This window comes from Streptomyces sp. TAA204 (assembly GCF_000424965.1).
Genome location: NZ_AUKW01000020.1, coordinates 1 through 115,343 on the forward strand (window position 1 = coordinate 1; position 115,343 = coordinate 115,343).

The following is a 115,343-nucleotide window of genomic DNA, read 5'->3' on the forward strand; positions in this document are numbered from 1 at the left end:
TCCAGTCCGCCGTGGCCACGTCGCACACCTCCGAGATCAGGGTGTTGCGACGACCAGTTGAATCCGCCGGTGGGGTGTTCGGTGATGTCGGTGAGCCACAGCTCTGGTTCGGGCCGGTCGCGGTGAAGTCGCGCTGGACGAGATCGTCGTGCACGGGCGGCCCGGGCCTCTTGGCGTTCTTCGGCCGATTCTTCCCGAACACCGACCACCAGCCATGGTCGCGGCAGATCCGCCATGCGGTCCGCTCGCACATGCGCTGTCCGGCGGCCTCGGCTTCACCGGTGAGGAACCGGTAGCCGAACTCCGGGTCATCACGGTGAGCGTCGAACAGGGCGTTCGCGCGGTAGGCCACGGTGATCTCGGTGTCCGTGACCGGCTGCCGCAGCCAGCGGTAGTAGTGCTGGCGGGAGAGCGTGAGCACCCGACACGCAACCGCGACAGGGATGTTGTCGGCGGCGAGGTCTCTCACGAGCGGGTAGAGCCTTTTGCCGGCAGGTGAGCCTGCGAGAGGTAGGCTCCGCGCGGCGCAGGACCTCGTTCTCCTGCTCCAGCAGCCGCACCCGCTTCTTCAACTCGCGGTTCTCGGCCGACTCCGACCTGGTGACGCCCGGCTCCTCGCCGTCCTCGACCTTCGCCTGGCGCATCCACTTCGACAGCGTCATCTCATGGACGCCGAAGTCCTTCGCGATCTGCGCGAGAGTGACGCCCTTCTCGCGGTTACGGGCCACGCGGACGACATCGTCACGGAACTCTTGAGGGTAGGGAACAGGCACGGCTACATCCTTCCAGGCCGCCCCGCGGGCAAGCCAGATCAGATGACCCCAGACCCTGCATCAGTCCCGTACGCGTGGCTTCGGTGACGGCTGGCGACTGGGTGCTCCTCCACCCTGTGGCCCCGCCGCACGGCTTCGGCTGCCAACCCCTGAACGAGCAGGAGAGCGCGACGACGCATTGCCGCCGGCATCACCGGTCGGTCCTGGTCGTCTCGAAGGGCAGCCACCACCGGATGCGGCGAGCGCAGTTGAGACGGCACCGGTACCGCCGGGGCCTCGTCCGGCGACTGCTTGTTCGTGTTGAGATGAGGTCCATCCAGCAGCGAAATCTGCAAGTCACGGGTGCGGTTGAACAGGCGCTGCTTCTCGATGCGCTTGCCTTCGGGGACGAGACCGTGTCGCTTTGCGAAGTCGACGATCCGCCGCCACTCCGTGATCTCTTCCTCGGTCGGGGCGGAGATGGTGACCTGCCGCTTGGCGGTGAGTTGCTCGACCAGCTGGATCGCCTTCGCCCGTCGAGCGAGGGGGATGGGCCTCTCGCTGTATGGAGTTGGCTTCTTCGGCGCGCTTTTCGCAGCCCGTGGCCGGCGTTTCGTTGCCGTCGGACGTGTATCGCTGCTTCCCGTGTTCGGAGTGCTGGATGCACCGGCGGTCGAGGCGGCTGGCTTGTCCTCCGCGTGCGCAGGGTCGTCAGGATGGCGACCGTGCTTGAGGTAGAACTTCCCGGCGTCGGTGACCTCGGTCAGAAGCTCGCCCCGTCGACGAGTGATCGCCAAGAGGCCCCGGTCGCGCAAGGCGTAGGCCGAACGCCTTTGACTTGCAGCCTGCTCGCCGAGTTCCTCGCCCGCGTCGAGGCGGTCAAGGAGCGTACGTTGCCGATCGTTCAGCGGTGACCAGCGATACATGCCGTCAGCTCACCCCGAAACTCCATGCCGGGCAATCACTCGTGAGGGGAAACGAAGCGGCTCCTTGCAGGAGATCCGCGGTGCACGTGCGTGAGCGATGCGTGAGCGGACGGGACAGCACACCTTGGATCAGGGATCACCGGTCACCAGAGCACCCGTCGCTGACCAGCAAAAACGACATCCCGCCCCAGAGTTCAGCACACCCCGTCACGATCTTGCAGGCCTCGTAATGCGTAGGTCGGGGGTTCGACTCCCCCAGGCGGCTCAGCTGAAGCCTCAGGGCAGAGAACTTCTGACCTGGGGTTTTCTGCTGCTCGGGACATGACGCGTCACACGGCCGGGGGCCGAGGGATGGCATGCGTGAGCGAATGTGACGCTCCAAGGTCGCCATAGGACAAGAGGTGGCGCCATGGCGACCGATCCACGCCCTCTGTGGGAGCAGCGCAGGCTGGTTGTCGGCTACTGGCCGGAGCTGAGAGCGGCGGTGGACTCCACGAGACCGTCTCGCTCCAGCCGTCCGAGTACATCTGCCGTGGTGCCGGGTGGGTTTCGCCAGGAGTCGGCTATCTGCTGCACGGCTGCGAAGACCCGTTGCCGGTCGAGATCGATTTGGGCGAGGATGAAGTCGTCTGCGGAGACGGCTTCGAGGTTCCACGGCGCCAGCGTCTCCTCGGGAAAATCCTTGAGGTTGTTGGTCACGATCAGCTGAGCCCGCGATTTGATCGCGGCAGCGAGTACGTGATGGTCATCTGTGTCGGGAAGTTGGAGTGCGGACTCCAGGGGTTCGTAGTCCTTGACGAGACAGTCCCGCACGGCACGCATCATCAGTTCGCGTGTTCGGGCCAGTTTCGCGGGAGCGAGTTCTGGACGGTTCGCCTGAAGGTTCGTGAAGACCTCGTCCAGGATCCGATCCGTCCACTTCGCTTGTACGAGCCCCGCCTGCGCAACGCGGATGAGCAGATCGCGGAGTGTGCTCGGGTACAGAACGCAGGCGTCGTAGACAACAGTGAACGCCACGAGGTCAGATCAGCCCCATCTCCTGGTTCAGTGCGGTGAGCTCGTCCGCTGCCTTCCGACGCTTCCGGTCGTCTTGGCGCTGATACTCGAGTAGCGACTGTGCCCTGATCCTTCGGTGGGTGCCGACCTTCCGGTAGTCGATCTCGCCGGCCTCCAGAAGTCCGATCAGGAACGGCCGGGAGACGTTCAGCATGTCGGCTGCCTGCTGTGTGGTCAGCTCCGCGTGCTCGGGAACGATGGAGACGGCGCGGCCGGCCGCCATGTGGCTCAGTACCGTCGCCAGCAGCTCCACGGCCTCGCGCGGCAGCTCGAGGTCGGCGTCTCCCTCCTCGATCCGGAAGTGGATCCGTTCGGCGTCGGGGAAGCGGGCGAGGGAGTTCTTCACGGGTGACAGGGCCCGTGCCGCGAAATCGGCATTCACCTCGGACGAAGGGGTGGGGCGGGCAGTCGAGGGGCTCATTGGTGTGACCGTCCCTTCAAGCGGCGGTACGGATCATGTCAAAGTGTCGTAGCTGCATTGTCCGCAACAATCGAAATAAGTGCAACCGTTGCCGCTCGTGGCGGTCAGTCGTCCGGCATGCCGCTCGGGCCACGAGCCTGCGTGAGCGATGTGTGAGCGGACGGTCCGGCACAGCGTGGGCTCTCCGGCATGGCTGGGCGGGGGGTGCGCGCTTGTGAACAGGGGAAACGGGGTGTGGCGGCAGCGTCCGGCACGGACCGGCATGATCTTGCAGGCCTCGTAATGCGTAGGTCGGGGGTTCGACTCGCCCAGGCGGCTCCCGGGGAAACCGCAGGTCATGTCTTTGACCTGGGGTTTCTTTTTGCCCCTGCGGGGCGAGCTTCCGCGCCGTACGGGCCGAGTCGAGGTGTGAGGACGCGGAGGACTGCGAGGTGCTCTTCCGGACTTCGGGATGCCCGGGCGTTTCCGCTTGCCGTCGGACAGGCGCCACCTGGGGCCGATCCCCGCCGGGAGTCCTCTACCATCCATGACGCACAGAATTCGCGCACACAGGGGGCCATGTGAGTACACAGACCGAGACCCACGAGTTCCAGGCGGAGGCACGGCAGTTGCTGCGCCTGATGGTCCACTCGATCTACTCGAACAAGGACATCTTCCTCCGGGAGCTCATCTCCAACGCCTCCGACGCCCTGGACAAGGTCCGGCGGGCGAAGCTCGTAGAGTCCGACCTCGATGTGGAGACCGGCGACCTGCACATTCGCATCGACGCGGACCGGGAGCAGCGCACCCTGACCGTGGCCGACAACGGCATCGGCATGTCCCGTGACGACGTGGTCGACCTCATCGGCACCGTGGCGAAGTCGGGGACGGCCGAGCTGCTGGAGCGGTTGAAGGAGGCGGAGGACGGCGAGGCCTCCCGGGAGCTCATCGGCCAGTTCGGCGTCGGTTTCTACGCCACATTCATGGTGGCGGACCGGGTGACGCTGGTGACCCGCCGTGCGGGCGAGGACGTGGGCACCCGCTGGGAGTCCGACGGTGACGGCACCTACACCGTCGAGCCGGTTCCGGACGCCCCGCAGGGGACCGCGGTCACCGTGCACCTCAAACCGAAGGACGAGGAGGACCGTCTCTTCGACTACACCGAAGAATGGAAGATCCGGGAGATCGTCAAGCGGTACTCCGACTTCATCGGCTGGCCCATCCGGATGGAGGTGGAGCGGCCCGGCGACGGCGAGGCCGAGTCGGACGGGTCGGAGCGGGAGCTGACCACACTCAATTCGATGAAGGCCCTCTGGTCTCGCCCCCGCTCGGAGGTGGAGGACGAGGAGTACAAGGAGTTCTACCGGCACGTCAGCCACGACTGGAACGATCCGCTGGAGACCATCTCGCTCCGCGCGGAGGGGGCGTTCGAGTACGAGGCGCTGCTGTTCATCCCGTCGCAGGCGCCGTTCGACCTGTACACGCGCGACAGCCGGCCGGGGGTCCAGCTGTACGTGAAGCGCGTGTTCATCATGGACGACTGCCAGGAGCTGATGCCGGAGTACCTGCGGTTCGTCAGGGGTGTGGTGGACGCGCAGGATCTCTCCCTGAACATCTCCCGGGAGCTTCTCCAGCAGGACCGGCAGATCCACCTGATGCGCCGGCGCTTGGTGAAGAAGGTGCTGTCCACGGTGAAGGGACTGATGAAGTCCGACGAGGACCGCTACCGCACCTTCTGGCGGGAGTTCGGCAGCGCCGTCAAGGAGGGTCTGCTCAGCGACACCGACAACCAGGGCGCGATCCTTGACATCGCCTCGTTCTCCTCCACGCACGACCCGGAGCAGCAGACGACGCTGGCGGAGTACGTGGAGCGGATGCAGGAGGGGCAGGAGGAGATCTACTTCATGACCGGTTCGTCCCGGTCGCAGATCGAGAATTCGCCCCACATGGAGGCGTTCCACGCCAAGGGGTACGAGGTGCTGCTGCTGACCGACCCCGTGGACGAGATGTGGGTGGACGCGGTCCGCGAGTTCGAGGGGAAACGGCTGCTGTCCATCGCCAAGGGGCAGGTCGACCTCGACGAGGCGGAGGGCGAGGACGACGCCAAGCCGGAGGACGAGGAGCGCAAGCGGGAGTTCACGCCGCTGCTGTCCTGGATGCAGGAGCAGTTGGGCGAGCAGGTCAAGCAGGTCCGTCTGTCCACCCGGCTCACCACGTCGCCGGCCTGTCTGGTCAACGACGCGCACGACATGACGCCGACGATGGAGAAGATGTACCGCGCGATGGGGCACAGTGCCCCGCCCATCAAGCGGATCCTCGAGCTCAACCCCGAGCATCACCTGGTGACGGGGCTGCTCGCTGCCCACGGGAAGGAGCCGGACGACCCGGCCCTGGCGCAGACCGCCGAGCTGGTGTACGGCACCGCTCTGCTGGCGGAGGGCGGAGAGTTGGGCGACCCGGCTCGGTTCGCCCGCCTCGTCACCGACCGTGTGGCCCGCTCCCTCTAGCACGGGGAGGCATGAGGAAGGGCCGGGGCGTGGTGACCCGGCCCTTGCTCGTGGGACCTGCCCGCTTGGTGGGCGGTCAGGGGGTTCGTAATGATCCTTGACGAGGCAGTCCCGCGCGGCCCGCATCATCAATTCGTGTGTGCGGGCCAGTTGGCAGTCGAAGGGCTCATGGCGTGACCGTCCTTTCAGGCGGCGGTAAGGATCATGTCCAAGTGTCAGGCGGTGGGCGCCTCGTCCCGGGATGCGGCGAGGGCCGCGTCGGTGTCCGCGGTGGCCAGCAGGGCGTTGATGTGGGCGCCGGCCAAGGCGCCGGCCGCCGCGGAGGCCCCGACCTGTGCGGTGAGGTCGGTGGCGTTGCCGGCCACCCACACGCCCGGCACCTCGGTGGTGCCGGCCATGCCGGAGGCGAAGCGGCGGCCCATGTTGTCGGGCAGGTCCTCCGTCGGCAGCTTCAGGCCGTCCAGGCCCTCGGTGCGGGCCTGCATCCGCGTGGCGACGGCGAGGACGGGGCGGGCGGCGAACTGGCCGCCGGTCAGGCGCACTCCCGCGAGGGTGCCGTCCTCGTTGTCGACGGCTTCCCGCACCGGCGTGTCGACGACGCGGATGCCGCGGGCGGCGAAGCGCGCGCGGGTGTCCTCATCCGGGGGAGTGCCGTGGGCGAAGTAGATCAGGTCCTCGGTCAGTTGACGGAAGAGGAGCGCGTGGTGGACGGAGGCCGGGCCGGTGTTGAGGATGCCGATGGGCTCGTCGCGCACCTCCCAGCCGTGGCAGTACGGGCAGTGCACCACGCCGTGTCCCCAGTGCTCGGTGAGACCGGGAACGTCGGGCAGCACGTCCCGCAGGCCGGTGGCCACCAGGACACGGCGCGCGGTCACGCTCCGGCCGTCGGCCAGGGTGACGGTGAAGCGCAGATCCCCGTCAGCCGGCGGGGTGGCGGGCTCGGCCGAGACCACCTTGCCGAGGGTGATGCGGCCGCCGTACTGGCGCACCTGCTCCCGGCCCCGCCGGAGGATCTCGGAGGGCGGGGTGCCGTCCAGGACGATGAAACCGTGCATGGCCCCGGCCGGCGCGTTGCGCGGAGTGCCGCTGTCGATCACCACGACCGAGCGGCGGGAGCGGGCGAGCATCAGCGCGCCGTTCAGCCCCGCGGCACCGCCGCCGATCACCACCACGTCGACGGTCCCACCGGGCAGTGCGTCGCTCGGGTACGGAGAAGTCGTCACAGCCATGGCCTCCTGCCCTTTCCTCGATCGTGGCCGCGGACGCTCCGGGCCATCCGCACACGACGCTAACGCCGTGTTGCATGCAGGGCATACTGTGTTGCTCATGACGCAAGAAGATGGAGAGCTGGACGGCCTCGTACGCAAACGCATCCGCGCTCTGCGGGTGGCGCAGGGCTGGTCGCTGGAAGAGCTGGCCACCCGTGCCCGCCTCAGCCAGTCCTCGCTGAGCCGCATCGAGAACGGCCGGCGCCGCCTCGCACTGGATCAGCTGGTCACCCTCGCCCGTGCTCTGGACACGACGCTGGACCAGCTCGTGGAGACCGCCGCCGAGGACGTGGTCACCAGCCCGGTGATCGACAGCGCCCACGGCCTGATGCGCTGGCCGGTGAAGGGTGATCCCGGGGTGACCGTGGTACGCCAGCGCATGACCGAACCACCGCCCAAGAACCCGGCACACATGCGTGCCCACCCGGGGCGCGAATGGCTCGTCGTCCTGTCCGGCACCGCGATCCTCATGCTCGGCCACCGCCGCTTCCGCCTCGAGGCCAACCAGGCAGCCGAGTTTCCCACGATGATGCCGCACGCGATCGGCGCCGAGGGCGGACCATGCGAGATCCTGGGCATCTTCGACCGCGACGCCCGCCGCGGCCACCAGGCCGAGGCCGGCGACGCAGACGCTCGCGGCACTCGCGAATGACGGCGCGGGCCGAGACGGCCTCCGCGGCGGTGAGTTGGCGTGCGCCTGTGTGCTCGCCCTCGCACCGGTAGTGTCGCGTCTCGGTTCTGAGTCGGCTTATGAGATGGCTTTTTGCGGGGGAGCATGCTTGAACACCGTACGCGCGGGGCTGTCATGGCCCTTCTCGCCCTCGCGCTGCTGACGGCGTGCGGCGGCGACGGCAGTCCGGGCACCGCCAAACGCGGTGACGATTTCGATCAGGACGACATCAAGGTGGCGATCCTCAAGTGCGCGGGTGACGGACGTCCCGCCGCAACGGCGAGGGTCACGGCCAACACGTCGCCACGTGACCGCAAGTACTTCGTGGGGTTGGAGTTCCTCGACTCGAAGGGGAACGTCATCGACAGCTCTTCCCAGAAGCTGACCCCGGAGTCGGACTCCGGGGACGAGGAGATCTCAGCCGAGGTCACGTTCCCCATGAGTGAACCCGAGAAGGCGGACAGGGTCGACTCCTGCAGGATGGAGCACGCCTTCTGATCCCCGGCCGCCCGCCCGCCACCGGACTCGCCAGGCCGCCCCTCTTCCGCCGTCCCGGCAGCACGGTGCCACCGTGACGGCGGAAGAGGGGCGGCGGCGAAAGCTCTACGAAAGCTTTCGGGGCGCTCCGCTAGGGTGACGTGCGAGCGAAGAATCAGGGTGACAGGAGGTCCGCCGTGGCCGTACCGCACGTGGCAGGCGACCGCGCGGGACGTGAGGGCGCGGGACGTGACGGCATGGGAGGCGACGGCGCGGGGCCGGGGCAGGGTCGCGGCGAACGCGTCACCATCAGCGACATCGCCCGTGAGGCCGGTGTCTCCGTTCCCACGGTCTCCAAGGTGCTCAACGGGCACGCGCACGTCGCCGCCGGAACGCGCCGCCGGGTCGAGCGGCTGCTGGTCGAGCATCAGTACACGCGCCGCGCCAAGCGCCGCGAGGGACAGGCGCGGCTCGTCGACCTCGTCTTCAACAACCTCGACAGCGAGTGGTCGGTGGAGATCATCCGCGGTGTCGAGATGGTCGCCCACGAGTCGGGTCTCGGCACTGTCGTGTCCGCCATCCACGGGGAGACGACCGAGGAGCGCAGGTGGCTGGACAATCTCACCGCGCGCTGGTCGGACGGCATCATCCTGGCCGTCACCGAACTCAGGCCCGCGCACGCGGAGCAGATCCGGGCGCTGGGCATCCCCATGGTCATCATCGACCCGGTCGGCCAGCCCGACCCCCATGTCGCCTCCGTCGGTGCGACCAACTGGAACGGCGCTCTGACGGCCACCGAGCATCTGATCTCTCTGGGACACGAGCGCATCGGCCTCATCGGCGGCCGGCCCGATGTGCAGTGCAGCCGTGCGCGGCTGGACGGCTACCGCTCGGCCATGCAGTCGGCCGGACTGCCCCTCGACGAGGACCTCGTCGCGGAGGGCGACTTCTACGCACCGCGCGGCGAGCAGGCGGCACATGAACTGCTCTCCCTGCCGCACCCGCCCACCGCGATCTTCGCGGGCAACGACCAGCAGGCACTCGGCGTGTACCGCACAGCCGGGCACCTCGGTCTGCGCGTCCCGGACGACCTGAGCGTGGTCGGCTTCGACGACCTGCCGGCCGCCCGGCTGTCGTCACCGCCGCTGACCACCGTCCGGCAGCCCGTGGCGCAGATGGCGGCGCAGGCGATGCGGATGCTGCTGCTCTATCTGGAGACCGGCTCTTTCGAGACCCGGAGACTGGAGCTGTCCACGGAACTCGTCGTCCGGGACAGCACCGCTCCTCCGCCGCGGAACTGACCGGCCGGGGGCCGGTCCCTCATCCGCGTCCGCTCACCTGTACGGAAGTCCGCAGCACCCGGTCGTGCCCGGCGGCCCGCGGTGCGGTGCCGGCGATACGGAACGCGCCCTCCAGGGGCGTGTCCGTACTCGACCGCCCGATCCGTACCTCGGTCACGCCGGGTTCCACCACTCGACGACCGTCCCGCCCGGTGAAGGCGGTGCGGTCCGTGTGCAGGCCGAACGTCACCCGGCGGCGCTCGCCCGGAGCGAGTTCCACACGTGTGAACCCGGCCAGCTCCCGCCAGGGCCGGGTCACCTGGGCGACGGGGTCGGTGAGGTAGAGCTGCACGGTCTCCGTGCCCGTACGCCCGCCCGTGTTGGTGACCGTGCAGGAGATCTCCAGCGCGCCGTCGACCGGCACCTCCTGGCTGCTCAGCTCCAACTCCCCGTAGGAGAAGCGGGTGTAGGACAGGCCGTGCCCGAAGGGGAACAGCGGAGTCGGGTCCTGTGCGCTCACTTCGCTGGCACGTCCCAGCGCCGCCGTCAGATAGGTGCCCGGCTGACCCCCGGGCAGGCGGGGCACGCTCACCGGCAGCCGGCCGGAGGGGTCCGCGCGGCCGGTCAGTACGTCCGCCAGTGCCGCCGCGCCCTCCTCGCCGGGGAAGAAGGTCTGCACGATCGCCGCGGCGCGTCCGGCTGCCGCTCCCAGCGCGTACGGACGTCCGCTGACCACGACCAGCACCACGGGAGTGCCGCTCTCCAGCAGTTCCTCCAGCAGTTCGGCCTGCACCCCGGGCAGCGACAGATCGGGTACGTCGCACCCTTCGCCCGACGTGCCGCGTCCGAAGAGGCCCGCACGGTCGCCGAGTACGGCCAGGCAGACGTCCGCCTCCCGCGCGGCGGCCACGGCCCGGGCGAAGCCCGACCTGTCCGTCTCCCGCACGGGGCAGCCCTGTTCGTGGGTGACGAGACGGGCACCGAGCCCTTCCCTCAGCCCTTCCAGCACGCTCGGCACGGCCACGCCCATGTCCCACTCCGGGTGGCGCACGCCCACGTGCGCGGGGAAGGAGTAGCAGCCCTGGAGCCCGAGAGCGTCGTCGGCGAGCGGACCGACAACAGCGACGTGACCGGGCGCACCGAGCGGCAGCAGCCCGGCGTCGTCGGCGAGCAGCACGACCGACTCACGAGCCAACTGCCTTGCCAGAGCGCGGTGTTCGGGCGGGTCGAGATCCGGCTCGCGCACGGGTGGTTCGGGATTCCAGTCCCGGTCGAGCAGCCCCAGTTCGCACTTCTGCCGCAGTACGCGCGTCAGGGCACGGTCCACCAGGGCCTCGTCCACCGCGCGCTCGCGCACCTGCTCGGCCAGCGGTTCCCCGTAGCACCGTGCGGTCGGGAGTTCGACGTCGACGCCGGCGTTGAGTGCCTGGACGGCCGCCTCGCCCGGGCTGCCCGCGGTGTGGTGCAGCAGTTCGAGGAACGAGATCCCGAAGTAGTCGGCGACGACGGTCCCTTCGAAGCCCCACTCCTCGCGCAGGACGCCGGTCAGCAGTCGTTCGTCGGCGGCGGTGGGCACGCCGTCGATCTCCGTGTAGGCGTGCATCACCGAGCGGGCGCCCGCTTCGCGCAGCGCGGTCTCGAAGGGCGGCAGGACCACGTCGGCCAGTTCACGCGGTCCCATGCTCACCGGCGCCAGGTTGCGTCCCGCCCGGCCGGCCGCGTATCCGGCGAAGTGCTTCAGTGTGGCGATGACGCCGGCCGACTCCAGTCCGGAGACGTAGGCGGAGCCGATCTCGGAGACGAGATACGGGTCCTCCCCGATGGTCTCCTCGACCCGGCCCCAGCGTGCGTCCCGTACGACGTCCAGTACGGGAGCCAGCCCCTGGTGCACGCCGACCGCGCGCATGCTCTCGCCGACGGCCCCGGCCATCCGCCGTACAAGGTCGGTGTCGAAGGTGGCTCCCCAGGCCAGCGGGACGGGGAAGACGGTCGCGCCCCAGGTGGTGAAGCCGGCGAGACACTCCTCATGTGCCACGGCGGGTATGCCGAACCGGCCGGCCGCCATGATCTCCCGCTGACTGGCGGCCAGCGCCTTCGCACCGGCGGCCGGAGTGACGGGGCGGGTGCCGAAGACGCGCGTGAGCTGCCCGAGTCCGTCTCTGATCAACTCCTCCCAGGACGGCGACTCGCCGGCGAGGTCGTCCTGGTGCGGGGCGACGCCCCGGCCGTCGTGGGTGGCGCCCACCCACACTCCGACCAGCTGGGCGAGCTTCTCCTCGAGGGTCATGCGGGCCATCAGGTCGGCCACGCGGGCGTCGGGCGTCAGCCGTGCGTCGCGCCACGGCGCTGCCTCGTCGTGGTCCTCCGGGGTGGGCGCGTGATGCGCGTCCTGTTGCATCGTCACCTCGTCGAGTGGAGTGGTTGAGCGAAGGCTAGCCGATGCTTTCGGAAACTTTCTACGGTGAGGCGCCACTGCTGTGTGAGGGGTGAGTGGCTCTGGAGAAGCTCGTAGAAGTGAACCCGTGCAGGGTTATTGACGCCCCTGGCGCCTTCGCCCTAAGTTCCACGCCAACCTCTCGGTTTCGGATTCGACCGAAAGTTTCTAAGGCGGAGATGCCATGGCAGCCACGGCGATTCGGGCGACGCACAGCCGACGTCGCTTCCTGACCGGTCTCACCGGCATCGGAGCCGCAGGCATGGGAGCGGCTCTCACCGGCTGCTCGGCCGCCGGGCTCGGCGCCGGCCGAGACAGCCGCGGACTGGACGTATGGACCCTCACCGACCCGGTGCAGAACAAGATCCAGCGCGCCGCCCTGGCTCGCCTCCCGCGCAGCCAGGCCTCGCGTGCCAAGCTCACGGGGTTCCCCAACACCGGCTACGCGCAGAAACTCCGGATCGCCATGGGTACTTCGGACGGGCCGGACGTGTTCTGGAGCTGGGGTGGTGAGTCGCTGCGCCCCTACCAGGAAGCCGGCCTCGTGGTCGACCTGGCGGAGCGCTTCGGCAGCGACACCCGGTGGCGCGACGCTTTCCTGCCCGCGGCTCTCCAGGCCGCCCGCGTCGACGGCGGCGAACCGTTCGGGCTGCCCGTGCGCGGGATGCAGCCGGTCATCCTCTTCTGCAACCAGTCCCTCTTCGACGAGCACGACCTGCGCCCGCCCCGTACCTGGGACGAACTGCTCGACGTCGTCGACGCCTTCGTCGACGCGGACGTCGTCCCCGTCTCGCTGGCAGGGGCGGAAAGCTGGTGCGAGCTGATGTGGCTCGAATGCATCACCGGGCGGCTCACCGGCACCGAACCGCTGCGGAGGATATTCGCGGGAGAGCGCGGCAGCTGGCGGCACCCCGCCATCGAGGAAGCCCTCGACCGGATACAGAAGCTGGTCCGCCGCGGCGCCTTCGGCCAGGCGTTCGGATCGGTCAGCTACGGATCGGGCGGTGCCACCGCACTCTTCGCCAAGGGCCGTGCCGCCATGCACCTGATGGGCTCATGGGAGTACTCCAACCTGCGCAACGACCACAGGCGTTTCACCGAGGACGGTCTGAGCTGGGTGTCCTTCCCGACCGTCCCCGGCGGCACGGGCGACCGCCGCGCCCTGGTCGGAAACAACACCAACTACCTCTCCATCAACACCAGAAGCACCGACATCGACGCGGGTCTCGAGCTGCTCGGCACCCAACTCGCCGCGCGTCCCTTCATCGACGCCCTCATCGAGGCGGGTGACGTTCCCGCCGCCGTCGGCATCGAGGACCGGCTGCGCGACATGGCCCCCGACCCGGAGTTCGCGCTGTACGTCTACCGCATCGTCTCCGAGGCCCCCGACTTCACCCTCTCCTGGGACCAGGCGATGCTCCCCGCCGTGAAGGAGGCGATGCTCTCCAGCCTCCAGCAGATCTTCCTGGAGAAGCTCTCCCCGCGGCAGTTCGTCGACGCGATGGAGTTGATCCAGTGACCGCCCCCGCACCGGCACCCGCCCGTCCGGAGGTCCGCGGCAGCGGCCCGCGCGGCACGCACACCGGCAGCGCCGTCCGGCCCGGCGCCCTCTACGCCGTCCCGGCCATGCTCGTCTTCGGCGTCTTCGCGCTCCTGCCGCTCGTCCTGGTCTGCTGGCTCTCCTTCACGACCTGGAACGGCCTGGGCGACCCGCGTTGGAGCGGGCTGTCCAACTGGCGGGAACTGATCACCGATCCCGGCCTGCTGCACTCGCTGCGGATCACCGCCGTGCTCACCCTCGCCGGCTGGGCGGTCCAGACGCCGCTCGCGCTGCTGCTCGGGGTCTGGGCGGCGGGCCGGCAGCGCGGACGGGCAGTCGCCTCCGCGCTCGTCTTCCTGCCGCTGCTGCTCTCGGGTGCGGCGACCGCTCTGGTCTGGAAGGCGCTGCTCGATCCCAACTTCGGTCTCGCCGGCGCCGTCGGCCCGTGGACCGGCGTGCCCAGCGGGAACATCATCGGTACCTCCGGCGGCGCGCTGGTGGTCATCATCGCCGTCGGCGCCTGGCAGTTCGTGCCGTTCCACATGCTGATGTACCAGGCCGCCGCGCGTAACGTACCCGCGCAGCTCTACGAGGCCGCCACCATCGACGGCGCCGGCCGCGTGCGCCAGTTCTGGTCGATCACGCTGCCGCAGCTGCGCAACACCGTCGTCACTTCTTCCACGCTCATGATCGTCGGCACGATGACCACCTTCGAGACCATCCTGATCCTCACCGACGGCGGTCCCGGGGCGGCCACCCAGTCCATGCCGTTCCGGATGTACCAACAGGCGTTCAAGAGCTTCGAGATGGGGCCCGCTTCGGCGCTGGCCACCGTTCTCGTGCTGTTCGGCACCGCGCTTTCCCTGCTGATCGTCCGGTTCAGCGGCTTCAGCAGGATGCGCTCCACCCTGGAGGGGATCTGATGGCCACGGCCCCGGCTGCCACGCCCGCAGAGGAACGCGCCGTTTCCGGTACGGGGGACGGACCCGGGGGCGGGCGCGGAAGGACCCGGAGGACGTCCGTGCGCGGTCCGCTGTTCGCCCGCGCCAACATCCCCGCGGGCGCCGCGGCCCTGCTCTGGCTCGCGGTCGTCCTGGTCCCCCTGTGGTGCATGCTGAGCTGGAGCGTGCAGAGCCGCGACGGATTCCTCGACAACGGGCCGCTCGGCCTGCCCGGGGAACTGACGCTGGAGAATCTGCAGACGGTCCTGGCGGGCGGCTTCACCAGGGCGTTCTTCAACACGGTGATCGTCACGGCCCTCAGTGTCGCCCTGACCCTCGTGTGCGCCGTACCCGCCGCCTACGCGGTCGTACGCTCCACCAGCCGTTTCGTGTCCGGTGCCTTCTCCGTCTTCCTGCTGGGGCTCGCCATCCCGGCCCAGGCGGTCATCATCCCCGTCTACCTGATGATCGTCCGGATGGGTCTCTACGACACCAAGCTCGCCATCATCCTGCCCACCGTGGCCTTCGGACTGCCGTTCGCCGTCCTCATCCTGGCCGGCTCGCTGCGCGACGTGCCCGGCGAGAACTACGAGGCCATGACCCTCGACGGGGCAGGCCCCATGCGCGTACTGCTCTCCCTGGTCATCCCGATGTCCCGCGGCAGCATCGTCGCCGTCGGCATCTACGCCGCGCTCCAGGCGTGGAACGGGTTCCTCTTCCCGCTGATCCTCACCCAGTCCGCGGACCAGCAGATCCTCACCCTCAACCTGTGGAACTTCCAGACCGAGTACGGCGTGAACATCCCCGGCCTGATGACGGCCGTACTGCTCTCCGCCGCACCCGTCTTCATCGCGTACGTCCTCGCCCGCCGCTGGATCGTCGCGGGGCTCGCCGGGCTGGGCGGCAAGTAGCCACCCCCGCCCGGCGCCGGTGCGTAAGGGAGACCGCGGACGGGAGAGCTGTCCGGTCCCCGCCGGAGTGCCCGGACGCGCGTCAGCGAGCTCCCTGAACGGTCAGGCCGCTGCCGGCGGCCAGCGGCATCCGGCCCGGCAGCGACCGCCACTGCTGCGGGGTGAAGAAGTGGCCCCCGGGCAGCACCTCCATGGAGAACGGCCCGTCGGTCACCTCCGACCAGCCCTCGTGGAGCTGCGTCACCTCCCGCTCGCCGACCATCAGGTGGATGCCCGCCCGCAGCCGTGGCCGGGCGTCGTGGTGGTAGCCGGAGTACGCCTGGAGATCCATGCGGAGCAACTCCACCGCCATGTCCAGCAGATCGGGATCGCGGAGCACCGACTCCGGGGCGCCGCCGGACGCCTCCAGCCAGTGGGACAGCTCCGCGTCGGATGCGGCGGCCAGAGCCTTGGTGCGGCTGCCCGTCCAGTTCTGCGGGGCGATGTGACCGGACAGCACGAGACTCTGCGGTCCTGTGCCGGCGGCTTCGAGGAGCCTGGCGGTCTCGTACGCGACGAGTGCGCCCATGCTGTGCCCGTAGAGGACGTACGGCGCGCGCGTGTCGCTCGCTATCGCTTCCGCGCAGTCGGCGACCAGGCCCTGCCAGCCACCGGTGATCTCCTCCCCGTACCTGAACTCACGGCCCGGGTAGCAGAGCGAGCGCAGTTCGACGTCCCGAGGCACCTGGCGTGCCCAGGGCCGGAAGCCGACGGTGCCGCCGCCCGCGAAGCTCAGGCATATGAGTCTGCGGGAGGCCCAGGGACGCGGCGTGGGGCGCGCGAGGCGGCTCACAGGGAGTCACCGCCGCTGTCCTCGGCGGCCATCTCCTTGAGCACGACCCGCAACGCGTCGACGGCGATGGCCAGTTCGGACTCGGACACCGACAGCGGCGGCCGCCAGCGCAGTTCGCGTACGCCCGAGGGCAGGAAGATCACTCCGTGGCTGCCGAGCGCCCGTGAGATGACCCGGTCGCGCTGGGCGGTGTCGCGGAGGGTGATGGCGCACATCAGGCCGCGTCCGCGCGGGTTTGTGACCATGCCCGGGTGCTCGGCCGCGATCTCGCGGAGCTGTCCGACCAGATACTCGCCGGTGGTCCGGGCGTTCTCGAAGAGCCCGTCCCGTTCGACGATCTCGAGGATGCGGGTGGCCCGGACCATGTCGACGAGGTTGCCGCCCCAGGTGGAACTGAGCCTGCTCGCCTCGCGGAAGGCGTTGGTCCCGATCTCCCTCACGCGGCGGCCGCCGAGGACGCCGCACACCTGGGTCTTCTTGCCGAAGGCGATGAGGTCCGGTTCGAGTCCCAGCGTCTCGCTGGCCCAGCGGTCGCCGGTGAGTCCGAAGCCGCTCTGCACCTCGTCCGCGACGAACAACGCGTCGTTGCTGCGGCACAGTTCGGCCATCGCGGTCAGGAACTGCGGCCGCAGGTGACGGTCGCCGCCCTCGCCCTGGACCGGCTCGAAGACGAAGCAGGCGATCTCGTGCGGATGGCGGCGGAACTCCGCCTCGGCGGCGGCCAGGGCGCGCCGCTCCTCCTCCAGCAGCCCCGGCTCGTCCCAGCGGCTCATGTCGTTCACGGCGGGGCTCGGGATCCGAGGCCAGTCGAAGACGGGGAAGTCGCGGGTCTTGGCCGGGTCGGTGTTGGTCAGCGACATGGTGTAGCCGGTGCGGCCGTGGAAGGCGTGTTCCAGGTGCAGCACCCTGGAGCCGCGTACGGCCAGGCCACGGGCGGCGTTGTGCTGGGTCTTCCAGTCGAACGCGACCTTCAGCGCGTTCTCGACGGCGAGGCCGCCGCCGTCGATGAAGAAGACGTACGGCATGTCCGCGGAGCCGAAGACCCGCAGGAACGTCTCGGCGAAGCGGATCTGCTCGGCGGTGGCGAAGTCGGGGTTGGCGGGCTTCATCCGGGACGCCGTCAGCAGCGTCTCGTCGAAGTCCGCGGAGCCGTGCAGGCCGGGGTGGTTGTGACCGATCGGAGCCGACGCGAAGAACATCGACATGTCCAGGTAGCGTGCCCCGTCCTGCGCGTCCACCAGCCAGCAGCCGCTGCTGGCACGGACGTCCACCAGGATGTCGCTGAAATCGCCGGTGACATGGTCGCGCAGGAATTCGAGTCTGTTGCCGCTCATCGGGTCCTCCTCGTCGAGTGCGCGGGGTTGTGAGCGCAAGGTGCTCACGCCTGTGCCGCCTGCTGGCGCTCGCGCACGCTGCGCGGCCGGATGTCGGTCCAGATCCTGTCGATGTGGGCGACGCACTCCTCATGGGTGCCGCGGGTGCCTTCGCGGTGCCAGCCCGCGGGGAGGTCGCGCTCGGCTTCCCATATCGAGTACTGCTCCTCGTCGTTGTGGACGACGTCGAAGAGGGGTTCGTTGGCCATGGTGGCTCTCTCCTTGAAGTGCGGTGATCCGTAGGGGCGTTGAAAAGGTCAGGGGTCTTCAGAGGGTGGGGACCGGTGAGTCCCTCGGGGCCGCGGGCAGTTCGACGGCCCGGCCCCGCTCCAGCTTGAGAATGCTGTCGGCGATCCCGAAGTAGCGGTCGTCGTGCGTGATGGCGATGACGGTCTTGCCGCGCTCGCGCAGGGCCGGCAGGACCTCGGTGTAGAAGAAGTCCCGGAACCCGGGGTCCTGGTCGGCGGCCCACTCGTCGAAGAGCAGGATCGGCCGGTCGGCCAGCAGCGCGGCCACCAGCGCGAGGCGCTTGCGCTGCCCGGTGGAGAGCGCGACCGTGGAGAACTCCCCGCTCCGCACGGTCACCTTCTCCGACATGCCGAGCTGCTGAAGCAGCCGGTTCGCCTGCTCGTCGGACTCCGGGCCGCCCGGCAGGGCACGGAAGAGGTGCACGTCGGAGAAGACACCGGCGACGCTCTCGCGCAGCTCCCGCACCCGCGCCCGCGTGACCGGCGCACCGTTGAGGAGGATTTCGCCACCGTCCGGCCGGTAGAGGCCGCACAGGAGCTTGGCCAGCGTGGTCTTGCCGCTGCCGTTGCCTCCGATCAGGCAGGTGATCGTGCCGGGGCGGAAGTCGACGTCCAGTGGGCCGACCTGGAACGCGGACTCGGCGTCGTCGTCGGAGGCGTAGCGGAAGGCTGCGCCGCGCAGCCGGAGCGTCGCCCCGGGGGCGGCCGTGGCGGGACCGTCAGGAGCAGGCCGCGGCTCGGGCAGCGTGCTCTCGTCGCCGAGTTCCAGCGCGTCGAGGGAGCGCAGGGCCGTACCGGCCCGGCCGAGTACCGGGATCATGTTGAGGACGGTGACCAGTGGGGTGTTGATGTAGAGGACGGCCAGTGTGAAGCCCGTCAGCTCCTGCTCGGTGATGCCGTACCGGGGTCCGGAGAAGAGCATGATGCCGATGCTGGCGAGGAACAGCATCTGTCCCCACGAACCCGCCACGGTGTAGAGGGCGACGCCCCTGGTCGTGTCCCGGACAAGCAGCGCCCCGGTGCCGTCCACGCCGCCCTGGAGCACCTGTGAGCGGCGGGCGCTGTCCAGCTTCAGCTCCTTCGCGCCCCGTGTGACGCTCTCCAGGTGGCCGTGCATGGTGTCCTGGTGCGCACGTGCCTTGCGCAGGTACCTTCCGGCGCGGCGTACCGGCAGCTGGTAGAGGACCAGGCCGACGGCGAGTACGGCCGCCATGCCGAGCAGCGCCTTGACGGAGAGGATGCCGATGTAGACGAAGGCGCCGGCCACGATCGCGATGTTGATCGACAGCAGCGGGACGCTGGCCACCGCGTTCGTGATCACCTGTACGTCATCGGTGAGGGCGGACTGCAGGCGGGCCGGGCCGATGCTCTCGATGCGGCGCATGCCGCTGTCCAGAATCCGCCTGCACAGTTCCATCCGAAGGCTCTGGATGGACCGTTGCGCGAGCCTGATCAGCAGTACGGAGGAGACGGCGCCGGCCAGCAGCACCGTCGCCGCGGCTGCGGTGAAGCCGACGATCAGCCCCGTGCCCGGATTGCCGAGCCTGCCGAGCACGCTCTGGAGCACGGCGATCAGCCCGACGGTGGCCCCTCCGGAGACCAGGCCCGCGAGGAGGGCGGCGGTGACGGTCGCCCGTGAGCGCGTGGCGAGCAGTGAGATCAGGTTCATCTGTCATCCATCTTTTCCAGCGCCGCGGGCCGGGCGGCCCCGGACTGCGGTGGGCCGGTCTCTGCCGCTCCGTGCGGTGCGGCGGCTTGCGCGGCCTCCTGTGCGGCGGCCTGCGCGGCGGTCTGTGAGGCATCCTGTGCGGCGGTCTGCGCGGCCTCCTGCGCCGCGCCGCGGATCACGTCGGCGAGACCGGCGACGGTGAAGTCCGCCATCGCCTGCTGTATCCGCACCCGCACGCCGAACTCCCGCCGGATGCGCAGCAGCAGCCGGGTGGCCAGCAGGGAATGGCCGCCGGCCTCGTAGAAGTGGTCCCGGATTCCCAGACCTTCCAGGCCCAGCAGTTCCTGCCACACGCCGAGGAGCCTGCGTTCGGTCTCGTCCCGTGCCGGTTCGGTGCTGCCCGCCGTACCGAGGAAGTCCTCGGCGGTGGGTACGGGAAGGCTGCGGCGGTCCAGCTTGCCGCTGGGGGTGTGCGGGATCTCGCGGATCTCGCGGATCGCCGCGGGGAGCGCGTGGCGGGGCAGCCGGCTCGCGGCGCGGCTGCGCGTCTCGCGCCGGTCGAGGCCGGTTCCGCCGTGCCCGGAGGCCACGACGTAGGCCACCAGTTGGGGTGTGGGACCGCCCCGGCCGTGCACGACGACCGTGCAGTCCGCCACCGCGGGGTCTTCCAGCAGCACGGATTCGATCTCGCCCAGCTCGATGCGGTGGCCGCGCAGTTTGATCTGGTTGTCGAACCTGCCCAGGAACTCCAGCTGTCCGTCGCTGCGGTGGACGGCGCGGTCGCCGGTCCGGTAGAGGCGGGAGCCGGGAACCGAGGAGAACGGGTCGGGCACCCAGTGGGAGGCCGTGAGGCCAGGACGCCGCCAGTAGCCGTCCGCCACCTGGAGCCCGCCGATGCACAGTTCGCCGGCGGTGCCGGGCGGCACGGGCCGCAGGTCTTCGTCGAGCACCCAGACCGACGAACCGGGCACCGGCCCGCCGATGGGGGCCCGCTGCCTGCGTGTGACCTCCGGGGTCAGCTCGGCGACCGTCATCAGGACGGTCGCCTCCGTCGGGCCGTACCAGTTGAGGACCGTGCAGCCGCTCGCGGACGGTCCGTCGAACCAGTCGGCGATCCGGCCCGGGACCACTTCCTCCCCGGCGAGCAGCAGCGCCCGCAGCCCCATGGCGGGCCCGGAACCGCTGTCCACCGCGGCCAGTTCCTGCGCGATGGTGGGAGTGGTCGCCAGCATGCTGACGCGCCGGGTCCGCAGGTGGCGGTGGAGTTCCTGGGCGTCGGAGGCCACTTCGCCCGGTACGAAGTCGATCCGGGCACCGGCGACGAGACCGGCGAAGAGCTCCCAGACCGACAGGTCGAAGGTGAAGGTGGAGCGTACCGCGACGATGTCGCCCGTCCCCGGCTCCACCACCGTCGCCGAGGCACGCAGATAGCTCAGGACGTTCCGGTGGGTGACGGCGACGCCCTTGGGCACGCCCGTGGAACCGGAGGTGTAGATCACGTAGGCGAGGTCGTCGCCGTCGGCCCGGTCCGGCTCGCGTGCTCCGTGCGCTCCGGCGACCGCGTCGGTGACGGTCAGTACGGTCACGCCCTCCGCGGCGAGGAGCCCGAGGAGCGGGGCGTCGTCGTCGGTGAGGTGTGCGGTCAGTGCGGTCGCGCAGCCCGAGTCCCTGATCAGGTGGGCGATCCTCTCCAGCGGCAGCTCCGGGTCGACCGGTACGTAGGCGGCTCCGGCGGCCATCGCCGCGAGCACTCCCACCGCGAGGCCGGTGCCGCGCCGGGCGACGACCGCGACGAGGTCACCGCGGCGCACGCCGTTCGCGGCCAGCGCGCCGGCCGACCGCCGGGCACGGTCGGCCAGTTCGCCGTACGAGAGTTCGCCGTCGGGCCCGGTGACCGCGACGGCGCCCGACCGGGCCCGTGCCGTGGCGGCGACCGTGCCGTGCAGGGTGCCGCCGGGCACGGCGAGGGTGCCGCCGAACGCGCGTTCCCTGACGGTCTGTTCGTCGTAGGGCAGCAGCCCGCGCCCCTCGTGCGGGCTGTCCGGCTCCTCGGCGAGGCGGCGCAGCGCCTCCGCGTACATCGCGGCCAGGTCCTCCACGCGTTCCCCGGAGACCCGGTCGGCGTCGTAGGCGAGCATCAGCCCGAGTTCCTTCGCCGGCGGGTGCACCGAGAACGTGGCCATCAGCGCGTAGTTGGTGTCCTCGGCGGACGCCGGGTGGTGGCCGACCAGTTCGACCACCCCGGTGTCCAGCACCGCTCCCAGCGCGTGGAAGCGCACGAAGTTGACGCCCACGTCGAAGAGCGGGTCGTTGCCCATCGCCTCCTGCACATGGATCAGCGGCGTGTGCCGGTGCTCCAGCAGAGCGCGTTCCTCCTCGAAGGTGCGCAGGGCCAGCTCGCGCCAGGTGCCGCCGGGCACCGCGACGGAGGCGGGCAGCATGTTGACGAACAGGCCCCGGATGTCCTCGGCACCCGGCCGGTCGGGACGGCCGTGCAGCACCATGCCGGTGACCGGGTTGTCCACGGCCAGCGCCTCGGCGAGCACCTTCATGTGCGCGGCCACGGCGAAGCTCTTGAGGGGCAGCCCGGCTTCCGCGGCCATCGCCGCCAGCCGCTGCGAGGTGGCCGCGTCGATGTCGACCGGGTGCCTGCGCACGTCCGGCATCCCAGAGGTGCGCAGGTCGGCCGCGGAGCGCGGCTCGGCGTCCGCGAGCCGCTCCCGCCAGCTCTCGGCGGAATTCGGGTTCTGGGCGACGGACCGCTCAAGCTTCACGAAGTCGGCGTAGCGGGCGGCGACTTCGGGCCACCGCCCGTCGTAACCGGGGTCGCCGTCGAGCAGTGCGGCCTGGCGGCTGAAGATCTCCGCGACCGTCGAGGTCCAGCTCCAGCCGTCGAGGATGACGTGGTTCTCGCTGATGGTCAGCTGGAACTCGCCGCCGCCGAGCAGGTGCACGGCGAGGCGGTACAGCGGCGCCGTGCCCAGGTCGAGGTGCTCGTGGCGTTCGTCCTCGACGAACTCGTCGATCAAGCCGAGCTGTTCGGCCTCGGTGCGGCCGGAGATGTCGGTCACGGTCAGCCGGGGGACGGCGCTGCGGTGCACGATCTGCAGCGGCTCGGAGTAGCCGTCCATGGAGATGCTGGTCCGCAGGATCGGGTGGCGGGCCACGGTGTCCGTGAGCGCGCGCCGCAGCGCTTCCCCGTCCAGACGGCCGCGCATGCGGACGCTGACCGTGTTGTGGTAGATGCCCGCTTCCGGTTGGAGGTGCAGGTGGTAGAGCATGCCTGCCTGGGTCGCCGTGAGGGGGTAGGCGTCCTCGGCGTCCTCCGGCAGCGCGTCGCGGTCCTCCTCGCGGATCATCTCGAAGGGTTCGGCGGTGGTGGACGTCAGGGGAGCCGCGTCCGCGTCGCCGAGTTCGGCGGTGAACTCGGCGACGGTCTGGTGCCGGAAGAGCGAGTGCACCCGCGTCTCGTAGCCGAGGGCGCGCAGCCTGCCGGTGACCTCGACGGCCCGGATGGAGTCCCCTCCGAGCGAGAAGAAGTTGTCGTGCACGCCGATTCCGGTCACGCCCAGCACTTCGCACCAGATCCCGGCGACGGTCCGCTCCAGCGCGGTGCGCGGCCCTGCGAACGCGGCACCCGCGGCCAGGCGGGACTCCGCGGGGTCGGGCAGTGCCCGCCGGTCCACCTTGCCGTTGACTGTCAGCGGCACCCGCTCCAGCGGGACGAACACGGCGGGCACCATGTAGGGAGGCAGCAGACCGGCCGCGTGCTCCCGCAGTTCGTGGACGCCCGGCAGCTCGCCGGCGGCGGGGACCAGATGAGCCACGAGCTGTGCGTCGCGTACGTCGGCGACCACCGCGGCGATGCCCGGGTGCGCGAGCAGTGCCGACTCGACCTCGCCCAGCTCGATCCGGAAGCCCCGGACCTGCACCTGCGCGTCCGACCGGCCCAGATACTCGATCTCGCCGTCCTCGCACACCCGCGCGAGGTCCCCGGTGCGGTACAGCCGGGCCCCGGGTACGCCGGAGAACGGGTCCGGTATGAAGCGTTCCGCGGTCAGTCCGCCCCGCCCGGTGTACCCCGCGCCGAGTCCCGCGCCGCCCACGTACAGTTCGCCGGCCAGTCCTGCCGGCAGCGGGTTGAGGCCGTCGTCGAGCACGTGCAGCGAGAGGCCCGACAGCGGCCGGCCGATGGGGCTGCCCGGCCTGTCGCCGAGGTCCGCCGCGGAGAGGACCCGGTGCGTGACATGCACCGTGGTCTCGGTGATGCCGTACATGTTGACCAGCTGCGGAGCGCACTCGCCGCGCGCCTCCAGCCACGGGCGCAGCGTGTTGACCTCCAGCGCCTCGCCGCCGAAGACGACGTACCGCAGGGCGAGTTCGTGCGCCGCGCCGGTTGCCGCATCGGCGGCGGCGAGGCCCTTGAACGCCGACGGGGTCTGGCTGAGCACCGTCACCCGGTGCCCTTCCAGCAGCTCCAGCAGGTCGGCGGGGGAGGTGGTGGTCTCCTCCGGCACCAGCACGAGTGAACCGCCGTACATCAGGGCGCCCCACAGCTCCCACACGGCGAAGTCGAAGGAGTAGGAGAAGAAGCCCGACCAGACGTCCTCGTGGGTGAAGCCGAAGTGCTCGTCCGTCGCGGAGAACAGTCTGACGAGCTGGGCGTCGGAGATCGCCACGCCCTTGGGGCGGCCGGTGGACCCGGAAGTGTAGATCGAGTACGCCATGTCCCCGGGGTGCCGCTCGGGCAGTGTCACGCCGGCGTCACCGGAGGTGTCGCCGAGCGGCGCTCCCTCCGCGTCGACGACGATCCGCGGGACGCTCTCGTGACGGGCGGCTGCGCCACCTCCGTCGGCCACGAGCAGCCTGCCGCCGCTGTCGTCGAGGATGTGGCGGACGCGTTCGGCGGGGTGCCCCGGGTCCACCGGCACGTAGGCGGCCCCGGCCCGCAGCACGGCCAGGACGGAGACCACGCGCGCCGGACCGCGCTCCAGGAGCAGCGGCACCCGGTCGCCCGGACACACCCCGCGGGTGACGAGGTGCCGGGCGAGCGCGTCGACCCGCGCGGACAGTTCGCGGTAGGTGACGCGTTCGCCGCGCCAGTGCACGGCGGTTCGTTCGGGGAACCGCTCGACCGAGCGCAGGAACGCCGCGTCGAGAGCCGTCCCGGCCTCCGCCGTACGCGGCGCTGCGTGCAGGGCCGCGGAAGCTCCCGGCTCTGCGGGCAGTTCTCCGGCCCGGCGGCCGGCGGGCAGCAGCCGCACCGGGCGGTCGGGGTCCTCCAGGCCGGCGTCGAGAAGCCCCAGATACGCCTCCAGGAGGCCGGCGGCGGTGGACTGCCGCAGGATCTCGGTGTCGTACTCCAGCGCCAGTTCGAAGCTCTCCCCGCGACTGGCGACGCTGAGCGTGACCTCGGACTTCGCGGCGCCGGTCTCGGCGTGCACGGGAGTCACGCGCGCCTCGCCGAGCCACAGGTCCGAGCGGTCCTCGCCGAGGTGGGTGAACGTCGCGCCGTAGAGCGGCGTACCGGAGGCGTCCTCGGGGAGTGCCGCGCCGATGGCGCTGGTGGGGACGTGCTGGTGCTCCAGCGAGTCGGCCAGGGTCCTCGCCGACTCGAGTGTGAGGTCGCGGAGCGAAGCGCTCTCGCGCAGCCGGCTGCGCAGCGGCAGGGTGTTGAGGAACGGCCCCACCATGCCGCGCAGTTCGGTGCGCATACGGTTCGCGACCGGCACCCCGATCACCAGGTCGTCGGTGAGTGCCGCCCGGTGCAGCACGGCCCGCCACGCCCCGTACAGCACGGAGACGACGGAAACGCCGCTGTCCGCGGCGAACTTCTCCGCGCGGCTGCGCAGCGCCGTGCCGGTGCCGCGGATGAGATGGGCGCCGCGGTGCGCGCGTGTGTCGGGACGGGCACGGTCCAGCGGCAGGCCGAGGCCGCGCGGCGCGCCCTCCAGCAGCCGCGTCCAGTAGGCGAGCGAGGGGTCTTCCTGCCCCGTGCGTTCCGCCTTGCGCCGCTGCTCCCACCAGGCGAAGTCGGTGTAGGACGGCCCCTGCGGCGCGGGGGGCAGCGGCTCGCCGGAGCGGGCCGCCCCGTACGCGTCCAGCAGTTCGCGCAGAACGGTGCTCACGGAGAGCCCGTCGATGACGAGGTGCTGGAAGGTCACCACCAGCCGGTGCCGTTCGGGGCCGAGCGCGAGCAGCAGACCCCGTACGAGCGGGGCGCCGCCCGACAGGTCGAAGGGGGCCCGCAGTTCCTCGTCGCTCAGCTCGGCGCAGCGCCGCCCGGCCTCGTCCGCCGGCAGCCCGGTCAGGTCCACCCGGCGCATCGGCGGCAGGCTCCGGGCGATCCGCGGACGCGGCTTGCCGTGGATCTCCTCGACCTGGAGCCGCAGTCCCTCGTGCCGGGCGAGCAGCCAGTCGTACGCCTCGGCGAGGGCGGCGGCGTCGAGCGGTCCGGTGATGTCGAGCGCCGCGGGCACCGTGTACGCGGCGCCGGTCGGGTCCAGGGCGTGCGCCGTCCACAGCTGGAGCTGGCTGTCGGACAGGAGGACCTCTGCGGCGTCCGGCCTGGTGGTGAGCGGTGCGGCGGCACCGGGTCTCTGTGCGCGTTTCGCGGCGAGGGCCCTGCGGGCCCTTTCGAGGCGGGCGGAATCTGTCACGGCTTCGGCTCCTCGGGGTGTTCTTCGGGAGTGTCGAGGGCGGCGAACTCGGCGGCGAAGGCCGTCACGGATCCGTCGTGGTCGTGTTCCAGGAGGAGCTTCGCCTGCTGCTCGACCGTGGAGGCGGCGAGCAGTCCCCGCAGGGAGAACTCGACTCCCATCAGTTCGCGGAAGCGCGCGACGGTCTGCATGGCGCGGATCGAGTCCCCGCCCAGGGCGAAGAAGCCGTCGTGCACCCCGATCCGGTCGACGCCGAGGACACTGCTCCAGACCTCGGCAACGATCTCCTCGACGGGTGTGCGCGGAGCCGTGTGCTCTCCGCCCGAGCGCAGCAGCCGGGTGTCCGGGTCGGGCAGCGCCCGCCGGTCCACCTTGCCGTTGACGGTGAGCGGCACCCGCTCCAGCGGGACGAACACCCCGGGGACCATGTAGGCGGGGAGGCTCTCGCGGCTGAAGTCGCGCAGTTCCTCCACGGAGGGCGGTCCGGCGGCGCCGGGGACGACCCAGGCGACCACCCGGTCCCCGGACACCCCGGCGACCACCGCCTCGACGGACGGGTGCGCCTGCAGCGCCGCCTCGATCTCGCCGGGTTCGATCCGGAAGCCGCGGACCTTCAGCTGTGTGTCGGCGCGGCCCGCGAACTCGTGCCGCCCGTCCAGCCCGGCGCGCACCAGGTCACCGGTGGCGTACAGCCGTGCTCCGGGCACTCCGGAGAACGGGTCCGGTACGAAGCGCTCGGCGGTGCGGCCGCCACGCCCCGCGTAGCCGCGCGCGACACCGGCGCCGCCCACGTACAACTGGCCGACCACTCCGGCGGGTACGGGCGCGAGTGCTTCGTCGAGCACGTACAGGACGGTGCCGCCGACCGGGCGTCCGAGCGTGACGGCCTCGCCCTCGGCCACCGGTCCGGCCGAGGCGTTGGCGGTGGTCTCGGACGGCCCGTAGAGGTTCCACACGCGTGCGCCGGGCAGCAATCGGGCCGTACGTGCGACCAGTTCGGCAGGCAGTGCCTCCCCGCCGAGGAGCACGTCCAGCTTCTGCGGGCTGCCCGGTGCGTCGCTGCCGCGCGAACCGGACTCCAGGGCGTTCAGCGTCTCGTGCCACAGCCGGGGGACTGTGTTCACCGTGGTGACCGCGGAGGTGCGGCAGGCGTCGGCCAGTGCTTCCGCGGAGTGCTGTCCGGGCGGTACGAGCGTGACGGTGCCGCCGAGGACGAGCGGGCCCCACAGCTGCTTCAGCGAGGCGTCGAAGACGGGCGCGGCGGTGGCGGGCAGCACGGTGTCGCGGGTGATCAGGCGGGTGTCCACCAGCCAGCCGAGGTAGTTGAGGACGTTGCGGTGGGTCACGGCGACCGGCTTCGGGCGGCCTGTCGAGCCCGAGGTGAACAGAAGGTACGCCAGGCTGTCCGGGTCGCCGGGCTGCGGCGCGGCCGAGGTGCCGGGTCCGTCCTGAGCGGACAGCCTGGCGGCCCGGACCACTTCGGTGCCGCTGCCGGCCGGGGGTTCCAGCCCGTCGGAGACCACGCATACGGCTGCGGCGGCGTCGGCCAGGATCTCGCGCACGCGGGCCGGCGGGTCCTGCGGGTCGAGCACCAGATAGGCGGCCGAGGAGAGGAGTACCCCCAGTTGCGCGGTGAGGCGCTGCACTGGGTCGTCGCACAGGACCGCGACGACGGACTCGCTGCCGGCCCCGAGCGATGTGAGCCGCCCGGCGATCCCGTGTGCCCGGCCGAGCAGTTCGGCGTATGTCACCTCCCGTTCGCCGCAGCGCACCGCGAGGCCCCGCGGTGCGCTCGCGGCGGCGTCGGCGACGAGACCGGCCAGCGTCCGGTCCTGCCAGGCGAGGGCTGTCGGCGTCGGGTCCGTGCCGAGGAACGGTGCGGGACGGCCCATGGGCACTCTGCCCACCGTGGTCCCGGCGTTCCGCCGGACCGGTCCGAGGACGGCGACGACCGCGTCGAGCAGCCGGCCCGTGAGTTCCCCGCCCAGTTCCGCGGCATGCTCGCCGTCGATGCCGAGTTCGAGGCTGTCGCCGTGGTGGACGGCGTTCAGGCAGAGCCCGAAGGAGCTGCCCGTGACCGAGAGGGACTCCACCGTGCCCGCGACGGACGGGACGTGCAGGTAGCAGAAGCCCAACGGGCCCGTCACGGCGGACGACTCCGTGATGAGCTCCGCGGTCTCGCGCTGCTCGTCGCGCACCTCGCGTACCGCTGCGGCCACGTCGGCCATCGTCTGTTCGGCAGCGAAGGTGTGGTCCACCGGTGTCCAGGTGGCCAACGGGCCCAGCACCGAACGGAGTTCGGGCAGTTCACGCAGGGTGTTGCGGACCCGTACGCGTACCGCGCCGGTGCCGCCGAAGCGGTGCAGCACCACCAGCCAGGCGGCGAGCAGCACGGCCTCCGCCTCGGCGGCCGGGTATGCGTCCGCCGCCAGTTCCACCGTGCGGACGGTGCGCGCGGGGGCTGCGGCGGCCGCAGCGGCGCCACGGTCCGCGGGTGCGCCGCCCGCGGGGGCGAGGGAACGCAGCCGGGCCAGCGTCTCGGCCGACTCCTCGGCGTTGGTGTCCCGTTCGGCAGCCGACTCGGCGCGAGTGACGGCCGCCTCGGGGTCGTCCAGGATCTCGTGCAGCCACTCGGCGACATCGGCGTACTGGAGCTGGTCCGCCTCTTCCCCGTCCGCCGTCGGGGAGTGGTCGCGGAAGAGGACGTCGGAGAGGAGCAGCAGCCCCTCGGCGTCCAGGACGTGGGCGCTCGCGGTGAGCCGGACCCGGTCCGAGCCGAGCAGCTGTGCGTCCCAGGCCGTGCCGGGCTCCCCGTGGGGGCGCTCCGGCAGGACCCGCTGCGTCGGCGGTCCCGCCGCCGCCGAGGGTACGAGGAGTGTGCGCAGCACCTCGAAGCGTTTGACGGCGAGGTCGAGCGCCGCGTCCAGGCGGTCCTGTGTGAGGGTGCCGGGCGGGCGTACGACAGCGGTGCTCACGGCGCGGTCGAGGGCGGCGTCGTGCTGGTGCGGCCCGGTGCGGAAGGTCTGTCCGCCGGTCTGGGCTCCGGTCTGTCCGCCGGTCTGGGCTCCGGTCTGTGTGTCTGCGCTGCTCACTGCGCTCCCTCCTCCGGGGCTGCGCCGCCGGGGGCCGCGGCGGTGGCGGCGGTGGGCCGGGTCTCCAGGCTCTGCCAGTCCCCGGCGCCCGCCATCGCGACGCGGATCTCACGCTTCCCCGTGAACGGGAGGCGGCCGTGCGACGCGAGGAGGTTGTCGACGATCAGAACGTCGCCGGACTCCCAGTCGAAAGTGGTGGTCTCGGCCGCGAACGCGGCGCGGACGGCCGCCAGTTCAGCGGCCGTGAACTCCGTGCCGTCGCCCGCGGCCGAGGTCTTGGGGACGCGGTCCCCTCCGAGCTGGCCCAGGAGTTCGGCGGCCATGTCGTCACCGATGGTGCTGAGATGGAAGCTCGTGGCCTGGTTGAACCAGACCCGCTCGCCGGTCACCGGATGCCGGACGGTCGCCGGCCGCCGGGCCACCGTGCGCAGGTGGTCGTGCGCCAGCCGCTCCACCCGGACCCGGGTCCGTGCCGCGTAGTCGCCCAGCCCGGACTCGTCGCAGCCCAGTGCCTCCTGCCAGGGAATCCCCACCCCCGGCGTGTAGTTGCGGATGTACTGCACCCCGTGCTGCTCCAGCCGGGCGAGAAGTTCCGCGGGTATCCGCTCCAGCACGCGCCGCGAATCGGCCAGCGGGGTCTGGCCGCCGGTCTCGGAGGGCAGGGCGCAGGAGAAGCCGAGCACCCGCGGCCAGTTCCAGCTGTAACAGGCCTCGTTGTGCATCTCGATGGTCTGGTCCGCCGGGTACTCGGTGGAGGAGTAGACACCGTCGTCCAGTTCGCTGCGCGGGGTGGCGCCGTCCTGATAGGTGAGCGCACCGCCGGCGGCGACCGTCTCGACGACCGGACGCACCGCGCCCGCCCCCTCCTCGAAGCCGCGGAAGAGCACGGCACCGCTGCGGTGCAGATGTTCGCGCACGAGTGCGGTGTTCGCCTCCACCCACAGGGTGAGGGGAGTGCCGGGCCGGTCCGGGACGGCCATGACGGGCAGCGCGGCGGGCGACGGGGCGCCGAAGGTCACGGCGTCCGGGTCGGTCAGCGACCGGCGGCCGCCGGGACCGTCCGGTCTGAGTCGCGTACGAAGTGGCATGAGCCTCCTCCAGGGATGCCCGTACGGTTCACGGGCGGGTGGCGGGATGTCCGGTTTCAGCGTGTGCGGGCGCGACCCGCCCCCAGACGGGACGCGCGGCGGGCGCGGTTGTGCGCACGGTCTCCGCGGGCCTGCGCGCGGAGCGCCGCACCGGCCTCCCCGACGGTGACCGCGTCGTCGGCGAGCGCCTTGAGCGCCTGGCAGAGCCGGTCCGCCATCGCGGCGGCCCGTTCGGCGGGGACACGGGCCGTGTCGTGGTTGACCGAGAGGGTCAGACGGTCGCCCTCCGGCGCGGCGGTGAGTGTGACCGGGAGTTCGGTCTGCTCGTAGGCGTCCGCACTGATCACATCGATCCCGGGGAGCACGCCGCCCAGGTCGGTGAAGGGGAAGTTCGCGACGATCACGGCGGTGTCGAAGAGGTCCGCGGCGGAGGTACGGCCGCTCCAGACCGCGATCCGCGCGAGCGGGGTGTGGATGTGCTCCTGCGCGGTGTCGAGTGTCTGCTGGAGGTCGCGTGCCCAGTGCCCCAGCGGAAGGCCGGCGGTGATACGGGCGCGGAAGGGCACGGTGTTGATGAACATGCCCACCATGCGGTCCGCGTCCTCCAGGTCGGCGGGCCGGCCCGAGCCGACGCTGCCGAACACGACCTCGTCGGAGCCGGTTTCGGCCGCGAGCGTGAGCGCCCACGCCGCGTGCACCGCGCCGCCCAGGGTGATCCCGTGCGAGCTCGCCGTGTCACGCAGCCGCGCGGTGTCCTCGGCGGCGAGCCGTACGACGTGGTCGACGTGCGTGCCGGGCCCGGTGGGTCCGGCGCCCGCCGGCACCAGGGGCGCGGGGTCGGTCCCGGCGAGCTGCCGGGTCCAGAACTCCTGGGCCAGGTCGGGCTTCTGACGGGCCAGGCGCGTCGCGAACTGGCCGAAGTCCGGGGCGGGGGCACGCTGGAGCGTCCGCCCCTCCAGACCGGCGGCGTATCCGGCCAGGACGTCCTCCAGCAGGATCGGCAGCGACCAGCCGTCCAGCAGCACATGGTGGTGCGTCCAGACGAACGCCCACCGGGTGTCGCCGAGCCGTGCGACGGCGAGCCGGACCAGCGGCCCGCCGGACAGGTCGAAGCCCGTCCGCCGGTCCTGTTCCACGTATGCGGCGAGCCGTGCTTCCGCGTCCTTGGAGCCCTCCGGGTCCGGGACCGCTTCCGCTTCCGCGTCTGCGTTGGCCGAGCCCTCCGCGTCCGTGAAGTCCAGGAAGGTGACGGGGAGTTCACATTCCGCGGGGACGACGAGCACCGGGGCGGGCAGATCCGCCCAGGCACACACTCCGCGCAGCACGGGGTGGCGGTCGAGCGCCGCCTGCCAGGACCGCGCGAACGCGGCCGGATCGAGGTCCCCTTCGAGCACGGCGCTGAGCTGCTCGACGTAGACGCCGCTGCTGTCGCCGCCCTCGCGCCGGGCACCGTCGGAGGCCAGCGTCCGGAAGAGCATTCCCTGCTGCATCGGCGTGAGCGGCCACACGGCGGACAGGGCGCCCCACTTGGCGGCCCAGTCGCGTACGGCTCCCACCGGCGCTGTGTCCTGGCGCATTCCCGCGGCGAGCAGCGGCGGGTCCTCCTCGCCGGTGAGGGCGTGCAGTTCGCCGATGAGAGCGTCGGCGAGTCCGGCCGCCTCCTGCTGAGTGGTGTGCTCCACCTGCACCGTCAGCCGGCCGTCGGTGACGAGGCTCTCCACCAGCACGGCGGCGGGCCGGGTGCCGTGCGGGTCGCGTACCTGCCCGAAGGAGGGCACCAGCAGTTCGAGCGAGGCGGCAGGGTCGCTGTTGGCGCTGATACGGCCCAGATGGTTGACGTTGACGTCGGGTGCCGGGAGCGCCCTGATGCGCTCCGACAGCTCCCCGCCCGCGAGATGGCCGACGACACCGTGGTCGATGCCGCGGTGCACGAGTTCGCGCAGCCGGCTGCGCACGTGCCACAGAGTGCTCAGCGGGCTCGTGCCCGAGGCGTCCACCGGGAGCGGCGCGAGCGTGGTGAACCAGCCCACGGTCCGGGACAGGTCGAGTTCGGGATGCAGTTGCTCGCGGCCGTGGCTCTCCAGCTCCACGACGACGCCGTCCCTTCCGGCGAGGCGGGCCTGGGCTCGGGCGGTCGCGGCGATGAGCCCTTCCTCCAGGGTGCCGCCGAGGTCGTGGACGAGCGTCCGTTGCAGCGTCTCTGTCTGCTCCACGGTGAGCGTCCGGCTCGCCCGTCCGGCTGCGCCCTCGGTACCGGGCGCCGGCAGCGTGGCGGGGTCCTTGAGGTAGGCGGGTTCGGCCAGTTCGGCCAGTTCGGTCTCGACCCGGTCGGTGATCTGCGGGTCGACCGCCCGGCGGCGCAGCTCCGCGGTCCACTGCCGGTGCGTCGTGCCCTCCGGCTGCAGGTCGGGTTCCGTTCCGGAGCGGACGGCCGCGAGTGCGATGTCCAGGTCCTCCAGCAGGATGCGCCAGGAGACCGCGTCCATCACGAGGTGGTGGGCGGCCAGCAGCAGCCGCTGGGGCAGGCCGGAGCCCTGATCGACGAGGAGGACCCGGAGCAGCGGACCGCCGGCCAGGTCGAGCCCGCCGTGCAGTTCGTCCGCCAGCTCCTTCAGGGCCTGCTCCAGACGTTCCGGCGGGGTGCCGGTCAGGTCGGCGTGCCCGACTGCCGTACCGGCGGCGTCCGGTGCCGCGACCACGGCACGTACCTCGCCCGGCCGGCCGTCCGCGTCCTCCTGCCGCACGAAACGGGTGCGCAGGGCCTCGTGGCCGGCGACCACAGCGGCGACCGCCTCGCTCACCGCGCCCTGCGTGACGGGCGTGCGCAGGCCCAGCAGCACCCCCATGTTCCAGTGTGCGGGCGTGGTCAGGTCCAGCTCGTGGAACCACTGCTGGATGGGGCTCAGTACGTCCGTGGTGTCACCCGGTACGGGAGCCGACGCCGCCTCGACGGTGCTGACCTGGGGGGCGAGTTGGGCGATGGTGGGGTGTTCGAAGAGTTGGCGGGGGTTGATGCGGATGCCGACGCGGCGGGCGCGGGCGACGACTTGGATGGAGAGGATGGAGTCGCCGCCGAGGGCGAGGTAGTTGTCGTGGATGCCGAGGTGTTGGAGGTGGAGGACGGTTTTCCAGACTTCGGCGAGGCGGGTTTCGATTTCGTTGCGGGGGGGGGCGTGGTCGGGGGTGTCGCTTTCGCGGGGGGGGGGGGGGAGGGCGCGGCGGTCGACTTTGCCGTTGGGTGAGAGGGGGAGTGTGTCGAGTTCGATGATGGTGGCGGGGACCATGTGGGCGGGGAGGCGTTCGCCGGTGTGGCGGAGGAGTTCCTGGGTGTCGGTGGTGGTGCCGGGGCGGGGGACGATGTAGGCGATGAGGCGGAGTTCGCTGCCGTTGGTGGGTTGGTCGGTGGTGGTGACGGCGTCGGCGACGGTGGGGGCGGTGCGCAGGGCGGCTTCGATTTCGCCGAGTTCGACGCGGTAGCCGCGGATTTTGACTTGTTCGTCGATGCGGCCGCAGAACTCGAGGGTTCCCTGGGGTGTGAAGCGGGCGAGGTCGCCGGTGCGGTAGAGGCGTGCTCCTGCGTCGCCGGAGTGGGCGTCGGGTATGAAGCGTTGGGCGGTGAGTGCGCCGCGTCCGGTGTAGCCGCGGGCGACGCCCGCGCCGCCGAGGAAGAGTTCACCGACCACGCCCACCGCCACCGGACGCAACCCCTCGTCCAGCACATGAACCGTGGCGCCCGGGACGGGTCTGCCGATCGGCACCGTGCCCCGGCCGTCGTCCTCGACCATGTGAGCGGTGGCCCAGACCGTGGCCTCGCTGGGTCCGTACTCGTTCACCAGAGCGCAGCCGGGCAGTACGGCCCGGTGCTCGCGCACCAGGTCGGGTGGGCATGCCTCCCCCGCCACCACGACGGTGCGCAGCGTGCTCCCGGGGCCACCGGGGCGCGTCAGCAGGGCGCGGTACAGCGAGGGCACCGTGAGCGTGTGGGTGAGCGCGTGCCGCTCCACCAGCTCCGCCAGTTGGTCGGCGTCCTTGGTCTGTTCGGCGTCCGGGACGGCCAGGGTGCCGCCGAGCGTGAGCGTCCAGAAGATCCCGGCGTAGGAGCTGTCGAAGGAGAACGAGGACAGCAGCAGGAACCGTGGCGGTTCGGTGCCGTAGAACTCGGCTCGGGCAGCCGTGGAGGCCGAGAGCTGGGAGTGCGGTACGGCCACCGCCTTGGGGCGTCCGGTCGAACCGGAGGTGTGCACGAGATACGCGAGGTCGCCGCCGGAGGCCTCGTCCAGGCCGTCGCCGTGGAAATCGGCGTCGAGGTCCAGGGCCGCGAGGTCGATGACGGTACGTCCCGAGGACAGCGCCGCACGGGGAGGCATTCCGCCGTCCGTCAGCAGGACGCGGCAGTCCGCGTCCCCGGCCATCAGCCGCAGCCGCTCGTCCGGGTAGGCGGGGTCGAGCGCCAGCCAGGCGCCGCCGGCGCGGAAGACGGCGAGCATGCCGATCACGGTGCGCGCGTCCCTCGGGAGGAACAGTCCGACGGCCGTCTCCGGGCCGACGCCCTCCCGGCGCAGCCGTGCGGCCACGACACCCGAGGCGTGGGCCAGTTCGCCGTACGTCCAGCTCCGTCCGGCGTCCGTCAGCGCCACGTCGCCGGGAGCGCTCGCCGCGTGCACCAGGATGCGCTCGTGCACGGGACGTTGGTCACCCGGCGTCTGCCCGCCCGCCCCGGTCCACTCGGCGGGTGCGGTGGGGGCGCCCGCGCCGAGGACGCCCACCGCCGACGTCTCGTCGGCGGTGGCCTCGGCGACCAGTGCCTCGAACAGCTTGGCGTAGCCCTTCACCGTCTGCTCGTCGAGCCGTGCCGGGTCGAAGTGGAGCGCGCCCTGGATCTCGTCCCCGATCTCGCCGGCCTGCAGCCGCAGCGGGAACTGGGCCACCTGCTGGCGCAGCGGCACGGGATCGGTCTCGTAGCCCGAGAGGTGGATGGTGCCCAGGCCGCCGAAGATCGCCTTGGTCCCGTAGGCCAGTCTCTCCGGCTCGAACTGGAAGCTGACCTGGTAGAGGGAGCTGCCGGAGAGCGCGGAGCCCGGAGCGATCCGGCCCAGCACCGTCGGTGCGGGGAGCGCCTGGTGGCGGACCGCGCCGACGAGTGCGGTGTGCGTGGCGGCGAGCACCGAGGTGAAGGTGGCGTCCCGGGTGACCGGGGTGCGCAGCAGCAACGGGTTGGTGAAGTAGCCGACGGTCCGCTTGTAGGCCTTCTTGCGTCCCTCGGTGGGGAAGCCCACCACGATGTCGTCGCAGCCGGTGAGCTTGTGCAGCAGCACGTTGAACACCGCGAGCAGGACCGTGGCCGAGGATGTGCCGCTGCTGTCCGCGAGTTCCCGCACGCGGGTGGCGAGCGAAGCGGGCAGCCGGAAGCGGGCGAACGCGGGAGCGTCCGGGTCCTCGACCGGGCGCGGTGCGGTCATGCCCGGCAGGTCCAGCGCGAAGGTGCAGCCGTCGAGCTGTTCCTCCCAGTAGCGGCGCATGGTCTCGGAGCGCGGACTGTCCAGGAAGGCCCGCTCGGCCTCGACGTAACGCGCGTAGGAGGTGTCCGGTTCGGGGGGCAGGGCCGGACCGTCGGGAGTGCCGCCCCGGTAGGCGGCGAGGAAGTCCTCCAGGACGATGAAGGTCGAACTGAGGTCACCGGCGATGTGGTGCAGCACGAGGTGGAGAGTGGTGGCGTCCTCCTGCTGGTAGACGAAGAAGCGCGCGGGCGCCTCGCTCGCCAGCGCGAACGGCTGCTCGTAGTCCCGTGCGGCCTGCAGCAGCAGCTTCTCGGCCTCGGCTCCGGACATGTCCCGCGTGATGAGTTCGGGAGCGCCGAGGGTGTTCCAGCGCTGCACGTAACCCTTCTCGCCGCCGGCGATGACTCCGGTCAGCGCGGGATGACGCGCGCAGACCGTCTCCCAGGCGGACCGCAGCCGTCCGGGGTCGAGCCGTTCGCGCACGGTGACGCAGGCGCCGAGGTGGTAGGAGGGCGACGCCGGTGCGAGCTCATGGAGGAACATGAGCGAGGACTGCCCGACGGACAGCGGGACTTCGGTGATCCCACCGCCGTCCGTCGTCGGCGCAGCACTGCTCCCGTACGCACAACACATGTGAATTCTCCCCCGTAGTGCACGCAATCGCGGCGCGCGGAGGACACGCTAAGCACAGTGCACGCGGGAGAGCCCACTTTTCGACGACGGCATGTCAATTGTCATGTGGCCCTGCTCGCGGCACCGGGCGCCGCCGGCGGCCCGCTCCGGGGCCGCCGCATGCCCGCTCAGCAGCGGTGGAGATGTTTGGCGCAGGCGTGAGGCTCCTGTGAAGAATCCCGTTCACGGTCAACTATTGATGACATCTGTCATGATCCCCCCGACGGGGTCGAACCCCCTCCGGGGCCCGAGCGTCACCCGCGCAGGAGGGCGGAACGGCAGTCCGTCCCGCCCTCCCCGGAGGCCGTCCCCGTCAGTCGTGGGAGACCGCCGGAACCTTGCGGAGGATCTTCGGCTCCTTCCACGCGCTCTCGCCGAGCATGGCCAGCGTCGCCGGAAGCAGCACACCGCGGATCAGGGTGGCGTCCAGCAGGATGGCCACCGCGAGGCCCACACCGAGCTGCTTCATCTCCAGTGTGGAGAGCGTCGCGAAGATGGCGAAGACCGAGACCATGATCACCGCGGCCGTGGTGACGACGCCCGCCGAGGTGAGGATGCCGTGGCGGATCGCCTCACGGGGCGACCCGCCCTTCTTGACTCCTTCGCGGACCCTGCTGAGCACGAAGACGTGGTAGTCCATCGACAGCCCGAACAGCACCACGAAGAGGATGAGCGGCAGCCAGGAGACGACGGCGCCGTTCGACTCGAAGCCGAGGACGCCCTCGGCCCACGTGTTCTGGAAGACCAGGACCAGGACACCGTAGGCGGCGATCACCGACAGGATGTTCAGCACGCTGGTCACGATCGCGAGCACCGGTGAACGGAACGCCAGCAGCATGATCCCGAGGCAGAGCAGCAGGACGAAGCCGACCACCAGCGGAAGCCGCTCCTCCAGCGTCTTGGAGAAGTCCGTCGTGAAGGCCGTGGCGCCGCCGACCGCCCACTCCTCCACGGAATCCTGGCCGTCCAGCGCCTTGGGCGCGAGGTCGGTGCGCAGCAGTTCGAGGGTCTCCTTCGCCCCGGCGTCGCCCGCCTCGCCCTCGATGTGCAGTTCGAGCCGAGTCACCTGACCGTCGCCGGAGAGGGCGATGTCGGGCTTCTCCGCGGTGGCGAACTTCCCGGTCTCGGCGGCGCTGCGGTGCAACTCCGTCAGGGCGGCCTCCACTTCGGCCGCGTCGTCCTTGCCGGCCTTCACCGCGATCTCGTGGGCCGTTCCCTCGCTCGGGAACGCCTCGACGACACGGTCGTACGTCTGCATGATCGCGAACGAGCGCGGCAGGTCCTCGTCCCCCGGCACCTTCAGCTTCATGTCGAGGGTGGGGAGGGCGAGAGCCAGCATCGCGGCCAGCCCGAGGATCGCGCACACGGCAGGGGCCTTCAGCACCGGGCCCAGCACGGCCGACCAGAACCTGCTCTCCTTGCCGGCGTTGGCGGTACGGCGCCACAGCAGCGGGATGCGCGGCCGGTCGATCTTCCCGCCGAGACCCGCGAGGGCGGCGGGCAGCGCGGTGAGCGAGCCGAGGACGGCCACCGCGACGACCAGGATGGTGCCGAGCGCCAGCGACGAGAAGAGCATGCTGCCGGAGAGGAACATGCCTGCCATGGCCACGATCACGGTCAGCCCGGAGACCAGCACCGCACGGCCGGAGGTCGCCGCTGCGGTCTGCAGCGCGGTCGAGCGGTCGTTGCCCAGCGCCAGTTCCTCCCGCTGCCGGCGGATGTAGAACAGCGAGTAGTCGACCCCGACGGCCAGCCCCATCAGCAGGATCAGGCTGGCCTGGTTCTCGTCCACGGGGAGCAGCAGCGAGGTGATCCCCGAGAGCCCCATGGCGAAGACCACCGAGGTGATGCCCAGCAGCACCGGCAGTCCGGCGGCGAGCAGCGCGCCGAAGGCCACGAGCAGGACCACGAGCGTGACCGGGACGCTGAGGATCTCCGCCCGTACGAAGTCGGCACCCAGTTTGGTGCTCAGCTCCTTGGTCAGCGTCCCCTTGCCGAGCTGCTCCACGCGCAGGTCGGGCTGTGCCTTCTGCTCGGACTGAGTGGCCTCGAGCATGTCGACGACCGCGACCTTGGGCTTCTGCTTGTCCTCGCCGGTGCCCAGGTCGAGGGTGACCGGCAGCAGCACGCTGCGCCCGTCCTCCGAGGGCACCGGGTCGCCGACGGCCGCGATGTTGCCGACGTCGGCGTAGCGGTCGCGCAGCGATTCGACGACCTCGCCGGCCCGGTCCTGCGACAGGTCGCCGCCGCGCGACTGGATGAGGACGTTCTCCACGCCCTCGTCGGCGAAGTCCGCGTTGTCCAGGAGCCGTTCGGCGGACGCGGCCTGTCCGGTCAGGCCGTCGGCGTCCTCCTGCGACTCCACCCCGGTGAACATGCTCGCCGCGTAGGCGAGAATGACGACCGCCAGCCAGAAGACCATCGTCTTCTTGCGGTGAACCATGCTCCAGGAGGCGGTCTTCTCCACCAGCCCCCGTGGCGCGCGGGCCGAGGGCCCGGACGTGGGCTGCGGTCCCGTCGCCGCGCCCTTCTCATCGGTGAGAGACATCTCCACACTCCGTTTCAGGGTTGTGGACGAGACGCTATGCACCGGCCCCACCCCGTGTCGGGCGTGCCGACACCCGTGCACCGGTAGTGCCACCACCACCGTCCAACGGCACGTCTGCACGCTCGATCCGCCCGCAGTGCGCGAACTACCGTCCACGGTGACAAGCAAAGAAGGGAGGCACGATGATCGTGAAGGCACCACGGCTCGGTACGGTCCCACGCCGCGTGGGAGGTCGCCTCTTCAGCCGCGACAGCCGCGACGACATGCTGCACGTACTGAGCACGCTGGCTCTGACGCCGCTGTACGCCGTCCCCTCCCTGCTCTTCGTCATCGGTGTCGCACTGACGCCCGTGTTCCTGGTAGGGCTGCCGCTGCTGCCGCTCGCGATGGTGCTGGCCCGCCTGGCCGCCCGTGCCGAGCGCGGACGGCTGCATCTGGTACGGCAGGTGGACATCGAGATGCCGGGCGCGAACCCGGGCACCGCCTGGCGCGACCGCATGGAGCGGCTCTTCGGACGCCGCGCGTGGCGCCAACTCGGCTTCAGCGCGGTGCTGGTGCTGTGGGGTCTGGGCGCGGGTGCGCCCGTCGCCGCCCTGCTGGCCCTCGGCGCACTGCTGTTGCTGCTGCCCCTGATCGGCCCGCTGCTGCCTGACGGCTCCTCGCTGCTGGGGCTGGACCCCACCGCGTTCGGCGGGGCGCTGCTGGGCTGCGCGCTCGGAGCTGTCCTGTTCGGCGCCGGCTGGTGGCTGCCCCGGCCGCTCGCCCGCCTGGAGGAGACGCTGACCGTACGGATGCTGGGCGGCGGCCAGGTCGACTACCTGGTGCGCCGGGTGATCGACCTGGAGGACAGCCGCTCACGGATGGTCGACGCCGCCGAGCAGGAGCGCCGTCGCATCGAGCGTGACCTGCACGACGGCGCGCAGCAGCGGCTGCTGTCGGTCGCCATGTCGCTGGGACGGGCGAAGTCCCGCTTCGACCGCGACCCGGAGAAGGCCAAGACGCTGCTGATGACCGCGCACGAGGAGACGAAGGCCGCCATGGAGGAGTTGCGGGACGTGGCCCGCGGACTGCACCCGGCGATCCTCACCGAGCAGGGTCTCGGTGCGGCCCTGGCGGCGGTCGCCGCCCGCAGTCCCGTTCCCGTCGACCTCCGTATCGACCTGCCGGAACGTCCCACTCCGCGTGCCGAGGCCGTCGCTTACTACGTAGTCTCCGAGTCACTGACCAATGTCGCCAAGCACGCCGCGGCGACGCTGGCGACGGTGACGGTGTTCCGCGAGGACGACCTGCTGCGGATAGCGGTCGCGGACAACGGGATAGGCAGCGCCGATCCCGCCCGGGGGACCGGAATGCACGGACTGCGGGACCGCGCCCGTGCGGTCGACGGCCACCTCACCTTCTCCAGCCCCTTCGGCGGGCCGACGGTCGTCGATGTGACGATCCCCTGGAGGGCGTAGGAACCATGCTGCGAATCCTGATCGCGGAGGATTCGGTGCTGTTGCGCACCGGTCTCGCCAAGCTGCTGGCCGACGAGGACTTCGACGTCGTGGGGCAGGCGGGGGACGCCGACGAACTGATCGCGCTCGCCGTCGAACTCGACCCCGACCTGTGCCTGGTGGACGTACGGATGCCGCCGACGCACACCGACGAGGGGCTGCGCGCGGCCATGACGATCCGTGACTCCGTCCCGTCGCAGCCCATCCTGGTCCTGTCGCAGTACGTCGAGGCCCGCTACGCCGCGAAGCTCCTCGCCCACGGGACGGGCGGCCTCGGCTATCTCCTCAAGGACCGGGTGGCGGACGTGGACGAGTTCGTCGCCACGCTGCACAGGGTGGCAGCCGGGGGAACGGCGCTCGACCCCGACGTGATCAGCCAGATCTTCGCCGGCAATCAGCAGCAGGACACCCTCAGGGCCCTCACGGTGCGCGAGACGGAGGTCCTGGGGCTGATGGCGGAGGGACTGAGCAACACGGGCCTCGCGGAACGCCTGTTCATCACCGAGCGTGCTGTCGAGAAGCACATCCGCTCCATCTTCACGAAGCTCGATCTGCTTCCGCACGACCAGGAGCACCGACGGGTGCGGGCCGTCCTGCAGTACCTCAACTCGACCACTGCCCAGCAGTGACGATCCGGGAGTCTGACATGTCCAAGACCTACGCCTCCAGCGGCTCCGCGCCGGCCCCCACAGACCCGGGACGCCGCGGTCCGCTCCGGAAACTCGTCCGGATCACGGTGGTCCTGGTGTCGGTGGCTCTCGTCGGCACTGTGGCCTACTACGCGCTGCTGCACCTGCTCACCCGTACCGATTCCAGCTCGTCCGGCATCGGCGGGGACGTGCGGAGCGTCGAGATCGTGGTCGACAGCGGCGACATCGACGTCACCGCCGCCGAGGACGGCGGCGACGCCGGACTGGAGCGGAAGCTGACCAAGTCACTGCGGTCCCCGGACGAGGAGATCAAGAAGGACGGAGACACCCTCCGCATCACCACGACCTGCGGTGACGGCCCCGGCAAGTGCGCCTCGGACTACGACCTGACCGTGGCACCCGGCACCAGCGTCGACATCACCACCAGACTGGGTGACGTGAACGTCAAGGGCCTGCGAGCCGAGGCCGCGGCCCGCTCGGACCTCGGGGACGTGAAGCTGGAGGACGTGCGGAGCGACAAGGTGGACGCCGTCACCAAGGTCGGAGACGTCACCCTGGACGGGACGCGCTTCAGCGACGCCGTGCTCCGGTCCAAGGCGGGGAACATCGACGTCCGGGGTGCCGGCGGGGAGTTCGACAGCCTGGACGCGACGAGCAAGACCGGCTCGGTCGTCCTCGAACTCCCCGAGAGCGCGGGACCGTTCGACGTGACCGCGGACGCCGAGATCGGCGACCGCGAGGTCGGGGTCGAGGAGGACTCGTCCGGCGGTGCGAAGGTCACCGCGAAGACGAAGCTCGGTGATGTGACCGTGCGCGAGGACTGACAAGCCATTTTCCTCCCCCCGCAGGGCGGGGCAGCCGGGAAACCCCCGACCCGGCTGCCCCGCCCGTCCCCTGTGCCGTCACCTGGGCCGTCCCCTGTGCCGTCACCTGGGCCGTCACCTGGGCCCTCCGCTGGGCCCTCCGCTCGGGCACGGCCGCTGGAGGAGCGGCCCGCCGCTCAGGCGGTGTCCGTCCGGCCCAGCCGGAAGTCCGGGTCGGTGTCGATGTCCGGCACGTCCATCTGTGCGCGCTGGAGCGTGCCGGCGTAGTCCCAGTTCATGGACTGCCACGAGGTGAACTGGTCGAGGACCCAGATGCCGGACTGGCGGGAGCCGTTCCCCGACAGCCCGTTGCCGCCGAACGGCAGGTGGGCCTCGGCGCCGACCGTCGAGTTGTTGACGCTGAGCATGCCGGCCGTGCAGCGCCGCCGGAAGGTGAACGCCTCCTCGGGGGACCGGGTGTAGACGGCGGCGGACAGCCCGTACCCGTGGCCGTTCGCCAGCTCCACGGCCTCGTCGAAACTCCCGTAGGACGCCACGCCCACGATGGGGCCGAACGTCTCGTTCGCGTACAGCGCGTCGTCCGGGCGTATGCCGTCCACGACCGTCGGGTGGGCGAACACGCCCGCGTCCGGGTCCCCGACGAAGCCCTTGCGCGGGCTGTCCGCCGTGATCCGCCCGGTCGCCGAGGACCCGGAGACCGAGTGGTGCGGCTGCACCAGGTCCAGGGAGTCCAGCAGCCCCCGCAGATACTGCTCGCCGATCAGCGGGCCGTAGAAGACGTCCTGTGTGGGGTCGCCGATGACCAGCTCCTCCACCGCCGCACTGAACCGGCGCAGGAACTCCCCGTGCACGCTTTGATGCACGATGACGGTTCCCAGGGACGTGCACCGCTGGCCCGCGGTGGCGAATCCGCTGAACAGCGCGCCCTGCACGGCCAGTTCCAGGTCGGCCTCGGGCGTGATGACCAGCGGGTTCTTTCCGCCGAGTTCGAGGCAGGGGGACTGCAGGTGGCGTCCTGCCAGCTCTGCGACCCTGCGGCCGACGGCGGTCGATCCGGTGAAGCCGATCTTCTGCACCAGCCCCTCATCGAGGGCGCCGGCGAGCCCGTCATAGGTCGCCTCCCCTCCGGCGTGCACGACCCGGAGCACGTCGGCGGGGACACCGCCCGCGTGGAAGAGCGCGAGCAGACCGTCCGCGATGGCCGCCGCCGACTCCGAGGGCTTCCACACCACGGTGTTGCCGCACAGCAGCGCGGGCACCAGGTACCAGGACGGCACGGCGGCCGGGAAGTTCGCCGCGGTGATCACCATCGCCGTACCGAGCGGCTTGCGGTAGGTGAAGAGTTCCTTGTCGGGCATCTCGCTGGGCACGGTCTGCCCGTAGAGCCGTCTCCCCTCGCCGAGGAAGAAGTCGCAGGTGTCGATCACCTCCTGGACCTCGCCGAGGGACTCGGCGTACGGCTTGCCCACCTCGCGGGTGATCAGCGCGGCCAGCGCCTCCTTGTTCGACTCCACCAGCCGGCCGACGTGCTGTACGACGCGGCCGCGCACCGGCGCGGGCAGGCCGCCCCAGGCGGCCCGGGCTCCGTGCGCCGCCCGCGCCGCGGCGACGACCTCATCCGCACGGGCCAGGTTCTTCCTGGTGACGACATCCGAGGTGTTCGCCGGATTGAGCGACACGTAGTCCAACTCAGCAGCCATGACCATCCCTTCATCCATCCGAGACGCCCTCGCCGCACATGTGCGGGGCAGGTACATCATGGGCCCCCGCGTTCATGCGCCGTCGGGAATCCCGCAGCGGAGCCGCCCCGCTTCCGGGGCCGGGGCCGCTCACGCCGTGTGCGGCCCGTGTCCGGCCCGCCGCGGACCGGTCACCTCATGTGATCGCGCGATACCGGATCGATATGTGTGCAATGCAAGAACGTGAGGAATTGAATGCGCGTTCACGGGCAGGCGCCTCGCCCGGGCCTCGCCGTACCGGCTCGCCCGAACCTGTCTCCGATAGCAGAGGGAATGAGTGTGTCTGCAAACACCAGAGAAACCTCGCCGGATCGAACCCCCAGAGGGGAGGGGTCCTCGCCGCCGCGTGTGCCGGGGGCGGGATCCATCGCCCCCGCGGTCTTCTACCCGGCGGCTGCCATCATCTTCGTCTTCGTGCTCTGGGCCACGTTCTTCCAGGAGTCCTCGGCCAGTGTGATCGCCGCGGCCCAGGAGAAGGTCGTGGGCGGCGTCGGCTGGTACTACATGGCCGTCGTCTCCATCTTCGTGATCTTCGCGCTCTGGGTCGGTGTGGGGCGCTACGGCGACATCAAGCTGGGCAAGGACGAGGAGAAGGCGGAGTTCGGCCTTCCGTCCTGGCTCGCCATGCTCTTCGCGGCCGGTATGGGCATCGGTCTCGTCTTCTACGGCGTGGCGGAGCCGCTCGGCTTCTTCGACGGCCCCCAGCCGGGCACGGGCGGCAGTGACGCGGCCAAGATCGACTCGGCCATGGCGCACACGTTCCTGAACTGGGGCATCCACCCCTGGGCGATCTACGTCGTGGTCGGTCTCGCCGTCGCCTACTCGGTGCACCGCAAGGGCCGTCCGGTCTCGGTCCGCTGGGCCCTGGAGCCGATCTTCGGTGACAAGGTGAAGGGCCGCTGGGGCGACGCCGTCGACGTCGTGGCCATCGTGGGCACCCTCTTCGGTGTCGCCACCTCGCTCGGCTTCGGCGTCATGCAGATCTCCGCCGGCATGGACTTCGTCGGCTGGGCCGAGGACCCCGGCAAGACGATGCAGGTCGCGCTGATCTGCGGCATCACCGCCATGGCGACGCTCTCCGTGGTCAGCGGTGTCGGCAAGGGCATCAAGTGGCTCTCGAACTTCAACATGTCGCTCGCGGCGCTGCTGCTGCTGTTCGTCGTGGTCTTCGGCCCGACGCTGTTCATACTCAACGGCTTCGTCTCGGACATCGGCATCTACCTGCAGAACCTGCTGCGGATGAGCTTCGAGACCGGTGCCAGCCAGGGCCCCGACGGCACCTCCTGGGTGCAGGGTTCGACCATCTTCTACTGGGGCTGGTGGATCTCCTGGGCGCCGTTCGTCGGCATCTTCATCGCGCGGATCTCGCGTGGCCGTACCGTGCGTGAGTTCGTGTGCGGCGTGATGCTCGTGCCCACTCTGCTGACCTTCTTCTGGTTCGCCGCGCTCGGCGGCGGCGGTCTGCACGAGCAGGTCTTCGGCGACGGCGGCCTCATCGGCGACGACGGGGTGGTGCCCGAGTCGGCGCTCTTCGCGTTCCTCGACACGCTGCCCGCCGGGCCGCTGGTCGCCGGTCTCACGATCCTGCTGATCGTGGCGTTCTTCGTGACCTCCTCGGACTCGGGTTCGTACGTCGTCGACATGCTGGCGTCGGGCGGCGACCCGAACCCGCCGGTGTGGAGCCGCGTCTTCTGGGCGGTGGCCGAGGGTGCCGTCGCCATCGCGCTGCTGGTTGCGGGGGGCCAGGGGACGGACGCGCTCACGACGCTGCAGACCGTCGCGATCCTGATCGCGCTGCCATTCAGTTTCGTGATGCTCGCGATGTGCTTCGCCACGATCAAGGCGTTCGCCGCGGAACGGCGGGCGTTCCTGGAGGCCCAGCGCGAGGAGCGCGTGGACCGGATGATCGACAGGACGATCAGAAGGCTCGAGGAGGACCTGGAGTCGGGCGGTCCCGCTGCGTCACGCGGTGGCGTGCCCAGGCAGGACCAGAAGCGCGAGGACTAGGTCCGCGGGGCCAGGGCCCCGCCAGCAGGACCACCGCAGAACGGGCCGCCGCCTCCCCTGGGGGCGGCGGCCCTGCTGTGCGGCACGGGAAGCGCCGCCCCGGATCGCCGGCGCTCGTCCCACGTCGTGGGGACGGCCGGCGGCCGTTCACCCGAACGGATACGGTCACCTGTGCGACCGGACGGCCCCGGGCGCACCGTGTCTCGTATGCCGCCCTCCAGACTCGTATTCGTGGCGCTTCTGCCGCTGGCCGTCCTCATGACGTGGGACGAGCCCGCGCGGGACGTTGCCTCGGCGCGCCGCCCGGGAACGGCGACCCGCGCCGACACGCTCCCGGGAGCACCCCGTCCGGAGATCGTCCCGCGCAGCGGATGGCACGCGGACGAGGAGGCCGCCCGCGAGCACGACTCGTCCACGGGCAGGGTTCGGACGGTCTTCATCCACCACACCAACCAGCCGAACGACTACGACTGCTCCCAGGTGCCCCGCATGCTGCGCATGCTGGAGGCGGACCACGTCCGGCGCGGCTGGGACGACCTCGGATACAACTTCATCGTCGACCGCTGCGGCACCATCTACGAAGGCCGCGCCGGCGGTCTGGACGGGTCCGTGGAGGGCGCGCACACCAAGGGCTTCAACGCCCACAGCCTGGGAGTGGCCGCACTCGGCAGCTTCGAGGAGGGCCGGCGCGTCCCGGGGGCGATGGTGGACTCGATCGCCGCGCTGGCCGCCTGGAAGCTGCGGCCCGGCATCGACCCGCGCGGACGTACGCGGATGGTCTCCTCCAGCGACGCCAGCCGCTTCGACAAGGGACACCGGGCCCGCTTCCACGTGATATCCGGACACCGGGACGCGTACACGACGACCTGCCCCGGCAAGGCCCTGTACGGCAAGCTCGGTGAGATACGCGGCAAGGTCGAACGGCTGCGTGAGCGGGCCCGTCCGCGCCGGCCCGGGCCCTCCTCGACGGAGGCGGACTCCGGTGAGCGCTGACGCCCGCCCCCGGCCGTGCACGGCCGGGGGCGGAGCGCTCAGGTCCCGCCGCGTCCGCGAGCGGGCACACTCGCCGTCAGGACCGGAGGAACTCCAGGAGATCGGCGTTGAAGGTGTCGTTGTGGGATCCGTACAGGCCGTGCGGGTACCCCGGGTAGATCTTCAGGGTGGGGTCCTTGACGAGTTCGGCAGTCTTCGGCGACGCCGCGGCGAGAGGGACGATCTGGTCGTCGTCACCCTGCGCGATGAGGACCGGGACGTCGATCCTGGTGAGGTCGTCGGTGAAGTCCGTCTCGGAGAACGCCTTGACGCAGTCGTAGGCGGCGTTGAGCGCCACCGACATGCTCATCAGCCAGAACGCGTCGCGCGTCCCCTCGGAGACGTCCGAGCCGGCGCGGTTGGCGCCGTAGAAGCTAGCGCTGAGGTCCTGGTAGAACTGCGACCTGTCGTTCCGCACCCCCTCGCGTATCTGGTCGAAGACCTCGATGGGCGTGCCCTCGGGGTTCCCCGGCGTCTTGAGCATCAGCGGCGGTACGGAGCTCAGCAGCACCGCCTGCGCGACACGTGACGTCCCGTGCCGGCCCAGGTAGCGGGTCACTTCTCCGCCTCCGGTCGAGTGGCCGACCAGGGCCGCGTTGCTGAGGTTGAGCGTGTCCATGAGCTGCGAGAGGTCGTCCGCGTAGGTGTCCATGTCGTGCCCGCCCCACGGCTGGCTGGAGCGGCCGTGTCCGCGGCGGTCGTGGGCGATGACGCGGAAGCCGTGGGAGGCGATGAACTGGAGCTGCGGATCCCAGGTGTCGGCGTGCAGCGGCCAGCCGTGGCTGAAGACGACCGGGCGTCCCGAGCCCCAGTCCTTGTAGTAGATCTCGGTGCCGTCGGTGGTGGTGATGGTGCCCATCAGCGGACTCCTTCCTTACCGAATCCCTCCGGTCCTGCGCTGCGGCGGCCGTCACACCCGTGGCAGGCAGGCGCATGGTCGTGCCTGCACGGCGGGTGCCTGCACGGCGGTGCGTCCACGTGGTGCCTTCGCGTGGTGCCTCCACGTCGTGCGGGGCCACACTCCCTCCCCAGGCTCGCGCGCACGGAGGGCCGTGCCATCAGTCACTCGACTGCACGTGGCCGCTGATGCGCTTCGTGACGACGTGCGTACGGTGCGCAGTGCGCTTGGCCGTGCCCTGTGCCGTGCGTTGGGCCGAGCGCTGTGCCGTGCCCTGGGCCGAGCGCGTCGCGGAGGGCGGAGCGGGAGGTGATGCCCAGCTTGGGGAAGATCCGGTACAGATGGGCACCGACCGTGCGCGGCGAAATGTGCAGCCGGCGTGCGATCTCCTTGTTGCTCAGCCCCGACGCGGCCAGGTGCGCGACCTCCAGTTGCTGCGCGGTCAGGCCGAGGTCCGTGGGCGGCTGTCCTGCGGCCGGGGTGTCCTCACGGCCGTGAGGGGGGTACGCGTCAGCCCCGTGCGGGCCGCCCGCCCCGCCGCCCCCACCGGGTGCCGGGGCCGTCCGTACGGCTGCCTCCGGGCGCTCCGGGCGCTCCGCGCGGCGTCGGCCGGCCTCCGTGCTCCGCCGCGCGCCGGGCTCCCTGCCGCCCGCGTCATCGCCGTCGCACGGCCCGGAACCGCGGGCACCCACGCTGACGCCCGCCGCCCGCAGCTCCTGCTCCGCCCGTCTGCGCCAGGCGGTGGCACCGGTGCGGGCGAAGACGTCCGCGGCGCGGCGCAGCTCCGCGCGTGCCTCGGTCGGCTGTTTCCGGCGGCGTTGCAGCTCGCCGAGGGCGAGCCGTATCCGCGCGTGCTCGAAGGGCCAGTACTCGCCGCGCGGCACCGCGAGCGCCGCACGGAGGAGCGCGGCGCCGTCCTCCTCCGTGCTGGTCAGGGCGCGGGCGGCGAGCAGGTGCAGGTGGAGGCGGGGTGTGAGCCGTCCGATCCCCGCGCGTTCGGCGGCGGCGACGTGTGCGACGGCCTCCTCGCCGCGGCCTGTGTGCACGGCGGCGTCCACGAGGTCGAGGACGCTCCAGGGGGCGCCCGTCACGTGCGGGGCGAGCGTGCCGGGCGGGGAGATCCTGGTGGCCTGTGCGTACGCCGTCTCGTAGTCGCCTTCGGAGAGGGCCGCGAGGGCGAGGTTGCGGGCTGCGAGGGTGAGGTGGCTTCCGCTGCCGCGTGGAGCGGCCCACTGCTCGGCGGCGGCGCTGTGGGCGCGGGCACCGGCGACGTCACCCCGGCCGGCCGCGAGGAGTCCGAGAGCGCAGCGCAGACTGTGCGCGAGCGGCTGCAGACCGTGCCGCAGGCACAGTTCGAGCCCCGCGGCGGCGGAGGCTTCCGCCGCCGCCCAGTCGCCCGAGAGCGTGTGGTCGTGCGCCGCGAGCCGGTGACCGGCCGCGGCGCAGGTCACCGCGCCGCTTCCGGCCTCGTGCCGGAGCAGGGCACGCAGGTGGTCGCGGTAGTCGTGCAGCACGTCCAGCACGGCGGCCGCTCCGCACAGCTCCGCGATCCGGTCGGGCGGAGCGTCGTGCGGGAGCCGTGCGAAGGCCGTACGCAGCCGGGCACGCGCCCCGTGTCCCGTACGGGCCACATCGCCCAGCACGTCGTGCAGCAGCCGCACGTGTGTGCCCCGCGCGCCGGGCAGGCCGCTCATCGCCTGCCCGAGACCACGCCACTCGGCGGAGTCCTGGGCGTAGGAGGCGGCGGCGACCCGGAGACGGAGGGCGCCCTCCAGTTCGCCGGGATCGGGGGGCGGACGGTCGCCGGTGGCTTCGGCCAGCAGACGCCGGGCGGCCGGCAGGTCACCGTCGCGCAGCAGCAGGATGCGCGCCTCGACGGCCTGGGGCCCGGCGCGGTCTTCGCTGTTCCCGGGGAGTCCGCCTCCTGAGTGCAGCAGTTCCCGGGCGGTGTCGAAGCGGCCGGCGTGGGCGGCCGCCTCCGCCGCGCGGCGGAGGCGGCGGGCGGCGGAGGCGGGCGCGGGGCTGAGCGCGGCGGCGTCCCGGAGCGCGGTGACGGCGCGGCCGGTGTGCCCGCGAAGGGTGACGGTGTGGGCCGTCCTCTCGAGTTCGGCTGCCGTCTCCTCCTCGGGTGCGGAAGCTGAGGCGGCCAGGTGCCTCAGGCGCCGCTCCGGTTCCCCGCGATGCCTCTCCGCCAGTACGCGGTGTGCCGCACGCAACTCCTCCGGTGCCGCTGAACGTACGACGGCGGCACGCACGAGAGGGTGCCGGAACCGCAGACCGGCCGGTGTCGAGTCGTGGGTGACCAGCCCCCGCGACTCGAGGGTGCGCAGCCCTTCGGCGTCCGGCACCGACGAGGAGGGCGGGGCGTCACCGTCGTCGCCGAGGGCCGTCAGCAGCAGCGCCCCGCGCAGGTCCCCCGGCAGGGAGCGGACGCGTTCGGCGTGCTCGCGCTCCAGCCGGGTGCCGGGCGGTGGAAGCGCCACGGCCTCGTCGGCCCGGGTGGGCCCGGTGGCCTGCGTGATCCCGGCGGTCTGCGTGATCCCGGCGGTCTGCGTGATCCCGGCGGTCTCGGCGAGCTGTGCCAGCGCCAGCGGGTTGCCGTCCGCGTCCCGCAGTACCCGCCGCCGCGCCCGCTGTGGCAGCCCCGGGCCGAGCCGGTGCAGCAGCGCCGCGGAGGCGGCATGGGACAGGGGCCGGATCTCGCGTGTCACGATCCCCGGCGGTACGTCTTCGCCGCAGTTCAGGGCGTCTCTGACGAACAGTGCGCGCAGGTCCCACGGGCGCAGCCGCAGCAGCAGGAACCTCAGCACCTCGCGGCTCGCGGTGTCGAACCGGTGTGCGTCGTCCACGGCGAGCATCACCGGAGCGTCCCGCGCCGCCGCGGCCAGCAGGGAGAGCGAGGCCACCGGCACTGCCAGCCCGTCGTGCGGCGCAGGTCCGTCCCCGAGCCCGAGGGCCCGGCGCAGCAGGCCCTGCTGGAACGGCTCGATCCGGGTCAGCAGCCCGGTGAGGGGTGCCAGCAACTGGTGCAGCCCCGCGAAGGGGAGGTCTTCCTCGCCCGGGTTGCCGGCTCCCCACAGCACCCGCATCCCGCGGTCCCGGGCACGCCGTACCGCATCCTCGAGCAGTACGGACTTTCCGACGCCCCGGTCCCCGTGCAGCACGAGTCCGGGAGGGGCACTCTCGGACCGGACGACCGTCTCCTGGAGGGCGGCCTGTTCGGCGGCCCGTCCGATGATGTCCACCATGTGCACCGTCCCGCTGTCCGGCCGGGCCGGGGGACCGTATGCACGCCGGCAGCGTACGCGCATACGGTGCGCGGCTTTTCGAGTGCTTTGTCCAGTCTGGCAGAGGGGGTAAGGGGCGGCGACCGCGGCTGAGATCCGCCTCACGACTGCTCCGCCGGCTTCCGGGGCACCCGTGCACTGTTCGTAGAAGCACGGAGCGAAGTGGGGTGCCATGAGCGCCGGGAGCCAAGGGCTCGAGGACGGGAAGCAGGAGCGGGACACGTACGACGTCGTGGAGCTGATCCTCCGCGACCACCGCACGATGGAGGACCTCTTCCGTGAGATGCGGAGCGTCGAGGCGGACCGGGCGGCGGCGCTGCGGCGGCTCGCCGACCTGCTGATCGCCCACGCCGAGGCCGAGGAGGCCGAGGTCTACCCCGCGCTGCGCCGCTACAGGAACGTGGACGACGAGGACGTCGAGCACGGTGTGGAGGAGCACGCCGAGGGGCACGAGGCGCTGCTCGCTCTCCTGGAGGCGGGGGAGCCGGGCGGCGAGGAGTGGGACGGGAAGCTGGAGGACCTCGTACAGGCGGTGGCGCACCACCTCGACGAGGAGGAGCGCTCGATCCTCAACGACGCGCGCGAGAACGTGGGCGACGGGAAGCGGACCGAGCTGGGGAAGGCGTTCGCGCGCGCCAGGCGGGACCGGCTGGCCACCGCCCCCGGACGGCTGGAGAACGTGCGCAGGGTCGTGCGGGAGGCATCCGCCTGAAGCGCGGGCCGTAGGGGGCAGCCCGCCGCCCCCTCCGCCCCCTCCGGTCCCACCGGTACTCCCCGGGCCGGAACGACCCCTCGGGACGACCCCGTCGCATCCGTCCGTCCACGAGATGTACTCCCATCGGGCGATACGCACGATGGACGAGAGCGCTGCCGTGTCCGGTGTGATGAAGCCCGGCGCGGCGGGGCGGCGAAGCGAACCGGCGGCCGCCCGCGCCGCGCCCACGCGGAGGACCCGTCTCTGCGCCGGTGCGGGACGACGCGCGTGGAAGCGCACGGCCCGCTTCGGCAACTCACCGCACAGTGCCACGAGTTCGGCCAACGGGAAGCCACCTCCGCGACCCTTCCCGGCAGCTGTGCTGCCCGGTTCCGGCGCCCCGCGCGGGGACGCCGACGAGCGAAGCGCCCGCGAGTGACGGGTGTCCGGCCGTCCGTGAAGCCGCACTTGTGTACCCCGGGGGAATCCCGGGGAAACGCGCCGCACCCCGTCATGGCGGCACGGACTTCCGGCTTCGCGCCACTAGATTGAGACCTTCGCGCATACGGATTGCATGATTTGGACTGTGAATTCAGTACATATGGACTGAAGGGACACGGGGTCTGCATGGAGCCTCGGGAGCTGTGGGAACGGCACACGGTGTTGGCGAGAGCCTTCTGCCAGAGCGACGAGGAGGTACGCGCGGCGCAGACCACGCTGGACGACGCCCAGACGAGCCGGGTCCGTTCACTCGCGGCGTTCGCCGTGGTGGTCGGCAACGACAAGGCCGTGGCCGAGATGCTCGGCCTGGGGGAGCGTGAGGTGCGAATCGCGCGCCGCACCGTCGGCCGGGAGGACGCCCGGACGCTCGCGGACGAACTGCTCATGCCCTCGCATCTCCAGCAGCACTCCGGGCCGCACGAGGAGAACGCACGCACGCAGGAGCACCCGCTTCCCCCGCAGCACGCCCACGCGCACCCGCAGGCGGCGGACCACATGGCGCCCCACGATCCAGCGCAGATGCACGGCCACCCGCACGCCCAGGCTCAGGCGCCGGTCCAGCACCCGCAGGCGCATCAGCAGCACCACCAGCCGCAGCACCAGCCCTACCCCCAGGAGCAGTACCAGTACCAGCATCAGGCCCAGGCCCACCCCCAGGAGCAGTACCAGCAGCCGCACGAGCATCTGCAGATGTATGACCACTCACAGATGCCGGACCACATGGGCTGGTCGCCCGTGCAGGACGCGGTACTCGTCGACGGCTGGCAGTCCGGGGTGGACATGGAGATCCTCGCGCTCGAACTGGGCACCGACCTGCGCAGGTTGACGGCCCGCGCGCAGTACCTCTCCGCGCAGGGGCGGCTGTTCACACAGGCCGAGGAGACCGTGGGACGGCAGGGCGGCAAGCACCGCAGAGAAACCGTTCCGCACCACTCGGGTGTCCCCGGCCAGCAGATGAGCTCTCCCGGTGACATGCTGCTGCCGGACGGATTGGTTCCCGACGGGCAGGGCGGGTACTGGGCGAACTGGAACGAGATGCTCCCCGCGCCCCAGGGCTGACACGCTCCCCGCCGGAAGCCGGCGGCACTACCGCCCCGTCCTCCGGAGCGGACCCAGCTCCTCCGCCGGATCGGGGGCACAAGGCCGGGACATCCCGGCACTCCTGAGCGTTGATAGCGTGTACCCCCCGAAACGCCGCCCCCGTGGCGTGCCCCTGATGAGGAGCCTGTGACGTGACCGTCCAAGCGCTGGGACCCGGTTGGCTCGATCCGGACTACTTGATCCAGACCTTCGGTCTGATCGGCATCCTGGTGATCGTCTTCGCGGAGTCCGGCCTGCTGATCGGCTTCTTCCTGCCCGGCGACTCGCTGCTGTTCACGGCGGGACTGCTGGTGGCGACCGATCAGTACCTGCACTATCCGCTCTGGCTGGTCTGCACGCTGGTGGTGATCTCCGCCATCCTCGGTGACCAGTTCGGCTACGCCTTCGGCCGCAAGGTCGGGCCGGCTCTCTTCCGGCGTCCGGACTCGCGTCTGTTCAAGCAGGAGAACGTGGAGAAGGGCCACGAGTTCTTCGAGAAGCACGGGGCCAAGTCCCTGGTGCTGGCCCGCTTCGTGCCGATCGTGCGGACCTTCACGCCGATCATCGCGGGCGTGAGCCACATGCGGTACCGCGTGTTCCTGACCTACAACGTCCTCGGCGGCCTGCTGTGGGGCGCCGGCGTCACCCTGCTCGGGGCGCTGCTGGGGCAGACGAAGTTCGTACGGGACAACATCGAGGCGATGCTCGTGGGCATCGTGCTGCTCTCGGTGATGCCGATCGTCATCGAGTACGTGAAGGCCCGCAGGGCCAAGAAGGCGCGGGGCAAGGCGGAAGGCCCGGCCGGCACGGACGGCGTGACCGGCGGGAGCGCCACGAACGGTGTGAACGGCCTGGGCAGTGCGAACGGTGTGAACGGCGCTGCCGGTACCGTTCCGCCCGCCGGCACCCTGCCGGACTCCGGCGACCAGGGCGGCGGCCGGCACGCACGCCGCTGAGCCCTCCGGGCTCCCGGCCCGTACAACGACGGCGCCCCGCCGCCCGGATCACTCACCGGGCGGCGGGGCGCCGTCGTGTTCAGGCCTTGCTGTTCTCGCTGTCCTGGGTGTCCTCGCTGTTCTTGCTGTCCGTGCTGCCTTCGCCGTCGCCGCCGGGCCCGTCAGGTCCTCCGGACCCGTCCGGCCCGTCCGAGCCGCCTGACCCGCCTGACCCGCCGGCGCCCGACGGCCGCTGCCGTCCCGCCAGCCGCCGCAGCCAGGGCCAGGCCAGCAGCACGGCGATCACCGCGTACACGGTCAGCGAGAACGGCGTATTCACCAGCCCCGACACGCTCCCGTCACTGATCTGGAGCGCACGGCGCAGCTGCTGCTCCGCGGCCGGACCGAGGATGACGCCGATGATCGCGGGCAGCACGGGCAGCCCGAAGCGCCGCATCATGAGCCCGATGACCCCGATGACGAGCAGGATCACCAGATCGACGGCCTCGCCGCCGACCGCGTACGCGCCGACCGCCGCGAAGAAGAGGATGCCCGCGTAGAGGTAGGGACGCGGTACACGCAGCAGCTTCGCCCACACCGGCGCCAGCGGCAGGTTGAGCACCAGCAGCAGCACCATCCCCACGAACAGTGAGGCGATCAGTCCCCACACCAGCTCCGGCTCCCGCTCGAAGAGCAGCGGGCCGGGCTGGATGCCGTACTGCTGGAACGCGGCCAGCATCACCGCGGCGACGGCCGTCGTGGGCAGTCCCAGCGTCAGCAGGGAGACCAGTGTCCCGGCCGCCGAGGCCGAAGCGGCGGACTCGGGCCCGGCGACCCCTTCGATGGCGCCCTTGCCGAACTCGTTCTTGTGCCGCGAGAGCCGCTTCTCGGTGACGTACGAGAGGAAGGTGGGGATCTCGGCGCCGCCTGCCGGGATGGCGCCGAAGGGGAAGCCGATCGCCGGCCCCCGCAGCCACGGCCTCCAGGTGCGGCGCAGGTCGCCGCGGCCCAGCCACGGCTGTCCCACGGGTATGGCCTCGGACGAGGTGTGCCGCAGCCGGGCGGCGACCCACAGCGCCTCGCCGATGGCGAAGAGGCCGACGGCGACGATGACGACGTCGATGCCGTCGGCGAGTTGGAGGCTGCCGAACGTGAGCCGCTGCTGGCCCGTCATCTGGTCGAGCCCGACAAGGCCGAGGGTCAGCCCGATCAGCAGTGCCGCGAAGCCGCGCACACGGGAGCTGCCCAGCACGGAGGTGACGGCGATGAAGGCCAGCACCATGATCGCGAAGTAGTCCGGGGCGCCGATGTCCACGGCCAGGGCGGCGACCGTCGGAGCGAGCGCGACCAGCAGGACCGTGCCGATCAGGCCGCCCGTGAAGTGCCCGATGGCCGCGGCGGCGAGGGCCTGGGAGCCGCGTCCGGCCTTCGCCATCGGGTTGCCTTCGATGGCCGCCACCACCGCCGCGCTCTCACCGGGGGTGTTGAGCAGGATCGAGGTGGTGGAACCGCCGAACATGCCGCCGTAGTAGATGCCGGCGAACATGATGAAGGCCCCGACGGGGTCGAGTCCGTAGGTGACCGGCAGCAGCAGCGCGACCGCCATGGCCGGACCGATACCCGGCAGTACGCCGATTGCGGTGCCCAGCAGGACACCGACCGCCGCCCACAGCAGGTTGAGCGGTGTCAGGGCCGTACCGAAGCCGTCCAGCAGTGAGGAGAGGGAATCCATCTCTCAGAGCACCCCCATCAGCGGGCCGCCGGGCAGCGGAACACCCAGCAGTGTGTTGAAGGCCGCGAAGGTGGCCATGGACAGGACGGCCGCGATGAGCGGATCGCGGGAGAAGTTGCGGCTGCCGAGCGCGTACGCCGAGCCCCAGAAGAGCAGTGCGCCCGCGATCGGGAAGCCGAGGGGGTCGATGAGCGCGGCCGTGGCCAGGAAGACTCCGGCGAGCAGGGCGACGGTGCGCCAGTCGGAGGGTTCCTCCAGGTCGATGTCCTCGCCGGCTTCGGCTTCTCCGCGTCCGCCGCGCAGTACGTCGACGGCGAGGAGGAGGGCCACCACGAGCAGCGCCACGCCGATCACGACGGGCACGGTCCTGGGGCCGACGGGACCGCGCTGTTCGGTCACGGTCTCCATGGTCAGGGTGTCGCTGAGCACCAGCACGCCGAGGACCAGCAGCAGTGCGCTGACGCCCAGTTCGGAGCGCCCGCGGAGCCGTTCGCGCAAGCTGCCCTGCACGCCCTGCGAGCCCTGCGCGGCGGGCTCAGCGGATCCGGGGGGCGGGGCGGGGTTACCGGGTCCGGTGGTCACTGCCCGACCTCCTTCAGTACTGTCCTGACGCGTTCGTCCTGGGTCTTCAGGAATTCGCCGAACTTCTCACCGGTCAGGTACGCGTCGTCCCAGCCGTTCCTCTTGAGCGACTCGCGCCACTGGGGGGTGCTGCGCAGCTTCTCGAAGAAGCCGATGAGCTTGGCGCGTTCGGCCTCGGTCAGGCCGGGCGGGGCCATGATGCCGCGCCAGTTGGTGAACTCCACGTCCATGCCCGCCTCTTTGAGGGTGGGGGCGTCGAAGCCCTCGACGCGTTCCTTCCCGGTGACGGCGAGGAGCCGCAGCTCGCCGGACTCGATCTGGTCGCGGTACTCGCCGATGCCGGAGACGCCGAAGGCGACCTTGCCGCCGAGTACGGAGGCGAGGAGTTCGCCGCCGCCGTCGAAGGGCACGTAGTTCACAGACTTGGGCGCGATGCCCGCGTCCTTGGCCATCAGCATCGGTGCGAGGTGGTCGGGGCCGCCCGCGGAGGAGCCGCCTCCCACGGGCAGCGAACGCGGCTTCTTCTTCCAGTCGGCGAGAAGCTGCTCGAACGTCTTGTACTTGGAGTCCTTCGACACCACGACGATGTCCGGCTCCTCGACGGTGCGGACGACGGGTGTGGCGTCGGCGAGCGTCGAGGGGGAGTCGTTGGTGCGTACGGCTCCGACGACGCCGAGGCCCATCGACATGGCGAGCTTGCCGTTGCCGCGCTCGTTGACGAGGCGGCTCAGACCGACGGTGCCGCCCGCGCCGGGCAGGTTGAACACCTCGATGTTGTGGTTGAGTTCCGCGTCCTCGGCGTCCTTCGCGGCGGTTCGTGCGGTGATGTCGTAACCGCCGCCGGGGGTGTTGGGCACCATGAACTGCAGCCCGGGGATGTTCGTCCCCGTCTCGGCACCGCTGCCCGTCGTGATCAGCGGGGGGCCGATCAGTACGAGCAGCGTCGCCCCGAGAAGGGATATCAGTGTGCGCTGGCGCACGCGGGGGCACCGCCTTTCGTGAGTGGGTCCGGCTGGGGGACGGCCCACATGCTGCACGGGGGACGCGGCGGTTTCGCCCCCTGTGCGCGAAAGAACTTAATGGTCGTTGTGTTCGTTGTGTTCACGGCTCCGGCGGGACGCACCGGACACGCTCAAGTCCCCCGCCCCCGCGGCGAATCCGCATCCCGGGCGGCAGCCCGCTGCCGCACCCGGACGAACGGAAGCACGCACGGACCGACGGACGCACGAACGGACGCACGCACGCACGGAAGCACGCACGGACGCACGCGGAGCGCCCCGTGACGGCCGGGCCGTCACGGGGCGCTCGTCGCTCCTGGAGGGGCGGGGGTCAGCCCTTGCCGAGGTCCGGCCCCGTAGTGCCGCCGTCCTCCGGGGTCCGGGTGCCGGGGTCTCCCGTGCTGTCGGCGGGGTCGGCGGGACCGATGCGGATCTCGAAGTCGCCGCCGTACTTCTCGTGACCGGCGATGACCGCGGTCTCCACGGCCTCGTCCCCGCGCTCGCCGACGAGGATGAGCCGGTCGCGCCGCAGGTCCCGCATCATCGCCACGCACATCGCCCCCATCACGAGGGTGAAGGGGACGGCCACCAGGATCGTCAGGTTCTTCAGCCCGTTGAGCGCCGTCGCCCCGCCGCCGCCGATCAGCAGCATGATCGCGGCGACCGCCCCGGTGAGCACGCCCCAGACGATGACGACGTTACGGCCGGGCTCCAGCGTGCCCTTCTGCGAGAGCGTGCCCATCACGACGGAGGCCGCGTCGGCGCCGGAGACGAAGAAGATGCCGACGAGGATCATCACGAGGATGCTGGTGACGCTCGCGATCGGGTACTCGCGCAGCACGGCGAAGAGCTGGCCCTCGGCGGTCGACTCGTCCGTGATCTTCGCGCCGCCGCGCTCCAGGCTGATGGCCGTACCACCGAAGATCGCGAACCAGATCAGGCTGACGACGCTCGGCACGAGGATCACACCGCCGACGAACTGCCGGATCGTACGGCCTCGGCTGATGCGGGCGATGAACATGCCCACGAAGGGCGTCCAGGAGATCCACCAGGCCCAGTAGAAGACCGTCCAGCCGGAGAGCCACTCGGCGACGCCCTCACCCGCGGTCGAGTCGGTGCGCGCGGCCATCTGCGGCAGCTCGCCGATGAAGGAACCCACCGATGTCGGCAGCAGGTTGAGCATCAGGATGGTCGGGCCGACGATGAAGACGAACAGGGCCAGCAGCCCCGCCAGCACCATGTTGATGTTGGACAGCCACTGGATGCCCTTGGCGACGCCGGAGACCGCGGAGGCGACGAACGCGGCGGTCAGCACCGCGATGATGATCACCAGGACTCCGGTGCCGACGTTCGAGGCCCAGCCGACCTCCTTGACACCGCTGCCGATCTGCAGGGCGCCGAGGCCCAGCGAGGCCGCGGAGCCGAAGAGGGTGGCGAAGATGGCGAGGATGTCGATGACGCGTCCGAACAGGCCCTTGGCGTTCCGCTCGCCGATGAGCGGGGTGAAGACCGCGCTGATCGTCTGCCGGCGTCCCCGCCGGAAGCAGCTGTAGGCGATGGCGAGGCCGACGACCGCGTAGATGGCCCACGGGTAGAGCGTCCAGTGGAAGAGCGTGGTGGCCATCGCGGTTTCCATGCGCTCGGGCGCGGGCGCGGCCTCACCTCCTGTGCCGGGCGGCGGTGTGGCGAAGTGCGTGAGCGGCTCGTTCACGCCGTAGAACATCAGGCCGATGCCCATGCCCGCGCTGAACATCATCGCGACCCAGGAGACCGTACGGAACTCCGGCGCCTCACCCTCCTTGCCGAGGGTGATCTTCCCGTAGCGGCTGAAGGCCAGCCAGAGCGAGAAGATCACGAAGCCGGACGCGGCGAGCACGAACGCCCAGCCACCGTTGTGCATGGTGCTGTTGAGCAGCGTTGTGGAGACGCTTTCGAGGGAGTCGGTCGCGAGGGCTCCCCACAAGATGAACCCGAGTGTCAGCACGGCCGTCACGCCGAACACCACTCTGTCGGTCTGCGGTGTGAGTGACGCCCGCAGACCGCCCGAGGCGCCCGGTGGCTCCTCGGCGTTCCGTTCCACCCGTTTATCCGGCACGCTGTGGACCTTTCAGCTCTGGGAATTGCTCAGATCTGGGAGCAGCTACCCGACTATCTGATCAGCATGCCGTACTGATACCGGATTGTGTTCAGCGACGTACCACGAGCGACGAGAGCAACTCCTCGGTCGCCGCCGCGACGCGGTCGACAGCCAGGTCGAAGGCCTCCGAGTTGTGGGCCGCCGGCTGCCGGAAGCCGGACACCTTCCTCACGTACTGCAGCGCCGCTGCCCGCATGTCCTCCGGGGTCACGGTCTCCGCGTACGGCGGGCGCAAGGTCTTTATGTTTCTGCACATGTTTCCGACATTACGCCCGGCGGAGGAGCCGCGGCACGCCGGAGACCGTCAGTGAACCTCCGCGCCCAGCGGCGTGATCTGACCTTCCACCATGGCCGCGAGGCCCTTGACCGCACTGAGCGAGGGATGTTCCGCGATGTGCACGGGCATCCCCGTGCCTGCCCGCAGCCGCTCGTCCAGCCCCGGCAGCAGAGCACTGCCGCCGGCGAGCACCATGCCGCGGTCCGCGAGGTCCGCTACGAGGTCCGGCGGGCAGTCGTGGAGCACGCTGCGGATCGCGTCGGAGAGCCCGATCAGCGGAGCCTGTATGGCCGCGCGCACGTCGTCGGGGTCGATGCGCACCGTGCGCGCGGTGCCGGTCGCCACGTCGCGGCCCCAAACCTCGGTCGCACCGGCCGGGTCGCTGCCGGTCAGTGCCAGATGCAGGGGACGTACGGCCTGGCTGGGCAGGATCAGTTCGTGGTGGTTGCGCAGATGCTGGATGACGGCGTGATGGATGGTGTCACCGCCCATCGGCACCGTCGTGGCCGAGACGATGGCCCCGAGCGAGAGCACCGCGATCTGGGTGGTCGTCGCCCCGCAGACGAGGATCATGGTGGCCTCCGGCTGTTCGACCGGGAGACCGCAGCCGACCCCCGCCGCAGTGGGGGTGTCGACCAGTTCCACCTGGCGCGCACCCACACCGGTCAGGGTCTCCACCGCGGCGCTGCGCGCGAGCGGGTCGGCGTTGTGCGGGATGGTGGCGGCCGCGCGCTGCATGGCCCCGCGGCGCCGCCACGCGCGGCGGACCGTCGTCCCGACCAGCGCCCGCAGCATCCGCTGCGCCATCTCGATGTCGATCACTGTGCCGTTGCACACCGGGCGCACCACCCGGATGTGGCGGGGGGTGCGCCCGTCCATGCGTTCGGCGGCGGTGCCCACCGCGATCAGGGCCCCGGAGAAGGTGTTCACGGCCACGACGGACGGTTCGTCGACGACCAGACCCGACTGCTTGACATGGACGCGGGTGCGGGCGGAGCCGAGGTCGACGGCGACCGAGCAGCGGCGCAGTTGATCAAGGGGGTTGGTCACGGTGAATCCCATCCTCGCCGGTCCGTGGGAGAGGCCGTCCCGCGCGCGCGTCGACCCAGTCCTCAGCGTGCACTCAGCCCCGTCGCACCGCCTGCTGGGCTGCTCCGCCCGGGTGACGGTCCAGCGGTCCGGCGGACTCCGCCCGCGGTGAAGGCGGTGCGGACGGCTCCTGAGCACTCCGCGCCGCGGCGGGACGCTCGCTGAACTGAGTGCGGTGGAGCTGCTCGTAGCGTCCGCCGAGTGCGAGCAGTTCCTCGTGCGTCCCGCGTTCGACGATGCGGCCCTCCTCCAGGACGAGAATCAGGTCCGCCGCGCGTACGGTCGACAGCCGGTGAGCGATCACCACGGAGGTGCGGCCGGCCAGCGCCTCGCCGAGGGCCTCCTGTACGGCTGCCTCCGAGGTCGAGTCCAGGTGGGCGGTCGCCTCGTCCAGGATCACCACGCGGGGCCGCGCGAGGAGCAGCCGCGCGATGGTCAGCCGCTGGCGCTCCCCGCCGGAGAGGCGGTAGCCGCGTTCGCCGACGACCGTGTCGAGTCCGTCGGGCAGCGAGGCGAGCAGGCCGTCCAGCCGCGCGCGGCGCAGCGCGTCCCACAGTTCCTCCTCGGTGGCCTCCGGCCGGGGCAGCAGCAGGTTGGCGCGGACGGTCTCGTGGAAGAGGTGGCCGTCCTGGGTGACCATGCCGAGGGTGCGTCGCAGGGAGGCGGCGCTCAGGTCGCGGACGTCGACGCCGCCGATGCGTACGGTCCCGCTGTCCGTGTCGTAGAGGCGGGGCGCCAGCGAGGCGATCGTGGACTTGCCCGCGCCCGAGGAGCCGACCAGCGCCACCATCCGGCCGGGTTCGGCGCGGAAGGAGACGCCGTGCAGGACCTCCTCGCCGCCCCGGGTGTCGAGCGTGGAGACCTCTTCAAGGGAGGCAAGCGAGACCTTCTCGGCCGGGGGATAGGCGAAGCGGACGTCGTCGAACTCGACGGAGACCGGTCCTTCCGGCACCGCGACCGCGTCCGGCTTCTGGGCGATCAGCGGCTTGAGGTCGAGGACCTCGAAGACCCGCTGGAAGCTGACCAGCGCGCTCATCACCTCGACGCGCGCCCCGGCGAGTGCGGTCAGCGGTGCGTAGAGGCGGGTCAGGAGCAGGGCGAGGGAGACGACGGTGCCCGAATCCAGGGAGCCGCGCAGTGCGTAGAAGCCGCCGAGGCCGTAGACGAGGGCGAGCGCGAGCGCCGAGACGAGGGTGAGGGAGGTGATGAAGAGGTGCTGGACCATGGCCGTACGGACGCCGATGTCCCGCACCCGTCCTGCCCGCCGGGCGAATTCGGCGGACTCCTCGTCCGGTCGTCCGAAGAGCTTGACGAGCGTGGCGCCCGGTGCCGAGAAGCGCTCGGTCATCTGGTTGCCCATGGCGGCGTTGTGGTCCGCGCGTTCACGCTCCAGCCGGGCGAGCCGGACGCCCATCCTGCGGGCCGGAAGGACGAAGAGCGGCAGCAGGACGAGTGCCAGCAGCGTGATCTGCCAGGACAGGCGGAGCATCACCGCCAGCGTCGCCAGCAGGGTGACGAGATTGCTGACCACCTGGGAGAGGGTGTTGCTGAAGGCCCGCTGGGCGCCGATCACGTCGTTGTTGAGGCGGCTGACGAGCGCACCGGTGCGCGTACGGGTGAAGAACGCGACGGGCAGGCGCTGCACGTGGTCGTAGACGGCGGTGCGCAGGTCGAGGATCAGCCCCTCGCCGACGCGGGCCGACAGCCGGCGGGTCAGGAGGCCGGCGGCGGCCTCGGCGACGGCGATGAACGCGATCACCCCGGCGAGCGTGACGACGGTACGCACGGGGGCACCGTCGACGATCGCGTTCACGACCCGTCCGGCGAGCAGGGGGGTGGCGACGGTCAGCAGGGCCAGCACGCTGCTGAAGACCAGGAAGGCGACGAGGGCGCGGCGGTGTCCGCGCGCGAAGCGCAGAATGCGGCCGAGTGCGGCCCGGGAGAAGGGGCGGCGGTCCTGTTGGGCGAAACGGGAGGCGTAGAGCGCGTTCCACGCGGTCGACTCCATGCTCATGCTCTCTCCTGCGGGTGCCGGTGAAGGTGGTCAGCGTGCCGGACGACCGTAGAAGTTGAAGCTCGATTGAAGTCAACCGGTGCGCCGTGAGGCGCGGCCCGGAGTGGAACCGGGAGACTCCGGGTGATGGGTGATCAGCAGTCCGCAACCCGCTTTGACCGGCTGTGATGGCACAGCGACACGGTGTCGTGCACGTGCATCGGCACATGCATTGGCACATGAACACCGGCTATGATCCGGGGCAGTTGAAGGACAACGGTGTCCGTACGGCGCACTGTGCGACCACCCCCACCGCACCAGTCCGGGAGATCCAAGTGCCTCACCCGTACAACGGCATGGCCGCCAGGGACCTGCACGGGGTCGCGTGGCAGAAGAGCCGGCACAGCAACTCACAAGGCACCTGTGTGGAGTTCGCCAGGCTGCCCGGAGGTGACATCGCCGTACGGAACTCGCGCTTCCCCGACGGTCCCGCGCTCGTCTACACACCCGCCGAGATGGAGGCCATGATCCTCGGCGTCAAGGACGGCGAGTTCGACCACCTCGTGCAGGAGTGACCCCGCCGCGGCAGCACCGGGGCCGTCGGGAAGGACGCCGGTGGCGGTGCGGAGGTTGAGTCCGCCCCTCCGGCGTGCGGAACCGGAGCCGCGCGAAGCGGGACGCCGTCAGGCGGGCGGGATCCGGAAGAGCGCCCAGACCACCTTGCCGCGCATGGTCCCCGTCAGGGGATGCCAGCCCCAGCCGTCGCTGAAGGACTCCACCAGGCACAGCCCGCGGCCGCACTCGGCCGTGAAGTCGACATACTCGGTGTAGTTGTTGGTGCCGCTGCGCGGCGGTGCCCCGCTCGGGTCGCGAACGGCGCAGACCAGCCGTGCCGCCCAGCGCATCAGATCGAGCCTCACCGGGGAGACCGGCTCCGGTGTCCGGTTCAGGGGGGCCAGGCCGTGGCGGAGCGCGTTGGTCACCAGTTCCGAGACGACCAGGGCGACGGTGTCGAACTCGCCTTCCAGCCGCCAGCGTTCCAGAGTCTCGCGGGTGAAGTCCCGCGCCCCCTTGACCGCGTCGAAGCGCGGCGGCAGCGCACAGGTGGCGGACCCGGAGACGCCCGAGTGCTCGAGGTGCGGGAGTCCGCGCCACAAGGGCTCCAGCACGGTCGATCCTTCGGTCCCCATGACGAGCCACTCCTGGCGTTCGCGGCAGTGATGATCCTGTGCGGATCCGGTCGGCTTGCTGTCCCGATGTGTCTCGCTGATCCTCGTTCGCCGTTCCCCGTGTGCCACAACTGTGCTGACATGCAGCGCACTTGTGCGACCCCCATGGTTGCCAATGCCCACAGCAGATGCAAGGGCAGATGCACGTGCACGGGAGACTTTCGATCGTGTGTAATCACCCGGGCACGCAACGAAGCGCATTGATGGCACACTTCCTTGAGAGCAGGGGTGAAGGGTTCCTCGAAATGGAGACACAACCGGCAATGGGCGTGAGCGGCGGCGCAATCGGGGCGAGTGGCTCAAGCGGGTCGATGGTGCGGCGCATCCTGCTCGGTTCCCAGCTGCGGCGCCTCCGCGAGGCGTGCGGTGTGACGCGCGAGGCCGCCGGCTATTCGATCCGCGCGTCCGAGTCGAAGATCAGCAGAATGGAGCTGGGCCGGGTCAGCTTCAAGGCGCGCGACGTGGCCGACCTGCTCACGCTGTACGGAGTGGTCGACGACGGCGAGCGTGAGCCGCTGCTCGGGCTCGCGAGGGAATCGAGCATAGCCGGGTGGTGGCACAGCTACAGCGACGTGCTGCCCGCCTGGTTCCAGACCTACGTCGGCCTGGAGGGTTCGGCTTCCCACATCAACACCTACGAGGTGCAGTTCGTCCACGGACTGCTCCAGACCGAGGACTACGCCCGTGCGGTCGTCACCGCCGGGCACCGCGAGTACATCGCCCAGGACGAGGTCGACCGCCGCGTCGCACTGCGTGTCGAGCGGCAGAAGCTGCTGGTCGGTGAGAACGCTCCGCACTTCCTGTGCGTCCTCGACGAGGCCGCGCTGCGCCGCCCGTTCGGCAGCCACGCCATCATGAACGCCCAGCTGGACCATCTCGCGGAGGTCTCCGAGTCGCCCAACGTGACGCTTCAGGTCGTCCCGTTCGAGCTGGGCGGACATCCCGCCGAGAGCGGTGCTTTCACGCTCTTGCGCTTTCCCGAGTCCGACCTGAACGATGTGGTCTATCTGGAGCAGCTCACAAGCGCTCTCTACCTCGACAAGAAGGACGAAGTCGCGCACTACGACCAAGTGCTGGGGAGACTGGTGAAGGACAGTCTCCCGCCTTCCCGTACACGGGATCATCTGCGGACGATCCGCCAACTTGACTGAGATGCAAGTACGATGACGTGCTATCAGTACGGAGTTGTGCTGTGCTGCGCCCCCCAGCGGCGGCATTGCCCGGCTTGTTCCTGCCCCACGAAGGAATGACATGTCCTACTTCACGGACCTGGCGCTTCAGTACATTGACGGCCAATGGCGCCAGGGAAACGGCTCCTGGGACATCATCGACTTCGATCCCTTCAACGACGCGAAGCTCGCCTCGATCACTGTCGCCACGGCGGAGGAGGTCGACGAGGCGTATCTCGCCGCCGAACGGCACCAGCCCGAGTGGGCGAAGGTCAACCCGTACACCCGGCGGCGTGTCATCGAACGGGTGATCCGCCTGGTCGAGGACCGGGAGCAGGAGATCATCGAGGCTCTCATCGCCGAAGTCGGCGGCACACGCCTGAAGTCGGAGATCGAGCTTCACCAGACCAAGGAATTCCTGAGGGAGTCGGTCAACCTCGCGCTGCGGGCCGAGGGCCGTATCGCGCCGTCGCCCGTCGACGGCAAGGAGAACCGCGTCTACCGCGTCCCCGTCGGCGTCGTCGGCGTCGTCTCCCCCTTCCACTTCCCCCTCCTGCTGGCCATGAAGACGATCACGCAGGCGCTCGCCCTCGGCAACGCCGTCGTCCTCAAGCCGCACCAGAACTCGCCGGTGTGCGGCGGAACCCTGGTCGCCAGGATGCTGGAGGAGGCCGGTCTGCCGCCGGGCGTGCTGAACGTCGTGATCAGCGACACCGCCGAGATAGGGGACGCGTTCATCTCGCACCCCGTGCCGAAGGTCATCGCCTTCACCGGCTCGGAACCGGTGGGACGCCAGGTCGCGACCGTCGCCGCCTCCCACTTCAAGCGCACAGTGCTGGAGATGGGCGGCAACAGCGCCCTGCTCGTCCTCGACGACGCCGACGTGGACTACGCCGTCGACGCCGCCGTCTTCAGCCGCTTCGTGCACCAGGGCCAGACGTGCATGGCGGCCAACCGCATCATCGTCGACCGTGCCGTGTGCGAGGAGTTCACGGAGAAGTTCGTGGCGAAGGTACGCAGGCTGAACGTGGGCGACCCGCGGGACCCGGCGACCCACATCGGCCCGCTCATCAACGCCGTGCAGGCCGAGAAGGTCAGCACCCTCGTCGAACGGACCGTCGCGGAGGGTGCGACGCGGCTGCTGCACGGCACGAGGACGGGCAACGTCATCCCGCCCACCATCCTCACCGACCTGCCGGAGGGGGCTCCCGCCCTGCGCGAGGAGATCCTCGGCCCCGTCGCCCTGATCATCCCCGTGGACGGGGAGGACGAGGCCGTCCGCGTCGCCAACGACACCCCGTACGGTCTCGGCGGCGCCGTGCACACCGGCGACACCGAACGCGGCCTGCGCGTCGCCCACCGGATCGACGCGGGCATGGTCCACATCAACGACACGACCGTGGCCGACGAACCGCTCGTGCCCTTCGGGGGCGAGAAGAACTCCGGACAGGGCAGGCTCAACGGCGAGCAGACGGTCGAGGCCTTCACCACCACCAAGTGGATCTCCATCCAGCACGACCGCACCGGCTTCCCCTTCTGACGGACCCTTCGCAGGCCGGCTGACGGCCGGCGCACCGCACGACCGTCCGGCGTCCTCCCGCGCCATTCGCCCTGGCACCGCCCCTCCGGCCGGTGCTGTGACCGGGAGGGCCTTGCGACGCCTCCCTCGGGCCCGCGGCCCGGGGATGCCCCACGCACCGGACGCCGGGAGCCACCCGGTAAACCCTCCCGGCCACCGCACTAGGCTGGCCGCGAGGCGGGCGCGGTGCGGCGGAGAGGGAGACGATGTCGGCGATCCGGCTGCTGGTGCTGGGCGCGGTGCGCCAACACGGGCGCGCACACGGCTACATGGTGCGCAACGACCTGGAGTTCTGGGGCGCGCACGAGTGGTCGAACGCAAAGCCCGGGTCGATCTATCACGCGCTCAAGCAGCTGGCCAAGCAGGGCCTTCTGCGCGCGCACGAGACCGCCCCGAGCACGGCCGGCGGGCCGCCGCGCACCGAGTACGAGGTCACCGAGGCCGGCGACACGGAGTTCATGAAGCTGCTGCGGCACGCGCTCACCGCTGTCGACGAGAAGCAGGACATGCTCACCTCGGGCATCGGCTTCCTCGTCGACCTTCCGCGGGAGGAGGCGGTCGCGCTGCTCAGGGAGCGGATCACGGCGCTGGAGGAGTGGCGCCGGGAGGTCACGCGCCACTGGACGCCGCAGGAGAGCACCCCCGAGGAGTGGGGACACATCGGCGAGATCATGAAGCTCTGGGTGCACAACGCGGAGAGCGGCGCGCAGTGGGCGCGCGGGCTCGTGGAACGGCTGGAGAGCGGCGCCTACGTCATGGCCGGTGAGGGCGACCGGGAGATGAACGTCCTGCCGCGAGGCACTCAGAACCCCTACGCGGAGAAGTGACGCGACTCATCAACTTTGACCAATGACGGGTCGGGGGGTAGTCTCGTGAGCCTGGTAGTCAAAATTGATTAGCTACGGGTGCGGAGGGAACGGCATGAACGCGGACGACGCGATCGTGGTCGAGGGACTGCACAAGCACTACCGCGACAAGAAGGCCCTGGCGGGAGTGGACCTGAGGGTGCCGCGCGGGACCGTCCAGGGACTGCTGGGACCGAACGGCGCCGGCAAGACCACCCTGGTCCGCGTGCTGGCGACGCTGGCACGGGCGACCTCGGGCCGGGCCGAGGTCGCCGGCTGCGACGTCTCGCGGGAGCCCCGGCGGGTGCGCCGGCACATCGGCCTGCTGGGACAGCACGCGGCGGTCGACGAGGAACTCGGTGGCAGGGAGAACCTGGAGATGTTCGGGCGGCTCCACCACCTCGGCGGGAGGAGGGCCCGCCTGCGCGCGGACGAACTGCTGGACCGGTTCGGCCTCGCGGAGACGGGACGTAAGGCGGTGCGGCAGTACAGCGGCGGCATGCGCCGGCGCCTCGACCTCGCCGTCTCGCTCCTCGGCACGGTGGACGGCGGCGCTCCGGACGTGCTGTTCCTCGACGAGCCGACGACCGGCCTCGATCCGCGCGGGCGCACGGAGGTCTGGGAAGCGGTGCGGTCACTGGTGGGCGGCGGATCGACCGTGCTCCTGACGACCCAGTACCTGGAGGAGGCCGACCAGCTCTCGGACTCCGTCACCGTGATCGACAGCGGACGCGTGGCGGCGGAGGGGACCCCCGACCAGCTCAAGGCCCGGCTCGGCGCGGACCGTATCGACGTCGTCGTGCGCGACGCCTCAGCCCTGGAGGCAGCCGCGGCAGTCGTCGCCGGGGCCGCCGCCCGGACCGCCGTCGCCGCCGGGCGGCCCTCCCCCGACACCACTCCGGCGGCCGTCGCCGCCGTGACGCGGGACCCCTGCCGGCGCATGGTGAGCGCACCGGTCGCCGACAGGATGGCCGCCCTCACGGAGACCGTACGGGCGCTCGCGGACGCCGGACTCGAAGCGGAGGACATCACGCTGCGGCGCCCCGGCCTGGACGAGGTCTTCCTCCACCTCACGGGCGGGCAGCCGGAGCGGCCGGAACAGCCCGGAGCGGCGGGGCGGCCCGGAGCGGCCGAACAGCCCGGTGTGCAGGGGCAGCCGGGCGCGGCTGCCGGTACCGGGCACGCGGAGGTGCGCGCATGAGCGCTTACATCCTCACCGACTCCTGGACCATGACCCGGCGCGGACTGGCGCACTGGCGGCGGCAGCCCGTGGCGGTCCTCGTGGACCTCGCCTTCCCCGTGCTGATGCTGGTGATGTTCGCCTACTTCCTCGGCGGCGGCATGGGGACGGAGAACTACCGCGAGTACCTGGTGCCCGGCGTGCTCGCGCTGACCATGGCCTTCGGCCTGGAGGCGACCATGGTCGCCCTGACGCAGGACCTGACGAAGGGCGTCGTCGACCGCTTCCGCTCCCTGCCGATGTCCTCCTCGGGCGTGCTGGTCGGACGGAGCGTCCTCGACATGCTGCAGTCGGCGCTCAGCCTGTTCTTCCTGCTCGCGGTGGCCCTCGCGATGGGATGGCGCTGGCACGGCTCGCCGGCAGCGGCCCTGGCCGCGGTGGGTCTGCTGCTCCTGCTGCGCTTCGCGCTGCTGTGGGCCGGCATCTGTCTGGGCCTGGTCGTCGGCAGGCCCGAACTGGTGCAGGCGGTGCAGATCCTGGTCTGGCCGGTGGCCTTCCTCTCCAACGCCTTCACCTCCCCGGACACGATGCCGGGCTGGATGGGCGCGATCGCCGAATGGAACCCCATGTCGGCCACTGCCCATGCCGTGCGGGAGCTGTTCGGCAACCCTGTGTGGGGCGGCGGCGGCTCCTGGGCGACCGATCACGCCCTGCTGCTCGCAGTGGTGTGGCCACTCGTCCTCACTGTGGTCTTCTTCACTCTCTCCGTGCGCAGGTACCGGGCCCTCGGACGCTGAGCGGTACCGGACAGCACCTCGTGCCGTGCCTGTGCAGGGCCCAACAGGGGTCCAACAGGGGCTCGATCCCTGGATCGAGCCCCTCACACGCCTGCCGGTGCTCCCGTGCGCGTCCCCCGCCGCACTCCGTGACGCGTGTCGCGCCGCCCTCTCGCGGGCACCCTCCCCCCGGTTCCGACGGCAGAGCGTCTTTATGCTCGGACCATCAGGCGGACGCCGCAGGGGCAAGCACCAGGGGAGCGGGCAGAGAGTGGTCGGGGAGCCGAAGCGGAACGGCCGGTCGGCGAGGAGCGGGGACGGTTCGGAGGAGCCCCCGCACGCGGGCGAGGACACCCGCAGTGCGTTCACCCCGCCCCTGGGGATGCCGCTGCCGCCGGTCCCCGAGAATGAGCATCCCACCTCCGAATTCGCCGTTCCCGAAGGGCTGCTGACGTCACCGCCCCTGGAGCACGGCAACGCCTTCACCCCGCCCGAGGGCATCGCGAAGGTCTCCCTGATCAAGCCGGGCGCCCCCTGGCAGGACCGGATGCGGACCATGATCCGGATGCCTCTGGCGGAACGTCCCGCGCCGGAACGTCCCAGCCGTCAGGAGGACGCCGAGACGGGCCCGGCCGTCCCCCGCGTCCTCGACCTCACCCTCCGCATCGGTGAACTGCTGCTCGCGGGCGGCGAGGGCGCCGAGGACGTCGAGGCGGCGATGTTCGGCGTGGCACACGCCTACGGGCTCGACCGCTGCGAACCCACCGTCACCTTCACCCTGATCTCCATCACGCACCAGCCCTCGCTGGTCGACGACCCGGTGACGGTCGGCCGCACCGTACGGCGCAGGGGCACCGACTACACGCGGCTCGCGGCCGTCTTCCGTCTCGTCGACGACATCACCAAGGGCGACGTCTCCCTGGAGGAGTCCTACCGGCGCCTGGCCGCCATCCGGCGCAACCGGCACCCCTACTCCAAGGGTGCCCTGACCGTGGCGAGCGGCGGGCTGTCGGGCGCCGCCTCACTGCTGGTCGGCGGCGACCCGATCGTCTTCGTGCTGGCGGCGCTCGGCGCGATGCTCGGGGACCGCCTCGCCTGGCTGTGCGCGGGCCGCGGGCTGCCGGAGTTCTACCAGTTCACGACGGCCGCGATGCCGCCGGCCGCCATCGGGGTCGCCTTCGCTCTCTTCGGCTCGGGGAACGAGACCAAGCTCAACGCCGCGGCAGTCATCACCGGTGGACTCTTCGCCCTGATCCCCGGACGGGCACTGGTCGCGGCAGTGCACGACGGGCTGACCGGTTTCTACATCACCGCCGCGGCCCGCCTGCTGGAGGTCATCTATCTGATCGTCGGCATCGTGTGCGGCGTACTGGTGGTGCTCTACGCGGGTTCCAAGCTGGGCGCGGAGCTCACGCCGGACAGTGTGCCGGGTGAGATCCGGCCGGTGACGCAGCTGCTCTCGGCGATGCTTCTCGTGCTGGCCTTCTGCCTGCTCCTCCAGCAGGAACGTCACACCGTGCTGGTCGCCACGCTCAACGGGGGCGTCGCATGGCTGGTCTACGGAACGCTGCACGACATCGTCGGCGTCAACTCGGTACCGGCGACGGTGGTGGCGGCCGGACTGGTCGGTCTGTTCGGACAGTTGATGTCCCGCTATCAGTTCGCGTCCTCACTGCCGTACGTCACGGCGGCGATCGGTCCGCTGCTGCCCGGCTCCGCGACGTACTTCGGTCTGCTCAACATCGCCCAGGGGCAGATGGACGAGGGCATCCTCAGCATCTCCCGAGCCGTCGCCCTCGCGCTGGCCATCGCCATCGGGGTCAACCTCGGCGGCGAACTGGCCCGGCTGTTCATCAAGAGCCCCGGAGTGGAGACGCCCCTGCCGGGCCGCCGCGCGGCCAAGCGCACCAGGGGCTTCTGACACCCCGCTACCGCCTCGGCCCACGGCTGCCCCGCCCGGGGGCCGCACGGGAGACCGGGGCCGCACGGGAAAGGGTGCGCCCCGCCCGCGGCAGGACGCACCCTTTCGTACGCTCCGGTGTCGCCGACGGAGCGCAGCGGTGGTTCAGTGGTCGCCGTGAGCCTCCAGGCGCTTGATCGACGCTTCGACCTCGGCTTCCGCCTCGGCGCGGCCGACCCAGTTCGCGCCCTCGACGGACTTGCCGGGCTCCAGGTCCTTGTAGACCTCGAAGAAGTGCTGGATCTCGAGCCGGTCGAACTCGCTCACGTGGTGGATGTCCCGGAGGTGCTCCATGCGAGGGTCGGACGCCGGTACGCACAGCAGCTTGTCGTCGCCGCCCGCCTCGTCGGTCATCCGGAACATGCCGATGGCCCGGGACTTGATGATGCAGCCGGGGAACGTGGGTTCATCGAGCAGCACGAGCGCGTCCAGCGGGTCGCCGTCCTCGCCGAGGGTGTGGTCGACGAAGCCGTAGTCGGCCGGGTACACGGTCGAGGTGAACAGGTGGCGGTCCAGCCGGATGCGGCCGGTCTCGTGATCCACCTCGTACTTGTTGCGCGAACCCTTCGGGATCTCGATGACGACGTCGAACTCCAAGGGAGGCTCCTCAATGATCAGCACATGTATCTGGTGATTAAGTGTCCCCCACGCACGTACACCGGCGCGAAAGGGGCTGATCGAGGTGCGTGACACCGCCGCAGAGGTGCGTGACACCGCGATCCGGGTGTACCGGAGGTCCCGGGCCCGTGCCCGGCGGTACGGGCGGCGGGTCCGGCAGCACTGGCGGACCGCGACGCCGCAGCAGCGGCAGACCGCGCAAGTGACGGCGGGGTCCGCCGCACTCGGACTCGTGGTCGCAGTCACGGCGGTGGCCATGACAGGACCGTGGGACTCGGGCCAGCGTACGGCGGAGCGTTCGTGGGCCGCCGCCCGGGAGGGGCGAAGTGGCGGGAACCACACCGGCGACGGCCCGGGTCGCGAGCCCGCTCCGGCGGCCCCCAGGGTGCTGGCGGCCATCGGCTCGCAGCCCGGCCGGGACGGCGGCTCCGACGCGGGGAAGTCGCACGGCAGCGGGGCGAAACGCGTGCCGCCGCCCAGCCCCTCCGCCCTCGCGGACACCCTGGAGCCGCTGCTCAAGGAAGGCGACCTGGGCAAGCAGAGCGCTGTCTCCGTCGTCGACGCCTCCTCCGGACGGCAGCTCTACGGCGTCAGGTCCGGCGCCGCCATGACCCCCGCCTCGACGGTCAAGCTGGCCACCGCGGCCGCCGCGCTCTCGGCCCGCGGCGCGGACTACCGGATCCGCACCCGCGTCGTCGGTGACGGGGACGAGGTGGTGCTCGTCGGCGGCGGCGATCCCACACTCAGCTCCGGGAATCTGGGCGATCTCGCCCGGAGCACCGCCCGCGCGCTGCGCGGAGCCGGCCACGAGAAGGTCTCCCTCGGCTACGACACCTCCCGCTTCAGCGGCCCGGAGCGCCATTCGATCGGCAGCAACGACAACCTCGCCCCCGTCACGCCCCTCATGGCCGACCAGGCCCGTCTCGAAGGTGTCCCGGAGAACTCCGGCAAGGACGCGGGGCACGGAAAGAGCCCGCTGCACGGCCCCGCCCCCCGCTCCACCGACCCCGCCGGCGACGCGGCGGAGGTCTTCGCCGAGGGCCTGGAGGAGCACGGTGTCGACGTCGAGGGCGAGCCCGGCGAGGCCCGCTCGCCCCGCGGTGCGGAAGAGCTGGCCGTCCACCGCTCGGTGCCCATGTCCTCCCTCGTGGAGCGGATGCTCACCTACAGCGACAACGACATCGCCGAGGCCCTGGCGCGCCAGACCGCACTCGCCTCGGGGGAGCCCGCCGGCTTCAAGGGCGCCGCGAAGGCCGTACGGCACCACCTCGACCAGCTCGGCCTGCCCGTGAAAGGCGTGCGTCTCGCCGACGGAAGCGGCCTCGACCGCGACGGCGAGGTGACGCCCGCGCTCCTCACCCGCCTGCTGGCACGGGCCGCGGACCCCGGCCACCAAAGGCTGCGTCCCGTCCTGACGGGGCTTCCGGTCGCGCACTTCACCGGCACCCTCGACAGCAGGTACGGCAGTGAGCGGGGCAAGCCCGGAGCAGGGCTCGTACGGGCGAAGACCGGGACGCTCACCGGTGTGAACGCCCTCGCCGGCAGCGTGGTGGACGCGGACGGCCGGCTGCTGGTGTTCGCCTTCATGGCGAAGGGCACGACCGACGGCAAGGCCGCACAGGAGTCCCTCGACCGGATGGCGTCGGCCTTGGCCAACTGCGGCTGCCGCGACTCCCCCTCCACGGGCTGACCACGGCGCGTACGCCCTGCCGCCGCCCCGGCCCCCTCGATGCAGCCTCCCGTCCCGCGGCTGCGCCACGTACCGTGAAGTCATGACGAGCCTCGGTGGTGTGGAGATGGTCGACTGGAATCTCGCGGTCGCGACCGCGACCCGGCTCGTGCGGCCGGGCCCCGAAGTGAGCCGCGAGGACGCGCGGGCGGTCGTGGCGGAGCTGCGCCGTCACGCGAAGGCGTCCGAGGAGCACGTCCGCGGCTTCGCGCGCATGCAGCCCGAGCGGGCCGCGGGCTCGGACACGCCCGTCCTCGTCGTCGACCGGCCCGGCTGGGTGCGGGCCAACGTGGCCGGGTTCAAGGAGCTGCTCTCGCCGCTGCTCGGCAAGGTGCAGGAGCGGCGCGCGGGCAGTCCAGGCGGTGCCGTGCTGGGCGCCGTCGGCGGCAAGGTGACGGGCGTGGAGGTCGGCATGCTGCTGTCCTTCCTGGCCTCCCGTGTGCTCGGACAGTACGAGACGTTCGCCCCGGCCACCCGTGATCTGCCGGGCGGTGCCGACGGCAGCGGCAGGCTGCTGCTCGTGGCGCCGAACATCGTGCACGTGGAGCGTGAACTGGAGGTCGACCCGCACGACTTCCGGCTGTGGGTGTGCCTGCACGAGGAGACGCACCGCACACAGTTCGCCGCCGTGCCGTGGCTGCGCGACCACCTCCAGGGTGAGATCCAGTCCTTCCTCGGCGAGACCGACATGGACCCCTCCATGCTGCTGGAGCGCCTGCGCGAGGCGGCACAGTCGCTCGGGGGCACCCGGGCCGGGGAGGCGGGCGGGGAGGAGCAGCCGGAGTCCGACCGCGGCAGCCTCGTGGAGCTGGTGCAGACGCCCGCACAGCGCGAGATCCTCGGCCGCCTCACCGCCGTGATGTCCCTGCTGGAGGGCCACGCGGACTACGTCATGGACGGCGTCGGCCCCCAGGTAGTGCCGAGCGTCGCCGAGATCAGGGAGAAGTTCCAGAAGCGCCGTGCCTCCGGTGCGGGCCGCCTGGACCAGGCACTGCGCAAGCTGCTCGGTCTGGACGCGAAGCTGCGCCAGTACCGCGAGGGTGAGCGCTTCGTGAGCGCCGTCGTCGAGGAGCTCGGCATGGACGGCTTCAACCGGGTGTGGACCTCGCCCAACACGCTTCCCACCAAGGCGGAGATCGGCAAGCCCGCCGACTGGATCGCGCGGATGCGCTCCTGACCCGCGGGGCACGGCACGAACCGGGCCCTTCGGCGGACGGCACCGGACGGCACCGGCGGACGGCGGCACACGGGCAGGGGGCCGTCCGCCTCGAACGCGGCCGCGCAGCAGGTGAGTTCCGCGGGGACGCGGTCTACTCGTCGGAAGCCCCGTGGACCACCGGAAGCCTCGGCAATCACTCGTCCGAGGGACCGAGAATGCCGGGTCCGCGTGCGATGCTCTGGGAACACCTCCATCTCTGTCACCATCGACGCACTCAGCGTGACAAGACCTCTTCGAGGAAGTGAATCGGATATGGGTCCCCATCCCGCGGTTGCTGCAATACGCCTGGCGGTCCGCCGCGCACTTCACGACGTGCTCAGCGCGAAGGCCGGAGACGCAGACGGCCCCGGCGAGCCCCCGCTCGTCCTCGTGGCCTGCTCCGGCGGCGCCGACTCCATGGCGCTCGCCTCGGCCCTCGCCTTCGAGGCCCCGCGCCTCGGCCTCCGTGCGGGCGGCGTCACCGTCGACCACGGCCTGCAGCCCGGCTCCGCCGACCGCGCGCAGGAGGTCGCCGGCCGGCTCACCGCTCTGGGCCTGACACCTGTCGAATCGATCGCCGTCACCATCGGCCGTACGGACACCGGTCCCGAGGCAGCCGCGCGGTCCGCCCGCTACGCCGCCCTCGACGAGGCGGCCGTCCGCGCCGGCGCGGAAGCGGTGCTGCTCGGACACACCCGTGACGACCAGGCAGAAACCGTCCTCCTCGCGCTCGCTCGCGGCTCCGGCACCCGCTCGCTCTCCGGCATGGCCGAGACCACCGGGCCGGGGGGCCGCTACCGCCGCCCGTTCCTCGCCGTGGACCGCCAGACCACCCGCAAGGCGTGTCTCGCGCAGTCCCTGCCCGTGTGGGACGACCCGCACAACGAGGACCCCGCCTACACGCGCTCCCGCGTGCGCCACGAAGCCCTGCCCATGCTGGAGAAAGCTTTGGGCAGGGGGGTCACCGAGGCTCTCGCCCGTACCGCCCGCCTCTCCCGCGACGACGCCGACGCCCTCGACGGCTGGGCGGCCGAGGCGGAGCGCACCGTACGAGCCGACCGGCCCGGCTCCGACGGGCGGGGCGGTGTCGAACTGGACATCGCCCGGCTCTACGCACTGCCCCCGGCCGTACGGCGACGCGTACTGCGCCGTGCCGCCATCGCGGCGGGCTCACCGGCGGGTTCTCTCTTCGCCCGGCACCTGGAGGAGGTCGACCGCCTGATCACGGCCTGGCGGGGCCAGCGTCCCATCAATCTGCCGGGTCGTGTCGAGGCCGGAAGGCGGGGTGGCAGACTGGTGATCCGGCATGGCTCACCGACTCCGCCGAAACCGCCCAGCTGACGTCCGGCTCCCGGGCTCCGCAGGCCGGCGGCAGTGTGCGCCGAGACCTCGACCGAGAGCGGTACGGGTGGACGAGAAGGACATGGGGACCGACCTGAAGTCGGTGCTCATCACCAAGGAAGAGATCGACGCCAGGCTGGTGGAGCTGGCCGCGAAGATCGACGCGGAGTACGCGGGCAAGGAACTGCTGCTCGTCGGCGTGCTCAAAGGCGCGGTGATGGTCATGGCGGACCTGGCCCGTGCCGTGTCGACGCCGGCCACGATGGACTGGATGGCGGTGTCCTCGTACGGCGCCGGTACGCAGTCCTCGGGCGTGGTCCGCATCCTCAAGGACCTCGACACCGACATCAAGGGCAAGAACGTCCTGATCGTCGAGGACATCATCGATTCCGGACTGACGCTGTCGTGGCTGCTGTCCAACCTCGGTTCGCGGGAGCCGGCCTCGCTCAACGTGTGCACGCTGCTGCGCAAGCCGGACGCCGCCAAGGTGGACATCGACGTGCGGTGGGTGGGGTTCGACATCCCCAACGAGTTCGTCGTCGGCTACGGGCTCGACTACGCGGAGCAGTACCGCAACCTCCCGTTCGTCGGAACACTCGCCCCCCACGTCTACGGTGGCTGAGCCCGTCGGGAACGATGGGGGTCCGCGCTCCGTTGGAGGAGCCAGGACGGTTGTTGCAGACCGTCCGAGGGGGCGCCTCGGGACAATGCTGAGGTACCGTCCGAAGGTCAGCGTTTTCAACTCACTGTGGCAGGAGGGACGGGGCGCACGCGCTCCGTATGGATGGACGTGAAGCGATACTTCCGCGGGCCGGTCATGTGGATCGTGCTGGCCGTCCTCGCCGTGGTCGTGTTGATGCAGGTCGTCGGCTCGTCCGGCGGCTTCAAGACGGTGGACACGGGACAGATTGTCCAGGCGATCGACCAGGACAAGGTGAAGTCCGCCGAGCTCACGACCGGCGACGAGCAGATCGTGAAGCTCGAACTCAAGGACGGCGCCAAGGTCGAGGACAGCGACAAGATCAAGGCGAGCTATATCGACAGTCAGGGTGTCGACCTCGCCAAGAAGCTGCAGAGCAAGTACGACCAGAGGGAAATCACCAAGGGCTACACGGTGGCGCCCCAGAAGCAGAACCCGTTCGTCGGGATGCTGCTGTCGTTCCTGCCGTTCGTGCTGATCATCCTCGTCTTCCTGTTCCTGATGAATCAGATGCAGGGCGGCGGCTCCCGGGTGATGAACTTCGGCAAGTCGAAGGCCAAGCTGATCACCAAGGACACCCCGAAGACGACGTTCTCGGACGTGGCGGGGTCGGACGAGGCGTGCGAGGAGCTCCAGGAGATCAAGGAGTTCCTCCAGGAGCCCGCCAAGTTCCAGGCGGTCGGAGCCAAGATCCCCAAGGGTGTGCTGCTGTACGGGCCGCCCGGTACCGGCAAGACACTGCTGGCCCGCGCCGTCGCGGGTGAGGCGGGTGTGCCGTTCTACTCGATCTCCGGTTCCGACTTCGTCGAGATGTTCGTCGGTGTGGGTGCCTCCCGTGTCCGTGACCTGTTCGAGCAGGCCAAGGCGAACGCTCCGGCGATCGTCTTCGTCGACGAGATCGACGCCGTCGGCCGCCACCGCGGCGCCGGCATGGGCGGCGGTCACGACGAGCGCGAGCAGACACTGAACCAGCTGCTGGTCGAGATGGACGGATTCGACGTCAAGGGCGGCGTCATCCTGATCGCCGCCACCAACCGGCCGGACATCCTGGACCCGGCGCTGCTGCGGCCCGGCCGTTTCGACCGGCAGATCGCCGTCGACCGGCCGGACATGCAGGGCAGGAACGAGATCCTCAAGGTCCACCAGAAGGGCAAGCCGATGGCGCCCGACGTGGACCTGAGCGCGGTCGCCCGCCGTACGCCCGGCTTCACCGGCGCCGACCTCAGCAACGTGCTGAACGAGGCGGCGCTGCTGACCGCGCGCAGCGACCACAAGCTGATCGACAACAAGTATCTGGACGAGGCGATCGACCGTGTCGTGGCGGGGCCGCAGAAGCGGACCCGGATCATGAGCGACAAGGAGAAGAAGATCACCGCGTACCACGAGGGCGGACACGCCCTGGTGGCGGCGGCGTCACCGAACTCCGATCCCGTTCACAAGATCACGATTCTCTCCAGAGGCCGTGCTCTCGGCTACACCATGGTGTTGCCCGACGAGGACAAGTACTCGACCACGCGCAACGAGATGCTCGACCAGCTGGCGTACATGCTGGGCGGGCGCGCGGCGGAGGAGCTGGTCTTCCACGACCCCACGACGGGTGCGGCGAACGACATCGAGAAGGCGACCACGACGGCCCGTGCCATGGTCACGCAGTACGGCATGACCGAGCGGCTCGGTGCGATCAAGTTCGGCTCCGACCAGTCCGAGCCCTTCCTGGGCAAGGAGATGGGTCATCAGCGCGACTACTCCGAGGAGGTCGCCGGGCTGGTGGACGAGGAGGTCAAGAGCCTGATCGAGACGGCGCACAACGAAGCCTGGGAAATCCTGGTGGAGAACCGCGACGTCCTCGACAACCTGGTTCTCTCCCTGTTGGAGAAGGAGACGCTCGGCAAGGAGGAGATCGCCGAGATCTTCGCCCCCGTGGTCAAGCGCCCTGCCCGCCCCGCGTGGACGGGTTCCTCCAGGCGTACGCCGTCGACGCGTCCTCCGGTCTCGTCTCCCGCCCTTGCCGGCTCGAACGGCGCCACGCCGAGCCTGGACAAGAGCGGAGGCAAGGAGATCGGCCCGCGTGACTCGGACGCCATCGTGGAACCGGTCGATCCGACGGAGAACTAACGGAGCCTGTGTGACGGTCCACAGCGGACCGTGGAATGTCTGCCGCGCCCCCCGGGTTGTCCGACCTGAGGGGGCGCGGCTGATTGCTGTACCAGTACCAGGAGCGAGGCAAAGATGACCGATCCGGTGACGCTCGGCGCGGAGGACCAGGAAACGCCCGGCACGTTCGACGAGAAGCGGGCGCAGGACGCCGTACGTGAGCTGCTGATCGCGATCGGTGAGGACCCCGAGCGGGAGGGCCTGACGGAGACTCCCGCCCGGGTGGCGCGTGCGTACAAGGAACTGTTCATCGGTCTGCACCAGCGCCCGGAGGATGTGCTGACGACGACGTTCGACCTGGGGCACGACGAGATGGTCCTGGTGAAGGACATCGAGGTGTTCAGCACGTGCGAGCACCATCTGGTCCCCTTCCACGGCGTCGCGCACGTCGGCTACATCCCCTCCTCGGACGGCAAGATCACCGGACTGTCGAAGCTGGCGCGGCTGGTGGACGTCTACGCCCGCCGCCCGCAGGTCCAGGAGAGGCTGACCACCCAGATCGCCGAGGCGCTGATGCGGATACTGGAGCCGCGCGGCGTGATCGTGGTCATCGAGTGCGAGCACATGTGCATGTCGATGCGCGGCATCCGCAAGCCCGGGGCGAAGACGCTCACCTCAGCCGTACGGGGCCAGTTGCGAGACGCCGCCACCCGCTCCGAGGCCATGAGCCTGATTCTGCGCTGAACCGCTGAACCGCTGAACCGCTGAACCGCTGACCCCGCTGAACCGCGCCGGGACGGGCGTTACGCCGCTGCGGCGGCTGAGGGGCTGTCGTCATCGTCGTCGTCCGGGAGGCGGCAGACCCGCTCCAGGAAGATCGCCGTCGCCACGACCGCTGCTCCGGCGAGGACCGAGAGGCCGGCGTAGACGGCCTGGTCCTGCCGTGCCGGCGCCTCGGAGCCCTGCAGCAGGAGGAAGACGCCGACGCCTCCGTAGAGGCCGGAGACCAGCGAGGCGACCAGGGCGCTGGCGTGGCCGAAGAGCACGGCGCGGGCGGCCATCATCGGCTCGACGCCCTTGGCGCCCGGCACCCTCTCGCGCTGTGCCTTCAGCCGTGCGCGCAGCGAGAGAGCGGTGGCCAGCAGTACGGTCGCGATGACGGCCAGCACGACCGGCGCCGCGAAGGGGATGCTGGGCAGCGTGTCCAGCGAGTTCCACAGCCGTGCGCCGGCCCAGGAGAGGACTCCGGCGACGCCGAAGACACCCGCCAGGACGGGGATACGCAGTTCCTTCACGGGTTTCCCAACGACTACTCGGGCAGGCTGAGTTCCAGATCGGCGCGCGGCGCGACACCTTCGCGCCCCACAGCGGCCAGGAGTTCAGCCACGGCGCCGTGTCCGGGCACCTCCGCGGCGGGGTCGACGTCGTGCCACGGCACGAGGACGAACGCACGCTCGTGCACCCGGGGGTGCGGCAGCGTCAGGCGAGGGTCGTCCGAGACGACGCCCTGGTAGGCCACGATGTCCACATCGATGGTCCGCGGTCCCCAGCGCTCGTCCCGCACGCGTTCCAGCGCCTCCTCGATCGCGTGACCGCGCTCCAGCAGCGAGCTGGGGGGAAGTGTCGTACGTACGAGCACGACTGCGTTGAAGTACGAGGTCTGACCGTCCGGGTCCACGCCCCACGGCTCCGTCTCGTAGACGGGTGAGACCGCTTTCACCCTGAGCCCCGGAGTGTCGGCGAGGGCGTCGACAGCGCTCTGCAGCCGCTCCAGGCGGTTGCCCACGTTGCTGCCGAGCGCGATCACCGCGAACTGCGGGTTGTGCAGGGTGGTGTCGGCGGCATCGACCTGATGCACGACCGAGGCGGGCACCGGCTGTACGGTCGGGTCACTGTTCGGCGTCATGCGCGGCTCCGCTTGATGGTGATGGTCACGTCGTCGAAGGGCACGGTGATCGGGGCGTCCGGCTTGTGCACGACCACCTCTGCTTCCTGTACGGGCGTGTGCGCGAGGCAGGCACCGGCGATGCGCTGGGCGAGGGTCTCGATCAGGTCGACCGGGTCTCCCTCGACGATCGCCACGATCTCCTCGGCGAGAACGCCGTAGTTCACGGTTCTGGTGAGATCGTCGTTTTCGGCGGCCGGCCGGGTGTCCACACCCAGCTCCACGTCCACGACGAAGATCTGACCCTCCTCCCGTTCCCGTTCGAACACTCCGTGATGCCCGCGGACCCGAAGGCCGCGCAGCGCGAGACGGTCCACGCGTATCACTCCTGTCCTCGGACCTGGTCGTACGGGCGCGGCGTGCCGGTCCCCTCGTCGGAATCCATCCGCGGGTCGCGGCGGCCCGGGCCCGGGGCGGGTGCCTACCCGACAGCGCAGTGAACCACGCGCGGATTCCGGTCGTGGTGCTGCGATCGAGTGGAACCGGCCACACCCGGGGTTGACGCGAACGCCCGCTCAGATCTGTACGTCGCCGTCGTCGAGCCCTTCCTCCCCGTCCTCGTCCTCGCGTTCGACGAGGACCGGCGAGCCGTGGTGCGACCAGACCTTCCAACTTCCGCCCTCCGCGCGCCGGAAGACGTTGGTGGCCACGACGAGTCCGCCCACGAGCGGGCCGGCGGAGCCGTCGTCCTCGGCGGGGCCTCCGCTGAGGATGTTCTCGGTGCATCTCACCAGGGCGGTGTCGCCGTGCACGGAGACGTCGACGTCGGTGAGGAAGAACTGCACATAGTCGGTGTTCGCCATGATCAGGGCGTAGGAGCGCAGCACTTCCTCGCGGCCGGTCAGGATCGGCCATCCGGGATGCACGACGCTGACGCCGTCCTCCAGCCAGAGGCCGTTCAGCGCGTCCAGGTCGGCGTGCTCCACCGCGTCGTACAGCGCGGTGTTGGCGGCCTCGACCGCCTCGATGTCGGTGCTTGCGCCGCTGCTCACCCGTGCTGCCCCGCGTTCCCGTCGTCGTGGGTGCCGTCCGTGTCCCCTGTGTGCCCCGTGTCCTGGTTCCCGCCGGCGGAGGCCGTCTCGACCGCGCTGACGACGCGGACCGCGTCCGCGCTCGCCCGTACCTCGTGCACGCGCACGGCCCAGGCGCCCTCGCGGGCGGCGAGGGAGGTGACGGCGGCAGTGGCGGCGTCCCGTTCCCGGGCGGGCGGCACCGGGGCGCCGTCCGTGCTGGCCAGTACGTGGCCGAGGAACCGCTTCCGGGAGGCCGCCACCAGCAGCGGCCGTCCCAACTCCTCACGCAGCCGCCCCAGTTCGGCCACGAGGCGCAGGTCGTGCGGGGCCTGCTTGGCGAAGCCCAGGCCGGGGTCGGCCACGATCCGATCCGGGGCGATCCCGCCGTCGACGGCACGCTGCAGGCTCGTGCGCAATTCGGCGATGACCTCGGCGGTCACGTCCCCGTAGACCGCGCGATTGTTCATGTCGATGGACTGTCCGCGCCAGTGCATCACCACGAACGGGGCACCGGACTCGGCCACGGCCGGGACCATGCGGGGGTCGGCGAGTCCGCCGCTGACGTCGTTGACCATCACCGCCCCCTCCTCCAGCGCCCGCACGGCCACGGAGGCCCGCATGGTGTCGACGCTGACGAGCACGCCCTCCGAGGCCAGTCCGCGCACGACCGGCAGCACACGGCGCAGCTCCTCGTCCTCCTCGACGCGGGTCGCGCCGGGCCGGGTGGACTCACCGCCGGCATCGACGAGGTCGGCGCCCTCGGAGACGAGATCGAGGCCCCGTTTGATCGCGGCCTCGCTGTCGAACCACCGGCCGCCGTCGGAGAAGGAGTCCGGCGTGACGTTCACCACCCCCATCACGGCACAGCGGTTCCACTGGGGGAGTCCGGCTACGTGGCCACGCGAAGGGTTCATGTCTCCAGCGTAGGCGGCCCGCCCTCCTCAGGGTGGGCAGGAGGCGCGACGGGGAGTCCGGCCGCGCGCCATGCCTGGAAGCCGCCGTCGAGGTCCGTGGCGCGGTGCAGACCCAGCTCGCGCAGCGAGCGGGCGGCGAGGCTGGAGGCGTAGCCCTCGTTGCACACGACGACGACCCGCAGGTCGTCCCCCGTGGCCTCCTCTGCGCGGTGCGGACAGGTCGGGTCCAGCCGCCACTCCAGCTCGTTGCGCTCGACGACGAGGGCCCCGGGGATCGTGCCGTCCCGCTCGCGCAGCGCGGCGTAGCGGATGTCGACCAGCACGGCGCCCTCCCGCCGGGCGGCGGAGGCCTCCTGCGGCGTGAGTCTGCCCAGACCGGCGCGTGCGTCCTCCAGCAGGGAGTCGACGCGGCTGGGTCCGTGCGGCAGCGGCGTGCCGGTCATTCCCACTCACCCGGGCGTTCGACCTGTTCCAGGCGCAGCAGCGCGCCCGTACGGCTGTAGCGGCGCATGAGGGGGAGAGGCGGGTAGTAGGCGTGTACGGAGACCGCGTGCCGGCCGGTGGTGCCGTTGAGGACCTGATGGACGTGGTGCGGTCCGAAGGCGCGTCCACCGCCGGCTGTGAGCCGCCGCTCGCGGTCCACGCCGTCCGCCAGCTCCAGGGTCTTCCAGCCCTCGGTGGGGATGCGGGCGGCGAGGGACTGCTCGGTGAGTTCGCCCCGGGCCGTCGCGAACGCGCCGCGTGAACCGCCGTGGTCGTGCCATCCCGTGCCGGTGCCGGGAGGCCAGCCGATGACCCAGGCCTCACTGCCGCCGGGGCCGTTGAGCCGCATCCAGGTGCGGCCTTCCGGGTCGAGCGGCAGGGAGGCGACGAGTCCGGCGTCGGCGGCGGTCTCGCGGACGAAGTCGAGGAGCTGGGCCTCACAGGGGGCTTCGCCGGTGGGTGCCGGGGCAGCGGGCAGGGGAGAAGCGGGTGTCGCGGATGTCACGGAGAGCCGTCCTGGATGAGTGATCGAGACGCACGTGGTTTCAGGGACGCGCGGAATGGCGGGAGTTGATCAGCAGGACGGACGACACAGGCAGCCGACGTAGCGGAGCAGGTCCAGGTGGACCTTCCGCCAGGGGTGCCAGTCGGTGTCGTTCATGCGGTGGAGTGAAGCACGGGGCCATACGGTGGTCAACTCCCGCGCCGCCGCCGTGATCCCTCCGCGCAGGACCGCGGGCGGGTGACACGCGTCGTGGAGCCGTCCGCGCGGGGCGCCGTTCACACGTCCGCGACGGTCTCCAGTTCGACCTCGTCCCTGCTCACTTCCCGCTCGTCCGCGTCGATGGAGCGGCGCAGCGCCTCGTGCAGACGGCTGGGTGTCAGGACGCCGACGAAGCGGTCCGCGTCGTCCAGCACGGCGATCCATCCGGCGTCGTGCTGGAGCATGCTGCTGAAAGCCTGCTTCAGGGGCGAGCCGAGCGGAAGCCACGCCTCCATGCGTCGCGCGTGGTCGGCCACGGTCAGCGGCGCCTCCGTCCCGGTGAGCTTCCCGGTGCCGGTGCCGGTGCCGGCGGTCGCGGAACCCTCCTCGGACGTGCCGCCGATCGCGTCGGCGGAGAGCCAGCCGTGCAGTTCGTCCGCGTCGTCCAGTACGACGGCCCAGCGTGCGCCGTCGCGGCGCATGCGCGTACGGGCCTTGTCGAGCGGGTCGTCCAAGTGCACGACGGGCGGCGCTTCCAGGTCGCTGCTCTCGATCGGGGTGACGGAGAGGCGCTTGAGGCCCCTGTCCGCTCCGACGAAGTCGGCGACGTACGCGGTGGCGGGGGCGCCGAGCACCTTCGCCGGGGGGTCGAACTGCTCGATGCGGCCGTCCCCGTAGACCGCTATGCGGTCACCCAGGCGCACGGCTTCCTCGATGTCGTGCGTGACGAACAGCACCGTCTTGTGCAGCGTGGACTGCAGCTTCAGGAACTCGTTCTGCAGGTGTTCGCGCACCACCGGGTCCACGGCGCCGAAGGGCTCGTCCATCAGCAGCACGGGCGGGTCCGCGGCGAGCGCCCTCGCCACACCGACACGCTGCCGCTGGCCCCCGCTGAGCTGGTCCGGATAGCGGTCGCCGAACCTGGCCGGGTCGAGGCCGACCAGCTCCAGCAGTTCGGTCGCACGCTCGCGGCGCCGGGCCTTGGACCAGCCGAGCAGGTACGGAACGGTCGCGGTGTTCTCCAGGACCGTCTTGTGCGGGAAGAGGCCGACCTGCTGGATGACGTAGCCGATGCGGCGGCGCAGTTCGACGGGGTCGACGGCGGAGATGTCCTCGCCGTCGAGGAGGATCCGTCCGGACGTCGGCTCGATGAGCCTGTTGACCATCTTCATCGTCGTCGTCTTGCCGCAGCCGGACGGTCCCACGAGGGTGACCAGTTCGCCTTCGGCGACCTCGAGCGACAGATCGTGCACGGCGGTGGTGCCGTCCGGATAGCGCTTGCTGACGTTCTCGAAGCGGATCATCGTCTCATTCTCGTCGCTCGGAGCGCCTCGGCGTTCGGCGCTGTGCGAATTCTTCCGGTCTCTGGATGAAGTGTGTGTTGCAGGAGTGTGGCACTTCGGACCGTTTGTCGGTAGCGGACTGTAAGGTCTCCCGGCATGCTTACGGACGCACCTACGGCGGCCGAAAGTCACCGGCGCGGAGAGTGAGGGGGACGGGGTGAGAGGTACGGAGGTCCTTGCCGCGCCCGGATCGGCGGGAACCGCCCGCGAGACGGGGAAGGCCGGGAAGGCCGGGGAGAACTGCCTCTCCGCCAACGACTGGATCTGCGCCGAGTACGTGACCTCACGCGGCCAGGAACTGCTGGACGCCACCGCGGAGCACGTCTGGATCACCGTCGCCTCGGTCGTGCTCGCTCTGCTCGCCGCCTTCCCGCTCGCGCTCGCGGCCCGCCGCTGGAAGCGCGCGCACGGGCCCGTGCTGGGGCTGACCACGGTCCTCTACACCGTCCCGTCGCTGGCGATGTACGCGCTGCTGCTTCCCCTCTTCGGCGTGGGCGCGGCGGTCGTCGTGACGGGTCTGGTGCTGTACTCGCTCACCGTGCTCGTACGGAACATCCTCGCGGGCCTCGAATCGGTCCCCCAGGAGGCGCGGGAGGCCGCGCGCGGCATGGGATACGGGCCGGGCAGGCTGCTCTTCGGGGTCGAACTGCCGCTCGCCCTGCCCGCGCTGATGGCCGGCGTCCGCATCGCGACGGTCTCGGCGGTGGCACTGACGACGGTCGGTGCGATCGTCGGGTACGGCGGTCTGGGCAATCTCATCTACGACGGCATGGACAGCTTCTTCCGGGCCCAGGTGCTCACGGCGTCGGTCATCTGCGTACTGCTGGCCGTGACGGCGGACGTGCTGCTGCTCGGGGTGCAGCGGCTGCTCACTCCCTGGGCCCGTACCGGCGGACGCGCCCGGCGCGGCCGGCACCCGGGCGGGAGCGCGGAACGCAAGCGTGCGGAGCGCGCGGACGGTGAAGCCGGTACGGAGCGCGGCGCGCGTACGGCTGTCGGCAAGGGGGCGTGACGATGGGCTTCTTCCTGGACGCGTGGTCCTGGCTGACCACCGGCTCCAACTGGTCGGGCGGCGACGGTGTGACGCACCGGCTCGCCGAGCATCTCTACCTGACCGTGCTCTGTCTCGTCATCGCCTGTGCGATCGCACTGCCGGTCGCGCTGTGGCTCGGTCACGTCGGACGCGGTGGCGCGCTGGCGGTGAACATCTCCAACGCCGGGCGCGCGGTCCCCACGTTCGCAGTGCTGGTTCTGCTGACGCTCAGCCCGCTCGGCAAGCACGGGGACTGGCCCACCGTCGTCGCACTGGTGCTCTTCGCCCTGCCGCCGCTGCTGACCAACGCCTACGTCGGAATGCGCGAGGCCGACCGCGACGTGGTGGAGGCGGCACGCGGAATGGGGATGTCCGGCTGGCAGCTGCTGGGCCGGGTCGAGGTCCCCCTCGCCTTTCCCCTGATCATGACGGGGGTGCGGTCCGCGGCCGTGCAGGTCGTCGCGACGGCGACTCTGGCGGCCCTCCCCGGGGGCGGCGGCCTGGGCAGGATCATCACGGCGGGTTTCGGCACCTACGACACCCCGCAGGTGGTCGCCGGGGCGGCGCTTGTAGCGGGGCTCGCGCTGCTCGTGGAGGGCGTACTGGTGGTGGCGCAGCGGCTGTTGGACCCGATGCGGCGGCGGCGCCGCGGCATCGGCTCGCAACCACGTTCGACGCCCGCGGGCTTTGATGAAAAGGTGATCCCCGCCCAGACGACGGCCTGACGACTTCACGGCACTTCGTGGCCCGGGTGTTCCGGCGCCCCGCCGATCCTCACCTCACGAAATGGTGGACCCGATGAACAAGGCAGCACACCCCGAGCACACGTCCCACCCGGCGTACGGGACACCGCGCGGCGACCGCGGCCCCCGGCACCGCCGTGCCCGCGGCCTGATGGCGGCCGGTGCCTGTGCGGCCGTGCTGTCGGCCGCCCTGACCGGCTGCGGCGGCGACAGTCTGGAGAAGGAGGGTGGCGGCTCGGCGGACGGCGGTTCCAAGGGCGAACTCGTCGTGGGCTCCGCGGGCTTCACCGAGTCCCAGGTCATGGCGGAGCTCTACGCGAAGCTGCTGGACAAGGCCGGCTACGAGACCTCGATCAGCAAGCTGAAGAACCGTGAGCTGTACGAACCGGCCCTGGAGAAGGGCGAGATCCACGTCGTGCCGGAGTACGCGGCGACCCTCGCCGAATTCCTGAACGCGAAGAAGAACGGGGCGGACGCGAAGCCCGTCGCCTCCAGCGACGTGGACAAGACGGTGGCGGCGCTGGAGAAGCTCGCCGAGCCCCGTGGCCTCGAGGTGCTCCCGGCGGGCGAGGCCGTCGACCAGAACGCCTTCGCGGTCACCGAGGACTTCGCGAAGAAGCACGACCTCAAGACCCTCTCGGACCTCGGCGAGTCCGGCGAGAAGATCAAACTCGCGGCAAGCGACGAGTGCGAGGAGCGGCCCTTCTGCCGGCCCGGTCTGGAGAAGACCTACGGCATCGACATCACGGACCTCGACCCGAAGGGTGTGGGAACCACCCAGGCGAAGGAGGCCGTGAAGAACGGCACCGACCAGATGGTGCTGACCACGACCACCGACGCCACCCTCGAGGACTTCGGGCTGGTGCTGCTGGAGGACGACAAGGGTCTGCAGAACGCGGACAACGTCCTTCCGGTCGTCAACTCCGAGAAGGCCGGCGGGAAGAACGTCTCGGAGGCGCTGGGGAAGCTGACCGAGGTGCTCACCACCAAGGACCTCACCGACCTCAACCGCAAGGTGGACGCCGAGAGGCAGAAGCCGAAGGACGTAGCCGAGGAGTACCTCAAGTCCAAGAACCTGCTCTGAGCGCAGGGGGCGGCCCCCGGCGCGGCCCCACGGGAGGCCGAAGGGGGCGGCAGAGAGGAAAAGGGGCGGCGGCGGGTTGTGGGGGCATAACAATGCCCCCTGCCCCGGTGCCCGACCCGAGCCTCGCACGGTACATTCCAGGCCATGCCTCGTGGACGTCATCGCAACGCTCAGCCCCTGCACAGGTTCCTCGCCCCGGTAACCGTCGCAGCGGCCGCGCTGGCCTGCGCGGGAGGCACCTGGCTGATCGGTGAGGCGGGTTTCGGGGACACGGACACCGTGCTGCTGCGCGTGTGCGCCGCCGCCGCGGCGCTGTCGGCCGTCGTCGCCGCCGTGCTTCTCCGTACCTGGGACCGCGCGGCGGGCAAGCGCGTCGGTGAACTTCTCAACCGGCAGACCAGCATCGAGTGGCGTGCCGAGGAACGGCAGGCCGAACTCGAGGGCGAGATCGAGGAGACCCGCGAGGCACGTGAGAAGACACAGCGCAAACTGCGGGAGAAGCGTTCCGAGTTGGCGCGGCTGCGCAGCGAACACGCCGGTCTGCTGCGACGTTACGCACACGCGGAGACGGAGCGGGCGAGCGCTCTGGAGGGGCGCCGGCAGCTCGAGATCGAGTCCGGTTCGCCGACGAAGGCGCTCAGCGCGACGGTGGCCGACCACCGGCACCCCTCGGGTGCGCCGACACCGCTGACATACCTGCAGGCCAACGAGGCTCTGAAGAACCTCAGCCGCAACGTCGCGCGGGCGTACGAGCAGGCGGCGCAGGCCGAAGAAGCCGGAGAGGCCGAGCCGGCCGGGGACGCCGGGGAGGCCGGGGAGGCTGAGCCCCGCCCCGTGCCCCAGGACGAGGACCGCCAGAAGCAGAAACAGAAGCAGAAGCAGAACCGGGGCAGGCAGGAGCAGGGCAAGCAGCGGCGGGAGACGCACGCGGAGCAGGAGCGCTCGGCCGCGACCGCGACCGCAAGTGCGACAGTGGCCGCGAGCCCCGGCCCGAAGGCACCCGCGGGCGAGGAGCGCGAACGCGGCGCGGACGCCGGCGGCGGCACGTTCGACTTCTTCGGCACCGGGACGGGCAAGCCCAGGCGGCGCGCCAAGAAGACGCCGCCCGCGGCGCCCAGGCCGCGCGGTGAGGCCGCGGGCGCGAACGCCGCCCAGGGGCCCCGCGGGGCCGCGGGCGGGCCCGGCGGTCGTTCGCAGGGGACCGGCGGGACAGTCGAGTCCCCGGAAACGGGACGCGGTCCGGGGCCGGAGGCGAAGCCGGACACGCAGGTGACGCGGCCGGGGCCGTCCTCCGAGCCGGCGTCTGCTGCCGAGCCGGTCTCTCCTGCTGAACCGGCGTCTGCTGCCGAGCCGGTGTCTCCCGAGCCGGCGTCCTCCGAGGTCCCCTCCGGCACGCAGTCCGGCGCCAACGGCCACGCGGCACGGCCGAAGCCCGAGGAGGCTCCGACCCCGCAGTCCGGTGCGAACGGCCGCGGGACCCGGCTCAAGCCGGAGTCGTCCGGCAGGCACGCCAAATCCGGCGAGGCGGCGAAGAAGTCCGCGCGGGAGGAGCCCCGCAGGCAGTCCGGAAAGCCTGCCAACTCCGGGACGTCGGGCAGCGCAGGGACGTCCGGGAAGCCCGGGTCCTCCGCGAAGTCCGGCGCCTCCGCGAAGTCCGGGGCCGGTGCGGCGGACTCCGGCAAGGCGCCGGAGGACGCGTCTGTGCCCGCGCCCGCGCGTACCGAGGCGGAGCCGGGGGAGAAGAAGCCGGCGAAGGACGCTGCCAAGGAGGCCGCGAAGGAGGAGAGCGGAGCGCGTTCCGCCTCCGGGAAGACGGCGAAGCCCGGGCAGGCGCCGGAAGCGGAGTCCGGGTCCGGTGCCCGCACCGGGACGCGGTCCACGCGTGAGAACGAATCCGGTGCGAAGCCGTCGGAGGAGCAGGTGAGCGGGCCGCAGTCCGGGTCCGCGAGCGGTGCCGGGGACGGGAAACCGGCCGGGAAGGGGTCCGAGGAAGAGTCCGGTCCGCGGGCGAAGCCCCCTCGCCCCGGTGCGGAGCCCGGCCCGTCCGGCGTGCGCAACGCCAGCTGAACGGGCGGCTCCCCCGGAACGGCACCGGTTGCGCGCCCGTCCGGCTGCGCGCTCACCGGGCCGGTTACCCGGCTGCCCAGCCATCCGTCCGCACGCAACGCCTGCCGACTCACCGTCCGCACGGCCGCCCGCCGGCCCTCGTCGGCCGGCTCTTCCCGCCGCTACTTGTCGATGTCGCCGACGACGAAGAAGAACGACCCCAGGATCGCCACCATGTCCGCCACGAGCGTCCCTGGCAGCAGTTCCGTCAGCGCCTGGATGTTGTTGAACGAGGCCGAGCGCAGCTTGAGCCGGTACGGCGTCTTCTCACCCTTCGAGACCAGGTAGTAGCCGTTCAGCCCGAGTGGATTCTCGGTCCACGCGTACGTAGCGCCCTCCGGCGCCTTGAGCACCTTCGGCAGCCGCTGGTTGACCGGGCCGGGCGGCAGCTGCGCCAGCCGGTCCAGGCATGCGTCGGCGAGGTCGAGCGAGTTGTGCGCCTGTTCCAGCAGCACCTCGAAGCGTGCCAGGCAGTCGCCTTCGCTGCGGGTGACCACCTTGAGTACGTCGCGCAGTTCGCCGTACGCCAGGTACGGCTCGTCGCGGCGGAGGTCGAAGCCGACGCCGGAGGCACGTGCGATGGGTCCGCTGACGCCGTACGCGTGCACCGTCTCCGGGGCGAGGACACCGACGCCGCGCGTACGTCCCCGGAAGATCTCGTTGCCGGTGACCAGCCGGTCGAAGACGTCCATCCGCGACCGTACGTCCGAGACCGCCTGCCTCGCCCTGGCCTGCCAGCCCGCGGGCAGGTCCTCCTTGAGACCGCCGACCCGGTTGAACATGTAGTGCATCCGGCCGCCGGAGAGCTCCTCCATCACGGCCTGCAGTTCCTCACGCTCGCGGAACGCGTGGAAGACGGGCGTGATGCCGCCCAGCTCCAGGGGATAGGAGCCGAGGAACATCAAGTGGTTGAGCACGCGGTTGAGTTCTGCGAGCAGCGTCCGTGTCCACACGGCGCGCTCGGGGACCTCCATGCCGACCATGCGCTCCACGGCCAGCACGACGCCCAGCTCGTTGGAGAAGGCGGACAGCCAGTCGTGACGGTTGGCCAGGACGATGATCTGGCGGTAGTCGCGGGCCTCGAAGAGCTTCTCGGCGCCCCTGTGCATGTAGCCCACCACGGGCTCGACTTCGCTGATCAGCTCGCCGTCGAGGACGAGCCGCAGCCGCAGCACACCGTGTGTGGAGGGGTGCTGGGGGCCGATGTTGAGCACCATGTCGGTGCTCTCGGCGGCGCCGCCGACGCCCACCGTGGTCTGCGTTCCGGGCGCCTGCGGTGAACCGGGCACGCCGTCCGTCATCGTCCGCTGACTCATGGCGCTCAGTCTCGCACCCCTGCCCGTCACGGCGGTGGGCGGCGGGCGGTTCCACGGGCCGTGCGCGGGCGGTTCCCGCCGCCCCTGGGCCCACGGCGGGGGCCCGGCATACGCTGAACGCATGATGACGGGGAAAGGCCGGGCGGACGCCGGTCAGGAGCAGTACGAACGGCCCGGCGGGCCGGAGCAGTCCGACCAGCCGGACCGCCTTGAGGAGTCCGTCCGGCTGGAGGGGCACGACCGGCTCGACCCTGCCGGCCGGCCCGAACCGGAGCCGCAGGAGGAGCCAGGCCCCGCGCACTGGAGCGGGGTCGAACGTGCGCTGCTGCAGATGCGCCGGCTCGTCCTGCTCTGCACGCTGCTGCCGCTGGCGACGGGCCTCGCCCTGCTGCTGGGACTGACGGCCGGGCCCGCGTGGGCCGCCTTCGCACTGGTGCCGCTCGCGGGCGCCGCATGGGGCTGGGGCGCGCTGGAGCGCAACTGGCGCTCGTGGCGCTACGCGGAGCGTGAGGACGACCTTCTGATCAGCCGCGGGGTGATGTGGCGGGAGATGACGGTCGTTCCCTACGGACGCATGCAGCTCGTCGAGGTCACCTCCGGCCCTCTGGAGCGCCGCTACGGTCTGGCCCGGCTCCAGCTGCACACCGCCGCCGCCACGACCGACGCGGCCGTCCCCGGGCTCGTCCCCGACGAGGCGGAGCGGCTTCGTGACCGGCTCACGGAGCTGGGCGGCGCCAGGTCGGCGGGACTGTGAGCGAGGTGCCCGGGCCCGGAGCGGCCGAGCAGGCCGCGCAAGCCGCGCAGGGGCGTGGCCCGTCCGGTGAGCCGTCCCGCGAAACGTCCGGAGTCCCGTCCCGCGAAACGTCCCACGCCCCGTCCCGGGGCCGGGAGCCGGAGCAGAACGAGTCGGGGACGACGAAGCGGACGCCGGGCCGTTCCCTGCTTCCGCGCCGCCCCGAGGGCACGCCGCTGCACCCCGTCACGCCGTGGCGGCGCGCCTGGGCACCGGTCGCTGGGCTGATCGCCTTCTCGATGCAGGACTTCCAGCGCACCCGTGAGTGGTTCTCGCACCTCACTCCGGGATGGCTGGTGCTCGCCTTCGGGGTGCTGCTGCCGGTGGCCGCGGTGTACGGCTTCTTCTCGTGGTGGTTCACCAGCTACCTCGTCACCGACACCGAACTGCGCATCCGTACGGGCCTGTTCTTCCGCCGCGTCGCCCACATCCGCCTGGACCGTATCCAGGCCGTCGACGTGGGCAGGCCGCTGCTCGCCCGCGTCGTCGGTGTCGCCAAGCTCAAGCTGGACGTGGTCGGCACGGAGGCCAAGGACGAACTGGCCTTCCTCAGCGAACGGGAGGCCGCCGCCCTGCGCGCCGAACTCCTCGCCCGCGCCGCCGGAATCGCACCCGAAGCCGCTCCCGAGGCCGGTGAGGCACCGGCACGCGTGCTGCTGAGGGTGCAACCGCGCACCCTCGTCGTCGGACTGCTGCTCATGGGGTCCGGCTGGGGCGCACTCCTGGCGACGCTCGTCTTCCCCTGGGGCGTCTGGTTCTTCAGCGGCAGCATCTGGGCCGGCCTGGCCGCGCTGGTGCCCGCACTGGGCGGGGTGTGGGCGAGTACGGGCGGACGGTTCCTGAAGGAGTACGACTGGACGGTCGCCGAGTCGCCCGACGGCCTGCGGCTCGACCACGGTCTGCTGGACCGCGAGCACGCGACCGTACCGCCGGGGCGTGTGCAGTCCGTACGGCTCACCGAGCCCCTGCTGTGGCGGAGCCGCGGCTGGCTGCGCGTCGAGCTGGACATCGCCGGGGCGGGCAAGGACAAGGGCGGCGGTGTGCTCATTCCCGTGGCGGCGCGGGAGCAGGTCGCGGACGTACTGGCCAGGGTGCTGCCCGGGGTCGGCCTGGCCGCCGCCATGGAGTCCGCCGCACCGGTGCCGCGTCGCGCCCGCTGGTGCGCGCCGCTGCTGCGGCGGGGCTACGGGCACGGGGTCACCCCAGCCGTCTTCGTCACGCGCAGCGGCCTGCTCAGCCGCCGGGTCACGCTCGTCCCGCACGCGAAGGTGCAGAGCGTCCGGTTCGGCCAGGGGCCGTGGGAGCGCAGGCTGGGCCTGGCGAACGTGGCCGTCGATCACGGTGCGAACGGCTGGACGGCGGCCAAGCTGCGCGACCAGGACGAGGCGCGGATGCTCGTGCACGCGCAGGCGGAGCGCTCGCGTATCGGTCGCAGGGAGGCACGGCCCGAGCGATGGATGACCGCCGGGGGCTGACGGCCGGGGTGACGAACGGGGCGACGGCCGGAGGAAGACGCCGGGGTGGCTGACCGCCGGGAACGCCCTCGCAGAACCGCAGAACCGCAGAACCGCAGAACCGCAGGACCGGATGATCGCGGTTCTGCGGACTCCGGTCCTGCGCTTTCCCGGTCCTGCGGTCAGCCGACCGGCGACGGGACGCCGCCCAGCGGCTGCACCAGCCAGCCGAATCCCCCCAGGCCCGCACGGTCGGTCAGCTCCGCCGCCTCCCCGGCGGCGGCCAGCCTCCGTACGTACGCGGCGGGATCGGTGGAGGCCAGCGCCAGCGGGGGACGGGAGCCGTCGACGCCGAGTGAGCGCAGCGCGCTGCGCTGCGTGACCAGAACCGGGGGGGCTGCCGCATCTCCTTCCGTCTGCGCGCGCGCCGCGCCGCCCGCCGCGGCGCAGGCGTCCAGTGCGACGTGGGCGGTCAGGTCGCGGCTGCCGTCCGGAACGGGCCGGACCTCGCGGCCGTCGCGATAGCCGGTGAGGGTGCCGAAGGGCGGACGGCCCCCGCGGAAGTGCGCGTAGTCGACCGCGACGGCGAGCCCCCTGTCGAGGGTGCGTACGGCCGCGGCCCACGCCTCGTCGCGGGGGCGTCCCAGCTCCGCGCGCAGCCCCGCCTCCGGCTGTTCACCGGTGCCGGCGCCCAGGGGCCACCAGCGGGCCAGCCAGTCGGCGTCCGGCCCTTCGGGGAGCGGTTCGCCGAGCTGTTCGGCGCCGTCGGAGACCCGTACGAGCACGGTGTGCGGCACACCGTCCGGGCCGGTCTCCACGACATCGACGGGAACGTTGTCGAGCCACTCGTTGGCGAAGAGCAGACCGCTCAGGCCCGTCGCGGAGGGGGGTTCGTGCGTCCAGACGATGCGTTCGTCCAGGCCGTGCGGGCGGGGCGCGTGCTCCACGGCGTACGGGCGCACGCGCGGCACGACGTCCCCCGGCAGCGCGGACAGCACGCCTGCCAGCAACTCGCCGCGCCCCGCGCCCACGTCCACCACGGCCACCTCGCCGGGCCGCCCGAGTGCCTCGTCCACGTGCAGCACCAGGCGTGCGACCGCGGCGGCGAAGAGGGGCGAGGCGTGCACGGACGTACGGAAGTGGGCCGCGGGCGGCTCGCGTACGAAGAAGCCCTCGCCGCCTCCGGTGCCGTGCCGGTCCCCGGGGGGCTCACGGCCGTACAGCGCCGACTCGGCGGCGGCCCTCCAGGTCGCCCACCTGCCCGCGCCGGAGTCGCCGGAGCCGTCACCGGGGCCGGGGCCGTCACCGGGGCCGTCACCGCGACCGGAACCGTCGGTGGGGGCTCCTCGGGCGGGACCGGATGCGGTCCCGGGCCCGGCAACGGGGAGAGGGCCTCGGCGGCGGTGCTGCGGCGCGTTCACGGGACAACGCTAGGCCCTGCCTCCCCGGGGGTTCCTCACAGCCGGGCGGGTCCGCGGGTCAGCGGCCGGGTGAGGACACGCAGCGCACGAGCAGAAGCCGGCCGGGGGCCGCCCGGGGATTCTCCGGAAAGCTTCCGGGCCCCGCGTGGTGGACCGTCCTCCTCCACCTTGCGGAGTATGCGGGGCCGTCCCGGATCGGCCGCCGGGCTGACTCCTCCACGTGCCGGGCGTCCATACGCTGGGTTATGTGAACCGCATCTACGACTTCATCCGGCGGCACCCCACCTGGGTGGACAGCCTCTGGGCCGGGCTGCTGCTGATGATGTCCGCGGTCTGGCTGATCTCGAGCGTGGAGACCGACACCGAGGGACTGCCGCAGGGCCCCAAGGAGCAGGTCGCCGCGGTTCCGATCGTCCTGTCCCTGTGCACCGTGGTGGCCCTGCGCCGCCGCGCGCCGGAGAAGATGCTGGTCCTGGCCACCGGTACGGGCGTCGCCCAGGTGGTGACGCACGTGGACGTGGGGCCGGCCAACTTCGCCATGCTGGTCGTCGTCTTCACGGTCGCGTCCCGCAACATCCGCTGGGCATCCCGCTTCGCGCTCGGCGGCGCGATGGTCGCGCCGACCGTGGCCGCGCTGCGCTGGCCCAACCCCCAGCAGACTCTCGCCGGCGCGGTTCTCGGCGACATCTTCATGACGGTCACCTTCCTCCTCGCCTGGGTTCTGGGCGACTCGCTGCGCACGCGCCGCGCCTACTACGCGCAGCTCGAGGAGCGCGCCACCCGCCTCGAGAAGGAGCGCGAGGCACAGACGCAGATCGCCGCCGCCGCCGAACGGGCGCGCATCGCACGCGAGTTGCACGACGTCGTGGCGCACAACGTCTCGGTGATGGTGGTGCAGGCCGACGGCGCCGCCTACGTGCTCGACTCCGCGCCCCAGCAGTCCAAGCAGGCGCTGGAGGCCATCTCCGCCACGGGACGCCAGGCCCTCGCCGAGATGCGCCGCCTGCTGGGCGTGCTGCGCACCGGGGAAGGCGGCACGGACGACGGCGCCGCGGGCAGGGGGAGGGTGAGCGAGTACGTACCGCAACCCGGCGTCGGACAGCTGTCGGAACTGATCGAGCAGGTGCGGGGTGCGGGCCTGACGGTGAACTTCGCCATAGAGGGCACGCCGCGCCCGCTGCCCAGCAGCGTCGAGCTGACCGCGTACCGCGTGGTGCAGGAGGCGCTGACCAATTCCCGCAAGCACGGCGGCCCGGAGGTGGGCGCGACCGTCCGGCTGCGCTACACCGCCGACGAACTGTCGCTGCTCGCCGAGGACGACGGCCGGGGCGCGCAGGCCGACGTGTACGAGGCGGGCGGCACCGACGGCCTCGGCCACGGCCTCATCGGGATGCGCGAACGCGTCGGCATGGTCGGCGGCAGCCTGGAGACCGGGCCGCGTCCCGGAGGGGGCTTCCGCATCAGCGCGGTACTGCCGTTGAAGGCCCTGCACTGACTCCCGGACGCACCCGGCCGCCACCCACCCATCCCCACCCACCCATCCACCGGAGGGACCTCACGATGACGATCCGTGTGATGCTCGTCGACGACCAGGTACTGCTGCGCACCGGCTTCCGCATGGTGCTGGCCGCGCAGCAGGACATGGAGGTCGTCGCCGAGGCGGGCGACGGCGCCGAAGCCCTGGACCGGCTCGCCTCCACGGCCGTCGACGTGGTGCTGATGGACGTACGGATGCCGAACGTCGACGGTGTCGAGGCAACGCGCCGCATCTGCGACGGCGGTGAGGGCGGCACCGGTTCGCCGAAGGTGCTGATCCTGACCACCTTCGACCTCGACGAGTACGCGTTCTCCGCGCTCAAGGCCGGTGCCAGCGGCTTCATGCTCAAGGACGTGCCTCCCGGAGACCTGCTCGCCGCCATCCGCGCCGTGCACAGCGGGGACGCGGTGGTGGCTCCGAGCACCACGCGACGGCTGATCGACCGCTTCTCGACCGTGCTGCCCTCCACCACCCCGGAGCCTCTCTCACGGGGCTTGGAGAGGCTGACGGAGCGGGAGACGGAGGTGCTGACACTTGTCGCCCAGGGCCTGTCGAACGGTGAGATCGCGGCCCGGCTGGTGCTGTCGGAGGCGACCGTGAAGACACATGTGGGCCGCATACTGGCCAAGTTGGAGCTGCGTGACCGGGTGCAGGCCGTGGTGCTGGCCTACGAGTCGCGGCTCGTGCGGGCGGGCGGCGGCCCCGCACAGTAGCGGGACCGCGACTGGGCGGCCAGGGGCGCCGTGGTGCGGCGTCACGCCCCCGCCGCCCCGGTCGGGGACAGGAACGTGAGGAACGTCCCGACGGCCTCCCGCACATCCCGCGCGGACCACGACAGGCCGTCCCCGGCGACCGTCACCTCGTGCATGGCCGTCCCGGGCGGTGCGCCCGCCGGACGGGTCCAGCGACGGAAGAGAAGCGTCCCCGTCTCCTGCGCCTGCCGCGCCCCCGCTTCAGTCAACTCCCCTTCCCCGTACGGCAGCCAGACCTGGAACTGGTGTGTGTGCGGCACTCGCGGCCACACCTGCCACCACGGCAGGCCCGCCTCGCCGAAGGCATCCCCCAGCGCCGCCGCGACGACCTTCGCGTGCGCGACGTACGAGGGCAGCCGCGGCAGTTCACGCTGCAGCCCCGCCAACGCCGCCAGCGCGGCCGGCCACTGCTGGAAGAGCGTGCCTCCGTAGCGGTGCCGCCAGGCCGCCGCCTCCTCCATCAGCGCGGTCGGCCCGGCAAGCGCCGCCCCGGAGATCCCGCCGAGAGACTTGTAGAAGCTGACGTAGACGGTGTCGGCGAGGGAGGCGATCTCCGGCAGTTCACGCCCCAGGTGCGCGGTGCACTCCCACAGCCGGGCTCCGTCGATGTGGACGACGGCGTCCCGTTCGCGGGCGGCCTCGACGCAGGCGGACAGCTCCTCCCAGGTGGGCAGGACGAACCCGGCCTCCCGCAGGGGCAGTTCCAGCGTCAGGGTGCCGAACGGTTCCTCCAGGCCCTCCACTTCCCCCGGCGTGGGCAGCCGTGGCGCGCCGGTGGGGTGGACCAGGCGCAGCCCGGCGAGCTGCCGCAGGGCGTCCCGTTCCCAGAGAACCGGATGTGCCAGCGGATGCACGGCCACCGTGCCGTCGCCCGTACGTCCGGCCCAGCAGCGCAGCGCGACCTGCTGGGCCATGGTGCCGGTGGGGAAGAAGGCCGCGGCCTCCGTGCCGAGGACGGCGGCCGTGCGGCGTTCCAGTTCACCGACGACGCCGTCGTCGCTGCCGTACTGGTCGGTCCAGTCCGTGAGGTCGTGCGCCTCCGCGCCCTCCCCGGCCAGCCGTGCCAGCCGTTCCCCCAATGGCTCGCGCCCGGGGACCGGCGCGAGTCTGCGTGTGGCGCCGCCCCACGCGCGAAGCAGCCGTGCCCGTTCCTCACGCTCCGTCTCAGCCATGCCGCGCATCCTCGCGCCGGCGGTGCCCGCCGGGCCACACGTTTTGCGCCGTCCGGGTCCGGGCCCCCGACGACGCGTCCAGGGCGGCGCGGGGGCGTACGCCTACGGCGCGGACGCTCGCGACGGCGGAGGTCAGCAGGCGGAGGTCGGCACCGGCGCTGCTCCGCCCGCCCGCGAAGGCATAGCATGGCCGCAGGACGTCCGGTACCCGCGAGGACCGGAACGGATGACGGAAGGCCGCCCCGCCGTGAATTCACAGCACCCCGCAGAACCGCCGGACGCAGGCCCGTCCGGCCGGGCGGAGGACCGTCCCGCACGGCTCTCCGTCGGTGTCGTCGGCACGGGCCGAGTCGGCCCGGCGCTCGCCGCGGCGCTGCGGCTCGCCGGGCACCGTCCCGTGGCCGCGTCCGGCGTCTCGGAGAGTTCGCGCCGCCGTGCCGCTGAGCTGCTGCCCGGCGTTCCCCTCGTCGACCCGGCCGAGGTCCTGGCCCGTGCCGACCTCGTGCTGATCACCGTGCCCGACGACGCCCTGCCCGAACTGGTCGCCGGGCTCGCCGAGACCGGTGCCGTACGACAGGGCCAGCTCGTCGCGCACACGTCCGGACGGTACGGCACCCGCGTGCTCGAACCGGCCCTGCGCGCGGGCGGATTGCCGCTCGCGCTGCATCCGGTGATGACGTTCACCGGGACACCCGTGGACGTACAGCGCCTCGCCGGCTGCTCGTTCGGCGTCACCGCGCCCGAGGAGCTGCGCCTGGCCGCACAGGCCCTCGTCATCGAGATGGGCGGTGAGCCCGAGTGGATCGACGAGGAGGCCCGTCCGCTCTACCACGCCGCGCTCGCCATCGGCGCCAACCATCTCGTCACGCTCGTCGCGCAGTCCATGGAACTGCTGCGTGCCAGCGGCGTGGAGGCGCCCGACCGCATGCTCGGACCGCTCCTCGGCGCCGCGCTCGACAACGCCCTGCGCTCCGGCGACGCCGCGCTCACCGGTCCCGTGGCCCGCGGCGACGCCGGTACGGTCTCGGCGCACATGGCCGAACTCGGCGCGCACGCCCCCCGTATGGTCGCCGGCTATCTCGCGATGGCACGCGCCACGGCGGACCGCGCGCTCGCACACGGCCTCCTCGAACCCGAACGCGCCGAGCATCTGCTCGACGTCCTCTCCGAAGGAGGCCACGGCAAGTGAACGGCATCCCGGGAGCCGCCGGCGCCCGCACGCAGAGCCCGACCCGTCCGGGCGGCGGGGCGGCCGAGGGGGAGGCGGAGATACGTCTCGTCCGTACGGCCGCCGACCTGCGGGCCGCCGGCGCCCCGCCCACCACGAGCACGGCCAGGAGCACGACCACGGCCACGGGCACCGGCACGGCCACGGGCGCAGCCGCTGCCGCCGGTCCCGGTCCCGCACCCGCGACTGGGCAGCGCGCAGCCGTGATGACGATGGGCGCCCTGCACGCGGGACACGCCGCCCTCATCCGTACCGCTCGCGAACGTGTCGGGCCGCACGGGCAGGTGGTCGTCACCGTCTTCGTCAACCCGCTCCAGTTCGGGCCCTCCGAGGACCTCGACCGCTATCCCCGCACCCTCGACGCGGACATCGCCCTCGCACGGGAAGCCGGCGCGGACGTGGTCTTCGCCCCCTCCCTCGAAGAGGTCTACCCCGGCTCGGACGGGCCGCGCGTCCGGGTCGCGGCGGGGCCGATGGGGGAGCGCTTCGAAGGGGCGTACAGGCCGGGCCACTTCGACGGCATGCTCACCGTCGTCGCCAAGCTCCTCCACCTCACCGCGCCGGACGTCTCCCTGTACGGGCAGAAGGACGCCCAGCAACTCGCCCTGATCCGGCGGATGGTGAAGGACCTCAACTTCCCGGTGGAGATCATCGGTGTCCCGACCGTCCGTGAGCCGGACGGGCTGGCCCTCTCCAGCCGCAACCGGTACCTCTCACCCGCCGAGCGGGAGAGCGCCCTCGCCCTCTCACGCGGACTGTTCGCCGCCCGCGACGCGCTGCCGGGCGGAGCCGACGCCGCGCTGGCCGCCGCCCGCGCCGTCCTGGACGGGGCCGCACGGCTCGATCCGCCGCTCACCGTGGACTATCTGGCACTCATCGACCCCGTGGACTTCACGGATCTGACCGGCCGTGCGCCCGGGGCGCCCGGCGAGGGCGGCGGGGCCACGGCGGAGACAGCCGAAGCCGTGCTCGCCGTCGCCGCGCGCGTCGGCAGCACCCGGCTCATCGACAACGTCCCCCTGCCCCTCGGAGCGCTGCGATGACCGGACCGACCCCGCCGGAACCGACAGGACAAGCGGCACCGGCGGCGCCCCCCGCCCCCGCCGTGGGAACGCCCCCGCTCCGCGCACCCGACCCCGGCTGGAGGATCGACGCGGACGTCGTGGTCGTCGGCTCCGGCGTCGCCGGCCTGACCGCCGCGCTGCGCTGCGCCGCGGCGGGTCTGCGGACGGTCGTGGTCACCAAGGCCCGCCTGGACGACGGCTCGACCCGCTGGGCCCAGGGCGGCATAGCCGCCGCCCTCGGCGACGGGGACACCCCGGACCAGCACCTCGACGACACCCTCGTCGCGGGCGCGGGGCTGTGCGACGAGGAGGCCGTCCGCACACTGGTGACCGAGGGGCCCGCAGCCGTACGCCGCCTCATCACCACCGGAGCCCGCTTCGACACCGACGCCGGGACGGGAGAGATCGAGCTCACCCGCGAGGGCGGCCACCACCGGCGGCGCATCGCCCACGCGGGCGGGGACGCGACGGGCGCGGAGATCTCCCGCGCCCTGGTCGAGGCCGTACGGGACGGGCGTACCGGCATCCGTACCGTCGAGAACGCCCTCGTCCTCGACCTGCTGAGGACCCCCGACGGCGCGACGGCGGGCGTCACCCTGCACGTCATGGGCGAGGGGCAGCACGACGGGGTCGGTGCTGTGCACGCGCCCGCCGTCGTCCTGGCGACGGGCGGCATGGGCCAGGTCTTCTCGGCCACGACCAATCCGCACGTCTCCACGGGGGACGGTGTGGCCCTCGCGCTGCGCGCGGGCGCGGAGGTCAGCGATCTGGAGTTCGTGCAGTTCCATCCGACGGTGCTCTACCTCGGCGCGGACGCACAGGGGCAGCAGCCGCTGATCTCCGAGGCGGTGCGCGGCGAGGGCGCACACCTCGTCGACGGCGACGGCGTCCGCTTCATGGTCGGACAGCACGAACTGGCCGAGCTGGCCCCGCGCGACATCGTCGCCAAGGCGATCATGCGGCGGGCCGCGGAGCAGGGCGCCGAACCCGGAACGGAACACATGTACCTCGACGCCCGGCACTTCGGCGCGGGTATGTGGGAGTCCCGCTTCCCGACCATCCTGGAGGCGTGCCGCGGCCACGGGATCGACCCGGTCAGCGGGCTCATCCCGGTGGCGCCGGCCGCGCACTACGCCAGCGGCGGCGTCCGTACCGACCTGCTCGGCCGTACGACGATGCCCGGCCTCTACGCGTGCGGCGAGGTGGCGTGCACCGGCGTGCACGGCGCGAACCGTCTCGCGTCCAACAGCCTGCTCGAAGGGCTGGTCTTCGCGGAACGGATTGCGGAACGGATCGCGGAACGGATCGCGGGCGGCATCACCGCGGAACGGTACGACGGACGCCCGGGGGGCGGAGGAGGCTCCGGTCCCGACGGCGTGCCGGGCACCGGCGCGGTGCCGGGCCCCGGCGGACGCCCAGCTCCGCGCGCCGAGACACCCCTGCTGCCCCCCGAGGCGCGCTCCGTCATCCAGCGGGTCATGACCGGCGGCGCCGGCGTACTGCGCTCCGCCGCCAGCCTCGCCGAGGCCGCCGAACAGCTCGACGCGCTCCCCGCCGCCACCGCGCACAAGGCGGCCGACCCCGGTGTGGAGACCTGGGAGACGGCCAACCTGCACCTCGTCTCCCGCGTCCTCGTCGCCGCGGCCCTCCGCCGCACCGAGACACGCGGCTGCCACTGGCGCGAGGACCACCCCGACCGCGACGATGCCGCATGGCGCCGCCACCTCGTCGTCAGCCTGTGCGAGGGGGGCCGTAGTCTCGACGTCCGAACGACCGCGGCGACCGGATTCCCGCCCACGTCCCGGCCCGCGGAGCAGGACGGCGGCCCAGCCCCGCACAACGTCGCGGACCGGCAGACATGAGCCACGCCCCGGCACCGTCCAGTACCCCCTCCAACCCCTACGGAGAAGCCGTGACCAGCCCCTTCCCGGACTCCCCGCAGGAGCGACGCCCCCAGCCCGTCGACGTGCCCCTGCTCCAGATCGGCGGCCCCGGCAGCGTGGCCGGGGCGCCGGACTACGACGGCGGGTGCGGCGATGCCTGCGGCTGCGGGGGAGGCGCGGACGGCGACCAGGACGCCTACCGCCTCGATCCGCTCGACTGCGGCCTCGACCCCGACCTCGCCGCGCTCCTGGTCCATGCCGGGCTCGACCCCGTACAGGTCGAGGACATCGCGCACCTCGCCATCGAGGAGGACCTCGACCACGGCGTCGACGTCACCACCGTCGCCACCATCCCCGAGGGGGCCGTCTCGACCGGCGACTTCACCGCGCGGCAGGAGGGCACGGTCGCGGGCCTGAGGGTCGCCGAGGCCGTCCTGTCCGTGGTGTGCACCGACGAGTTCGAGGTGGTCAGGCACGCGGACGACGGGGACCGCGTCGTGACCGGCCAGCGGCTGCTGACCGTACGCACCCGCACCCGCGACCTGCTCACCGCAGAGCGCAGCGCGCTGAACCTGCTGTGCCACCTCTCCGGCATCGCCACGGCCACCCGCCGCTGGTCCGACGTGCTCGCCCGCGCGGCCGGGGCCGCCGGGACCGGCAGCCGGGTGGAGACCCGCGTACGCGACACCCGGAAGACGACGCCCGGGCTGCGCAGCCTGGAGAAGTACGCCGTCCGCTGCGGCGGCGGCACGAACCACCGCTTCTCCCTCTCCGACGCCGCGCTCATCAAGGACAACCACGTCGTCGCGGCCGGCGGTGTCGCCGAGGCGTTCAGACTCGTACGCGCCGAGTTCCCGGACGTGCCCATCGAGGTCGAGGTCGACCGCCTCGACCAGATCGAGCCGGTGCTCGCCGAGGGCGCCGACCTGATCCTGCTCGACAACTTCACCCCGGACGGGACGGCGGCAGCCGTCGCCCTCGTAGCGGGCCGTGCCCAGCTGGAGTCCTCCGGCCGCCTCACCCTCGAGACGGCCGCCGACTACGCCGCGACCGGCGTCGACTACCTCGCCGTCGGCAGCCTCACCCACTCCTCGCCCGTCCTCGACATCGGACTCGACCTGCGCGGCGAGGACAGCTCAGAGGTGGATGTCTGATGCTGCTGACCATCGATGTCGGGAACACCCACACCGTGCTCGGCCTCTTCGACGGCGACGACATCGTCGAGCACTGGCGCATCTCCACCGACGCCCGCCGTACGGCCGACGAGCTGGCCGTACTGCTCCAGGGTCTGATGGGCATGCACCCGCTCCTGGGCGAGGAACTCGGCGACAACGTCGAGGGCATCTCCATCTGCTCCACCGTGCCCTCCGTCCTGCACGAGCTGCGGGAGGTCACCCGCCGCTACTACGGCGACATCCCCGCGGTCCTGGTGGAGCCGGGCGTGAAGACGGGCGTGCCGATCCTCATGGACAACCCCAAGGAGGTCGGCGCCGACCGGATCATCAACGCCCTCGCCGCAGTCGAGCTGTACGGGGGCCCGTGCGTGGTCGTCGACTTCGGCACGGCCACGACCTTCGACGCGGTCTCCGCACGCGGCGAGTACGTCGGCGGCGTCATCGCACCGGGCATCGAGATCTCCGTCGACGCCCTGGGAGTAAGGGGTGCGCAGCTCCGCAAGATCGAGCTGGCCCGGCCCCGCTCCGTCATCGGCAAGAACACAGTCGAAGCCATGCAGTCCGGCATCCTCTACGGCTTCGCCGGACAGGTCGACGGGGTCGTCGACCGCATCGCCAGGGAACTCGCGGACGACCCGGACGAGGTGACCGTCATCGCCACGGGCGGACTCGCGCCGATGGTGCTCGGCGAGGCGTCGGCCATCGACGAGCACGAGCCGTGGCTCACGCTGATCGGCCTCCGCCTCGTCTACGAGCGCAACATCAGCCGGGCCTGAACCGCGGCACCGCTGCGCAGCGGCGTCCGCGCGGGATTCCCGGCCGTCGGCAGGGGGCGCTCCGTGGGGGCCGTTGCGGGGGCCGCTGTGGTGCCCCCGCAGGGGGAGTCAGTCGTACAGCACGGGGGCGTACGCGCCCGGCGCGAACTCCCGGACGGCACGTACGGGGTACCTGCCCGGTCCTCTCCGCCCCCGAGGGGAGGTCGGGCGCCCGGCACCCCTGCCGTAGGCTGGTACCGCCCTGTAACCGAGGAGGCCGGCACCCATGGACTACGTCGCGGCATTGACCCCGTCGATCGTGATGGCGGTGGCATTCACCGCTCTCATCGTGACGATCGTGAAGAGCCAGGGCGGCGCGAACAAGGCCAAGGAGGACGCCGCCGTGGACGCGGCCTTCGCCCGCGCCGAGAGCGTCCGGCAGAAGAAAGACGGCTGAACGCAGTCGGCCCCCGCAGCATTCGGGACAACTCCGACTATTATTCACGGCGTGCCTCGGCCATTGGGAGAGTTGGAAGACACCGTCATGACGCGGGTATGGCGGTGGAACCGTCCGGTCACCGTGCGGGAAGTCCTGGAGGATCTGCGGGGGGACCGGGCCATCGCCTACACCACGGTGATGACCGTAATGGACAACCTCCACCAGAAGGGCTGGCTGCGGCGACGGCAAGAAGGCCGTGCCTATCGATATGAAGCGGTCTCCACACGTGCCGCGTACTCGGCCGCTCTGATGAACGAAGCCTGGGCGGCCAGTGACAACGCGGCCGCCGCTCTCGTGGAGTTCTTCGCCCGTATGACCCCGGAACAGCTCGACGCACTGCGCGACGCCTTGCGCGTCGTACAGCTGAACGATGTGCGCGTGGGTGTACCGGAGAGCGAACCGCGCGAGAGCCGCTGACGTTTCCCACCGCGCGCCGGTGAACAAGGAGGGCTCAAGGCGGGTTCGAGGCGGGCCGTGAACAGACGCGGAACCGGCGCTCTCCGTTCCGCTCCCGCTGCCGCCGCGGCACTCGCCGCAGGTTACCGGGGAGGCTCCTCCCGCTGAAGTCCGGGGACCCGAGGAGCGGTGCCTTCCCCGGGGGCGATAGCGTCCGTTCCATGGCGTCAGCACCCTCTTCCGTAGCAGAAGTAACCGTTCGCCGGGCGAGGACCTCGGATGTGCGCGCGGTGCGCCGCCTCATCAACGTCTACTCGCGCGACCGCATCCTGCTCGACAAAGCGACCGTCACCCTTTACGAGGACATTCAGGAGTTCTGGGTCGCGGAACGGGACCATGACGCCGAGGTTGTGGCCTGCGGAGCGCTCCACGTGATGTGGGAGGACCTGGCGGAGGTGAGGACGCTTGCGGTCGACCCGTCGCAGAGAGGCACCGGAGTGGGGCATCTCCTGCTGGAGAAGCTGCTGAACACCGCCCGCTGGCTCGGCGTGCGGCGCATTTTCTGTCTCACCTTCGAAGTGGAGTTCTTCGGCAAGCACGGCTTCACGGAGATCGGCGAGACGCCCGTCGACGGCGATGTCTACAGTGAACTACTGCGTTCCTTTGACGAGGGCGTGGCGGAGTTCCTCGGTCTCGAACGGGTGAAGCCGAACACCTTGGGCAACAGCCGCATGCTTCTGCATCTCTGAGTGACGGCCCGGTGACCCGCTCACCGGTCGCCGCCGGAGTCGCTATGTCCGAAAGATCCCGCCAATCCCGCCGCTGGGACGGACAAACTCAACCGAGGGTTTGTGTTTCTCCCCGAAAAGCGGTTTGCTTTCATCGTCAGTATCAGTAATCGAAGTTATCGATGACGAATGGGAGTAAGCGGTGGCGCAGAAGGTTCAGGTTCTTCTGGTCGACGACCTCGAGGGTGGCGAGGCGGACGAGACGGTCACGTTCGCACTGGACGGTAAGACCTACGAGATCGACCTCTCCACCTCGAATGCGGACAAGCTCCGTTCGGTGCTGGAGCCCTATGTGAAGGGTGGCCGCCGCACCGGTGGCCGTTCCGCCCGTGGAAAGCGTTCATCCGGTTCCGGCGGCGGCAGCAGCCAGGACACGGCGAAGATCCGTGCATGGGCGAAGGAAGAGGGTTACGAGGTCAACGACCGGGGTCGCGTTCCCGCCAATATCCGAGAGGCTTACGAGAAGGCCAACGGCTGAGTCCGGGACATATGTGCGGCGCGTCGAAGACGTGCGCGGTGGCATTCCGTCGCCGCCGCACCGACCAGCCGTACGAGATCGACGCCGTCAGCCTCACGCCCCGGCTCGGGAGGCCGCAGCCACGCAGCGGCCTCCCGAGGGTCGTCGGGGTCGTACAGCGTGCGGCAGGTGAGTTCCAGCTCGATTCCGCCCCACTCCAGCCACTCCAGCAGCCCCGGCAGCTCCTCCGCGCTGCCCGCCGGCACCAGCAGGTGAAAGCCGCCGCTGCCCGCGTCGTGGGCGACGGGGCCCGTACGGACGTCGGGCCGCCGCAGCAGCGCCAGCCCGGCATCGGCCGCGAGCACGAGCGCGTCGTGCGCCGGACCGCTTCCGGCGCCCCGGCCTCCCGCCCGCTCGGTGCCCCGTTCCGGTGCGCCGGCGGATGTCCGCGTACGGGCGATCGCGAAGCTCATGTCTGAGCAACTCGGCGAAACCACTTCCGGTTACGCGGGGTTGGTCACCCGCTACCCGGCGCTGTCGCGCCGCGTCGCTGTGCACGCGCGGTGTGAGCACGAGCGAGAGCCGCACGGCGCAAGGCTGTTCGCCCTGAGCGGATGTGCCGCTCCGACTGCCTCCTGCCCGGCATGGAGTGTCAGTACGAGCGGGTAGGAAGGCTCTAAGGTCAGTTCTGCCTGTCCAGGGCGGACTTCGTGCGGGGCTGCCTGCCGGACGATGCCTGGTGGCCGCGGGGGTGTGGAGGCTGATGAGGGCGAGCGGCGGCGCTGCAGGCCAAGGGCCGTTCGCCGTCGGCGTAGTGAATCAGGGTGGATACGCCTGGCCTGCGGGAACATCGTCTCGCACCATCGGGTTGGAACTGTTGTCGACTGTTCGGGGAAGGAGGCCGGCCTGTGCTATCCACGGGAGCGGAGGGATCCGGACCGGTGTCGGCAGTTGGAATGAGCGGTCCCCGCTTGCGGGACTAAGCTGCGGAAGGACAGAGAGGGGAGCGTCCCCTTCCTGCCTGACCGCTCTGAGGAGCGATTAACGATGTTCGAGAGGTTCACCGACCGCGCGCGGCGGGTTGTCGTCCTGGCTCAGGAAGAAGCCCGGATGCTCAACCACAACTACATCGGCACCGAACACATTCTCCTGGGCCTGATCCACGAGGGTGAGGGTGTCGCCGCTAAGGCACTGGAGAGCCTCGGGATTTCGCTCGAGGCGGTCCGTCAGCAGGTGGAGGAGATCATCGGCCAGGGCCAGCAGGCCCCGTCCGGCCACATCCCCTTCACGCCCCGTGCGAAGAAGGTCCTGGAGCTGTCGCTCCGGGAGGCGCTTCAGCTCGGCCACAACTACATCGGCACGGAGCACATCCTGCTCGGCCTGATCCGCGAGGGCGAGGGCGTCGCCGCCCAGGTCCTGGTGAAGCTGGGCGCCGATCTGAACCGGGTCCGGCAGCAGGTCATCCAGCTGCTGTCCGGCTACTCCGGCGGCAAGGAGGCGGCCACCGCGGGTGGCCCCGCAGAGGGCACGCCCTCCACCTCCCTGGTGCTGGACCAGTTCGGCCGCAACCTGACACAGGCCGCCCGCGAATCCAAGCTCGACCCCGTCATCGGGCGCGAGAAGGAGATCGAGCGGGTCATGCAGGTGCTCTCCCGCCGTACGAAGAACAACCCGGTGCTCATCGGTGAGCCCGGCGTCGGCAAGACCGCGGTCGTCGAGGGCCTGGCCCAGGCGATCGTCAAGGGCGAGGTGCCCGAGACCCTCAAGGACAAGCACCTCTACACCCTGGACCTGGGTGCCCTGGTGGCCGGCTCGCGCTACCGCGGTGATTTCGAGGAGCGCCTGAAGAAGGTGCTCAAGGAGATCCGTACGCGCGGCGACATCATCCTGTTCATCGACGAGCTGCACACGCTCGTCGGGGCCGGTGCCGCCGAGGGCGCGATCGACGCCGCCAGCATCCTCAAGCCGATGCTGGCCCGCGGCGAGCTGCAGACCATCGGTGCCACGACACTCGACGAGTACCGCAAGCACCTGGAGAAGGACGCCGCCCTCGAGCGCCGTTTCCAGCCGATCCAGGTCGCGGAGCCGTCGCTGCCGCACACCATCGAGATCCTCAAGGGCCTGCGCGACCGGTACGAGGCGCATCACCGCGTCTCCATCACCGACGCCGCCCTGGTCGGCGCCGCCACTCTCGCCGACCGGTACATCTCGGACCGCTTCCTGCCGGACAAGGCGATCGACCTGATCGACGAGGCCGGTTCCCGGATGCGTATCCGCCGGATGACCGCCCCGCCGGACCTGCGCGAGTTCGACGAGAAGATCGCGAACGTGCGCCGGGACAAGGAGTCCGCGATCGACTCGCAGGACTTCGAGAAGGCCGCCTCCCTCCGTGACACGGAGAAGCAGCTGCTGGCCCAGAAGGCCAAGCGGGAGAAGGAGTGGAAGGCCGGCGACATGGACGTCGTCGCCGAGGTGGACGAGGAGCTGATCGCGGAGGTCCTGGCCACGGCCACGGGCATCCCCGTCTTCAAGCTCACCGAGGAGGAGTCCTCGCGTCTGCTCCGCATGGAGGACGAGCTGCACAAGCGGGTCATCGGGCAGGAGGACGCCATCAAGGCGCTGTCCCAGGCGATCCGGCGCACCCGTGCCGGGCTGAAGGACCCCAAGCGCCCCGGTGGTTCGTTCATCTTCGCCGGCCCCTCCGGTGTCGGTAAGACGGAGCTCTCCAAGACGCTCGCCGAGTTCCTCTTCGGCGACGAGGAAGCGCTGATCTCCCTCGACATGTCGGAGTTCAGCGAGAAGCACACCGTCTCCCGGCTCTTCGGTTCGCCTCCCGGCTACGTGGGCTACGAGGAGGGCGGCCAGCTGACCGAGAAGGTCCGCCGCAAGCCGTTCTCCGTGGTCCTCTTCGACGAGGTCGAGAAGGCACACCCGGACATCTTCAACTCGCTGCTGCAGATCCTGGAGGACGGTCGCCTGACCGACTCCCAGGGCCGGGTCGTGGACTTCAAGAACACGGTCATCATCATGACGACCAACCTCGGCACCCGGGACATCTCCAAGGGCTTCAACCTCGGCTTCGCCGGCCAGGGTGACGTCAGCGCGGGGTACGACCGGATGAAGGCCAAGGTCAACGACGAGCTGAAGCAGCACTTCCGCCCGGAGTTCCTCAACCGTGTCGACGACACGGTGGTCTTCCACCAGCTCACCCGCGAGGACATCATCCGCATCGTGGACCTGATGCTGGCGCAGGTGGACGAGCGGCTGAAGGACCGCGACATGGGTCTGGAGCTGAGCACCGACGCCAAGGAGCTGCTCGCCAAGCGGGGCTACGACCCGGTGATGGGCGCCCGGCCGCTGCGCCGGACCATCCAGCGTGAGATCGAGGACCTGCTCTCCGAGAAGATCCTCTTCGGCGATCTGCGTCCCGGCCACATCGTGGTCGTGGACACCGAGGGGGAGACCGACGAGGACAAGAAGTTCACCTTCCGCGGCGAGGAGAAGTCGGCGCTGCCGGACGCACCTCCGGTGGAGTCCGCCGCGGGCGGCGGGCCCAACCTCTCCAAGGAGGCGTGAGCCCCGGCCGAAGGCCCGCTCCAGCGCGGAAGTCCCCCGTCACAGTCGTGGCGGGGGACTTCCGCGTCCATGGCCCGAACCGCCGCACGACGCCGGTCCGGGCTCCGTTCAGGACATGATGCGCACGCCCTCGGGCACGCCGCTGACGCGTGGCAGCCGCGCGTTCACCCGCAGGGTCGTCAGCGACGGGAACGCGCTCAGCCACTCCATCCGCATGCCGGCGCCCAGGTCGTAGGCGAGCCACAGGTGGGTCAGCCGCTCCGGCACCAGCCCCGCCACCAGCTCCTGGGGTGTGAAGTGCCCGACGATCTGCACTCGTTCCCGTCCGCCGAGCGTCCGCAGCGCCTCCAGTTCGACCCTGTCCGCGACGGGGAAGTACAGCCCTTCCGGGTCCAGGTGCCGGATGACCTCCGCCGCGTACCGTTCGGTCTCGAAGTTGCGCCACCCGTGTGCGAGTTCGGCACGCAGGGCCAGCGACCCGCGGTTGCGGAGCCGCGCCAGGTAGTCCACCGCCGCGTCGTCGTCGATACGGGTCACGGTGACGGCCAGCCGGTACGCCTCGTCGTCCGAGACCGTCGCCGGATCGGGGAGCATCTCCAGCACGATGGGCCCCACCCATCCCAGTCCGCGTGCGGCGGCGACGTTTGCGGGCCGCACCATGTGCCGCGTCTCGCGCCGCACCCGGGCGTGGGTCTCCGGGTCGAGTTCCGTCACGTGCTCCAGGCAGGCGGCGGCCAGCAGCCTTCTGCGGTTGCGCTTCATGCCCGTCTTTCCCGGTGCCAGCAGCCCTTGCAGCAGCTTGGCGCACTCCCCGGGGCGGGCGTGGGCGACCGCCATGCGGATCACTTCCTCCCACTCCGCCTCGTGCGCGTGCTCCAGCAGCAGATCGAGGCTGCCCTGTTCGACGGCCTCCTTCGCGGCCAGATAGTCCTGAACGGTGCGGTGCACGAACTCCACCGATCCGTCGGCCTGTTCGCGCAGCAGGCCGGTACGCAGCAGCAGGTGGCCGAAGATCTCCTCCGGCTCCGCCTGCCCGGCGACGGCGGGAATCGCGGAGGCGTGCCGCGTGACTTCCCCCAGGGCGCTCGCGCGGTCGAGTACGGGGCTGGCGTCGACGAGCATCCGGTAGGCGAGCTTGCGCAGCAGCCTCTCGCGCGGCGAACGCTGCATCACGATCGTGTCCGCGTGCAGCACCCGCCGCTCGGGGTCGCGGCGCTGGAGCAGCATCTCCATCGCGGCCTCGTACAGTTCCTTGCGGCCCTTGGGCAGCATCCCGGACCTGTCCCTGTTCAGGGCGCAGATCAGCCCGCACATCAGCGGGTTGGTGGCCAGTACGCGCAGTTCGCGGAAGAGCGGGATGGACCGCAGCAGCATGTCCTTGTAGTCGTCGAGCTGCCTGTGGTCCTTGCCCTCGTCAGTGCCCGCGGCCGTGTGCCACGCCGTGATGAAGGCGGCGACCTGATCGCGGTTCATGGGGGCGAGCGTGAGTTCGGTGAAGCCCTCCTCGGCCAGCCAGTCTGTGCCGACGGCCGGCGGGCGCGAGGTGACGAGGCAGAGGTTGCCGGAGTAGATGCGCAGCAGTCGGCGCAACTGGTCGCGTACCTCGACGCGTTGTTCTTCGGGCGCCTCGTCGATGCCGTCCACGAGCAGCAGTGCCCGGCCGGCGGCGAGCACGCGTACGACCCAGCCCTCAGGGGCGGCGTCGGCCAGCGGATGGCGTACGGCAGTGAGTAGGTCGTCCGGTGAGGGGAAGCCCTCGCGGGCGAACCGGCGCACGGGCAGTACGAAGGGGATTCGGCCCCGCAGGCCCTGCAGTTCGTCGGGCAGCGCGGCGCGTGCCGTGGAGACGGCGAGCCACTGGATGAGCGTCGTCTTGCCGGAGCCCGCGATGCCGCGCAGCAGTATGCGTTCGTGTCCGGCCAGTGCCCTGTCGGCGGTCATGACGGGCTCGGCCTGGCGGGGTTCCGGGCCGTCCGTAGCGCCGGCCGCGTCGCCCCCGTCGGTGTCCACGCGGGCGGGGGAGCGGGCGTCGCGGTCGTCCTCCCCTACGTCCTGCCCCGCTGAGGTGTTCTCGCTCGCGTCCCCGGCGGAGCTGAACTCCGCGGCGAGGCTGAGGTAAGTCGCGTCCAGGGACCAGTTGTCGGGGGTGTTCGGGTTGGGCAGGTCGATGCCGTAGATGGTCAGGCGGTTGTACTGCTCGGCGACGTGCCGCAGGTAGCGCTTTTCGAACTCGGCGTCCTGAGCGGGCGGCCGGGGTCGTCCGCGCAGCGCCTCGACGTCGTTGAGGTCGACGAGCTGGCCGATGCGGTGGCTGCGCTCGGGCAGCCGCTTGGCGAGGTCCGGTTGGCGCACGATGAGGAGATTGAGCAGATGGAGGCAGATGGTCACGAGCAGACTGTCATGGAACCAGGCGGCCTCGGAAGACAGTTCGCGGTCGGCGCCCGGTACGGCGGAGCGCAGCCGCCGCGCGTAGTCCTGCGGCCCCAGCCGTACGGCTTGGACGTCGGTGGTGTCCAGTTCGCCGATGGCCCAGAGCGTGCGGGCGAGGACCGCCGCTACGGCCGGCTCCTCGGCTGCGGGCAGCCGCAGGCCGGTGACGTTCACCCCGAGCCGCACCAGTTCGGCTGCCACCCCGAGCAGTTCCTCCCAGCCAAGGGCGGGGTCCTCGCCGCGGAAGGCGACGAGGCGGGCCATGAGCCGTCCCGGACCGTCCGGGGACGTCCCATGGGCCGGGGCCGGTATGAACAGCCGGGCGATGAGCGGGTCGACGACGCTGGACGCGAGACGTACGGCGGGTTCCATCAGTTTCGGGGCTCCCGGAGGGACTGTTCGAGGCGGCTGTCTGTTCGAGTCGGCTGTTCAGCCGTCCGGCTGTCCGGCCGTGCGGCGCTGGACGGGGTCGGTACGGAACCGCCCCGTGTCTCCCGTGCGGCTGAGGGGCAGTCAGGTCATACGTGAACTCCAGCCTATTCGGGGGCCCGTGAGGGGGCCATGGCGCTTCACGCCGTCGTGGAAGGTCTCTCAGGGCGTCTTCTCGTCGATGTCGCTCTCCGAGCGGACTGTCAAGTGGCCCGGGAGCGCCGCGGTGACGTGCCGGGGAGAGGCGGGGAGGACGAGGGTGTGCAGGCGGGGGAAGGCGGAGAGCCACTCCTCGCCGTCGTGACGGGCGTAGCCGTCGCGCAGCCACAGGTGGGTGAGCCGGTCCGGGTCCACGTGCTCGACCAGCTGGCGCGGGTGGTACCGGCCGATGATCTGCAGCCGCTCGCGTCCTCCCAGGGCACGCAGGGCACGCAGATGGCCGACGTGGTGGGCGGTGAAGTAGAGGTCTGACGGGTCGAGGTGAGCGATGATCTCGTGGGCGTACTCGGCGGTGTCGAAGCGGTGCCACGCCCAGACGAGCTGCCGCCGCAGACCGAGCGAGGGATGGTCGCGGTAGCGGGCCAGCACGGGAAGCGCGGCGTCCGTCCCCGTGCGGGACGCGGCGACGACTGCGCAGGTGGCTTCGGCGTCCGTGAGGCCCTCCGGTCCGGGCAGCAGACCGAGAAGCATCGGGCCGCCGACGTCGGCGACATGACGTGCCGCGGCCATGCTGCGGGGCGGGAAGAGGCGGGACGTCTTCGCGGCCACCTCGGCGCGCACCCGGGGATGCAGCTCCGTCGCCTGTTCCAGGCAGGCCGCTGCCAGCAGCAGGTTGCGGACGCTTCCCCCGGAACCGCCCTCCGGCTCCCGCTCCGCTTCCGGCACGCGGGCCGACTCCTCATCCGTGCCGCCCCGTTCGCGACTCCGGCCCCCCTCCGGTGCGCTGTCCGGTGCGCTGCCCGGTGTGCTGTCGGGTGTGCCGCCCGGAACCCGGGCAACCAGACCGCGCAGCAGACGTGTCCGTTCCGCCGGGCGGGCGTGGGCGACCGCCATACGGATGACGTCCTCCCACTCGTCCTTGTGGGCGTTGTCGAGGAGGAGGGGGAAGTCGCCCTCCTCCACGGCCGCCTTCGCCCCCAGATAGTCCTGGAAGGTGCGGTGTACGAAGTCGACGCGCCCCTCGGCCGGTTCGCGCAGGACTCCCGAACGGTCCAGGAGGTGCCGGAAGAGTTCGCCGGCCGGGGCGTCGGCCTGTGCCGTACGGGCGAGGTGCCGGTCGAGCTGCGAGACGGCGTCCTCCCGCTCCATCTCCGTACGGCCGTTGCGGATCATCCAGTGCGCCAGCCTCTGCAGCAACTGGATCTGTGTGTCCTTCGGCAGCCGCAGACCGTCCGGCACGGTGACCGAGCGCTCCCGGTCGCGTCGCTCCAGCAGCATCGAGAGCGCGGCCTCGTAGAGGTCCCGGCGGCCGTACGGGAGGCTGCCGTGCCGCTCGTGGTGCAGGGCGCAGAGCAGCCCGCACATCAGCGGGTTGACGGCGAGACGGCCGAGGTCGGGGTTCGTGCGGACCGCAGCGACGAGGTCGTCGGCCGGCCCGGGGCCGGTGTCGGCGGCACTGTGCCAGCGGTGGATGAAGGCGGC

At 71.2% G+C, this 115,343-nt stretch carries 86 protein-coding genes and 2 pseudogenes (1 of these 88 running past the window's edge); 46 read left to right on the forward strand and 42 right to left on the reverse strand.

The features are described from left to right. The 5 genes and pseudogenes from H343_RS35640 to H343_RS0121110 form a co-directional block, all read right to left on the reverse strand. Positions 1-469, reverse strand: a pseudogene (locus tag H343_RS35640) (hypothetical protein); the annotation flags it as partial. A gap of 148 nt (positions 470-617) precedes the next feature. Further along, positions 618-773, reverse strand: a pseudogene (locus H343_RS36085) (transposase); the annotation flags it as partial. A gap of 38 nt (positions 774-811) precedes the next feature. Further along, on the reverse strand, positions 812-1,678 hold the full coding sequence (locus H343_RS34410) for a hypothetical protein (RefSeq protein WP_199778971.1): 867 nt from the start codon (positions 1,676-1,678) through the stop codon (positions 812-814). Between the two features lie 459 nt (positions 1,679-2,137). After that, positions 2,138-2,695 (reverse strand): PIN domain-containing protein, encoded by a 558-nt coding sequence (locus tag H343_RS0121105; protein WP_028432771.1) that lies wholly within the window; start codon positions 2,693-2,695, stop codon positions 2,138-2,140. Between the two features lie 4 nt (positions 2,696-2,699). After that, positions 2,700-3,155, reverse strand: coding sequence for a helix-turn-helix domain-containing protein (locus tag H343_RS0121110; protein WP_028432772.1), 456 nt, complete (start codon positions 3,153-3,155; stop codon positions 2,700-2,702). Positions 3,156-3,715: 560 nt separating this feature from the next. On the opposite strand from H343_RS0121110, the gene htpG reads away from it, so the two are divergent. Then, positions 3,716-5,641, forward strand: a complete 1,926-nt coding sequence (htpG, locus tag H343_RS0121115) for a molecular chaperone HtpG (RefSeq protein WP_028432773.1) — start codon at positions 3,716-3,718, stop codon at positions 5,639-5,641. A gap of 215 nt (positions 5,642-5,856) precedes the next feature. Here the strand turns inward: htpG and H343_RS0121120 are convergent, their stop codons facing one another. Next, on the reverse strand, positions 5,857-6,870 hold the full coding sequence (locus tag H343_RS0121120) for an NAD(P)/FAD-dependent oxidoreductase (protein WP_028432774.1): 1,014 nt from the start codon (positions 6,868-6,870) through the stop codon (positions 5,857-5,859). Positions 6,871-6,967: 97 nt separating this feature from the next. On the opposite strand from H343_RS0121120, the gene H343_RS0121125 reads away from it, so the two are divergent. From H343_RS0121125 to H343_RS0121135, 3 genes are all read left to right on the forward strand, one after another. Next, positions 6,968-7,561: a helix-turn-helix domain-containing protein gene (locus H343_RS0121125; RefSeq protein ID WP_028432775.1), complete on the forward strand. Its 594-nt coding sequence runs from the start codon at positions 6,968-6,970 to the stop codon at positions 7,559-7,561. 153 nt (positions 7,562-7,714) lie between these two features. Continuing rightward, positions 7,715-8,077, forward strand: a complete 363-nt coding sequence (locus H343_RS0121130; protein ID WP_028432776.1) for a hypothetical protein — start codon at positions 7,715-7,717, stop codon at positions 8,075-8,077. Between the two features lie 176 nt (positions 8,078-8,253). Beyond that, a complete protein-coding gene (locus H343_RS0121135; RefSeq protein ID WP_486586991.1) occupies positions 8,254-9,357 on the forward strand; it encodes a LacI family DNA-binding transcriptional regulator in 1,104 nt (367 codons plus the stop codon). 19 nt (positions 9,358-9,376) lie between these two features. On the opposite strand, the gene H343_RS0121140 is transcribed toward H343_RS0121135, so the two are convergent. After that, entirely contained in the window at positions 9,377-11,734 is a 2,358-nt protein-coding gene (locus tag H343_RS0121140; protein WP_051265663.1) for a beta-xylosidase/alpha-l-arabinosidase, read from the reverse strand. A gap of 220 nt (positions 11,735-11,954) precedes the next feature. On the opposite strand from H343_RS0121140, the gene H343_RS0121145 reads away from it, so the two are divergent. The 3 genes from H343_RS0121145 (at position 11,955) to H343_RS0121155 (ending at position 15,162) form a co-directional block, all read left to right on the forward strand. Then, positions 11,955-13,289, forward strand: coding sequence for an extracellular solute-binding protein (locus H343_RS0121145; protein WP_028432779.1), 1,335 nt, complete (start codon positions 11,955-11,957; stop codon positions 13,287-13,289). Beyond that, positions 13,286-14,233, forward strand: a complete 948-nt coding sequence (locus tag H343_RS0121150) for a carbohydrate ABC transporter permease (RefSeq protein ID WP_028432780.1) — start codon at positions 13,286-13,288, stop codon at positions 14,231-14,233. The genes H343_RS0121145 and H343_RS0121150 overlap by 4 nt, the downstream gene beginning before the upstream one ends. A gap of 98 nt (positions 14,234-14,331) precedes the next feature. Then, positions 14,332-15,162, forward strand: a complete 831-nt coding sequence (locus tag H343_RS0121155; RefSeq protein ID WP_028432781.1) for a carbohydrate ABC transporter permease — start codon at positions 14,332-14,334, stop codon at positions 15,160-15,162. An 82-nt stretch (positions 15,163-15,244) separates the two neighbouring features. On the opposite strand, the gene H343_RS31920 is transcribed toward H343_RS0121155, so the two are convergent. The 9 genes from H343_RS31920 to H343_RS0121200 form a co-directional block, all read right to left on the reverse strand. Beyond that, positions 15,245-15,994, reverse strand: a complete 750-nt coding sequence (locus H343_RS31920; protein ID WP_051265665.1) for an alpha/beta fold hydrolase — start codon at positions 15,992-15,994, stop codon at positions 15,245-15,247. Beyond that, on the reverse strand, positions 15,991-17,328 hold the full coding sequence (lat, locus tag H343_RS31925; protein WP_051265666.1) for an L-lysine 6-transaminase: 1,338 nt from the start codon (positions 17,326-17,328) through the stop codon (positions 15,991-15,993). Before lat ends, H343_RS31920 begins: the two co-directional genes overlap by 4 nt. Before the next feature lie 44 nt (positions 17,329-17,372). Then, positions 17,373-17,576 carry an MbtH family NRPS accessory protein gene (locus tag H343_RS0121170; RefSeq protein WP_028432782.1) on the reverse strand — a complete coding sequence of 68 codons (204 nt, stop codon included), beginning with the start codon at positions 17,574-17,576 and terminating at the stop codon, positions 17,373-17,375. Between the two features lie 58 nt (positions 17,577-17,634). Next, on the reverse strand, positions 17,635-19,284 hold the full coding sequence (locus tag H343_RS0121175) for a cyclic peptide export ABC transporter (protein ID WP_028432783.1): 1,650 nt from the start codon (positions 19,282-19,284) through the stop codon (positions 17,635-17,637). Then, complete coding sequence (locus H343_RS0121180) at positions 19,281-25,943, reverse strand: non-ribosomal peptide synthetase (protein WP_028432784.1); 6,663 nt, start codon at positions 25,941-25,943, stop codon at positions 19,281-19,283. Before H343_RS0121180 ends, H343_RS0121175 begins: the two co-directional genes overlap by 4 nt. Continuing rightward, the gene (locus tag H343_RS33635) at positions 25,940-29,035 is read right to left on the reverse strand and encodes a non-ribosomal peptide synthetase (RefSeq protein ID WP_051265668.1); all 3,096 of its coding nucleotides are present in this window, start codon (positions 29,033-29,035) and stop codon (positions 25,940-25,942) included. The genes H343_RS0121180 and H343_RS33635 overlap by 4 nt, the downstream gene beginning before the upstream one ends. Further along, positions 29,032-30,123 carry a TauD/TfdA family dioxygenase gene (locus tag H343_RS31935; RefSeq protein ID WP_051265670.1) on the reverse strand — a complete coding sequence of 364 codons (1,092 nt, stop codon included), beginning with the start codon at positions 30,121-30,123 and terminating at the stop codon, positions 29,032-29,034. Before H343_RS31935 ends, H343_RS33635 begins: the two co-directional genes overlap by 4 nt. 56 nt (positions 30,124-30,179) lie before the next feature. Beyond that, on the reverse strand, positions 30,180-36,254 hold the full coding sequence (locus tag H343_RS0121195; protein ID WP_028432785.1) for a non-ribosomal peptide synthetase: 6,075 nt from the start codon (positions 36,252-36,254) through the stop codon (positions 30,180-30,182). Between the two features lie 352 nt (positions 36,255-36,606). After that, positions 36,607-38,841: an MMPL family transporter gene (locus H343_RS0121200; protein ID WP_051265672.1), complete on the reverse strand. Its 2,235-nt coding sequence runs from the start codon at positions 38,839-38,841 to the stop codon at positions 36,607-36,609. Positions 38,842-39,023: 182 nt separating this feature from the next. Here H343_RS0121200 and H343_RS31940 point away from each other — a divergent pair, with 182 nt between their 5' ends. From H343_RS31940 to H343_RS0121215, 3 genes are read left to right on the forward strand one after another with little or no spacing between them, the layout of a single operon-like run. Beyond that, entirely contained in the window at positions 39,024-40,298 is a 1,275-nt protein-coding gene (locus H343_RS31940; RefSeq protein ID WP_051265674.1) for a sensor histidine kinase, read from the forward strand. 5 nt (positions 40,299-40,303) lie between these two features. Continuing rightward, positions 40,304-40,966, forward strand: coding sequence for a response regulator transcription factor (locus H343_RS0121210; protein WP_199778972.1), 663 nt, complete (start codon positions 40,304-40,306; stop codon positions 40,964-40,966). 17 nt (positions 40,967-40,983) lie between these two features. After that, positions 40,984-41,811: a DUF4097 family beta strand repeat-containing protein gene (locus H343_RS0121215; protein ID WP_028432788.1), complete on the forward strand. Its 828-nt coding sequence runs from the start codon at positions 40,984-40,986 to the stop codon at positions 41,809-41,811. Between the two features lie 176 nt (positions 41,812-41,987). On the opposite strand, the gene H343_RS0121220 is transcribed toward H343_RS0121215, so the two are convergent. Next, positions 41,988-43,511, reverse strand: a complete 1,524-nt coding sequence (locus H343_RS0121220) for an aldehyde dehydrogenase family protein (RefSeq protein WP_486586992.1) — start codon at positions 43,509-43,511, stop codon at positions 41,988-41,990. Positions 43,512-43,898: 387 nt separating this feature from the next. On the opposite strand from H343_RS0121220, the gene H343_RS31945 reads away from it, so the two are divergent. Further along, the gene (locus H343_RS31945; RefSeq protein ID WP_486586993.1) at positions 43,899-45,557 is read left to right on the forward strand and encodes a BCCT family transporter; all 1,659 of its coding nucleotides are present in this window, start codon (positions 43,899-43,901) and stop codon (positions 45,555-45,557) included. Positions 45,558-45,788: 231 nt separating this feature from the next. Further along, on the forward strand, positions 45,789-46,550 hold the full coding sequence (locus H343_RS0121230; protein WP_486586994.1) for a peptidoglycan recognition protein family protein: 762 nt from the start codon (positions 45,789-45,791) through the stop codon (positions 46,548-46,550). Between the two features lie 76 nt (positions 46,551-46,626). Here H343_RS0121230 and H343_RS0121235 read toward each other — a convergent pair whose 3' ends face one another. Further along, the gene (locus H343_RS0121235; protein WP_028432791.1) at positions 46,627-47,448 is read right to left on the reverse strand and encodes an alpha/beta fold hydrolase; all 822 of its coding nucleotides are present in this window, start codon (positions 47,446-47,448) and stop codon (positions 46,627-46,629) included. A 203-nt stretch (positions 47,449-47,651) separates the two neighbouring features. Further along, entirely contained in the window at positions 47,652-50,735 is a 3,084-nt protein-coding gene (locus H343_RS0121240; RefSeq protein WP_028432792.1) for a LuxR family transcriptional regulator, read from the reverse strand. A 211-nt stretch (positions 50,736-50,946) separates the two neighbouring features. On the opposite strand from H343_RS0121240, the gene H343_RS0121245 reads away from it, so the two are divergent. From H343_RS0121245 to H343_RS0121255, 3 genes are all read left to right on the forward strand, one after another. Next, positions 50,947-51,486: a hemerythrin domain-containing protein gene (locus H343_RS0121245; protein WP_051265678.1), complete on the forward strand. Its 540-nt coding sequence runs from the start codon at positions 50,947-50,949 to the stop codon at positions 51,484-51,486. A 609-nt stretch (positions 51,487-52,095) separates the two neighbouring features. Then, a complete protein-coding gene (locus H343_RS31950; protein WP_051265680.1) occupies positions 52,096-53,028 on the forward strand; it encodes a hypothetical protein in 933 nt (310 codons plus the stop codon). A gap of 173 nt (positions 53,029-53,201) precedes the next feature. After that, positions 53,202-54,005, forward strand: a complete 804-nt coding sequence (locus H343_RS0121255; protein ID WP_028432794.1) for a VTT domain-containing protein — start codon at positions 53,202-53,204, stop codon at positions 54,003-54,005. Between the two features lie 79 nt (positions 54,006-54,084). Here H343_RS0121255 and H343_RS31955 read toward each other — a convergent pair whose 3' ends face one another. The 7 genes from H343_RS31955 to H343_RS31960 all read right to left on the reverse strand — a co-directional run bounded on the left by H343_RS31955 (position 54,085) and on the right by H343_RS31960 (position 62,813). After that, positions 54,085-55,716 carry a tripartite tricarboxylate transporter permease gene (locus H343_RS31955; RefSeq protein ID WP_078505980.1) on the reverse strand — a complete coding sequence of 544 codons (1,632 nt, stop codon included), beginning with the start codon at positions 55,714-55,716 and terminating at the stop codon, positions 54,085-54,087. Positions 55,717-55,719: 3 nt separating this feature from the next. After that, entirely contained in the window at positions 55,720-56,298 is a 579-nt protein-coding gene (locus H343_RS0121265; RefSeq protein ID WP_028432795.1) for a tripartite tricarboxylate transporter TctB family protein, read from the reverse strand. Then, a complete protein-coding gene (locus H343_RS0121270) occupies positions 56,295-57,278 on the reverse strand; it encodes a tripartite tricarboxylate transporter substrate binding protein (protein ID WP_028432796.1) in 984 nt (327 codons plus the stop codon). The genes H343_RS0121265 and H343_RS0121270 overlap by 4 nt, the downstream gene beginning before the upstream one ends. Before the next feature lie 349 nt (positions 57,279-57,627). Next, on the reverse strand, positions 57,628-59,391 hold the full coding sequence (locus tag H343_RS0121275) for a BCCT family transporter (RefSeq protein ID WP_028432797.1): 1,764 nt from the start codon (positions 59,389-59,391) through the stop codon (positions 57,628-57,630). A gap of 91 nt (positions 59,392-59,482) precedes the next feature. Then, positions 59,483-59,689, reverse strand: coding sequence for a DUF2277 domain-containing protein (locus H343_RS0121280; protein ID WP_028432798.1), 207 nt, complete (start codon positions 59,687-59,689; stop codon positions 59,483-59,485). A 48-nt stretch (positions 59,690-59,737) separates the two neighbouring features. Beyond that, a complete protein-coding gene (locus tag H343_RS0121285; protein ID WP_028432799.1) occupies positions 59,738-60,760 on the reverse strand; it encodes a rod shape-determining protein in 1,023 nt (340 codons plus the stop codon). Between the two features lie 73 nt (positions 60,761-60,833). After that, entirely contained in the window at positions 60,834-62,813 is a 1,980-nt protein-coding gene (locus H343_RS31960; RefSeq protein WP_078505982.1) for an ABC transporter ATP-binding protein, read from the reverse strand. A 314-nt stretch (positions 62,814-63,127) separates the two neighbouring features. Here H343_RS31960 and H343_RS0121295 point away from each other — a divergent pair, with 314 nt between their 5' ends. Beyond that, a complete protein-coding gene (locus H343_RS0121295; RefSeq protein WP_028432800.1) occupies positions 63,128-63,367 on the forward strand; it encodes a DUF397 domain-containing protein in 240 nt (79 codons plus the stop codon). A gap of 108 nt (positions 63,368-63,475) precedes the next feature. Here the strand turns inward: H343_RS0121295 and H343_RS0121300 are convergent, their stop codons facing one another. Further along, positions 63,476-63,982 (reverse strand): ATP-binding protein, encoded by a 507-nt coding sequence (locus H343_RS0121300; protein ID WP_028432801.1) that lies wholly within the window; start codon positions 63,980-63,982, stop codon positions 63,476-63,478. A 284-nt stretch (positions 63,983-64,266) separates the two neighbouring features. Between H343_RS0121300 and H343_RS0121305 the strand changes: the two genes are divergently transcribed. The 6 genes from H343_RS0121305 (at position 64,267) to H343_RS0121330 (ending at position 71,491) form a co-directional block, all read left to right on the forward strand. Beyond that, positions 64,267-65,172, forward strand: a complete 906-nt coding sequence (locus H343_RS0121305; protein ID WP_106958908.1) for a Scr1 family TA system antitoxin-like transcriptional regulator — start codon at positions 64,267-64,269, stop codon at positions 65,170-65,172. Positions 65,173-65,272: 100 nt separating this feature from the next. Next, positions 65,273-66,730 carry an aldehyde dehydrogenase family protein gene (locus H343_RS0121310; RefSeq protein WP_028432803.1) on the forward strand — a complete coding sequence of 486 codons (1,458 nt, stop codon included), beginning with the start codon at positions 65,273-65,275 and terminating at the stop codon, positions 66,728-66,730. Positions 66,731-66,975: 245 nt separating this feature from the next. Further along, positions 66,976-67,596: a PadR family transcriptional regulator gene (locus H343_RS0121315; protein ID WP_028432804.1), complete on the forward strand. Its 621-nt coding sequence runs from the start codon at positions 66,976-66,978 to the stop codon at positions 67,594-67,596. 94 nt (positions 67,597-67,690) lie between these two features. Next, entirely contained in the window at positions 67,691-68,815 is a 1,125-nt protein-coding gene (locus tag H343_RS31965) for a daunorubicin resistance protein DrrA family ABC transporter ATP-binding protein (RefSeq protein WP_037904575.1), read from the forward strand. Continuing rightward, on the forward strand, positions 68,812-69,591 hold the full coding sequence (locus H343_RS0121325; protein ID WP_028432805.1) for an ABC transporter permease: 780 nt from the start codon (positions 68,812-68,814) through the stop codon (positions 69,589-69,591). Before H343_RS31965 ends, H343_RS0121325 begins: the two co-directional genes overlap by 4 nt. A gap of 250 nt (positions 69,592-69,841) precedes the next feature. Then, positions 69,842-71,491 (forward strand): threonine/serine exporter family protein, encoded by a 1,650-nt coding sequence (locus H343_RS0121330; RefSeq protein WP_028432806.1) that lies wholly within the window; start codon positions 69,842-69,844, stop codon positions 71,489-71,491. 144 nt (positions 71,492-71,635) lie between these two features. On the opposite strand, the gene H343_RS0121335 is transcribed toward H343_RS0121330, so the two are convergent. Continuing rightward, positions 71,636-72,127 carry an inorganic diphosphatase gene (locus tag H343_RS0121335; RefSeq protein WP_028432807.1) on the reverse strand — a complete coding sequence of 164 codons (492 nt, stop codon included), beginning with the start codon at positions 72,125-72,127 and terminating at the stop codon, positions 71,636-71,638. Positions 72,128-72,212: 85 nt separating this feature from the next. On the opposite strand from H343_RS0121335, the gene dacB reads away from it, so the two are divergent. From dacB to folE, 6 genes are all read left to right on the forward strand, one after another. Continuing rightward, positions 72,213-73,838, forward strand: a complete 1,626-nt coding sequence (gene dacB / locus H343_RS0121340; protein ID WP_028432808.1) for a D-alanyl-D-alanine carboxypeptidase/D-alanyl-D-alanine endopeptidase — start codon at positions 72,213-72,215, stop codon at positions 73,836-73,838. A gap of 82 nt (positions 73,839-73,920) precedes the next feature. Beyond that, a complete protein-coding gene (locus H343_RS0121345) occupies positions 73,921-75,054 on the forward strand; it encodes a zinc-dependent metalloprotease (protein WP_028432809.1) in 1,134 nt (377 codons plus the stop codon). A gap of 294 nt (positions 75,055-75,348) precedes the next feature. Further along, positions 75,349-76,416: a tRNA lysidine(34) synthetase TilS gene (gene tilS, locus H343_RS0121350; protein WP_028432810.1), complete on the forward strand. Its 1,068-nt coding sequence runs from the start codon at positions 75,349-75,351 to the stop codon at positions 76,414-76,416. Positions 76,417-76,498: 82 nt separating this feature from the next. Beyond that, positions 76,499-77,038 (forward strand): hypoxanthine phosphoribosyltransferase, encoded by a 540-nt coding sequence (gene hpt / locus H343_RS0121355; RefSeq protein WP_037904606.1) that lies wholly within the window; start codon positions 76,499-76,501, stop codon positions 77,036-77,038. A gap of 162 nt (positions 77,039-77,200) precedes the next feature. Then, a complete protein-coding gene (gene ftsH / locus H343_RS0121360) occupies positions 77,201-79,231 on the forward strand; it encodes an ATP-dependent zinc metalloprotease FtsH (protein ID WP_028432812.1) in 2,031 nt (676 codons plus the stop codon). Positions 79,232-79,345: 114 nt separating this feature from the next. After that, positions 79,346-79,954, forward strand: a complete 609-nt coding sequence (gene folE, locus H343_RS0121365; RefSeq protein WP_028432813.1) for a GTP cyclohydrolase I FolE — start codon at positions 79,346-79,348, stop codon at positions 79,952-79,954. A gap of 59 nt (positions 79,955-80,013) precedes the next feature. On the opposite strand, the gene H343_RS0121370 is transcribed toward folE, so the two are convergent. The 8 genes from H343_RS0121370 to H343_RS0121410 all read right to left on the reverse strand — a co-directional run bounded on the left by H343_RS0121370 (position 80,014) and on the right by H343_RS0121410 (position 85,572). Next, positions 80,014-80,505 carry a DUF3180 domain-containing protein gene (locus H343_RS0121370; RefSeq protein WP_028432814.1) on the reverse strand — a complete coding sequence of 164 codons (492 nt, stop codon included), beginning with the start codon at positions 80,503-80,505 and terminating at the stop codon, positions 80,014-80,016. Between the two features lie 14 nt (positions 80,506-80,519). Beyond that, positions 80,520-81,116 carry a 2-amino-4-hydroxy-6-hydroxymethyldihydropteridine diphosphokinase gene (folK, locus tag H343_RS0121375; protein ID WP_028432815.1) on the reverse strand — a complete coding sequence of 199 codons (597 nt, stop codon included), beginning with the start codon at positions 81,114-81,116 and terminating at the stop codon, positions 80,520-80,522. Further along, positions 81,113-81,472, reverse strand: coding sequence for a dihydroneopterin aldolase (gene folB, locus H343_RS0121380; protein ID WP_028432816.1), 360 nt, complete (start codon positions 81,470-81,472; stop codon positions 81,113-81,115). The genes folK and folB overlap by 4 nt, the downstream gene beginning before the upstream one ends. Before the next feature lie 198 nt (positions 81,473-81,670). Further along, positions 81,671-82,147, reverse strand: a complete 477-nt coding sequence (locus H343_RS0121385) for a nuclear transport factor 2 family protein (protein WP_028432817.1) — start codon at positions 82,145-82,147, stop codon at positions 81,671-81,673. Continuing rightward, positions 82,144-83,082, reverse strand: a complete 939-nt coding sequence (folP, locus tag H343_RS0121390; RefSeq protein WP_028432818.1) for a dihydropteroate synthase — start codon at positions 83,080-83,082, stop codon at positions 82,144-82,146. Before folP ends, H343_RS0121385 begins: the two co-directional genes overlap by 4 nt. Continuing rightward, positions 83,079-83,525 (reverse strand): rhodanese-like domain-containing protein, encoded by a 447-nt coding sequence (locus H343_RS31970; RefSeq protein WP_051265686.1) that lies wholly within the window; start codon positions 83,523-83,525, stop codon positions 83,079-83,081. Before H343_RS31970 ends, folP begins: the two co-directional genes overlap by 4 nt. Continuing rightward, entirely contained in the window at positions 83,522-84,070 is a 549-nt protein-coding gene (locus H343_RS0121400) for a cysteine dioxygenase (protein WP_028432819.1), read from the reverse strand. The genes H343_RS31970 and H343_RS0121400 overlap by 4 nt, the downstream gene beginning before the upstream one ends. A 275-nt stretch (positions 84,071-84,345) precedes the next feature. Then, positions 84,346-85,572, reverse strand: coding sequence for a betaine/proline/choline family ABC transporter ATP-binding protein (locus H343_RS0121410; protein WP_028432820.1), 1,227 nt, complete (start codon positions 85,570-85,572; stop codon positions 84,346-84,348). A gap of 301 nt (positions 85,573-85,873) precedes the next feature. On the opposite strand from H343_RS0121410, the gene H343_RS31980 reads away from it, so the two are divergent. The 4 genes from H343_RS31980 (at position 85,874) to H343_RS33640 (ending at position 90,538) form a co-directional block, all read left to right on the forward strand. Next, the gene (locus H343_RS31980) at positions 85,874-86,623 is read left to right on the forward strand and encodes an ABC transporter permease (protein ID WP_486587001.1); all 750 of its coding nucleotides are present in this window, start codon (positions 85,874-85,876) and stop codon (positions 86,621-86,623) included. A 2-nt stretch (positions 86,624-86,625) separates the two neighbouring features. Beyond that, entirely contained in the window at positions 86,626-87,369 is a 744-nt protein-coding gene (locus H343_RS31985; protein ID WP_051265705.1) for an ABC transporter permease, read from the forward strand. Positions 87,370-87,538: 169 nt separating this feature from the next. Beyond that, on the forward strand, positions 87,539-88,471 hold the full coding sequence (locus H343_RS0121425; RefSeq protein WP_037904614.1) for an ABC transporter substrate-binding protein: 933 nt from the start codon (positions 87,539-87,541) through the stop codon (positions 88,469-88,471). Positions 88,472-88,615: 144 nt separating this feature from the next. Further along, complete coding sequence (locus tag H343_RS33640) at positions 88,616-90,538, forward strand: hypothetical protein (RefSeq protein ID WP_051265687.1); 1,923 nt, start codon at positions 88,616-88,618, stop codon at positions 90,536-90,538. A gap of 161 nt (positions 90,539-90,699) precedes the next feature. On the opposite strand, the gene H343_RS0121435 is transcribed toward H343_RS33640, so the two are convergent. Next, positions 90,700-91,893 (reverse strand): NADH-quinone oxidoreductase subunit D, encoded by a 1,194-nt coding sequence (locus tag H343_RS0121435; protein WP_486586995.1) that lies wholly within the window; start codon positions 91,891-91,893, stop codon positions 90,700-90,702. A 121-nt stretch (positions 91,894-92,014) separates the two neighbouring features. Here H343_RS0121435 and H343_RS0121440 point away from each other — a divergent pair, with 121 nt between their 5' ends. After that, on the forward strand, positions 92,015-92,647 hold the full coding sequence (locus H343_RS0121440) for a PH domain-containing protein (RefSeq protein WP_486586996.1): 633 nt from the start codon (positions 92,015-92,017) through the stop codon (positions 92,645-92,647). Then, positions 92,644-94,161 (forward strand): PH domain-containing protein, encoded by a 1,518-nt coding sequence (locus H343_RS31995; protein WP_486586997.1) that lies wholly within the window; start codon positions 92,644-92,646, stop codon positions 94,159-94,161. The genes H343_RS0121440 and H343_RS31995 overlap by 4 nt, the downstream gene beginning before the upstream one ends. 161 nt (positions 94,162-94,322) lie before the next feature. Here H343_RS31995 and H343_RS32000 read toward each other — a convergent pair whose 3' ends face one another. Further along, positions 94,323-95,561 carry an SAM-dependent methyltransferase gene (locus tag H343_RS32000; RefSeq protein ID WP_078505988.1) on the reverse strand — a complete coding sequence of 413 codons (1,239 nt, stop codon included), beginning with the start codon at positions 95,559-95,561 and terminating at the stop codon, positions 94,323-94,325. Positions 95,562-95,808: 247 nt separating this feature from the next. Here H343_RS32000 and H343_RS0121455 point away from each other — a divergent pair, with 247 nt between their 5' ends. Continuing rightward, positions 95,809-97,056 carry a DUF7134 domain-containing protein gene (locus H343_RS0121455; protein ID WP_037904622.1) on the forward strand — a complete coding sequence of 416 codons (1,248 nt, stop codon included), beginning with the start codon at positions 95,809-95,811 and terminating at the stop codon, positions 97,054-97,056. 65 nt (positions 97,057-97,121) lie between these two features. Beyond that, positions 97,122-97,811: a response regulator transcription factor gene (locus H343_RS0121460; RefSeq protein ID WP_028432825.1), complete on the forward strand. Its 690-nt coding sequence runs from the start codon at positions 97,122-97,124 to the stop codon at positions 97,809-97,811. Positions 97,812-97,852: 41 nt separating this feature from the next. Here the strand turns inward: H343_RS0121460 and H343_RS32005 are convergent, their stop codons facing one another. Beyond that, on the reverse strand, positions 97,853-99,022 hold the full coding sequence (locus H343_RS32005) for a beta-eliminating lyase-related protein (RefSeq protein WP_037904579.1): 1,170 nt from the start codon (positions 99,020-99,022) through the stop codon (positions 97,853-97,855). A gap of 247 nt (positions 99,023-99,269) precedes the next feature. Between H343_RS32005 and H343_RS32010 the strand changes: the two genes are divergently transcribed. The 9 genes from H343_RS32010 to H343_RS0121510 all read left to right on the forward strand — a co-directional run bounded on the left by H343_RS32010 (position 99,270) and on the right by H343_RS0121510 (position 107,288). Then, positions 99,270-100,211, forward strand: a complete 942-nt coding sequence (locus H343_RS32010; RefSeq protein ID WP_051265711.1) for a DUF2520 domain-containing protein — start codon at positions 99,270-99,272, stop codon at positions 100,209-100,211. After that, the gene (panC, locus tag H343_RS0121475; protein ID WP_486586998.1) at positions 100,208-101,293 is read left to right on the forward strand and encodes a pantoate--beta-alanine ligase; all 1,086 of its coding nucleotides are present in this window, start codon (positions 100,208-100,210) and stop codon (positions 101,291-101,293) included. Before H343_RS32010 ends, panC begins: the two co-directional genes overlap by 4 nt. Beyond that, on the forward strand, positions 101,290-103,176 hold the full coding sequence (locus H343_RS32015; RefSeq protein ID WP_078505989.1) for an L-aspartate oxidase: 1,887 nt from the start codon (positions 101,290-101,292) through the stop codon (positions 103,174-103,176). The genes panC and H343_RS32015 overlap by 4 nt, the downstream gene beginning before the upstream one ends. A gap of 50 nt (positions 103,177-103,226) precedes the next feature. Further along, entirely contained in the window at positions 103,227-104,351 is a 1,125-nt protein-coding gene (gene nadC / locus H343_RS0121485; RefSeq protein WP_037904581.1) for a carboxylating nicotinate-nucleotide diphosphorylase, read from the forward strand. After that, positions 104,351-105,148, forward strand: coding sequence for a type III pantothenate kinase (locus H343_RS0121490; protein WP_028432828.1), 798 nt, complete (start codon positions 104,351-104,353; stop codon positions 105,146-105,148). The genes nadC and H343_RS0121490 overlap by 1 nt, the downstream gene beginning before the upstream one ends. A gap of 265 nt (positions 105,149-105,413) precedes the next feature. After that, a complete protein-coding gene (locus tag H343_RS35650; RefSeq protein ID WP_028432829.1) occupies positions 105,414-105,584 on the forward strand; it encodes a hypothetical protein in 171 nt (56 codons plus the stop codon). 51 nt (positions 105,585-105,635) lie between these two features. Beyond that, positions 105,636-106,043 (forward strand): BlaI/MecI/CopY family transcriptional regulator, encoded by a 408-nt coding sequence (locus H343_RS32020; RefSeq protein ID WP_078505990.1) that lies wholly within the window; start codon positions 105,636-105,638, stop codon positions 106,041-106,043. 200 nt (positions 106,044-106,243) lie between these two features. Then, positions 106,244-106,771 (forward strand): amino-acid N-acetyltransferase, encoded by a 528-nt coding sequence (locus tag H343_RS0121505; RefSeq protein WP_028432830.1) that lies wholly within the window; start codon positions 106,244-106,246, stop codon positions 106,769-106,771. Between the two features lie 181 nt (positions 106,772-106,952). Further along, positions 106,953-107,288 carry a histone-like nucleoid-structuring protein Lsr2 gene (locus H343_RS0121510; protein ID WP_028432831.1) on the forward strand — a complete coding sequence of 112 codons (336 nt, stop codon included), beginning with the start codon at positions 106,953-106,955 and terminating at the stop codon, positions 107,286-107,288. Here H343_RS0121510 and H343_RS32025 read toward each other — a convergent pair. Then, positions 107,267-107,740: a hypothetical protein gene (locus tag H343_RS32025; protein ID WP_051265694.1), complete on the reverse strand. Its 474-nt coding sequence runs from the start codon at positions 107,738-107,740 to the stop codon at positions 107,267-107,269. The genes H343_RS0121510 and H343_RS32025 overlap by 22 nt on opposite strands. A 574-nt stretch (positions 107,741-108,314) precedes the next feature. Here H343_RS32025 and H343_RS0121520 point away from each other — a divergent pair. Next, positions 108,315-110,843, forward strand: a complete 2,529-nt coding sequence (locus H343_RS0121520; protein WP_028432832.1) for an ATP-dependent Clp protease ATP-binding subunit — start codon at positions 108,315-108,317, stop codon at positions 110,841-110,843. Positions 110,844-110,951: 108 nt separating this feature from the next. Here the strand turns inward: H343_RS0121520 and H343_RS0121525 are convergent, their stop codons facing one another. Together H343_RS0121525 and H343_RS32030 are read right to left on the reverse strand one after the other, a co-directional pair. After that, positions 110,952-113,645 (reverse strand): NACHT N-terminal Helical domain 1-containing protein, encoded by a 2,694-nt coding sequence (locus H343_RS0121525; RefSeq protein ID WP_028432833.1) that lies wholly within the window; start codon positions 113,643-113,645, stop codon positions 110,952-110,954. A 219-nt stretch (positions 113,646-113,864) separates the two neighbouring features. Next, positions 113,865-115,343: the 3' portion of an NACHT N-terminal Helical domain 1-containing protein gene (locus H343_RS32030; protein ID WP_051265696.1), read on the reverse strand. It continues 1,215 nt past the right edge of the window; the window shows 1,479 of its 2,694 coding nt (coding positions 1,216-2,694); its start codon lies beyond the right edge, outside the window — the gene reads right to left on this strand; the stop codon is at positions 113,865-113,867.

Bases quoted from the DNA above. Each gene is read 5' to 3' on its own strand.
- H343_RS34410 (WP_199778971.1), bottom strand. From the start codon at position 1,678: ATGTATCGCTGGTCACCGCTGAACGATCGGCAACGTACGCTCCTTGAC.
- H343_RS0121110 (WP_028432772.1), bottom strand. From the start codon at position 3,155: ATGAGCCCCTCGACTGCCCGCCCCACCCCTTCGTCCGAGGTGAATGCC.
- H343_RS0121120 (WP_028432774.1), bottom strand. From the start codon at position 6,870: ATGGCTGTGACGACTTCTCCGTACCCGAGCGACGCACTGCCCGGTGGG.
- H343_RS0121125 (WP_028432775.1), top strand. From the start codon at position 6,968: ATGACGCAAGAAGATGGAGAGCTGGACGGCCTCGTACGCAAACGCATC.
- H343_RS0121130 (WP_028432776.1), top strand. From the start codon at position 7,715: ATGGCCCTTCTCGCCCTCGCGCTGCTGACGGCGTGCGGCGGCGACGGC.
- H343_RS0121140 (WP_051265663.1), bottom strand. From the start codon at position 11,734: ATGCAACAGGACGCGCATCACGCGCCCACCCCGGAGGACCACGACGAG.
- H343_RS0121145 (WP_028432779.1), top strand. From the start codon at position 11,955: ATGGCAGCCACGGCGATTCGGGCGACGCACAGCCGACGTCGCTTCCTG.
- lat (WP_051265666.1), bottom strand. From the start codon at position 17,328: ATGAGCGGCAACAGACTCGAATTCCTGCGCGACCATGTCACCGGCGAT.
- H343_RS0121170 (WP_028432782.1), bottom strand. From the start codon at position 17,576: ATGGCCAACGAACCCCTCTTCGACGTCGTCCACAACGACGAGGAGCAG.
- H343_RS0121175 (WP_028432783.1), bottom strand. From the start codon at position 19,284: ATGAACCTGATCTCACTGCTCGCCACGCGCTCACGGGCGACCGTCACC.
- H343_RS31935 (WP_051265670.1), bottom strand. From the start codon at position 30,123: ATGCCACTTCGTACGCGACTCAGACCGGACGGTCCCGGCGGCCGCCGG.
- H343_RS0121195 (WP_028432785.1), bottom strand. From the start codon at position 36,254: ATGTGTTGTGCGTACGGGAGCAGTGCTGCGCCGACGACGGACGGCGGT.
- H343_RS0121200 (WP_051265672.1), bottom strand. From the start codon at position 38,841: ATGTCTCTCACCGATGAGAAGGGCGCGGCGACGGGACCGCAGCCCACG.
- H343_RS31940 (WP_051265674.1), top strand. From the start codon at position 39,024: ATGATCGTGAAGGCACCACGGCTCGGTACGGTCCCACGCCGCGTGGGA.
- H343_RS0121210 (WP_199778972.1), top strand. From the start codon at position 40,304: ATGCTGCGAATCCTGATCGCGGAGGATTCGGTGCTGTTGCGCACCGGT.
- H343_RS0121215 (WP_028432788.1), top strand. From the start codon at position 40,984: ATGTCCAAGACCTACGCCTCCAGCGGCTCCGCGCCGGCCCCCACAGAC.
- H343_RS0121220 (WP_486586992.1), bottom strand. From the start codon at position 43,511: ATGGCTGCTGAGTTGGACTACGTGTCGCTCAATCCGGCGAACACCTCG.
- H343_RS0121235 (WP_028432791.1), bottom strand. From the start codon at position 47,448: ATGGGCACCATCACCACCACCGACGGCACCGAGATCTACTACAAGGAC.
- H343_RS0121240 (WP_028432792.1), bottom strand. From the start codon at position 50,735: ATGGTGGACATCATCGGACGGGCCGCCGAACAGGCCGCCCTCCAGGAG.
- H343_RS0121245 (WP_051265678.1), top strand. From the start codon at position 50,947: ATGAGCGCCGGGAGCCAAGGGCTCGAGGACGGGAAGCAGGAGCGGGAC.
- H343_RS31950 (WP_051265680.1), top strand. From the start codon at position 52,096: ATGGAGCCTCGGGAGCTGTGGGAACGGCACACGGTGTTGGCGAGAGCC.
- H343_RS31955 (WP_078505980.1), bottom strand. From the start codon at position 55,716: ATGGATTCCCTCTCCTCACTGCTGGACGGCTTCGGTACGGCCCTGACA.
- H343_RS0121280 (WP_028432798.1), bottom strand. From the start codon at position 59,689: ATGTGCAGAAACATAAAGACCTTGCGCCCGCCGTACGCGGAGACCGTG.
- H343_RS31960 (WP_078505982.1), bottom strand. From the start codon at position 62,813: ATGAGCATGGAGTCGACCGCGTGGAACGCGCTCTACGCCTCCCGTTTC.
- H343_RS0121300 (WP_028432801.1), bottom strand. From the start codon at position 63,982: ATGGGGACCGAAGGATCGACCGTGCTGGAGCCCTTGTGGCGCGGACTC.
- H343_RS0121305 (WP_106958908.1), top strand. From the start codon at position 64,267: ATGGAGACACAACCGGCAATGGGCGTGAGCGGCGGCGCAATCGGGGCG.
- H343_RS0121310 (WP_028432803.1), top strand. From the start codon at position 65,273: ATGTCCTACTTCACGGACCTGGCGCTTCAGTACATTGACGGCCAATGG.
- H343_RS0121315 (WP_028432804.1), top strand. From the start codon at position 66,976: ATGTCGGCGATCCGGCTGCTGGTGCTGGGCGCGGTGCGCCAACACGGG.
- H343_RS31965 (WP_037904575.1), top strand. From the start codon at position 67,691: ATGAACGCGGACGACGCGATCGTGGTCGAGGGACTGCACAAGCACTAC.
- H343_RS0121325 (WP_028432805.1), top strand. From the start codon at position 68,812: ATGAGCGCTTACATCCTCACCGACTCCTGGACCATGACCCGGCGCGGA.
- H343_RS0121345 (WP_028432809.1), top strand. From the start codon at position 73,921: ATGACGAGCCTCGGTGGTGTGGAGATGGTCGACTGGAATCTCGCGGTC.
- tilS (WP_028432810.1), top strand. From the start codon at position 75,349: ATGGGTCCCCATCCCGCGGTTGCTGCAATACGCCTGGCGGTCCGCCGC.
- hpt (WP_037904606.1), top strand. From the start codon at position 76,499: ATGGGGACCGACCTGAAGTCGGTGCTCATCACCAAGGAAGAGATCGAC.
- ftsH (WP_028432812.1), top strand. From the start codon at position 77,201: ATGGACGTGAAGCGATACTTCCGCGGGCCGGTCATGTGGATCGTGCTG.
- folE (WP_028432813.1), top strand. From the start codon at position 79,346: ATGACCGATCCGGTGACGCTCGGCGCGGAGGACCAGGAAACGCCCGGC.
- folK (WP_028432815.1), bottom strand. From the start codon at position 81,116: ATGACGCCGAACAGTGACCCGACCGTACAGCCGGTGCCCGCCTCGGTC.
- folP (WP_028432818.1), bottom strand. From the start codon at position 83,082: ATGAACCCTTCGCGTGGCCACGTAGCCGGACTCCCCCAGTGGAACCGC.
- H343_RS31970 (WP_051265686.1), bottom strand. From the start codon at position 83,525: ATGACCGGCACGCCGCTGCCGCACGGACCCAGCCGCGTCGACTCCCTG.
- H343_RS0121410 (WP_028432820.1), bottom strand. From the start codon at position 85,572: ATGATCCGCTTCGAGAACGTCAGCAAGCGCTATCCGGACGGCACCACC.
- H343_RS31985 (WP_051265705.1), top strand. From the start codon at position 86,626: ATGGGCTTCTTCCTGGACGCGTGGTCCTGGCTGACCACCGGCTCCAAC.
- H343_RS0121425 (WP_037904614.1), top strand. From the start codon at position 87,539: ATGGCGGCCGGTGCCTGTGCGGCCGTGCTGTCGGCCGCCCTGACCGGC.
- H343_RS33640 (WP_051265687.1), top strand. From the start codon at position 88,616: ATGCCTCGTGGACGTCATCGCAACGCTCAGCCCCTGCACAGGTTCCTC.
- H343_RS0121435 (WP_486586995.1), bottom strand. From the start codon at position 91,893: ATGAGTCAGCGGACGATGACGGACGGCGTGCCCGGTTCACCGCAGGCG.
- H343_RS0121440 (WP_486586996.1), top strand. From the start codon at position 92,015: ATGATGACGGGGAAAGGCCGGGCGGACGCCGGTCAGGAGCAGTACGAA.
- H343_RS0121460 (WP_028432825.1), top strand. From the start codon at position 97,122: ATGACGATCCGTGTGATGCTCGTCGACGACCAGGTACTGCTGCGCACC.
- H343_RS32005 (WP_037904579.1), bottom strand. From the start codon at position 99,022: ATGGCTGAGACGGAGCGTGAGGAACGGGCACGGCTGCTTCGCGCGTGG.
- H343_RS32015 (WP_078505989.1), top strand. From the start codon at position 101,290: ATGACCGGACCGACCCCGCCGGAACCGACAGGACAAGCGGCACCGGCG.
- H343_RS0121490 (WP_028432828.1), top strand. From the start codon at position 104,351: ATGCTGCTGACCATCGATGTCGGGAACACCCACACCGTGCTCGGCCTC.
- H343_RS35650 (WP_028432829.1), top strand. From the start codon at position 105,414: ATGGACTACGTCGCGGCATTGACCCCGTCGATCGTGATGGCGGTGGCA.
- H343_RS0121505 (WP_028432830.1), top strand. From the start codon at position 106,244: ATGGCGTCAGCACCCTCTTCCGTAGCAGAAGTAACCGTTCGCCGGGCG.
- H343_RS32025 (WP_051265694.1), bottom strand. From the start codon at position 107,740: ATGAGCTTCGCGATCGCCCGTACGCGGACATCCGCCGGCGCACCGGAA.
- H343_RS0121520 (WP_028432832.1), top strand. From the start codon at position 108,315: ATGTTCGAGAGGTTCACCGACCGCGCGCGGCGGGTTGTCGTCCTGGCT.
- H343_RS0121525 (WP_028432833.1), bottom strand. From the start codon at position 113,645: ATGGAACCCGCCGTACGTCTCGCGTCCAGCGTCGTCGACCCGCTCATC.